Source organism: Vibrio sp. 10N.286.51.B11, assembly GCF_041469245.1.
Lineage (GTDB): Bacteria > Pseudomonadota > Gammaproteobacteria > Enterobacterales > Vibrionaceae > Vibrio > Vibrio crassostreae_C.
Genome location: NZ_JBFRKI010000019.1, coordinates 47,315 through 136,775 on the forward strand (window position 1 = coordinate 47,315; position 89,461 = coordinate 136,775).

General features: G+C 41.7%; 73 protein-coding genes, 2 tRNA genes and 1 pseudogene. 21 read left to right on the forward strand and 55 right to left on the reverse strand.

Features of this window, described 5'->3' with window-relative positions; all coding sequences use genetic code 11:
* Positions 1–85: 85 nt before the first annotated feature.
* The 3 genes from AB4154_RS10275 to orn form a co-directional block, all read right to left on the reverse strand.
* A tRNA-Gly gene (locus AB4154_RS10275) sits at positions 86–161 on the reverse strand.
* Positions 162–214: 53 nt separating this feature from the next.
* A tRNA-Gly gene (locus AB4154_RS10280) sits at positions 215–290 on the reverse strand.
* Positions 291–470: 180 nt separating this feature from the next.
* Positions 471–1,016, reverse strand: coding sequence for an oligoribonuclease (gene orn, locus AB4154_RS10285; RefSeq protein ID WP_010434065.1), 546 nt, complete (start codon positions 1,014–1,016; stop codon positions 471–473).
* A gap of 150 nt (positions 1,017–1,166) precedes the next feature.
* On the opposite strand from orn, the gene rsgA reads away from it, so the two are divergent.
* The 4 genes from rsgA (at position 1,167) to AB4154_RS10305 (ending at position 5,993) form a co-directional block, all read left to right on the forward strand.
* Positions 1,167–2,222, forward strand: coding sequence for a small ribosomal subunit biogenesis GTPase RsgA (gene rsgA, locus AB4154_RS10290; RefSeq protein ID WP_017061306.1), 1,056 nt, complete (start codon positions 1,167–1,169; stop codon positions 2,220–2,222).
* Positions 2,223–2,347: 125 nt separating this feature from the next.
* Positions 2,348–3,268, forward strand: coding sequence for an archaetidylserine decarboxylase (gene asd, locus AB4154_RS10295; RefSeq protein WP_017063172.1), 921 nt, complete (start codon positions 2,348–2,350; stop codon positions 3,266–3,268).
* 308 nt (positions 3,269–3,576) lie between these two features.
* On the forward strand, positions 3,577–4,992 hold the full coding sequence (locus tag AB4154_RS10300) for a DASS family sodium-coupled anion symporter (RefSeq protein WP_372122887.1): 1,416 nt from the start codon (positions 3,577–3,579) through the stop codon (positions 4,990–4,992).
* 113 nt (positions 4,993–5,105) lie between these two features.
* Positions 5,106–5,993 carry a DMT family transporter gene (locus tag AB4154_RS10305; RefSeq protein ID WP_017063171.1) on the forward strand — a complete coding sequence of 296 codons (888 nt, stop codon included), beginning with the start codon at positions 5,106–5,108 and terminating at the stop codon, positions 5,991–5,993.
* Between the two features lie 58 nt (positions 5,994–6,051).
* Here AB4154_RS10305 and epmA read toward each other — a convergent pair whose 3' ends face one another.
* Positions 6,052–7,023 (reverse strand): elongation factor P--(R)-beta-lysine ligase, encoded by a 972-nt coding sequence (gene epmA, locus AB4154_RS10310; RefSeq protein WP_372122889.1) that lies wholly within the window; start codon positions 7,021–7,023, stop codon positions 6,052–6,054.
* A gap of 450 nt (positions 7,024–7,473) precedes the next feature.
* On the opposite strand from epmA, the gene frdA reads away from it, so the two are divergent.
* The 4 genes from frdA to frdD are packed head-to-tail and all read left to right on the forward strand — an operon-like array spanning position 7,474 to position 10,863.
* Positions 7,474–9,315 (forward strand): fumarate reductase (quinol) flavoprotein subunit, encoded by a 1,842-nt coding sequence (gene frdA, locus AB4154_RS10315; RefSeq protein ID WP_372122891.1) that lies wholly within the window; start codon positions 7,474–7,476, stop codon positions 9,313–9,315.
* Positions 9,315–10,079, forward strand: a complete 765-nt coding sequence (locus AB4154_RS10320; protein ID WP_009847917.1) for a succinate dehydrogenase/fumarate reductase iron-sulfur subunit — start codon at positions 9,315–9,317, stop codon at positions 10,077–10,079. Before frdA ends, AB4154_RS10320 begins: the two co-directional genes overlap by 1 nt.
* Position 10,080: 1 nt before the next feature.
* Entirely contained in the window at positions 10,081–10,464 is a 384-nt protein-coding gene (gene frdC, locus AB4154_RS10325; protein WP_017061300.1) for a fumarate reductase subunit FrdC, read from the forward strand.
* A 12-nt stretch (positions 10,465–10,476) separates the two neighbouring features.
* Positions 10,477–10,863: a fumarate reductase subunit FrdD gene (gene frdD / locus AB4154_RS10330; RefSeq protein WP_065677187.1), complete on the forward strand. Its 387-nt coding sequence runs from the start codon at positions 10,477–10,479 to the stop codon at positions 10,861–10,863.
* 70 nt (positions 10,864–10,933) lie between these two features.
* Here frdD and AB4154_RS10335 read toward each other — a convergent pair whose 3' ends face one another.
* Together AB4154_RS10335 and efp are read right to left on the reverse strand one after the other, a co-directional pair.
* Positions 10,934–16,756 (reverse strand): hypothetical protein, encoded by a 5,823-nt coding sequence (locus tag AB4154_RS10335; RefSeq protein WP_372122893.1) that lies wholly within the window; start codon positions 16,754–16,756, stop codon positions 10,934–10,936.
* Positions 16,757–17,155: 399 nt separating this feature from the next.
* Positions 17,156–17,722 carry an elongation factor P gene (gene efp / locus AB4154_RS10340; RefSeq protein WP_017067165.1) on the reverse strand — a complete coding sequence of 189 codons (567 nt, stop codon included), beginning with the start codon at positions 17,720–17,722 and terminating at the stop codon, positions 17,156–17,158.
* Between the two features lie 33 nt (positions 17,723–17,755).
* On the opposite strand from efp, the gene epmB reads away from it, so the two are divergent.
* From epmB to AB4154_RS10355, 3 genes are all read left to right on the forward strand, one after another.
* Entirely contained in the window at positions 17,756–18,778 is a 1,023-nt protein-coding gene (epmB, locus tag AB4154_RS10345) for an EF-P beta-lysylation protein EpmB (RefSeq protein ID WP_136987099.1), read from the forward strand.
* A 13-nt stretch (positions 18,779–18,791) separates the two neighbouring features.
* The gene (locus AB4154_RS10350) at positions 18,792–19,337 is read left to right on the forward strand and encodes a prepilin-type N-terminal cleavage/methylation domain-containing protein (protein ID WP_017067163.1); all 546 of its coding nucleotides are present in this window, start codon (positions 18,792–18,794) and stop codon (positions 19,335–19,337) included.
* Between the two features lie 105 nt (positions 19,338–19,442).
* Entirely contained in the window at positions 19,443–19,931 is a 489-nt protein-coding gene (locus AB4154_RS10355; protein ID WP_004733333.1) for an MgtC/SapB family protein, read from the forward strand.
* Between the two features lie 65 nt (positions 19,932–19,996).
* Here AB4154_RS10355 and AB4154_RS10360 read toward each other — a convergent pair whose 3' ends face one another.
* The gene (locus AB4154_RS10360) at positions 19,997–21,475 is read right to left on the reverse strand and encodes a diguanylate cyclase (RefSeq protein WP_372122895.1); all 1,479 of its coding nucleotides are present in this window, start codon (positions 21,473–21,475) and stop codon (positions 19,997–19,999) included.
* Positions 21,476–21,667: 192 nt separating this feature from the next.
* Complete coding sequence (locus AB4154_RS10365) at positions 21,668–22,225, reverse strand: VC2662 family protein (protein WP_017068001.1); 558 nt, start codon at positions 22,223–22,225, stop codon at positions 21,668–21,670.
* A 441-nt stretch (positions 22,226–22,666) separates the two neighbouring features.
* On the opposite strand from AB4154_RS10365, the gene AB4154_RS10370 reads away from it, so the two are divergent.
* Positions 22,667–25,087 (forward strand): ATP-binding protein, encoded by a 2,421-nt coding sequence (locus AB4154_RS10370; RefSeq protein ID WP_372122897.1) that lies wholly within the window; start codon positions 22,667–22,669, stop codon positions 25,085–25,087.
* Between the two features lie 154 nt (positions 25,088–25,241).
* Here AB4154_RS10370 and groL read toward each other — a convergent pair whose 3' ends face one another.
* Positions 25,242–26,879, reverse strand: coding sequence for a chaperonin GroEL (groL, locus tag AB4154_RS10375; protein WP_371722035.1), 1,638 nt, complete (start codon positions 26,877–26,879; stop codon positions 25,242–25,244).
* A 206-nt stretch (positions 26,880–27,085) separates the two neighbouring features.
* Positions 27,086–27,376, reverse strand: a complete 291-nt coding sequence (locus AB4154_RS10380) for a co-chaperone GroES (RefSeq protein ID WP_010433998.1) — start codon at positions 27,374–27,376, stop codon at positions 27,086–27,088.
* Between the two features lie 218 nt (positions 27,377–27,594).
* Between AB4154_RS10380 and AB4154_RS10385 the strand changes: the two genes are divergently transcribed.
* From AB4154_RS10385 to AB4154_RS10395, 3 genes are all read left to right on the forward strand, one after another.
* A complete protein-coding gene (locus tag AB4154_RS10385) occupies positions 27,595–28,944 on the forward strand; it encodes an MATE family efflux transporter (protein ID WP_065584506.1) in 1,350 nt (449 codons plus the stop codon).
* 141 nt (positions 28,945–29,085) lie between these two features.
* Complete coding sequence (locus AB4154_RS10390) at positions 29,086–29,571, forward strand: methylated-DNA--[protein]-cysteine S-methyltransferase (RefSeq protein WP_123953693.1); 486 nt, start codon at positions 29,086–29,088, stop codon at positions 29,569–29,571.
* Between the two features lie 108 nt (positions 29,572–29,679).
* A complete protein-coding gene (locus AB4154_RS10395; protein WP_372122899.1) occupies positions 29,680–29,868 on the forward strand; it encodes a prevent-host-death protein in 189 nt (62 codons plus the stop codon).
* A gap of 15 nt (positions 29,869–29,883) precedes the next feature.
* Here the strand turns inward: AB4154_RS10395 and AB4154_RS10400 are convergent, their stop codons facing one another.
* The 3 genes from AB4154_RS10400 to gpmM all read right to left on the reverse strand — a co-directional run bounded on the left by AB4154_RS10400 (position 29,884) and on the right by gpmM (position 32,524).
* Positions 29,884–30,207: a nucleotidyltransferase family protein gene (locus AB4154_RS10400; RefSeq protein ID WP_017063157.1), complete on the reverse strand. Its 324-nt coding sequence runs from the start codon at positions 30,205–30,207 to the stop codon at positions 29,884–29,886.
* Positions 30,197–30,643 carry an HI0074 family nucleotidyltransferase substrate-binding subunit gene (locus AB4154_RS10405; RefSeq protein ID WP_372122901.1) on the reverse strand — a complete coding sequence of 149 codons (447 nt, stop codon included), beginning with the start codon at positions 30,641–30,643 and terminating at the stop codon, positions 30,197–30,199. Before AB4154_RS10405 ends, AB4154_RS10400 begins: the two co-directional genes overlap by 11 nt.
* 348 nt (positions 30,644–30,991) lie before the next feature.
* Positions 30,992–32,524 carry a 2,3-bisphosphoglycerate-independent phosphoglycerate mutase gene (gene gpmM / locus AB4154_RS10410; RefSeq protein WP_372122903.1) on the reverse strand — a complete coding sequence of 511 codons (1,533 nt, stop codon included), beginning with the start codon at positions 32,522–32,524 and terminating at the stop codon, positions 30,992–30,994.
* A 350-nt stretch (positions 32,525–32,874) separates the two neighbouring features.
* Between gpmM and wecA the strand changes: the two genes are divergently transcribed.
* On the forward strand, positions 32,875–33,939 hold the full coding sequence (gene wecA / locus AB4154_RS10415) for a UDP-N-acetylglucosamine--undecaprenyl-phosphate N-acetylglucosaminephosphotransferase (RefSeq protein WP_372122906.1): 1,065 nt from the start codon (positions 32,875–32,877) through the stop codon (positions 33,937–33,939).
* A 156-nt stretch (positions 33,940–34,095) separates the two neighbouring features.
* Here the strand turns inward: wecA and cysN are convergent, their stop codons facing one another.
* The 33 genes and pseudogenes from cysN to AB4154_RS10580 form a co-directional block, all read right to left on the reverse strand.
* Positions 34,096–35,505, reverse strand: a complete 1,410-nt coding sequence (gene cysN / locus AB4154_RS10420; protein WP_372122908.1) for a sulfate adenylyltransferase subunit CysN — start codon at positions 35,503–35,505, stop codon at positions 34,096–34,098.
* 144 nt (positions 35,506–35,649) lie between these two features.
* Positions 35,650–36,612: a DHH family phosphoesterase gene (locus tag AB4154_RS10425; RefSeq protein ID WP_372122910.1), complete on the reverse strand. Its 963-nt coding sequence runs from the start codon at positions 36,610–36,612 to the stop codon at positions 35,650–35,652.
* Positions 36,612–37,259 carry an adenylyl-sulfate kinase gene (cysC, locus tag AB4154_RS10430; RefSeq protein WP_372122912.1) on the reverse strand — a complete coding sequence of 216 codons (648 nt, stop codon included), beginning with the start codon at positions 37,257–37,259 and terminating at the stop codon, positions 36,612–36,614. The genes AB4154_RS10425 and cysC overlap by 1 nt, the downstream gene beginning before the upstream one ends.
* 6 nt (positions 37,260–37,265) lie before the next feature.
* On the reverse strand, positions 37,266–38,174 hold the full coding sequence (gene cysD / locus AB4154_RS10435; RefSeq protein WP_372122972.1) for a sulfate adenylyltransferase subunit CysD: 909 nt from the start codon (positions 38,172–38,174) through the stop codon (positions 37,266–37,268).
* 24 nt (positions 38,175–38,198) lie between these two features.
* Positions 38,199–39,938 (reverse strand): SLC13 family permease, encoded by a 1,740-nt coding sequence (locus AB4154_RS10440; protein WP_372122914.1) that lies wholly within the window; start codon positions 39,936–39,938, stop codon positions 38,199–38,201.
* Between the two features lie 226 nt (positions 39,939–40,164).
* A complete protein-coding gene (locus AB4154_RS10445) occupies positions 40,165–41,307 on the reverse strand; it encodes a glycosyltransferase family 4 protein (RefSeq protein WP_372122916.1) in 1,143 nt (380 codons plus the stop codon).
* 6 nt (positions 41,308–41,313) lie between these two features.
* Positions 41,314–42,387, reverse strand: a complete 1,074-nt coding sequence (locus AB4154_RS10450) for an EpsG family protein (RefSeq protein ID WP_372122917.1) — start codon at positions 42,385–42,387, stop codon at positions 41,314–41,316.
* A complete protein-coding gene (asnB, locus tag AB4154_RS10455; RefSeq protein WP_372122919.1) occupies positions 42,388–44,313 on the reverse strand; it encodes an asparagine synthase (glutamine-hydrolyzing) in 1,926 nt (641 codons plus the stop codon).
* Positions 44,314–44,315: 2 nt separating this feature from the next.
* Positions 44,316–45,335, reverse strand: a complete 1,020-nt coding sequence (locus tag AB4154_RS10460; RefSeq protein WP_280604309.1) for a glycosyltransferase family 4 protein — start codon at positions 45,333–45,335, stop codon at positions 44,316–44,318.
* A 59-nt stretch (positions 45,336–45,394) separates the two neighbouring features.
* Positions 45,395–46,585: a glycosyltransferase gene (locus tag AB4154_RS10465; protein ID WP_372122921.1), complete on the reverse strand. Its 1,191-nt coding sequence runs from the start codon at positions 46,583–46,585 to the stop codon at positions 45,395–45,397.
* Between the two features lie 454 nt (positions 46,586–47,039).
* Positions 47,040–48,128 (reverse strand): glycosyltransferase, encoded by a 1,089-nt coding sequence (locus AB4154_RS10470; protein WP_372122923.1) that lies wholly within the window; start codon positions 48,126–48,128, stop codon positions 47,040–47,042.
* A gap of 5 nt (positions 48,129–48,133) precedes the next feature.
* Positions 48,134–49,060 (reverse strand): hypothetical protein, encoded by a 927-nt coding sequence (locus tag AB4154_RS10475; RefSeq protein ID WP_372122925.1) that lies wholly within the window; start codon positions 49,058–49,060, stop codon positions 48,134–48,136.
* A 159-nt stretch (positions 49,061–49,219) separates the two neighbouring features.
* Positions 49,220–50,149 (reverse strand): glycosyltransferase family 2 protein, encoded by a 930-nt coding sequence (locus AB4154_RS10480; protein WP_372122927.1) that lies wholly within the window; start codon positions 50,147–50,149, stop codon positions 49,220–49,222.
* Positions 50,146–51,603, reverse strand: a complete 1,458-nt coding sequence (locus tag AB4154_RS10485; protein WP_372122929.1) for a lipopolysaccharide biosynthesis protein — start codon at positions 51,601–51,603, stop codon at positions 50,146–50,148. The genes AB4154_RS10480 and AB4154_RS10485 overlap by 4 nt, the downstream gene beginning before the upstream one ends.
* A gap of 13 nt (positions 51,604–51,616) precedes the next feature.
* Positions 51,617–52,420: a sulfotransferase domain-containing protein gene (locus AB4154_RS10490; RefSeq protein WP_372122931.1), complete on the reverse strand. Its 804-nt coding sequence runs from the start codon at positions 52,418–52,420 to the stop codon at positions 51,617–51,619.
* A 1-nt stretch (position 52,421) separates the two neighbouring features.
* Positions 52,422–53,123 (reverse strand): WbqC family protein, encoded by a 702-nt coding sequence (locus AB4154_RS10495; RefSeq protein WP_372122933.1) that lies wholly within the window; start codon positions 53,121–53,123, stop codon positions 52,422–52,424.
* The gene (locus tag AB4154_RS10500; protein WP_372122934.1) at positions 53,120–54,199 is read right to left on the reverse strand and encodes a DegT/DnrJ/EryC1/StrS family aminotransferase; all 1,080 of its coding nucleotides are present in this window, start codon (positions 54,197–54,199) and stop codon (positions 53,120–53,122) included. The genes AB4154_RS10495 and AB4154_RS10500 overlap by 4 nt, the downstream gene beginning before the upstream one ends.
* An 89-nt stretch (positions 54,200–54,288) precedes the next feature.
* Positions 54,289–54,831, reverse strand: a complete 543-nt coding sequence (gene rfbC / locus AB4154_RS10505; protein ID WP_372122936.1) for a dTDP-4-dehydrorhamnose 3,5-epimerase — start codon at positions 54,829–54,831, stop codon at positions 54,289–54,291.
* 1 nt (position 54,832) lies between these two features.
* On the reverse strand, positions 54,833–55,717 hold the full coding sequence (gene rfbD / locus AB4154_RS10510) for a dTDP-4-dehydrorhamnose reductase (protein ID WP_280605163.1): 885 nt from the start codon (positions 55,715–55,717) through the stop codon (positions 54,833–54,835).
* Positions 55,717–56,598, reverse strand: coding sequence for a glucose-1-phosphate thymidylyltransferase RfbA (gene rfbA / locus AB4154_RS10515; protein WP_372122939.1), 882 nt, complete (start codon positions 56,596–56,598; stop codon positions 55,717–55,719). The genes rfbD and rfbA overlap by 1 nt, the downstream gene beginning before the upstream one ends.
* On the reverse strand, positions 56,598–57,692 hold the full coding sequence (gene rfbB, locus AB4154_RS10520) for a dTDP-glucose 4,6-dehydratase (protein WP_372122941.1): 1,095 nt from the start codon (positions 57,690–57,692) through the stop codon (positions 56,598–56,600). The genes rfbA and rfbB overlap by 1 nt, the downstream gene beginning before the upstream one ends.
* Positions 57,693–57,695: 3 nt before the next feature.
* Positions 57,696–58,718 (reverse strand): NAD-dependent epimerase/dehydratase family protein, encoded by a 1,023-nt coding sequence (locus AB4154_RS10525; RefSeq protein ID WP_372122943.1) that lies wholly within the window; start codon positions 58,716–58,718, stop codon positions 57,696–57,698.
* A gap of 100 nt (positions 58,719–58,818) precedes the next feature.
* On the reverse strand, positions 58,819–60,096 hold the full coding sequence (tviB, locus tag AB4154_RS10530) for a Vi polysaccharide biosynthesis UDP-N-acetylglucosamine C-6 dehydrogenase TviB (RefSeq protein WP_372122945.1): 1,278 nt from the start codon (positions 60,094–60,096) through the stop codon (positions 58,819–58,821).
* 414 nt (positions 60,097–60,510) lie between these two features.
* Positions 60,511–60,788 (reverse strand): annotated as a pseudogene (locus AB4154_RS10535) (hypothetical protein).
* Between the two features lie 702 nt (positions 60,789–61,490).
* Entirely contained in the window at positions 61,491–63,659 is a 2,169-nt protein-coding gene (locus tag AB4154_RS10540) for a polysaccharide biosynthesis tyrosine autokinase (protein ID WP_372122947.1), read from the reverse strand.
* A gap of 141 nt (positions 63,660–63,800) precedes the next feature.
* Complete coding sequence (locus tag AB4154_RS10545; protein WP_372122950.1) at positions 63,801–64,241, reverse strand: low molecular weight protein-tyrosine-phosphatase; 441 nt, start codon at positions 64,239–64,241, stop codon at positions 63,801–63,803.
* Positions 64,242–64,328: 87 nt separating this feature from the next.
* Entirely contained in the window at positions 64,329–65,462 is a 1,134-nt protein-coding gene (locus AB4154_RS10550) for a polysaccharide export protein (protein ID WP_372122952.1), read from the reverse strand.
* A gap of 796 nt (positions 65,463–66,258) precedes the next feature.
* Positions 66,259–68,523, reverse strand: a complete 2,265-nt coding sequence (locus tag AB4154_RS10555) for a YjbH domain-containing protein (protein WP_372122954.1) — start codon at positions 68,521–68,523, stop codon at positions 66,259–66,261.
* Entirely contained in the window at positions 68,523–69,449 is a 927-nt protein-coding gene (locus tag AB4154_RS10560; protein WP_372122956.1) for a capsule biosynthesis GfcC family protein, read from the reverse strand. Before AB4154_RS10560 ends, AB4154_RS10555 begins: the two co-directional genes overlap by 1 nt.
* 21 nt (positions 69,450–69,470) lie before the next feature.
* Positions 69,471–70,175, reverse strand: coding sequence for a YjbF family lipoprotein (locus tag AB4154_RS10565; RefSeq protein ID WP_372122958.1), 705 nt, complete (start codon positions 70,173–70,175; stop codon positions 69,471–69,473).
* Positions 70,176–70,287: 112 nt separating this feature from the next.
* A complete protein-coding gene (locus AB4154_RS10570) occupies positions 70,288–70,533 on the reverse strand; it encodes a hypothetical protein (RefSeq protein WP_372122960.1) in 246 nt (81 codons plus the stop codon).
* Positions 70,534–70,801: 268 nt separating this feature from the next.
* On the reverse strand, positions 70,802–71,350 hold the full coding sequence (locus tag AB4154_RS10575) for a sugar transferase (RefSeq protein ID WP_102394212.1): 549 nt from the start codon (positions 71,348–71,350) through the stop codon (positions 70,802–70,804).
* A 113-nt stretch (positions 71,351–71,463) separates the two neighbouring features.
* The gene (locus tag AB4154_RS10580; RefSeq protein ID WP_372122962.1) at positions 71,464–72,408 is read right to left on the reverse strand and encodes a UDP-glucose 4-epimerase family protein; all 945 of its coding nucleotides are present in this window, start codon (positions 72,406–72,408) and stop codon (positions 71,464–71,466) included.
* Between the two features lie 171 nt (positions 72,409–72,579).
* On the opposite strand from AB4154_RS10580, the gene AB4154_RS10585 reads away from it, so the two are divergent.
* On the forward strand, positions 72,580–74,448 hold the full coding sequence (locus AB4154_RS10585) for a polysaccharide biosynthesis protein (protein ID WP_372122964.1): 1,869 nt from the start codon (positions 72,580–72,582) through the stop codon (positions 74,446–74,448).
* 21 nt (positions 74,449–74,469) lie between these two features.
* Here the strand turns inward: AB4154_RS10585 and AB4154_RS10590 are convergent, their stop codons facing one another.
* From AB4154_RS10590 to AB4154_RS10630, 9 genes are read right to left on the reverse strand one after another with little or no spacing between them, the layout of a single operon-like run.
* Positions 74,470–75,633 carry a hypothetical protein gene (locus tag AB4154_RS10590; RefSeq protein ID WP_136974360.1) on the reverse strand — a complete coding sequence of 388 codons (1,164 nt, stop codon included), beginning with the start codon at positions 75,631–75,633 and terminating at the stop codon, positions 74,470–74,472.
* Positions 75,634–75,676: 43 nt separating this feature from the next.
* Complete coding sequence (locus tag AB4154_RS10595; protein WP_136974361.1) at positions 75,677–76,864, reverse strand: CDP-glycerol glycerophosphotransferase family protein; 1,188 nt, start codon at positions 76,862–76,864, stop codon at positions 75,677–75,679.
* 28 nt (positions 76,865–76,892) lie between these two features.
* Positions 76,893–77,288 (reverse strand): adenylyltransferase/cytidyltransferase family protein, encoded by a 396-nt coding sequence (locus AB4154_RS10600; protein ID WP_136974362.1) that lies wholly within the window; start codon positions 77,286–77,288, stop codon positions 76,893–76,895.
* Entirely contained in the window at positions 77,281–78,495 is a 1,215-nt protein-coding gene (locus AB4154_RS10605; RefSeq protein WP_372122967.1) for a CDP-glycerol glycerophosphotransferase family protein, read from the reverse strand. The genes AB4154_RS10600 and AB4154_RS10605 overlap by 8 nt, the downstream gene beginning before the upstream one ends.
* A gap of 22 nt (positions 78,496–78,517) precedes the next feature.
* Positions 78,518–79,588, reverse strand: a complete 1,071-nt coding sequence (locus AB4154_RS10610) for a capsular polysaccharide synthesis protein (RefSeq protein ID WP_276605538.1) — start codon at positions 79,586–79,588, stop codon at positions 78,518–78,520.
* 5 nt (positions 79,589–79,593) lie between these two features.
* Entirely contained in the window at positions 79,594–82,785 is a 3,192-nt protein-coding gene (locus tag AB4154_RS10615) for a CDP-glycerol glycerophosphotransferase family protein (protein WP_136974365.1), read from the reverse strand.
* 52 nt (positions 82,786–82,837) lie between these two features.
* Positions 82,838–84,028, reverse strand: coding sequence for a hypothetical protein (locus AB4154_RS10620; RefSeq protein WP_136974366.1), 1,191 nt, complete (start codon positions 84,026–84,028; stop codon positions 82,838–82,840).
* 4 nt (positions 84,029–84,032) lie between these two features.
* Entirely contained in the window at positions 84,033–84,944 is a 912-nt protein-coding gene (locus AB4154_RS10625) for an ABC transporter ATP-binding protein (protein ID WP_136974367.1), read from the reverse strand.
* Positions 84,941–85,711, reverse strand: a complete 771-nt coding sequence (locus tag AB4154_RS10630) for an ABC transporter permease (protein WP_372122970.1) — start codon at positions 85,709–85,711, stop codon at positions 84,941–84,943. The genes AB4154_RS10625 and AB4154_RS10630 overlap by 4 nt, the downstream gene beginning before the upstream one ends.
* Before the next feature lie 425 nt (positions 85,712–86,136).
* Here AB4154_RS10630 and AB4154_RS10635 point away from each other — a divergent pair, with 425 nt between their 5' ends.
* The 4 genes from AB4154_RS10635 (at position 86,137) to cysE (ending at position 89,430) form a co-directional block, all read left to right on the forward strand.
* Entirely contained in the window at positions 86,137–86,571 is a 435-nt protein-coding gene (locus AB4154_RS10635; RefSeq protein ID WP_016786319.1) for a rhodanese-like domain-containing protein, read from the forward strand.
* A gap of 89 nt (positions 86,572–86,660) precedes the next feature.
* On the forward strand, positions 86,661–87,128 hold the full coding sequence (secB, locus tag AB4154_RS10640) for a protein-export chaperone SecB (protein WP_016786318.1): 468 nt from the start codon (positions 86,661–86,663) through the stop codon (positions 87,126–87,128).
* 196 nt (positions 87,129–87,324) lie between these two features.
* Positions 87,325–88,389: an NAD(P)H-dependent glycerol-3-phosphate dehydrogenase gene (gene gpsA / locus AB4154_RS10645; RefSeq protein WP_017070569.1), complete on the forward strand. Its 1,065-nt coding sequence runs from the start codon at positions 87,325–87,327 to the stop codon at positions 88,387–88,389.
* 219 nt (positions 88,390–88,608) lie between these two features.
* Positions 88,609–89,430, forward strand: coding sequence for a serine O-acetyltransferase (gene cysE / locus AB4154_RS10650; RefSeq protein ID WP_136974368.1), 822 nt, complete (start codon positions 88,609–88,611; stop codon positions 89,428–89,430).
* The last annotated feature ends 31 nt before the right edge of the window (positions 89,431–89,461 follow it).

Below are 89,461 nucleotides of genomic sequence, written 5' to 3' on the forward strand. Positions count from 1 at the left end.
CTGCTCCATCCCGCGTCCGGATGCATTGTTTAAGACAATGAGACTAAACCATTTTCATTCTGAGCAAAGCTCTAAGAATAGAATTTGGAGCGATACATCGGGTTCGAACCGATGACCTCAACCTTGGCAAGGTTGCGCTCTACCAACTGAGCTAGTATCGCATTATAAAAGGTCTTTCACCTTTCGATTACCGCTTTCGCCGTAACCTACAAATTGGAGCGATACATCGGGTTCGAACCGATGACCTCAACCTTGGCAAGGTTGCGCTCTACCAACTGAGCTAGTATCGCAATCTGAAAACGTCTTTCTCCGTTCAGGGCTGCGAATTATAAGAGCATTTTTTTGTGATGCAAGTCCTTAATGCAAAATTACGAAACTTTTTACTCAACTGCTGTAAAAGCACACAGATTTGCAAAAAAAACGGCTCTTATGTCCCTGAAAAGTTAGATAAACGTGATCATTTTATTCGACTAGATGTTAATAATCGTTTTTCGGTAGTACTGCAGCTCGGCGATCGACTCTCGAATATCGTCTAACGCAAGGTGACTTCCCGACTTAGAAAAACCATCTAACACTTCAGGTTTCCAACGACGAGTCAGCTCTTTCAGAGTGCTTACGTCAACATAGCGGTAGTGGAAGTACTCTTCTAACTCTGGCATGTGCTTGTATAGGAAACGACGGTCTTGACCAATGCTGTTGCCACAAATTGGTGACTTACCTTTTGGTACCCATTTTTCAAGAAACTCAATGGTTTGTTGGATGGCATCTTGCTCTGAAACCGTGCTTTCTTGAATTCGCTTCACGAGGCCGCTGCCAGTGTGAGTCGTTGTACACCACTCGTCCATCTTGTCCAATTCACTCTGAGGTTGGTGAATAGCCAAAACAGGTCCTTCAGCCAGGATGTTAAGCTCACTATCAGTAACGATAGTAGCAATTTCAATGATTTTATGAGTTTCAGGATCAAGTCCTGTCATCTCTAGATCAACCCAAATAAGGTTCTGATCGCTAAAGGACATAAGGCGTCGCCTATTTGTTTATGTGTAAAAGAGGTACTATACCCAAATAACTATACTCAAACTAGCTTTAGGACCATCGAAATCACGTGGTACCAGCAACATCCTGTTTGAGTCCCCAATCATCAAGTTAGATGTGTTAAGTGAAAAATTGTGGCTAAAAAAAAGAAGTTAACCAAAGGTCAAGTACGTCGTGTACGTAGCAACCAGAACAAGCGACTCAAGAAAGAAGATTCTATCCAATGGGATGAGAACATGCTTGGCGGAACCAAAAGCGGACTCGTGATTACGCGCTTTGGCCAACATGCTGATATCGAAGATCTTGAAACTAACGAAGTTCATCGTTGTAACTTACGCCGTAGTATCGAGACTTTAGTTTCTGGTGACCGAGTGACTTGGCGCGCAGGCTTAGAATCAATGGCCGGTATTTCTGGCGTTGTGGAAGCGGTTGAGCCGAGAACTTCAATGCTGACTCGCCCTGATTACTACGATGGCCTAAAGCCAGTAGCTGCGAACGTCGACCAAATGGTTATCGTATCGGCTGTGCTACCAGAGCTATCACTTAATATTATCGACCGTTACCTAATTGCTTCAGAAACGGTAAACATCGCGCCGCTTGTTGTACTGAACAAGGTCGATCTACTGACTGATGAGCAGATTGCTGAATACCGTGAAACACTTAAAGAGTACGAGAAGATCGGCTATAAAGTGATGTTCGTGAGTAAAGAGTCTGGCTACGGCATCAAAGAGCTGGAAGCTGAACTCAAAGACCGTATCAACATCTTTGTTGGTCAATCGGGTGTGGGTAAATCAAGCCTAGTGAATGCATTAATGCCTACGCTAGACATTGAAGAAGGCGAAGTCTCTGAGAACTCAGGTCTTGGTCAGCACACAACCACGGCAGCTCGTTTATACCACTTCCCTTCTGGTGGTGATCTGATTGATTCACCAGGAGTGCGTGAATTCGGCCTATGGCACCTAGAGGCCGACGAAATCACTGAAGCCTTTATCGAGTTCAAGCCTTACCTTGGCGGTTGTAAGTTCCGTGACTGTAAACACATTGATGACCCAGGCTGCATCCTGCGCGAAGCGGTAGAAAACGGAAAGATCAGTCGATTACGTTTCGACAACTACCACCGCATCATTGAAAGCATGGCGAGTAACAAAGATAACCGTCAGTATTCACGCAACAAAAAAGCCGATCTCTAATCGCGTTTTTGTGAACAAATGTGTGCATTTACTGACAATTGGCGCGAATTTAAGTAACATCTCGCGCCCTAAACCGTCATCGACAGATTTAATTGAAAAACAATTAGCATTGGAAAATTAATACAATGGATAAGATTAAAGTTGGATTGCAGTACTGGATTCCACAACATGGATTAACTCGCCTAGTCGGCAAACTTGCGTCTGCTAAAGCGGGCGGCTTAACGACAGCGATCATCAACTGGTTCATCAAGCAATACAAAGTGAACATGGATGAAGCTCTGCATAGCGATCCAAAACACTTTAAAACATTCAATGAATTCTTCGTGCGTGAATTGAAAGAAGGCATGCGCCCTATCGCTGAAGGGGAGTCTGTTATTGTTCACCCTGCAGATGCACGTGTAAGCCAATTTGGCCCAATTACTGACGGTCAACTGATTCAAGCGAAAGGCCATAACTACTCAGCTCGCGAGCTATTGGGTGGTGATGCTGCGCTAGCGGATGAGTTTAAAGACGGTGAATTCGCAACGCTTTACCTGTCTCCAAGTGATTACCACCGCGTGCACATGCCATGCGACGGCACACTGCGCCAGATGATCTACGTTCCGGGTGACCTTTTCTCAGTTAACCCGTTAACGGCAGAAAACGTTCCAAACCTATTCGCACGTAATGAGCGTGTCGTTTGTATCTTCGATACGGAATTTGGCCCAATGGCACAAGTGCTGGTTGGCGCAACGATCGTAGGTAGCATCGAGCAAGTATGGGCAGGTACCATCACCCCACCTCGTGGTAACTCGGTTTACAAATGGGATTACCCTGCACAAGGTGACAAAGCAATCATCTTGAAGAAAGGCGAAGAGATGGGCCGCTTTAAGCTTGGTTCAACCGTTATCAACCTGTTCGCTAAAGATGCGATCAAGTTTGACGACACTATGCAAAATGGCGAGAAAACGGTTCTTGGTACACCTTTCGCGCACATTGCTGGCAAAGAAGCGCAAGCAAATGACGATGTTGTTACCGATTCTGCTGAGAACACTGACCAAGCTTAACAATTTGAGTTAACTCATTTAAGCTTTCAAGGCGCGTTACTTTTTCTATTTCAGAGAAGAACGCGCCTTTTTCTTAACTCTACCGATTCATTTGCTACTCAAGCTCTAACAACTCAATCTTTCAAACCCTGCCCAGCCACCTGCTGCTTCTCACTCTTGTCTCTAATTGCCCAGATAAAAGATTGACCAAAAACAAAACAACTGTCGAAACCTTAAACAACTTTTTGATTTTCCAACCCGTCTCCAAGTACCAGAAATCCAGATAACTTACTCTATTTGAAGATATTTTATTTATAGGGTCTTTGTACATGCCTAAACTCAATGTTGGCGTTCTGGTCAAGCTGTTGATTTGTTTTGCGATTCCCTTAGGCGTGTTATTCATGCCGATAGATTCAATACCAATCGATGATCTCACGCTGATTCAACACCGCCTGTTGGCGATATTCTTATTAGCAGCCCTGCTGTGGGTGCTTGAACCTGTTCCGGTATTCGCCACTTCCATTTTGATCATTGCGCTTGAACTGGTGATGATATCTGACAAAGGTTTACACCTATTTAGAAATCCACCAGCGGGGCACGATCTCGGTGAGTTAATCAAATATACCGACATCTTCGGTGCATTTTCATCACCAATCATCATCCTTTTCATGGGTGGCTTTGCTCTTGCGATATCCGCATCCAAGTACGAACTCGATAACAACCTAGCTCGAGTGCTACTTAAACCATTTGGTACAGAACCGCGCTTCATTATGCTCGGCTTAATGCTGATCACCGCCGTGTTCTCAATGTTCATGTCAAATACCGCAACGACGGTAATGATGCTTGCACTGCTCGGCCCTATCGTGGCATCTGCACCAAAAGGCGATATGGGTATCAAAGCGCTCGTGTTGTGTATTCCAATTGCTGCCAATACTGGCGGTATCGCAACCCCAATCGGTACACCGCCCAATGCCATCGCGCTGCAATACCTAACGGGTGAAAATACCATCGACTTCCTCAGCTGGATGATGATGGGCTTACCCTTTGTGATCATCCAACTCACCATCGCTTGGTTTCTTCTACAAAAACTCTTCCCTTCTAAAGAAAGAAACATGGTGCTCAAGCTCGATGGACAATTTAGAAAGAGCTGGCGAGCGATTGTGGTTTACATCACCTTCGCTGCGACAATCTTATTGTGGATGACCACCAAACTGCATGGCATGAACACCTATGTCGTGTCTATCATTCCATTGGCTGTGTTTACGCTCACTGGCATCATGGGTAAAGAAGAGCTCAAGCTGATTAACTGGGATGTGTTGTGGCTGGTCGCAGGTGGTATTGCGATTGGTATTGGCTTAGATAAAACAGGCTTAGCCGCTGCACTCGCACACGCAATTGACTATGAATCGCTCTCACCTGCTGCTGTGGTACTGACATTGTCTATCGTGTGTTGGTTAATGGCGAACTTCATGTCGAACACCGCGACTGCCAACTTACTGATGCCAATAGCCGCTGCGATTGGTGCATCGATGGAAAGCCTAGTTGCGATTGGTGGTCTACAGGGCTTGCTGGTTGTGGTCGCCTTCTCAGCATCACTTGGTATGATTTTACCAGTATCGACACCACCAAACTCACTGGCTTACTCGACCGGACTTATCGAAAGCAAAGACATGGCGAAGATGGGCATCATCTTAGGAATTGTCGGCTTGTCAATGGTCTACCTCGCGCTGTTTATTATCACCTAGCACGTTAATCCCTACTAATGCCCTTCCAGATAGTAATCACGTCTTTGCTATCTGGAAGGTTTAGTGCATATTGAATCCCCCACTTCTACATTTTGACACGGACGTACACTTCAATGGGATTCGAATGGCTGGCTCTTGCTGCCGCTTTTCTTTGGGCCATCGCGAGCCTGATGTCAGTAAAGCCTGCTCAACACTTAGGTTCTTTCGCCTATAGCCGTTGGCGCATGGGTTGCACTGCTATCATCTTATCGAGCATGGCTTGGTTTACTGGTGGCTGGTCAACGGTCGAAGCAGACCTAGTCACGCCGATGATGCTGTCTGGGCTAATTGGCATCTTCATTGGTGATACCGCCCTATTTGCCTGTTTGAATCGAATGGGACCGCGCCAAGCAGGTTTGCTGTTCTCTTGTCACGCCGTGTTCTCGGCAATTCTTGGTTACTTCCTATTTAGCGAAAGCATGACTTCGGTGGAGCTGATTGGCTCGGCTTTGGTGTTTAGCGGCGTTTTAACCGCGATATTCTTTGGTCGTCGAGGACAAGCCAACAACCAACTCGAAACCATCAAGGGCACCGTGTGGATTGGTGTAGCTCTCGGAATCACAGCGGCTATCTGCCAAGCATTAGGTGGGATCATCGCAAAACCCGTGATGCAAACCAGCATAGACCCTGTTGCCGCTTCAGCAATTCGTATGATCACCGCTTTTGTTGCTCACTCCGCATTTCGTCTAACTGGCGCTAAGCTCTCACGCGCAATCAACCCGATGAATGGTCAAATATTTGCGATTACCGCAGTGAACGGATTTTTAGCGATGGCGGTGGGAATGACGCTGATCTTGTATGCGCTTCAGGAAGGCAATGTCGGCATGGTTGCTCTGTTATCTTCAACCACACCAATCATGTTGTTACCAATACTTTGGCTGTACACCAAACAGAGACCAAATGCCTACGCTTGGATCGGTGCCATTGTTGCCGTTATTGGCACTGGTATCCTAGTAAGATAGTGGCACTGGGATTCTGGTCAGTTAGCCAAACAGTAAGTAAGACTAACTGAATAGAGAGCTAAGAGCGCGGGAAAGGAAAAGCCGTCACGTCATCGATGTGGTCATAACCTAACGCCAGCATGATCAGACGATCAATACCTAAAGCAACACCCGCACAGTCTGGTAAGCCCGCTTTTAATGCCTCAATCAAGTGATGGTCAATCGGTTGAGGCGATAAGCCCATCTCAATACGTTTGGCATTGTCATCTTCAAAGCGCTTGAGCTGCTCTTGTGGCTTATCTAATTCATGGAAGCCGTTTGCCAATTCAATCCCTTTAAAGTACACCTCAAAGCGATCCGCCACTCGCGGGTCCTCAGGGTTAATCTTGGCTAATGCAGCTTGTGAAGCCGGAAAGTCATAAACAAACGCAGGCACTTGTTGCCCTATCTTCGCTTCCACCCCAATACTAAACAGCAACTGCAGCAAGGTGTCACGGTCTTGTTCTGGATCTGCAATGTCGCTGAGCCCAAGTTTTGCTGCGGCTTGCTTTAGCGTAGCCATCGAATCTTCCAGTGGACACACACCTAACACGTCAATAAAGGCTTGTTGGTAAGTCATTCGCTCTGCTGAGCCCGATTTAAGTACCTGCTGTAACAGCGAATCCATTTCATCCATCAGGTCATGATGATCAAAGCCAACGCGATACCACTCCAACATGGTGAACTCAGGGTTGTGGTAACGGCCATTTTCTTCGTTACGGAAAGACTTACAAATTTGGTAAATACAGCCACTGCCCGCCGCTAATAGACGTTTCATATGAAACTCAGGGCTAGTCATAAAGAACAGAGGCTGACCGTGCGCATAACCCGGCCCTACGAATTCAGTTTTGAAAGTATGCAAATGCACGTCCGTCACCGTGGCGTGGCTCATCGCAGGCGTATCCACTTCCATCACGTTTCGCTCAGCAAAGAACTGACGAATTTGATTAAGGATATCAGCACGTTGCTTTAACTGCTTAATGGTTGCGGCTGGTTGCCATGTTGAGTGCATTATTAAGTTCCATATTACTGAATTCTAGGCGACGGAAATTACCACCTTTCGCCTCTTTTGTAAGCTTCTATCTTTCTATAGATGGAAGCAAAATGTTGCTTTAATGAAGCCAGAAAATTACGTTCTACAATACAATTATCAATACAGCTTTCACATCCACATTGATAACAAAAATCATACTCAACAAGCCGTTAACACAAGTCTTGTGGGCTAATCGTTATCAACAATTCATTGCCGTGATTGCAGTCACATAACCTATAATTTCTATGCCTCCATATGCACTACCGACCTAAAAACCCAAATGCATCAACTTTTCGAATACCTTCCTCTCTTACACTGAACCTACCACTTAAGGCTTAGGGGTGATAAACGGTTGATGCCGTTTAAGTACTCTCTAAATGCTTTTTATAATAACAAGCGGAATACTCCGCATCACACTGGAGAATAACTGTGAAGACAATTACCACAGATATCGCAGTCATCGGCGCAGGCGGCGCTGGTCTTCGTACAGCAATTGCAGCAGCTGAAGCTAATCCTGAACTGGAAGTAGCACTGATTTCTAAAGTTTACCCAATGCGTTCGCACACGGTAGCGGCAGAAGGCGGTTCAGCAGCGGTAATTAAAGACGAAGATAGCCTAGATAACCACTTCAACGATACTGTTGGCGGTGGCGACTGGCTATGTGAACAGGATGTTGTTGAATACTTTGTTGAAAACTCGACTCGCGAAATGATCCAAATGGAACAATGGGGCTGCCCATGGAGTCGTAAAGAAAACGGTGAAGTAAACGTACGCCGATTCGGCGGTATGAAGGTAGAGAGAACGTGGTTCGCAGCGGATAAAACCGGCTTCCACATGCTTCATACTCTGTTCCAGACTTCGATGAAGTACGACACAATCAAACGATTTGATGAGTACTTTGTGGTGGACCTTCTCGTAGAAAACCAGAGCGGCGTTGAAGATGGCGAAGTACAAGGCCTAATCGCGATTCACATGTCTGAAGGTGAGCTTGTTACCATCAAAGCAAAATCTGTTGTTCTAGCAACCGGCGGCGCAGGTCGTGTTTACCACTGTAATACCAACGGCGGCATCGTAACTGGCGACGGTATGGCAATGGCTTATCGCCACGGTGTACCACTGCGTGATATGGAGTTCGTTCAATACCACCCAACAGGCCTACCGGGCACTGGCATCTTGATGACCGAAGGTTGTCGTGGTGAAGGCGGTATCATCGTCAACAAGAACGGCTACCGTTACCTGCAAGATTACGGCATGGGCCCTGAAACTCCAGTGGGCGAGCCGAAAAACAAATACATGGAACTGGGTCCTCGTGACAAAGTTTCTCAAGCATTCTGGCACGAGCAGCAGAAAGGCAACACCATCAAGCACCCACTTGGTGATGTCGTACACCTTGACCTTCGCCACCTTGGTGAAGAGTACCTGCAAGAGCGTCTTCCGTTCATCTGTGAGCTTGCAAAAGCGTACGTAAACGTCGACCCAGCAAAAGAGCCAATCCCGATTCGCCCGACCGTTCACTACACCATGGGTGGTATTGAAACTAACGGTACCTGTGAAACTCGCATTAAAGGCCTATTCGCTGTTGGTGAATGTGCTTCAGTTGGTCTGCACGGTGCAAACCGTCTAGGTTCTAACTCACTGGCTGAGTTCGTAGTATTTGGCCGCGTTGCTGGTGAAGAAGCGGTGAAACGCGCTGCTGAATTCAAAGGCTGGAACGAAGAGTCTATCGCTAAGCAAGTGAAAGCGGTTGAAGAGCGCATCGCAGGTCTACTAAACCAAGAAGGCGATGAGAACTGGGCTGATATCCGTACTGAAATGGGTCACACCATGGAAGCGGGTTGTGGTATCTACCGTCAAGAAGACTTGATGCAAGAAACCATCGACAAAATCACTGAACTGAAAGCGCGCTACAAGAAGATCAGCATTAAAGACAAAGGAAAAGTATTCAACACTGACCTACTTTACGCTATCGAAGTGGGTTACGGCCTTGAAGTTGCAGAAGCGATGGTTCACTCAGCGATTCTTCGTAAAGAGTCTCGCGGTGCACACCAACGTCTAGACGACAACTGCACAGAACGTGATGACGTGAACTTCCTGAAACACTCTCTATCTTTCTACAACGAAGATGCAGCACCAACCATCGACTACAGCGGCGTTAAGATCACCAAATCTCAACCTAAAGCTCGTCTGTACGGTGAAGCTGCAGAGAAAGCCGCTGCCGCTGAAAAAGCAGCAGAAGAGAATGCTAAGAAGAGCGAAGAGGAGCAAGCATAATGTCAGCGAATCGAATCCAAAAAATTGAAATCCTGCGTTATGACCCTGAGCACGATGCAGAACCTCACTTTCAAACCTTTGAAGTTCCGTTTGATGAAACCATGTCAGTACTTGATGCGATCGGTTACATCAAAGACAACCTAGATAAAGACCTGTCTTACCGTTGGTCTTGTCGTATGGCGATTTGTGGTTCTTGCGGCATCATGGTTGATGGCGTGCCAAAACTGGCGTGTAAGAGCTTCTTACGTGACTACCCGAATGGCTTCAAGATTGAGCCTTTAGCTAACTTCCCAATCGAAAAAGATTTGATTGTCGACATGACGCCGTTCATCGAGCGCCTTGAAGCAATCAAGCCTTACATCATTGGTAACGACCGTAAGCCAGAAGACGGCACGAACATCCAAACTCCAGAGCAAATGGCGAAATACAAGCAGTTCGCTGGCTGCATCAACTGTGGTTTGTGTTACGCAGCATGTCCTCAGTTTGGTCTAAACCCTGAGTTCATCGGCCCTGCGGCACTTGCTCTTGCTCACCGCTACAACCTAGATAGCCGTGACAATGGTAAAGCTGAACGTATGAAGCTTATCAATGGCGACAATGGCGCTTGGGGCTGTACGTTTGTAGGTTACTGTTCTGACGTTTGTCCGAAGAAAGTAGACCCAGCGGCTGCAGTAAACCAAGGTAAAGTTGAGTCTTCAATGGACTTCGTTATCTCGATGTTCAAGCCAGACGGATCGCAAGTAAAAACAGCAGAGGAGGCATAATATGAGCAATCGTAAGCCTTATGTTCGTGAGATGAAGAGAACGTGGTGGAGCAACCATCCGTTCTACCGCTTCTACATGCTACGTGAAGCGACTGTACTGCCTTTGATTTTATTCACTCTGTTCCTAACCTTCGGTTTGGGTGCACTAGTGAAAGGCCCTGAAGCTTGGGCTGGTTGGTTGAGCTTTATGGCTAACCCTATCGTCGTTGGTATCAACATCGTGGCACTGCTAGGCAGCTTGCTGCACGCTCAAACCTTCTTCAGCATGATGCCTCAAGTAATGCCAATCCGTCTTAAAGGCAAATTGGTTGATAAAAAAATCATCGTACTGACCCAGTGGGCAGCGGTGGCTTTTATTTCTTTAATCGTTCTTGTTGTGGTGTAAGGAGCTTTCGTTATGAACACAAATTACAAAGTAAAACCTGTTAACCACAACCCACAACGCTCTGATGAGCCAATCTGGTGGGGCCTATTTGGCGCTGGCGGTACTTGGTTTGCGATGATCACACCAATCACGATCTTAGTGCTGGGTATCTTAGTGCCAATGGGCATCATCGATGCGGACGCAATGAGCTACGAGCGTGTGTCTGAATTCGCCACCAGCATTATCGGTGCGCTATTCATCATCGGTACGCTAGCACTGCCAATGTGGCACGCAATGCACCGTCTTCACCACGGCATGCACGACCTTAAGTTCCATGTCGGTGTTGCGGGTAAAGTTGGCTGCTACTTCGTTGCAGGCCTAATCAGCGCACTGTCTATTATCTTCATTTTTATGATTTAACAGTTAAATAGAAAACGCCTAGGTTTGACCCTAGGCGTTTATTCTATGCTAGATGATAAGTCTATATGCGTTACGGCGATTCAAACCCCACAAATCGCATCACACCTGAGGTTATCTCCGCTTCTCCCTCTGCCGGCGCAGGGTTGCTCCAGGTTGGATCGCTCCAGAAGGATTTAGTCGTAATATACTCTCCATCTTGATCAACCTTATTCCAGGTGTCTTTGGCTCCTATAAATTCCTCTTCGGTTATGGTTAAGGTCACCTCACCATTCAAAATCACCCAATCGAACCCGAACAATCCCTCATCATCGTCAAAGTAGCCAGTACCGTTACTATGGAACACAACCTCTTCTTCAACTACAGCCATGACGGTGCCATTTATCTCCCAAAGATCGATGAGCTCCCAACGAGAACTTTCACTGCCATTACCTGTGAAATCAGACTCTATAAACTGAGCACCACCAACGGTACAGTTGGCGACTGCGCTGTCATAGTCCGAACGAGTGCCAAAGTCAGAGGGTTGGTCCGTAAAATCATCCCACGGTGAATCACCATCCTCACAGACCGTTACTGTTCCCTCGTAGGTAACATTTGTAAGCACCTCCTCTGAACCATCCCTAGAGATAGTTAATTCATCATCAGTTTGTGATAAAAGTACCCATTGCTCGGTTGAGGTATCTTCATAAGTTATCATCATGGTATTAGCTGAAGTTTTCATCCAACTGTTCCCATAGGTCTCAGTGCCATCATTGCCGATATAGCTCATACTGCCGTTATCATGGAAAAAGAGGGTGTTACCATCGTACTCCATCAATACCAAGTTAGTCGGGTCAAACTGCAGAGCGTTTCTATCTTGTTGCACCACGGTATCTGCCCATATCCAACTTTCAGTCACACCGCCTAACGTTTCTTCCTCGAAGAACTTAATTGACCAAGTTTGCTCCATTGACTCTAATAACGCCCAGTAAGTCGTGAAGCTCTCCGATTCATCAGAATAGCTAACCTTAATAAAGCCATCTTCTATGGCCCAGTCATCGATATAGTCACCACCCTCACTCTTCAATACATGTACAGTACCATCAGCATTGAACAAGTAATCACGAGTATCTCCATTGCCTTTAACGCGTTGGAAGTTTAGACCCTCGACCATCTCACTGGTAATGTGAGTTCGACCGCCACAATCCGTGATCGCCGTTTCGTAGTCACTCATACTCGGGATAGGTTGCCCCTCAACAGGTTCTGCATCACCGATGTAGCACTCTTCAAGCACAATCGGACGATCTTGTTGAATAATAGTATCCATCCAGATATAGCTACTTGATTGACCGTCCACAACTTCGTTCTCATAGAACTTGATTGACCACGTATCATCCAACGAATCTAACAGTGCCCAGTAAGTCGTGAAGCTCTCCGATTCATCAGAATAGCTGATCTTAACCAAGCCATCTTCTATGACCCAATCGTCAGTATAGTTACCGCCCTCTCCCTTCAATACATGCACTGTGCCATCAGCATTGAACAAGTAGTCACGAGTATTTCCATTGCCTTTAACGCGTTGGAAGTTTAGACCCTCGACCATTTCGCTGGTAATGTGAGTTCGACCGCCACAATCCGTAATCGCAAGCTCATAGTCAGCCATGATTGGGCTTGACTGATCATCGCTATCACCCAAGTAGCAGGTAAATAGGTAATCGCTCAACACTACACCATCTTCTATAGACTGTGCGGCAATACCATTGAAAGCGTACATAGTATCGTCCGACGGTTCAGCACTTGGCGCCTCAATCTCACCTACCGTAAGTTCACCATTGTACATGCTAAAGATCATGGTAGGCGTATCCCCCTCTCCCATGTAGGGCATAGCCTCAACTGGTACGGTAAATTCGACGATATCTTCACCGTGTAATGTGTAACGTAAGTAATCCGCAGTAGCGACGCGACTTGCCGTTCCTGCGTCCCAATCAAAGAAGTAATAATGCGCCGTGCCATCACTCACTAACTCGATATCAAAGTCTAGGTAGAGGCCAACAGAGGTAGTAAGATCTGTGGAAACCGACTCACCGACCGACTGCGACACAATAATGTCGTCCAGACTTGTAATAGAGCTACCATCCGTATCATAACCGACGTCAGAGAACCTCACGTACGGACTACCACCCTCCCATAGGAAGTACTGGTTTACGGCTGGAGAGAAGGTAAACATTACCGCTTGTGAGCCTTCAGCGAACCTCGCCTCTTCCATGAAGTCGAACCACTCAAAGTAGACTTCATACAATGCCATACCCGATAGGTTTACCACTTCTGATTCTACTGAATAATAGAAACTGGAATTGTCTTCTGGATAGGCAATAAGTTGCTCTCCAGAGAAGTCTATCGTATAACCTACCGGAGTTTGCCAGCCGTTTTCAGTGAGCTGTACGTCCCCCTCAGCTTCAAGTGGTAGCTGGATAAAGGATTGATCACCACGGTACTGTATGAGTTCCGTAAGGGTTAACGTATCACCGCCATAACTCAAGGTTTCTTTAAACAGAATATCTACGAACGATAGTTCGCTCCAATCGCTGAAGAATCCGTAAAGAGTCCCCTCTTGCTCCGCAAACTCTTGGGCGGTAATAGTCCACTTATTTGGGTCGGTTGGATAAAGGTCTTCACCGTCATAAACGCCGTCTTCATCTGAATCAGCATTATTCGGATCTAAACCTTCGGTTGCATTCTCATGGTTATCGCCTAAACCATCACTATCAGAATCCGCCCACTCTAATGAGTCATAAGGGAAGGCATCGCTATTGTCGCCAACATAGTCACCATCACTATCATCCCATTCATTTGGATCATTAGGGAAAGCATCCTCGTAGTCTTTAAAGCCATCGTCGTCACTATCTTGGTTTAGAACCTGTGTAAGATAGTCTTGAGCTGCTGTCTCGTCTAAAAAGAACATTCCTAGGCTATTGTTCCAACTAAAGTCTCCTTCTGTTAGATCCATGCCCCATGTATCTATGCCCCTACGATAGTAGGCATCGTACCAAGACCAAGGATTATCGACGACCGGAACCATAAGCACCATATCAACATCATTCACTCCGGTAAACGAACCAGGAACCACACCACTATCACCAAGATCCAGTGTAACCAGTGTTGGAATACCAGTATCAGTGAACAGATAGTCTTGTGTTACGACGTGCCATTGAATTGGCCCATTGTCATCGTATTGGAAACTGCTTGTAGGTAACAGCGTAGCGTATCGGCTCAGGCCTGGAATGATTTGGTCATCAATAAGCTCCAACTCTGTGCCAGCAACACGGGCATCCTCTACCTGTTGTGGTAGATCCACAACAGCTTGTGTTCCCCACTCATCAAATGAGGTAGCAACCCAAAGGCCATTAGATTGTTTCTGGTAAACGCGATAGGCCTGTCCGACATTATCAGTGTCAGTCGTAAATGAATAATCCGCTAATGGGTAGTGCTGCCACTCTATGTGTTTATTTTCTTCCACATCACTGACAGAACGAGAGACGGCATTCCACTCTTGGAATAAGGTATTGATTGGATCACCATCGACAATGAGTAATGTGTTCGTTTCCTCGTCTAGAACCGAACGCTCTCCACTTTCAAGAACATCACCATTAATCAGTACCTCTTTGCGGTAGTAATTCCAGTACGCTGTAAGATCGTCCCATTTGCCATCATTAAAGTTAACGTCTGCGTACTCATGGAATTCACCATCTTGTGGGTTTGCCCATATTGGTGTCGAATATTCGTAGACATAGCTACCATCAGGGATATTATTAAATCGAAGTTCAACATTGATGTAACCGTCTGCACCCCAGTCCTGCTTAGACTCCACGAAACTCTGCACGTAATCCTGCGTTACAGTGGTTAAAGTCTGAGCCCATTGAGCTTGATGGGTTTGAACATCGTCGATATCAAAGCCATTTACCGTGTATTCGGTTAACGTTTCGACCGCTTGAACGCCCTCTGCGACGTCCTCAAATTCCACTGATACACTATGTATTGTATCTATTTGAGATAAGTCATTTGGGTGAACTCTAGATGTTAAGGCTACGCCTTGTTCATAGACACGACCATTACCGCCGAAACCGCCCTCAAGAGATGCATCACCCTCATCGATATAGCGCCAATACGTCTCGCTTGTTTCGGTTCTAGTACCAATTTCAAGAGACATGCCTTCGTAACGTGCAGTACCATCGAGGTTATAGTCGTACGCAAAGATCTGGATACGAGTAAAGTCATCATTTAACAGGTGATCGACACTTTGTGTCGTGCCATATACCACGTCATCAGCAGTGATATATTGAGTAGTTATGGTGGTAACAATCTCTCCGCTATTCAGTGTCTCAACCATTTCTTCGACCTCAATATCCAGTGTAATGATATCGCGATCTGTTATGTTGAAAATTGCTACATCAGTTGCACTAACATTGGCCACAACATCAGCAATTGACTTATTTCCATCCTCTGGATGAACATCGGCATTATTACCAACGCCATCACCGTCCACATCGACCCATTCGGTCGCATCGGTTGGGAATTCATCAACATCATTGTTGTAACTGTCGTTATCCGTATCGTTTGGATACGGGTCATCCTCGTTATCGCCTAAGCCATCATCATCCGTATCTGCCCATTCGGTCGCATCGGTTGGGAATTCATCGGCATTATTACCAACGCCATCACCGTCCGTATCTAAGGACTCGTTGGGATCCGATGGGAATTTATCGGCATTATTACCAACACCATCACCGTCCGTATCTGCCCATTCGGTTGGGTCATTATCAAATACATCTTGATTGTCACCATAGCCATCAGAGTCATTATCAGCCCACTCAGTTGGATCTTGTGGGAAGACATCATCAATACTGTCTACCCCATCCGAATCATGGTCACCAGCACGAGAACGATCCGTTGGAAACGCATCATTGGCATCAGGGTAGATGTCATCTTCTCCGTCCACCGTATCATCATTTAGGTCGGCATTATTACCGATCTCATCACCATCGGAGTCCAGACTTTCATCGGGATCATTCGGAAAGTCATCTAAGTCATTGGGGACGCCGTCATCATCTGTGTCATTAGAAAAATCGACACCCTCTGTCGCACCACCAACATTATCAAATGTCTTATCGCTATCACCTGCAACTTCTTCAATTTTCTTTTTGATTTCATTATTCACAGATGCAATCACAGAGATAAACTTAGTCCCTTTATCTTCACTTTCAGCAACTTCTTGCAACTCTTGAGGAGATGAAGGCAAAACATTTGAATCAACCAAGTTTTCAGCGGCATAAGCGGCAGCCTCAACACCTGACTCAACAAAATCACCTAAGATTTCATCTTCATCTAAGCCTAGCTGATCAGCGACTTGCTGAATGGCAGCTTGCTTTGCTGCTTCAACCGCAGCAGCATCGTCAGAATCTGTAGTGTTTTGCTCGATCAATACGTGAACTAGCGTACTCAAAGGGGTGACATCTTTTTCACCTGGAGGGGCTGACATAATATAGTCGTCAGACACCGTAACATCAGGTTCATCTTCATCAATCGTCTGCCCGGAGATCGCTTGCACAACGACAGGGTACTGTTCAGGGTTGTCGACATCGGTGACGTCTAAATCTGCAACACCACCCTCACCAGAAATAGCATTAGGCTCACCGTCGTCTAAAACATAGTTGCCGTTAAGGTCTAACCAAATTCGAGCATGACGTAAATAACCATCAATGGCAGTCACACTGTATTTAGTCGTTTCAGATGGGGAGTTGGGAGTCGAGGGAGTCTCACTCGGAGTCGTGGTTGACACGGTTGTATCATCGTCATCACATCCTGAAAGCCCGACGATACTAACCAAACCAAGAGCCAACGTAATTGCATTAAGTCTCATATTAATATCCACATAGTTGCTTAATAACATCGCGTATAAAGCTAGTAGACTCTACTCATTCTAACAATATTGTAATCAGCTTCCCTTCCCACCACACACATTCACAAAATCAATACTAAACAGCCACATATTGTATTGAGATATTTTTGTTGCGATATATAAACGCCAAAAACACCTTGTAAATCTATAAGTTAGATAAAATTTTTGATTTTCATCCAGAATACAACCAAAATATGACACTAATCACATAATGTAGCCTTGTAACCAAGGTGAATCGCATCTGGCTTACTCACTCTTGATTTTCCAGCTCTTCGCATCCCGCATCTCGTTTACGCGAATCTGATCTTGGGATACAAAAAAAGGCCGCCTAAGCGACCTTTTTCAGATACTTGAAGTCAATTACTTCACACGACCAACGTATTCGCCAGTACGAGTATCAACTTTAACAACTTCACCGATTGCGATGAATAGAGGTACGCGAACTACCGCGCCAGTTGCTAGAGTTGCAGGCTTACCGCCAGTACCTTGTGTGTCGCCTTTAAGGCCAGGATCGGTTTCTGTTACTGCGATCTCAACAAAGTTTGGTGGAGTTACTGTGATAGGGTTATCATTCCACAACGTTAGAGTACATACGTCGTTTTCAACTAACCATTTAGAAGTCTCGCCTACTGCTTTTGCATCAGCAGCGATTTGCTCGAATGTTTCGTTGTTCATGAAGTGGTAGAATTCGCCATCGCTGTATAGGTAGCCTAGTTCAACGTCTACAACGTCCGCTAGTTCTACTGTATCGCCTGACTTAAATGTTTTCTCTAACACTTTGCCTGACAGCAGTTTACGAAGTTTAACACGGTTAAACGCTTGGCCTTTACCTGGCTTAACGTATTCATTTTCGATAATTGAGCAAGGCTCGTTATCCATCATGAATTTTAAACCGCCTTTGAATTCATTGGTGCTTACTGACGCCATGATTTTCTCTTCCACATCTTTGAGTTAATTTCAATGCCGCATATCATAACCCGAAAAGTCGAATCTGTTGAGCAAAACTGGCTCAAACAACTATCGAATGCGATCTCTGACCCGACAAAACTGCTTGAGGCATTGGAAATAGACCCAACACCATGGCAAGCAGGCTTCGCTGCTCGTGAGTTATTTGCACTTCGGGTACCTCTTAGCTTTGTCGAACGAATGGAAAAAGGCAACCCACACGATCCATTGCTACGACAAATTTTACCGCTAAGCGAAGAGTTTGAGGTACACCAAGGCTATTCCGCTGATCCACTGGAAGAGCAAGACAACGCCATTCCTGGGCTACTGCACAAATACAAGAACCGTGCACTGATGATTGTGAAAGGCGGTTGTGCGATTAACTGCCGCTACTGCTTCCGTCGTCACTTCCCTTACCAAGATAACAAGGGCTCGAAGTCTGTTTGGCAAACCAGCCTAGACTATGTGGCTGCTCACCCAGAGATCAACGAAGTTATCTTGTCGGGTGGCGATCCACTGATGGCAAAAGACAGCGAACTAGAGTGGCTAATTCATGCTATCGCACAAATTCCACATGTGAAAACAGTTCGAATTCATAGCCGATTACCGGTTGTGATTCCCGCTCGAGTAACGGATGAACTATGCCAATTGTTAGCTCAAACTCGCCTTAATGTGGTGATGGTGAGCCATATTAACCATGCCAACGAAATTAACTTAGAGCTCAAACAAGCTTTCCACAAGCTTAAGTTAAGTGGTGCGACTCTGCTCAACCAAGGCGTGATGCTTAAAGGCGTAAACAACAGCGCTAACTCATTGAAAGAATTAAGCGAAAAGCTATTCGACGCCGGTATTTTACCTTACTATATGCATGTACTTGATAAGGTTCAGGGCGCAGCGCACTTCTATATTTCAGATGAAGAGGCGAAGCATCACTTTAAAGGATTAATCTCTGAGGTTTCTGGCTACCTAGTACCTAAGTTAACCCGTGAGATTGGCGGACGCAGCAGCAAGACACCGCTCGACCTACACATTGAATAGAGAAGTTGTATCAATGAAACACAATACCTCAGTTGCTCCACCAGCAACCACATCTCAACCAGCGCTTAGGTTCAGCTCAAGAGGTTTCACCATCATCGAGCTGGTCGTGGTGATCGTGATTCTAGGTATTGTGTCGGTCACTGCAGCTTCTAAGTTCCTCAACCTTCAAACCGATGCTCGTATCTCGACATTAAACGGCCTTAAAGGCGGAATGGAGGGCGCAAGTGCTATGCTTTATGGTAAGACATCAGCATTGGGCTTAGATAAAGCAGCTAGCGCATCGATTAATGTTGAGGGTGACAATATCTCAGTGGTCTATGGTTATCCTGCAGCGATGAACGATCAAACTTGGTCACAGCTCATCGAATCAACCTTTCTAGATGCTGTTTGGGATACGGGTCGAGCTGACTGGTTCTTTACCAACACAGATGCGAATGATGGCATTATTCTTTATGCGCCTTCTAGCCGAAAAAAACAGGCTGATAACTGCTACCTTGAGTACCAAGAAGCGACAGAGACCACGACACCAGCCTTCACCTTAACAACAAGCGGCTGCTAGGTTTTAAGTAATCTTTATCAATCGTTAAGACAAAAAGTTTTTGTTCGATCGTCCGGTCTATTATTAGCATACTCGGCTCTATTCTAAATTTTTAGGAGGGGTGATATGTCACAATTTATAGAACAAACTCTCAACCTTGCCCCCTTTAGCTGGGCAGGCCTCGCTGCATGCATGTTATGTGGTTCTTTAATCGGAATCGAAAGGCAAACACGCGGTAAACCCGTCGGAATCCGAACGTCGATTCTGATCATCAGTGGTACCTATTTCTTCCTCACCATGGCGATCAGCCTATCCCCCAACACACTCGATCAAGCTCGTGTGCTTGGTCAGATAATTACGGGTGTTGGATTTCTTGGGGCTGGTGTAATGATGACACTGGATGGCAAGATTCATGGCGTGACTTCAGCCGCAATTATCTGGGTACTCGCAGCATTAGGTATGATGATCGCACTAGGGCATCTTTCCCAATCGGTCATTATCACGCTAATGGCGCTAGTGATTCTGCTTGGTGTCGATAAAGTGGAAAACAGCTTCCAGAGCCTGCGTCGTGGTGTGCATCAGAAGTGGATGAGAAAAGGCCGCGTGAAGAAGTAACCTCAACCTGAAACAGACATTAAAAAGGCCTAGTCACACGACTAGGCCTTTGTGTATCCAACTAATTAATACACCTGAATACACACCTGATTCTTACCCGCAGCCTTTGCCTTATAGAGCTGCTCATCAGACGAACGAATACTCTGGTTTTCCCACAAGTGCCCTACGCTGTCGAACTTATACAAAGAGTAAAGCGTCGCGCCACCAGACACTGAGATACTAATCTTGTCACCCGTAGGGCATCGATAACTCTGTAGGCTAATGTCGTTTTGAATTCGCTCAAAGATCGATGAAAGCAACTCAGACGATTCACCCGTAATCGCGACAACAAACTCTTCGCCACCAAATCGAGCCACGATATCTTGCTGTCTAACGCTGTTCAGCATCAACCGAGCAACATGGCAAATCACCTCGTCCCCCACTTTATGGCCATGCTGATCATTAACGACTTTGAAATCATCGATATCAAACACGCCAACACCAATAATCGGCTCTTCATCTTGCGCCAGTAATCGAGCCTCAAAACCACGTCGATTCAGCAAGCCCGTTAATGGGTCGCGCATTGCTAGCTCATTTAAACGCTGGTGCTCTTGTCTTGTATAGAAGCGCCATAGCCATAAAACCGAGAGCAGATACAAAACCAACAGTATCGAAAGCTGAATCTTCTCCATCTCCAATACATGCAGAAAGTGCTCGCTCTTATCTTCTTCAATACTCAGATATAGCTGGGTGTTAATGTCATCAACATACAGAGGCTTGGAATACGTAAAATCCATAAACCCGTATTTGTTTGCGCCTCGAGTATTTGTGACTTTATAGCCATGGGTAGGGTTCGATACTAGTTTCGAGACATAACCATCGACACCCAATACCCCTTTAAACTCACCATTAACGTAGATTCCTTTGGTTAAGGTCACCACTTTCTGACCTGTTAAGTAATCATCATATTGGCCGGTATACACCACTTGGTCTTGCCCTTGAGCTAAGCCAAAGCGAATCGTGTTCACCCAATAAGGCCTGCTATTCACAACCGAATCAAAGGTGTCGCCCTTAATGTAACTGGCAAAATCAGAAGGCGAAGAGATAATGAATTTGTCTTTTGAAATGAAATAAATCGCAGAGATGGTATCAATGGTATTGGCAAAATAAGCCATGGTCGGCGCGATGAACAGGCGCTTACCCGCTTCGGTATAAAGGTCCGATTCCGGGTTGCACATCTCGCGAGGGCCAGAGAACATAAAATCAAAACGAGGGGCATGTTGCTCCTCACTGGTGAAGTAACACGTCTCACCCTCGATCTTTTTGTCATGCGAGAATACGTAGGTATCCCCATGCAGTGGATAAAGCGCAGTGATGTTGTACTCAAGCGCATTTATGATCTGTGTGAGCTCCGCTAAAGAGCGTGTTACGCCTTGGTTTTCCATTCCATACTGTTTATCTGATTCTTCCGCTGAATCAACGAGCAACAAGCTCAAAACTACTAAAAAACTGGCGGTCAGGCCTAAGAAAGCCTTTTTAAAATCGACGGTATGGTGGTTAATCAAAGCATATAAATCATCATTAGGAATTTATCGCACATTGCACTCATAAGTAAAAATACTGCAATAGAAAATATAAAACAATATGCTTATCTATTTTGGAGGGGCGTTTGGATATCTATAAGAAAATGTTGAGTTGCAATAACGCCTAAGTCAGATGCACTTAGGCGTTATGAATCACTATAGTAACACTAAGCCTTACTTAGCAAAGTTTACAATCGGGAAGCACGGGAAGAAACCGTTGTCAGCACAGTTGATCAGACCAACTTGTACGCCTTCGATTTTGTTGGTTTTGTTGAAGATACCAACCTGAACCGTAGACACTTCTGAAAGGTTCGCTGCACCAACATCAACCATAGTGTTACCTTCTGAGTAGTTTACAAAACTCACGTTCGCGCCTTTCACATCATTAGTAATGTTCACAGCACCCAGGTTAACACCGGTTGTTTTACCCGTATTCCAGTTGAAGAAACCTAGAGATGCACCGGTCATTTCTTGGTTCACTTTTGATGCACCAAAAATACCAAGGTTCACACCTGTGGTCGTTTGCGTCTCAGACATACCAACAACGGCAAGATCGACACCTTTAAGGTCGTTTACTTGTCCGTGAAGCAGAGCCAAACGCACACCGCCAACCGCATCTGAATCAGGTGCGTTGAAACCGTTAATCGTTGAAAACATAACAGGCGAAGAAGCAAATGCTGCCGGTGCCATTACTGCTGCCGACACAGCAAGTACTGAAAGTAGTTTTTTCATTGGGGAGTCTCCACTGACTTATTGTTCACTTGATTAATCCATTTTTAATCAAGCATTTATTGTCCTTTATTCAACAGCTACCCATGTTAAATCAATGTAATAACTGTACTGTTGAATATAAGCCGCTAAATCATAAAGAGCAATGGTTAAGAGCAGATGCGGGATTCGAGTGAACGAGATGCGAAAAGCAAAAAAAACAGAGACCGAAACCTCCGCTCTAACGCTTATTATTCCAAACAAAAATCTAGGCGAGAAAATCAACATGTTTCACAAGCTTATAGCCCACACACTTATTGCCGCATCTAAAGCGATGTCATCCTAAAAAATTTATTGATAAAAGCTCAACAGACCTCAGGTATTCAAAAACTAATGTTCGTAAAATTCTGAAAATAAACTAAATTCTAATATAGGAATAGAACGATATGAAACAGTGGGAATAGCATGATTAAGGAACCTACGAATAAACAGACCATTAAAGCGATTATTTCGCGTGGTTTTTTGGCTATCGTGTTATTTTTAGGCCTCTATATCTATGTTAGCCATGCTCTGAAGAACAAAGAGCAGGACATGATTAATCTCCAGCTCAGTCTTTCTGAAGCTTATAGCGTTATGCTCTATGTCAGACGACAAGAGCAGCAGTTTGTTTCCACAAGGCAACCAGAGATTCAAGAACAACTCAATATAAAGCGAAGTCAGCTGATCGAAAAGCTGGCTGAGATCGATGGGAAAATCGTACGAAGCGACCTCAATATTTCTTTTAATTATGCCAAAGTTGTCGAGTATCTCGACGAGTACCACACCGCCTTTACATTATTAGCCCTTGAGTTAGTCAGCATACATGGCAAGAGGGACCAAATTGGGCTCATTGAGAAACTAAAAAATGCAGCGTTGACACTTGAGCGCTTCGTACATGAATCCAATAATGTGCAGCTTGAAGAATTGACTTTAGAAACACAAGATCTCATGTATCAGTTCTTTACCGATTTTGATCAGACAACATTAGATAAGATTGTCGATTCATTGTTCAAAATCCAAGATGAAATAGAACAGAATTCCCGAACGATCAGTGCATTAGCTTCGTTTAATAATTTTAAACGCCACTTTTGGCGATTGCAGCGAGGGTTAAAGAGTGTCGGGTACAGCTCTGATAGCGGCCTCAAAGGAGAACTCACCAGCAGTATTTATCATGTTGAAGATGAGCTCAACTTACTTTTCACCGAAACACCCAAGCAGATCGCAGAGAGCCTGACGCAGATAAAGTTGTACAGCTACTTATCGACAGCCGCATTAGGAGGGGTGACGTTACTGGTGCTGCTTTATGTTGTGTGGCGTGCCAGTCAACTTGAAACTCAATTGATTGTTTCACAAGAGAAAGCACGACAAGCAAACCGTGCAAAAAGTGCCTTTCTTGCCAATATGTCTCATGAGATACGGACACCGCTTAATGGCGTGATTGGTATGTCAGAAATACTGGCAGAAACCAAACTATCCGCAGAACAGAAAGACTGCCTTGGGACTATCTATACCTCTTCTCAAACCTTACTTATGTTGATCAACGATGTTCTCGATCTGTCCAAAATTGAGTCGGGTAAACTGGAAATTAATCCACATACGACAGACTTAAGAGAGCTGCTGTTTGATAGCGTGACTCTGATTTCTTCTAAAGCTTATCAAAAGCAGATTAAGTTGGAAGTTGAAATTGATGGCGAGCTCCCAGAGTACATTCATGTTGATGGGAATAAAATTCGCCAAGTGTTGATGAATTTAGCCTCAAATGCGATCAAATTTACAGAACAAGGCTCTATCGTATTCACCGCTAAACGGCTTCCATCATTGGAAACAGAGTGTGTGGTCGAGTTTTCTGTTCGAGATACGGGTATTGGTATCGCAGCAGACCAACAAGAGCACATTTTCAAAGCGTTTTGCCAAGAAGATACCAACATCACCTCCAATATTGCGGGGACCGGATTAGGGCTTAGTATTTCGTCACGTATGGTGGAAATGATGGGAGGCTCGATAAACGTTGAGTCAGAGAAAGACGTGGGCAGTTGCTTTCATTTCCAATTAGCCGTAGTGCCATCAGATCATTCTGAACATAAAAATCGTAAACAAACCGTTGTCTATTATTCAGATGCGCCATCGAAACTTTTACTCGATGACTTGTTCCGCCTTGGTTACTCACCACAACTAAAATCAATCGAAACAAACTTGGCGGCAACTGACCTCCCAGAGATCGCTTTGATGGAAGATATTAACCAAGCCAAAACACTGCATCGCTTAGCACCAGAGGTGAAAATCATCATAGTGAAAGATAATCTTAGTGATCCTATGAGTGAGTGTCATTTTATCTCAGGCTATGTGACTCTTCCTATGCTCGGTTCCCGCTTAAGTAGCATGTTGAACTCCGTGCTTGAAAGGTCACAGCCACAACCCCCTCAACATCAACCTGAGCCGATAGAAGCGACTGTACGTCAAAAAGTCCTCGTAGTTGAAGATAACCGCGTAAACCAGAAGGTGGTATGTATCAATTTAGATAAGTTAGGGATTGAATATTGGGTTGCCAATGATGGACAAGAAGCGATTGATTTATATAAAGGGCATCATCAAGACATCGGCCTTATCTTGATGGACTGCATGATGCCGAATGTAGATGGCTTTGAGGCAACAGAGCGAATCAGGCGCTATGAAGAAAACCTGCAACTTCAGGCAACACATATCCTCGCTTTAACGGCATCCGTGCTCGATGATGATATTAAACGTTGCTTCGAGTGTGGAATGAACGATTATCTTCCAAAACCATTTAAGCGTGACATGATGCTGCAAAAAATTGATGAACAACAGTTTACGCACAAGGCAGGCTGACCAAGGAGCTTTGGAAAAAAGGGTGATGGTGAAGCTGAAATACAGATACGGGATGCGAATAAATAAGACTTTAAGAGCAAAAAAAACGGAGACCGAAGTCTCCGTTTTCTAAAGCTTATGTGTGACTTTCTCTGCTATAGAGAAAGGGGGATGATTACATCATGCCACCCATACCGCCCATGCCACCCATATCAGGCATTGCAGGGCCAGAATCTTGTGGCTTATCAGTGATCATCGCTTCTGTTGTGATCATAAGACCAGCAACTGACGCTGCGAACTGAAGTGCAGAGCGAGTTACCTTAGTTGGATCTAAGATACCCATAGCAATCATGTCGCCGTATTCGCCAGTCGCCGCGTTGTAACCGTAGTTACCTTCGCCAGCACGAACGTTGTTAGCAACAACAGATTCTTCATCACCTGCGTTCTTCGTGATTTGACGGATAGGCGCTTCCATTGCACGTAGTGCAACACGGATACCGACGTTTTGCTCTTCGTTGTCGCCTTCAAGGCCAGCAACTTTAGATGCAGCGCGGATAAGTGCAACACCACCACCAGCAACCACACCCTCTTCAACGGCAGCGCGAGTTGCGTGAAGTGCATCTTCAACGCGGTCTTTCTTCTCTTTCATCTCAACTTCAGTTGCAGCGCCCACTTTGATTACTGCAACACCGCCAGCTAGCTTAGCTACGCGCTCTTGAAGTTTCTCTTTGTCGTAGTCAGACGTTGCATCTTCGATTTGTTGACGGATTTGAGAAACACGACCTTGGATCATTGTTTCTTCGCCCGCGCCATCGATGATGGTTGAGTTTTCTTTAGTGATAGTTACACGCTTAGCTTGACCTAGGTCTTCTAGCGTTACTTTCTCTAGGTCTAGGCCGATCTCTTCAGAGATAACCGTACCGCCCGTTAGGATAGCGATATCTTGTAGCATAGACTTACGACGGTCACCGAAACCAGGCGCTTTAACAGCAGCCACTTTAACGATGCCACGCATGTTGTTCACAACTAGAGTTGCAAGCGCTTCGCCTTCTACATCTTCAGCGATGATAAGAAGTGGACGAGATGCCTTAGCAACTGCTTCTAGAGTCGGAAGAAGTTCACGGATGTTCGAAACTTTCTTGTCGATAAGAAGAATGAATGGGCTTTCTAGATCAACAGAACCCGCTTCTTGGTTGTTGATGAAGTAAGGAGATAGGTAACCACGGTCGAACTGCATACCTTCAACTACGTCTAGCTCGTCTTGTAGAGCCTGACCTTCTTCAACCGTGATTACGCCATCACGACCTACTTTTTCCATCGCTTCAGCAATGATGTTACCTACTGTCGAATCAGAGTTCGCAGAGATAGTACCTACTTGCGCGATAGCTTTTGTATCTGCACATGGAACAGAAAGGCCTTTTAGCTCTTCAACTGCAGCGATAACTGCTTTGTCGATACCGCGCTTAAGATCCATTGGATTCATGCCAGCAGCAACGGCTTTTAAGCCTTCAGTGATGATTGCTTGAGCAAGAACTGTTGCTGTAGTCGTACCGTCGCCCGCCGCGTCATTCGCTTGCGAAGCCACTTCTTTAACCATTTGCGCGCCCATGTTTTGGAACTTGTCTTCAAGTTCGATTTCACGTGCAACTGAAACACCATCTTTAGTGATCGTTGGTGCGCCAAATGATTTGTCTAGAACAACGTTACGGCCTTTAGGACCTAGCGTTACTTTTACTGCGTCAGCCAGAACGTTTACACCTTCTAGCATTTTAATACGTGCGTCATTACCAAATTTAACGTCTTTAGCAGCCATCTTAATTTCCTTTCAAATTCTTTGTTTCGGGGCGTCTCAGCGTTATCGCGTCATTCTGAACAGTGAGGGACGAACGTGATTCAGAATCTACTCAAATCGCACTCTGTTTAGATTCCAGATAATTCGTTCCTCATTTCTGGAATGACGATATGAATCATCCAATACTGGCTCTGATAACTTTTACTGAGAGTTAAATGAAAAATAGATTACTCGACGATCGCCATGATGTCGTTTTCAGACATAATCAGAACTTCTTTGCCGTCGATTTTTTCAGTTTTCGTGCCGTAACCTTCAGCAAAGATAACGGTATCGCCAACTTTTACGTCCAACGGTTGCACTGAACCGTTTTCTAGAATGCGGCCTTTGCCGACAGCTAGAATGATACCGCGAGTCGATTTTTCTGCGGCAGAACCAGTTAGAACGATGCCACCAGCAGATTTAGATTCAACTTCTTGGCGCTCAACGATAACTCGGTCATGTAGAGGACGGATATTCATCGGTCTTATCTCCTGATAATTTCCATTTAAATTTTGATAGTTGCCACGATTAGCGTGGGTCAAACAATATGTTGGGGGCGATGTGAAAGATCCCAAGGGGGGAACGAAAAAATTGTGAGCTAAAGTGCAGATTCTCACCCCTCATCTTTCCCTGCTTTTCGTTTACTCGTATCCCGCATCTGTTTATCCTACGCTTTTGGTTTCTATCGGCGTTTTGCATGCAAGATAAGCACGGGCTATTAACTGCCCCAATTGAGAGTACATTGCGTACCATGACCATACCGACCATATTCGGTATGGTGGCGATCTTGATGTTTAACTTGGTCGATACCTTCTTTATCTCACTGCTCGGCACACAAGCACTTGCAGCAGTGAGCTTTACCTTTCCAGTTACCTTTGCGATTAACTGCATCACCATGGGGATTGGCATTGGCTTATCGACATGTATCGGTCGATTGCTTGGCCAAGGCAGCGCACAAAATGCAGCACGCTTTACCTGTCATGGCTTATTGCTGGCTCTGCTTCTGGTCGGCTGCGCGTCTACATTAGGTATTATCGCCTTAGAACCTATGTTTACCCTGCTAGGAGCAAAGCAAGAGTTGTTGCCGCTGATATCGGAATACATGTCGGTGTGGTATCTCGCGATCCCATTTTTGGTCATCCCCATGGCAGGCAACAGCGCCATTCGTGCCAGCGGCGATACTAAAACACCCGCCAAGATTATGCTACTGGCTGGCCTTATCAATGGCGTTTTAGATCCGCTACTCATCTTCGGGTATGGGCCTTTTCCTGAACTGGGGATTCAAGGCGCTGCGATTGCCAGTGGTTTCAGTTGGTTTGGTGCTTTGTGTGGCTCACTCTACGTATTGATGGTGCGAGAAAAACTGCTTGCGCCGCCTAAGCTGACAAACATCGTCAGTGACTGGCGACAGATCTTAAAAATAGGCACCCCAGCGGCTTTGTCTAACGCTCTGAACCCACTTGCCGGCGCTATCATCATGATGATGCTGGCCAAACAAGGGACTGAAGCCGTGGCGGCGTATGGCGCAGCGCAACGTATCGAGTCCATTCTTATCATTGTGTTGATGTCTCTTACTTCGGCGCTTACGCCTTTCATGGCGCAGAACTTTGGCGCAAACAACCCACAACGCAGTTTTAAGGCACTGTTTCTGAGTATGCGTTTTGCTGTGATGTTCCAAGGTTTGATTTTCTTAATGATGGTGCCGTTGAGCATTCCTTTGGCTGCCCTGTTCTCTCAAGAAGAATCCGTCCGAGGCATATTGTGGCATTACCTGTTAGTCGTGCCCTTTAGCTATGGATTCCAAGGCATTGTGATGATGCTGATCAGTGGGATGAATGCCATGCATCAACCACTCAAAGCCTTTCAATGGAGCTTCATGCGTTTGTTTGTCTTTACCTTGCCATTCGCTTGGATAGGCAGCCAAATTGATGGTGTCGAAGGGCTGTTTATAGGCTTAGCCTTGGGGAACATTGTCGGCGGTATTTCAGGGTACTTGTTTGCGCTTCGTGTAAGGGGTAAAGCAGATGCGGGATACGAAAAGATATAAGAGCAGATACGGGATGCGAAAAGATATAAGAGCAGATACGAGATGCGAGTAACCGGGATGCGAAAAGATTTAAGAGATTAAGAGCAGTTACGAGATTCGAAGAGCTTGAGAGCAGAAAAAGACTAAAAAAAGGAAGATGACATGGAAGACACCACTTACAAAATGCTTTATGACGCACCAATTGGCAAGATGATCATTGTTAGCAATGGTGTGTCGCTTATTGAAATTGACCATATAAATCACGAAGAGCTAATGATTAGCAATCCAGATGACCTTTGCCAACTGGCAGCGAAACAGTTAGATGAGTACTTCGCAGGTCATCGAATAGAATTCGATTTGCCATTAAGAGCGATAAAAGGCACTGACTTTCAAAAAGTAGCTTGGCAAGCTTTAACAACCATTCCTTATGGCGAAACCATCAGTTACGGTGAACAAGCGAAAATAATGGATAACCCAAAAGCAGTAAGAGCTGTGGGTGGTGCAAATGGCAAGAACCCATTTAGTATTGTTGTGCCTTGCCATAGAGTCATCGGCGCGAATGGAACATTAACCGGCTACACCGGCGGTATGAATCGTAAAGAGTGGTTGTTAGATTTTGAGCGTTCGATCTTAAATAAAAAGAAGTAAACCTTATCTCACTAGATCAATAATATAAAATTTCGCCATCAAGAAGCGCCATTATCACCAGACAACATATAGTCTATATTTAAAATTTCATACAAAGAGGTGATGGTAATGTCCACTGATACGATTAAATCTTATGAAGATCGAAAGCGTAGAGGTGGAGCTATAGCGCTAATGAAACTATTATCGTTTTCTATTGATGATAAAAAACATGACCGAGTCAATTCAGGTACTCAGATTCGAGATAAACTGGCAAAACGTAAACAATCGGTTCAAGAATCAACATCACCGTTACGCTGATAATAATACGTTCGGTTACTTTAGTTTAATCCCATAAGTGTCAATATGGGCAAGTAACTCGCTTGATGTAATTCTATGCTTAACGAGCAAGTCAACCTTGAATGGAAGCGACGACTGTTCTAAACGATCTTGCAAGCCTGCGACGACACTTAACGAAATCCCATGCCCCTCGATAACAATATCGATGTCGGAGTTATCTTTATAAGTTCCAAGGGCTCTAGAACCGAATACCCAGGCATGAATGACTGCGGCATGACTCAAAACAATATCCTCAATCAACTGATACTGATGAGGCTTAAGGCCGACCGAGTCTGGTTTAACCAAATAACTATCGATCACATTTAACCTCTTGTTCGCATTGACCCTCTTGATCACATTTAAGCTTTAAATAGAGTGTGACTTGCCCTATCACTGATGAAAATGACTCTAAGATCAGTGACTTAGCTTCAAGGACATTTTCCTCATCATAGGTGTGGGACAATAAATTTCGTTTTATGAGTGCTTCAAGCATAATCTCACACTGCTCCGAAGACAGGTGCTTAGCTTCTAAGGCCGTACGAAAAACGCTCCTCGGCGAAGCCACATCAAACCCTTCAAACTCAAGTAAGTCTTTAAGGGTCTTCCATGTCAGTTCGAAAGAAAATTCAAAAGTTTGTACTAACCCAGCGAGCTCTAACTCATTGTAGCTATCTTGTGAGCACGCTCTCTCAAGCCTTTGCTGCGCTTTCATTAAGTTTTGCAGTCGTTGCTTCCAGCGGTCTGGGTTTGAGTTCATATAAACAGCCTAGAGATAAGGTAAAAGATAAGTATAGTATGAGCCTTAAGCTACCTAATCATTCAAGCAATGTCACTCTTTCGATATTCATCAAGACTGTTCTTTTCGTCTTTTGTTTAAGGTCGTGCCCTTATGTTCTCCCCTGCATGTTTTTCTTACCCAATACCTGTCCTTAAGCTCTTCGCTACTCGTTTACCCGTATCTCACATCACGCATCCGTTCTTAAGCTCTTCTCATCTCGCTTACTCGTATCTCACATCTATAAAAAAGCCCGCACTTTTAAGTGCGGGCTTTCAAAATCGTTAAAGCTCAGTGAGCCGCTGAGCCAAACAACTATTTAACTACTGACTATTTAACGATCACATCACCTGACATTTCTGCCGGGATTGCGATACCAGACAGAGAAAGCATCGTTGGTGCTAAGTCAGACAGTTTACCGCCCTCTTTGAACTCAACGTCTTTGCTACCTACGTAGATAAGTGGCACTGGTAGGTTAGTGTGCGCCGTGTGGATGCCGCCCGTTTCTGGGTTTACCATCATTTCCGCGTTACCATGGTCAGCTGTGATAAGCAGTTGGCCATCGGCTTCTTTAATTGCTTCAACCACTTTACCCAGACATTCGTCTAGCGACTCTACCGCTTTAACCGCTGCATCATAAACGCCAGTGTGGCCAACCATGTCACAGTTAGGGAAGTTACAAACGATCGCGTCGTATTTACCACCTTTGATTGCTGCAACTAGCTTTTCAGTTAGCTCTGGTGCACTCATTTCTGGCTGTAGGTCGTAAGTTGCTACTTTTGGAGAAGCAACAAGTTGACGCTCTTCGCCTTCAAACTCGTCTTCGATACCACCATTGAAGAAGAACGTCACGTGTGCGTATTTCTCTGTTTCAGAGATACGTAGCTGCGTTTTACCTTCCTTCGATAGCCATTCACCGTAAGTGTTCTCTAGAGAAGCCGGTGGGAATGCACATAGAAGCGGGATGTCTGCTGCGTATTGAGTCAGCATCACGAAATCGATCGCTGGGAATACGTTACGAGCAAAACCATCGAAATCAGGAACGAACGCACGTGTGATTTCACGAGCACGGTCGGCACGGTAGTTCATGAAGATAACCGCATCGCCATCAACGATAGCGGCAGACTCTTCGCCTTCTGCTTTGATTTCAGTCGCTTTTACAAACTCATCGTTTTCATCACGAGCGTAAGCCGCTTCTAGGCCAGCAACCGCTGTATCAAACGTGAATTCTGCTTTTGCTTGAGTCAGCAGGTCGTAAGACTCTTGAACGCGATCCCAGTTGTTATCACGGTCCATTGCGTAGTAACGACCAATAAGCGAAGCCACACGGCCTTTGCCTAGCTTAGCGAACAGTTCTTGGAAACGTGCCAGTGTGTTTTCTGCGCTACGTGGCGGCGTATCACGGCCGTCTAGGAATGCGTGTAGGTAGATTTTCTCTGCGCCACGTTCTGCTGCCATTTCAACAGCCGCGTAGATGTGATCTTCATGAGAGTGAACGCCACCTGGAGACATAAGGCCCATGATGTGAACCGCTTTCTCAGCTTTCACCGCTTTATCGATAGCGTTCACTAGCGTTTCAGTTTGGCCGAACTCACCATCTGAAATTGACTTAGTAATACGAGTAAGATCTTGGTATACCACGCGACCCGCACCAATGTTGGTGTGACCCACTTCAGAGTTACCCATTTGGCCATCAGGTAGGCCTACATCTAAGCCAGAAGCCGAGATTAGCGTGTTAGGTTGGTTAGCAATAAGACCGTCTAAAACTGGAGTATTAGCGTTCGCGATAGCGTTGTCTTGGTTGTCTTCACGGTAACCGTAACCGTCAAGGATCACTAGAGCCATTGGCTTCTTAGCTGACATAGGACTGACCTCGTTCAATTCAAAATAAATCGGTATAAAAACAAATTAGCGTAATTTTACTACAGTTTACAGTCAAAACTGTAGCGGAAGATCAAGAAAGGGCGCAGGTAGGATGATCGAATGTGAAAAAAAGCGTCATTTTGTGTTTAAGGGTCGCATAAACCTTGAGCAACAGTATTTAGGGAAATATCGCTGTCGTCATTCTGTATTAACACTGAGTTACATACTAAAACCCAATATCACACTCAAAAAACAACGAACAAAACATACTCAACTGAGTGTACAAATTGATGGTTTTAACGTAAGCTACACGCAAATAAAATTATCATAAAAACTGGCTAGAGTTCATTATGTTATTAGAGCTATCATTTGTTGGCTTCTTCTCCTTTTCCTCACTCTTTTTAATGAGAAAAGTGGCAAAATCCATTGGCTTAGTGGATAAACCGAATGAGAGAAAGTTACACACTGGTGCGATCCCATTGGTAGGTGGTATAGCGATCAGCTTAACCATTGGCCAATTCATCGTTACCCATCCAGACGTCATCCCGCATAGCCCACTCTTTTTAGCTTCTGTTATTGCTCTTATTATTATCGGGGCGCTTGATGACAAATTCGACATTAGCTTCAAAATACGACTGGTGGTGCAAGCAATTCTCTCCATCGGCATGATGTATTTCGCCGACATTCGATTAGATAACATTGGTAACCTGTTTGGTACTGGCGACCTGCATTTAGGCTTCCTGAGCCCTGTAGTAACCATACTCGCAGTGATTGGCGCGATTAACGCGTTCAATATGGTCGACGGCATTGATGGATTGTTAGGTGGGCTTGCTATTGTAACTTTTGGCGGTATCGCCGTTTTACTTCAAGTCGACAGCCAACATGGCTTAGCGTATTTATGCGTGGTGTTCATTGTCGCAACCATTCCTTATATCATGATGAATCTTGGTATTCTTGGGCGAGAGCGTAAGGTCTTTATGGGCGACGCTGGCAGCATGATGATTGGCTTTACTGTGATTTGGTTACTGCTGGGCGCAAGCCAAGATCCATCAGAAGCTATGATGAGACCAATAACTGCACTGTGGTTAATTGCTGTTCCGCTGATGGACATGGCTGCCATCATGTTCAGACGCGTACGCCGCGGTGACTCCCCTTTCAAGCCCGACAGAGAGCACCTACACCACATCTTCCAACGCCTTGGTTTTACATCGCGTCAAACGCTCGCCATCATTTGTGCTATCGCAAGTAGCTTCGCTGGCTTCGGTATCTACGGAGAGTTCCTAGAAATTGCTGAATCGACCATGTTCATCCTGTTTATGATTTGTTTTGCTTCATACACTGTAGCTATGAGCTATGTTTGGCGCATCACCAGCTGGATTAGAAGTTTGCGTAACCTTCCAGAAAAAGTCTACTAGTGATTAGAAGTGTATTAATAGTTTAGTTTCCAGAAAGCACGTTCAATGAACGAGCTTTCAAATCAAAACTTCTTAAGCTAAACGTAAAAAGGGCCCAATCTCGATATGAGATTGGGCCCTTTTGATTCAGTTACAATCTAAGTCAGTACTTTGAGATTATACCTCAGCACAACCCCACTCAGGGAAGTGCTTACGGACGTAGGCATTCAAGTCTTTTTCTGATGGAGAGTAGACTCGACCTTTTTCTTCTTTTTCATCCGATACCGATGCAACCATACCTGCTCCCACTGTCACATTATTATGACGATCAATCACAATGAATGAGCCCGTTTGTGGCAGTATTTGGTAAGTATCGACAGCGATCTTATCCGTCAATGTAATCTCAGACAAAGCAATCTCGTTAAGGTCTAACGTTTCGCTCTCTTTAGCGTGCTTCTCTAACGTATTGACATCAATCTTATGAGGGATACCAGTCACTTTACCAACGCAAGATTTGGTCGCGAATTTAAAGATGTACTCTTTGTGCGTACGCATCGGGTTCTCACCCATCCATACCACGTGTGCGTTCACTTTGTTGGTGACTTTCGGCTCATGGCCGTTGTGCACCAGCATATCACCGCGTGACACATCGATTTCATCTTCAAGGGTGATGGTAATAGCCTGTCCTGGGCGTGCAGTATCTAGCTCGCCATCAAAGGTGTAGATAGACTTAACACGAGAGGTCTTACCTGATGGTAGCGTAGTTACTTCATCACCCACTTGTACTAAACCAGATGCCAGCGTACCGCAGAAACCACGGAAATTTAGGTTAGGACGATTCACGTATTGCACTGGGAAGCGCATGTGCTCAAGGTCTTTGTCTTGGTCAACTTTCACCGTTTCAAGCAGCTTCATCAACGTTGCACCAGGGTACCAATCCATTGCTTCACTTGGCGTCACTACGTTGTCACCATTTAGTGCAGAAATAGGCACAAAGCGAATGTCGTCGATGTTGAAGTTTTTCGCCATCTCGCGGTAATCCGCTTTAATCTTCTGGTACACCTCTTGGCTGTACTCCATCAAGTCCATCTTGTTGATAGCCACAATAATGTGCTTAATGCCCAGCAGGCTACAGATGTAGCTGTGACGACGGGTTTGTGTTTGGATGCCGTGACGCGCATCAACCATCACAATCGCTAGATCACACGTAGACGCGCCTGTTACCATATTGCGGGTGTACTGCTCGTGTCCCGGAGTATCGGCAATGATGAACTTACGTTTGTCTGTTGAGAAATAGCGGTACGCCACATCAATAGTGATGCCCTGCTCGCGCTCTGATTGAAGACCGTCTACTAGTAGCGCTAAGTCGAAATCACCATCGGTGGTGTTGAATTTCTGAGAATCTTTCTCAATCGCCGCCATTTGGTCTTCGTAAATCAGCTTTGAGTCAAAAAGCAGACGACCAATCAGTGTGGATTTACCATCATCAACGTTACCGCAAGTCAGGAAACGCAATAAATCTTTATTTTCATGGACTTTCAGATACGCTTCGATGTCCGTTGCGATAAGCTCTGAGCTGTGAGACATGTCGTTCTCCTAATGTTCTTTATCGGGCATCAATGCCCTATGTAATTTGTTTGTCTATCAAAGTGTTCATGCTTTGATAATTTAGAGTGTGTGATCTCTAAGGTTCTGGAGTTGATGGTATCAACACCAGAATGACGTTCTTTTTTATTTGATGTAGTACGCTGACAGTGTATCGATGAACTTCTGTTTGTCATCGAGGGTGAGCGCATTAATGCCAGCTGCTGCTTTTCGACCACCACCGGTTGGAAACGATGAACAAATGTCATCCGCGCCCACACGATAACTCAGTGGTGCGCGTACGCTCACCGTGTAATCTTGGTGGTTTGCGTTGAGCGTTAATACCGCATGTGCCAATTCAAGGCTTTGGTTGGCTAGTTCATTGCCAAACACGCCACTGATGCGTCTTGCCCAGGCTTCACACGGCAGTTCAAACACTTTGCACTGCGTATCCGAGTGCGTTGGGGTAATGCTCAGCACTTGATTACGGTCTAGCGCGTAGCCTTTTTTCAGCGTGTGGTACGGCGAACTTTCATCATCTAAAAGCGATAACGGGTCAACGTAGGCCGTCAATTGCTGATAGAGCTTAGCGGGCTCAATGTGCAAGTCATTCAGCGTCGCGCCGTAACCGTTATAGTTAATCAACGTACCCAACTCTTTTAAGAACTCGGTTTCTGATTCAGTTAAGCCAATCTCTTGCGCCAGTTTTTCTGCAGAAGCAAACAGGTTATCACCAAACGCCGCCGCAACCGCCCATTTTGCGTGCTGCCCGCCTAGGCGCTCATTAATCAACAAGCTAGTACAAACTTCTGCGTCTAGATTGATTAACGCGTCTAGGTTATCTGACTGAGGGATATCGCCACTACGGTGATGGTCGCAATAAAACACTTTGATGTTGTTTTCTAGAAGCGCTTCGAGCTCTGGCAGGTTTTTCTCCATGGAGATATCCAGCGCGGTTACTGATTTAGCGTTGTTGATATCCACCTGCTTTAGCAATTTGATGTCACGCTTCACGCCAGTAATCAGTTTGGAGTCTTTCGGCTCAGCAAATCGCAACTGCAGCAACGCAATGATGCCATCAGCATCACCGTTAAATACGTCGTAATGCATTAGGCGCCCTCCCCTAGTTGAAGATAGCCTTTCCTTTCAAGCTCAGCCACAACAAAGTCAGCGCACGCTTCAATAGACAGGTCGGCAGTCTGTAGGTGGATTTCTGGGTTTAATGGCGCTTGGTATTCAGAGTCAATACCCGTGAAGTGTTTAATCTCACCGGCACGTGCTTTCTTGTAAAGCCCTTTAGGGTCGCGTGCTTCACACACCCCAAGCGGCGTATCCACAAACACTTCAAGAAACTCACCTTCGCTAACCAGTTCACGTACTTGCTGACGGTCAGAAACAAACGGAGAGATAAACGCGGTCAATACGATATTGCCCGCATCCACAAACAATTTCGCCACTTCACCGATTCGGCGAATGTTTTCAACGCGGTCGGCGTCTGAAAAACCTAGGTCTTTGTTCAAACCATGTCGCACATTGTCCCCATCTAATAGGTAGCTATACTTGCCTATTTGCAGCAATTTACTTTCAACGGCATTGGCAACGGTCGATTTACCTGAACCACTAAGGCCGGTAAACCAAAGTATCACTGGCTTCTGCCTTTTAAGCGCAACACGGTCTTCATGAGTCACAGTTGAGTTATGCCATACGACATCATCGCTCACCGAGTCATGGTCTTTGCGTTGGTATGGAGTCGTCATAGCGGTTTAAAAATACCCTTCACGTTTCTTCTTCTCCATTGAGCCAGAAGAATCGTGGTCAATGGCACGACCTTGACGCTCAGAGGTCGTGGTCAGCAGCATCTCTTGGATGATTTCAGGTAGGGTTGCTGCTTCAGATTCAACGGCGCCCGTTAACGGGTAACAGCCAAGGGTACGAAAACGCACCATCTTCTCTTCAACCACTTCGCCTTCTTTAAGCTCCATGCGCTCATCGTCTCTCATAATAAGCATGCCGTCACGCTCAATCACAGGGCGCTTGTCTGCTAGGTACAAACCTGGAATTTCGATGCTCTCTAGGTAGATGTACTGCCAGATGTCCAGCTCAGTCCAGTTTGATAGAGGGAACACACGAATGCTCTCGCCCTTATTCACTTTACCGTTGTACACATTCCACAGCTCAGGACGTTGGTTTTTCGGGTCCCAGCGGTGGTGCTCATCACGGAACGAATACACACGCTCTTTGGCGCGAGATTTCTCTTCATCACGACGTGCACCGCCAAACGCTGCATCGAAGCCGTGTTTGTCTAAAGCTTGCTTCAGACCTTGAGTTTTCATGATGTCAGTGTGTAGAGAGCTACCATGCTCGAATGGGCTGATGCCCATTTCCACGCCTTCAGGATTTTGATGCACAATCAACTTCATGCCGACTTTTTCAGCCATGTAATCACGAAACTCAATCATTTCTTTGAATTTCCACGTAGTGTCTACGTGCATAAGCGGAAAGGGTGGAATCGCGGGAGCAAACGCTTTTTGCGCAAGATGTAGCATCACAGAAGAATCTTTACCCACCGAATACAGCATCACTGGGTTATCAAACTCAGCCGCTACCTCACGCATAATATGAATGGACTCAGCTTCTAATTGCTTTAGGTGAGTCATGCGCTCTTGAGAAATGTTCATTTCAAAGAAATCCTTAATTTACAATCCAATAAAGGCGGGGATTGCGGTTAACACAATCGCGCCATAAAGCAGGCACATGGGTACGCCTACTTTGACAAAATCTTGCAGCTTGTACTGCCCAGCATTAAACACCATCAGGTTAGTTTGGTATCCATACGGGCTAATAAAACTCGCACTTGCACCAAAGGCAATAGCAAGTATAAAAGCTTGAGGGTTGGCTGATAAGCTTGACGCTAATTCAATACCTATCGGGAACACTAATGCCGCCGCCGCATTGTTAGTGACTAGCTCGGTCATCAGCCATGCCAACAAATACACCACCACAAGCCCAATAAACGGTGTGAACAAATGGTCATAAGAATGTACCATTGTTTCTAAGCTATCAAGCGCACCACTGTTAGCCAGCGCTTGAGAAAGCAATAATGCAGAGGAAATAATCAACCAAATGTTCTTTGGTATGCGCTGTAATACTTCATTGGCACTCAAGCAGCCAGAAAGTAGCAACAAACCAAGGAGAATGAGCATCACCTTAAACAGTGACACCACACCGACAGCAGCAAACACAATAGCAGCAAGAAAGCCACCTATTGCCAGTTTCTCCTTCCAGCCATCTAGGCAATGTTCGGTTTCTACTTCGCTCAATAAAAAGAAGTTCTTAGCAATGTTGTTACGAGCAGCATAATCCTCGCCCACTGCAAGCACTAAATAATCACCTGCTTGCAATTCTACGTCACCCAACTTACCACATAGCGCCTCACCATCGCGCTTAATCGCCACCACCGCTGCATCAAACAAGGCGCGAAAACCCGCATGCTTGAGTGTTTTGCCAATTAAGTGACTCTCAGGGCGAATCACCACCTCAGAAAGATTATCTAAGGGCAAACCAATATCACTGGCAAATAAAGACAACCCACCAAATTGAGTTAAAGTAGTGACCTTCTTAACATCGCCGCTAAACAGCAAACGATCGCCAGGCAGAATGACTTCCTGCGGTGTTACCGGGGATATCAGGCGCTTATTACGCAAGATTTCCACCAAGAATAATGACTCTAAGTGACGAAGACCATTTTGTTCTACAGACTTTCCTATTAGCTCTGAATCTGAGGCAACTTCAGTATCGATAATATAGTCGCGAATCTGAACTTGGTTCTTATCATACTCTGGCAATAATGGGCTTAATGCAAACAAAAGCATCCCACAGCCAAGCACCAAGCATAAGCCCACCGCGGTAAAGTCGAAAAACTTCAAACTGGGCAAACCAGAGTCGATAACCAAACTGTTTACTATTAAGTTCGTGGACGTACCAACTAAAGTTAAGGTCCCGCCTAGTATGGCCGCATAAGACAGAGGGATAAGTAGTTTACTGGCCTTGTGATGCGGGTTGTTGCGGATCGGTGCCAACATAGTTGAAACAACGGCTGTATTGTTCAATATTGCTGAAGATAAAGTAGTTAAACTAAATAACCTGAATAAGGTTGAGTAATAGTGAGGTCCAATCACATAGTTGGTAATCACCCGTAGGAGTTTTGTTTTTTCTAATGCCAGCGAACAAACCATTAGCAGCATCAAGGTGAGTAAGCCTTTATTTGAAAAACTTGAGATAACTTGCTCTGTCGTAACAAGAGAACAACTAAAAAGCACCAACAACAATATGCCAAACACTCTATCAGAGTGAGACTGAAAGCCTATCAAGCCGCAGACTGTTGCAATGAACAAACAAAATACCTGAACAGCAGGGGTCAGTAACCAATCAAGCAAAGTCAATGCTCCAAATGAACGAACGAAGTTATGAAAATACACACACTAAAGAACATAACCTACCATGGTGAATATCGAGGCTAAGTATATAGTTACGCGGTAAAACGGAGGAAAGGTACACTTCAACATAAGGTTTTTCACCCAACTAAAATCGATAAACAAAGACTGACTAAGCCTTTAGTATGATCAAACTAAAGACCATAAGCCAGCAATGTGCTTTTAACCTTTATTTATTAAGGAGAGGTATGTCATAACTCAGGTTCATAACGGACTCCAAGGCATATTGAACTACAATTTGTTCATCATATTCTTCTGCAATACGCGCTCGACTATTTGAACACATTAGTCCATATGACGTAGCATCAAGTTGAAGCATCGTAACCATTTGCTTATACAGAGAATCTGAAGATTTAACTTCACACAACAAGCCGTTAAAGCCATGAGTAATAACATGCTTGCAGCCAGGCACATTGGTAGCAACACTGGGCAAGCCCATTGCTCCGGCTTCCAATAATGTTCTTGGCATACCTTCACGGTAAGAAGGTAATACAACACAATCTGCATTAGCATAAACTTGCGCTATCGTGTCATTTGGACCAAGCCAGTTAATGTAATCGAATTTAGATAATTTATTTAACTCATCTGATGACAAAGCTGAAGCATTTTCCACACCCGCAAAACCACACAAATCAAGCGTAAATACATAACCGTTTTCAGCCAGTTTATGAGCTGCCGCGATAAGCTCTCGAACCCCTTTATCACCAAGCATTCTTCCAACAAACAAAAAGCGGAAGGGTTCGTCAACACAACGACTTACTTTCATTGACGGCTCAAACTTATCGATATTGACGCCAGACCCAGGCAGTAGCGTCAATTTATTTTTATTGACTAGCTTATTGCTAATCAATAATTCCATATCTTCAGGGTTCTGGCAAAATACCTTACTGGCAAAAGGTTGGGATAAGCGATAGAGCAACTTCACTACTTTAGACGTTAAATTATCATTAATAAATGCCGTACCTAAACCAGATACATTATTAATGGCTTTCACTCCACTAAGCCGAGCCGCCCAAGTCCCATAGATATTATTTTTAATCGTGAAGTTGAAAGTTGCAATAGGTTTAACTTCAAGAAAAAAGCGAACAAGCCTATAAACCAATGCTAAGTCTTTAATAGGGTGACTGCCTTTGTTGTCCATTTCAAGGTGATGCCACTCACAACCAAGTTCATCAATTAACTTCTGTGAATAATCATCAGCAGGGGACAAGCAAACAACTTTAAAGCCATTTTCCTGAAAAGCGTTTATCGTGGACGACCTGAAATTATACAGATACCAAGATGTGTTGGCTGACAAAACTATTTTTTTCATAATTAACTACAATAGGGTAAATGGATAAAACTGATAAGGTAGCCAAGCAAAACTATGCCCAGCGAAGAAAAGCCATACGAACAAAACCAAGAAATAATAGCTGCAAATAAGCAGGACCCATTGTTTATTCGCCTTATTTGGACTCCCTAAAACTTCAGGTAAGTGGGAGAAAATAACCAATTGCAATGGTAACAAGTATAGTGCGACACGATCTACCGCGGTACTGGCAGATGTTAGAAAAAGAATAGCAAACGAAATTAATGATGCATATGAAAACCAACTCCATAACTGTTTTTCTTTAAAAAGCATGTTAAAGTAATTGCGGTAATATAAAAAAAGCACACTCGGCACGACACACATAAATACTCTAATTAATGCACCTTGGGATTGATATTCTGCTTCGACATAATTGGCATAAAGCGCATCAACACTATCTTGTAACAAAGTAACATAAGCCCCTAAAGCAGCAATGGCGATCCATAAAACACTTAGCATTCGACTCTTTGAAGAGATCAGTGCAGCTACAGGGATCAGCAAAACTGCCGATTTATGAAATAACGCTGCAACGATAATCCAAATAGAAAACCGAAAAGTAGATTTGTGTATTAATGCGTTAAGAGCGATCATTCCAAAGCCCAATGCTGTTGCTTGGCGTGAATAGCCCATTGCCAAGACAATAGTCATGTAAGGAATAGCCGCGACTATCGCAAGCATTGGTCTTGGCAAATTCTTACAAAATACCATTAAACCAAGGCTAAAAAAGAAACCACAGAGTAAATTAACAGTATATATCCCGCCACCTACAGCACTGGCGATATAGTTAAGCAACTGATAACCTGGGTCTCCTAGTAAGAGTACCTCTTGTAGCGTTAACCCATTGATTCTTTCCAAATAACCAAGGTAAGCATACCAATCCCCTCCAACCTCCACTCGAAAGCCGACTAAAAAAGTAATGACAACAGGTACAATCACCCAGACAACCGGTAAACGTTTTCCAGAATAGTTATAACCTTCCGTACGTCTTGGCTCCGCAAAAGCAAAAGCAGCGACTAAAAAAAATAATGTCCAGTACGCTAGCATTTATAAACCCTCAGCCTCAAGCCATTGCTGGAACATCAGTACGCACCATAACTGTGCTGTATGGTTATATTTCTCGGTTAAGTGTTCTTGCCAAAGCTTTGTGACCATAGGCTCATTTAAATAGCCTTCACGTTGCAATTTTACCGGGGCTATTAATCCCTCTGCCCATTCTCTTAATGATGTTCTTAGCCATGTATCGAGAGGAAGTGCAAAGCCCATCTTTGGGCGCTCAATTAGCTCTTTAGGCACATATTTATATAGTACCTCTCGTAAAGGCCACTTTGTCACACCATGTCTAAGTTTCATATCAAAGGGCAACGACCAAGCAAACTCTACAACTGAGTGATCTAACATTGGTACTCGAGTTTCTAATGACACAGCCATTGCAGCCCTATCAACTTTAGTTAAAATATCATCACTCATATATGTCATCATATCCAGAGCCATCATCATCTCTGGTACGCTCAAGCTTTCAGGCAAGGTATTTTTCGTAATAACTGACTTTGGTTCCTTACCTAGCAATACTAATTCTTCAGGCGTCTTACATTGAGAAACCAACCCCAAGTATAAATCCTTAGAGCTTTGAGCTTCTATTACCGCGGCCGCTTTATGCAGCTTATCGCCCAATTGACGCATTTTTTTTGCTTTAGGTAAAAGAGTGTTCAACCCATCGAGCTGCTGCGGAGAAAAACTACTTATTCCAGTGGATAACAACGTTCGAATTGCAAATGGCAATGTACTAACTCTGGGCCACATTGTATGGGCAAGCTGATGGCGGTTATAACCTGCAAATAGCTCATCACCACCATCACCTGACAGCGCAACCGTTACATGTTGCTTCGCTAATTTGGAGACTAAAAAGGTCGGTATTTGCGAAGAATCAGCAAAAGGCTCATCATAAACGTTGTGAAGATTAGGAATACAATCAAGGGCGTCTTGTGGGCTTACATACATTTCTGTATGTTCTGTACCTAAGTGTTTAGCAACAACCTTAGCATGTTCAGCTTCGTTATAATCTTTATTATCAAAACCCATAGTAAATGTTTTTACAGGCTTATTAGTATTTGCCTGCATCAAAGCCACAATGCTTGTAGAATCGACACCACCAGATAAAAATGCCCCTAATGGAACATCTGAAATCACTTGTCGATTAACTGCCATCGTCAACACTTCATCCAACTTATCGACAGCTTGTTGTGCAGTTCCAGCAAAACGATTTTCTAAACCTTTGTTTACCACATCTTCAGCAGACCAGTATTGTGACTCAACAATTGAGAGCTTAGAATCAATCGTTAAAAATGTACCGGGCATCAACTTAAAAGTCTGTTTGTAGATACAGTAAGGCGCGGGAATACAATTATGACGCATATATAGGCACAATACATCGCGGTCTATTTCTGGCTGAAAGGCTGGATGTCGCTTAAGTGCCTTTAACTCTGAAGCAAAAATCAGACTGCCATTTTGATTAGTATAAAATAGCGGCTTCTCACCTAGCCTATCTCTTGCTAAAAATAACTTTGATCGCTCCACATCCCATAGAGCAATAGCGAACATACCAGTCAGTTGCTTTAAAGTTTTTTCAAACCCCCAAGCATCAATACAAGCCAAAATCGTTTCAGTATCAGAGTGTCCTCGCCAAATTTCATCAGGAAACTGCTCTCGCAATTCTAAATGGTTATATACCTCACCATTAAACACCATCATGTAGCGGCCACTATTTGACGCCATTGGCTGATGACCCGCCGGGGACAAATCTTGAATAGCTAGTCGCCTATGACCGAAGGCTAATCCGTCTTTCTCAGAACACCAAAAACCGTCACTGTCTGGTCCACGGTGAACCAGCTGTGCGTTCATGTTCTTTATCGTATGATAAAGAAAGTCATTACTTTGAGAGTTAAAAGAGATGAATCCAGTAAAACCACACATAATTATTTATTGTTACCTGAAATAGAATCAAAAAGGGTAATAATCACGCTTGATTGCGCTTGTACAGAATATCGATTTTCAACAGCCTTACGACCGGCCTTTCCCATAACAGCGCGTAGTTCATGATCGATTAATAAACGATTTAGAGATGCGATAAATTCATTATGATTACTCGCTAATAAACCGCACTCGCTATCCGTTACAATAGTGGAATTGACACCGACGGGAGAAGCAACAACAGGAACACTACAAGCCATATATTGAATCAATTTATAGCCACATTTTCCCTTCTCCCAGGGGCCATCGTTTAGTGGCATAATGCCAACATCAAAACTACGTATATAATCGACTTCGTTGTCTTCCTTCCATGAAAGCACTTCAACTTTAATCCCATTAAGCTGCTCAACAATATCTTCACTTGCACCTACAAGCCTGAGCGTAAAATCGTGCTGTTTTGATAGCTCGATAAACACGTCAGAAAATTGAACGACGTATTTTTGAGTGGAAGGTGAGCCTATCCAGCCAATAACTAGGCTACCATCTTTATTCAGAGGCATTGTTGGATAGCGGTTTAAGTCGATAACTGTCGGTATTGTTACAATCTTATTAGCCCCAGCAGTATGTGCCCGACTAGCAAGATAGCCATTGCCTGCAACTACCGCTGTAGCATTTTCCATGACCTTATCGATTTTATGACCAAGTAAGCGACGAACAGTTTTATTGGACGACTGGTCGTAATTATGGAATATAGCATCATCGTAGTCGACAACGTAGTTTACACCTAATAACTTAATGATTCGCTCAAGCCAAGCAGGAAAGTATGGTATCAACTCATACTCTATCCAAATCACATCATACGCTTTGAGGCGAAACAACGTAAAAATTCGAAGCAAAAAGCATTTGAAAAGTAATAATTTAGGAATCGGTTCTTTATTATACAATCGAGTCAAATAATCATCATTAAACAACGCTTGTTGTCGAATTGTAAATCCAGCTTGTTCAAGGGTATTAAAATACTGCATGGTTCGAAGCCTAGTACTCGCGCCCTTCCGGGTGTATTTAGATAACAATAAAATCTTCTTCATTTTATGCATCGCTCATACACTTGATGGTATTTTTCTGCACCAACATCGGCAGAAAAAAGCTCTACTGCCGCTTTTCGACAACGTTCTGGGTAATCAGGGGCCAGCAAAAAATCATGCATCAATTTTAAACCACGTTTGATTTCTTCATCGCTGCCATCTTCAATCACAACACCAACATTGTATTTTTCAATTAAATCTGCCATATCACCTACCCCACGATTCCCAAGGATAGGTTTGCCACATGCTAAGAACTCAGCCATACGCGTTGGCGCTGAACCAATTTTACTCACCCCGGCAGTGAAATATAGGATACCAAACTTCAATTCATCGATTGCTGTTTTTACTTCATCTGCGGAGCATTGCTCAACGGAAAAGTTTGACAAATTATAGCTATTCGCAAGTTGATCTAACGTATGGCTATCATCGCGTGTCACAACTTTAAAGTCAGATTCCGGAAATAGTTCTGCCGAAAACTTAAGTGTATTAAACAGCCAGTCTAGGTGATACCAACCACTAATAACAGTGCCCATAGTACCTAGTTTAGTGTTCGAAAGAGGGCTATCAGCGTTAAGCGATGGATCAAAACGAGTAAGATCTACACAAGTAGGAATTACGGAGAATTTATCTTTTGATAAATTGGGAATAGCATTTACAAGGTAAGGAACGGCTACATTAGTTAAACTGATATTCACAGCAGAGTTAACTAACAACTTACGCTCTAAATACTTTAAAACTTTATAAATTACCGATTTCCTACTTAATCTCCGAGCATCAATCATTTCTTCAGGCCAAAGTGCTCGCATATCAAAGATAAAAGGCGTTCGTGTTATTTTTCCAACAGCCCAAGCAGCAATCGCTGGGATATAACTACGACAGTGAATCAGCTTTACCTTGTTACGTAAAGACAAACGAAAGGTGTCCCAAAATAACGTGAACAAATCCCATACTGTAGCTAACAAACGAGGTTTATGGTGATAGATTCTAGGTTGCCAATCAATACCAAAATTGACACACTCTAGCTTCAACTTTTCAATTTCTTCCTGATTTTCAAAATCATTTCGTTTTTCGAAGGTAACAAGAGTGATCGAATAATCTCTACTTAGCCTAGAGAGATAAGCGAGAACTTGAGACCTTCCAAGGGGCTCCGACAACCCCGTGTACGACAAGTACAATGTAGATGGTTTCATTTATTTACTTTCCATGGTTTCGTTTTAGCCATATTAGGAGCATCAGCATGCTCCATAAATGGTCTTCACAGCTATACTTTGGTGATCAATAATGACTAAAGTCGTAATAAGTCGATAATTAGTTCATTCGACATGTTTTAAGCACGCCAATTCTTGGGATTTTATTTCACACCCTAATTGCAAAGCACACGTCATCCACTTAGCCTTACAATCACCTAGTGACAGTGTGAATATATAGTCTTCCTTCAAGCGCTAGGGCAATAGACTTACAATTAAGTTTTGGCCAATCACGTCATTTATGATGTGCTTACACTCCCCATAAGAATTTAGAGCCAGGGTCAGTCGAGCTGATCACACCCCAACCGACTCTCAACGATAAAGTCGTCAAGTGGCACGAATTCAAACTCATTCAATTAACAGATCCTTTTAGAACGGTACGATTAACATCCAACCGTTATTTACAATCATCCGCGTCTAACAAACTCAAGTATCTTTTTGATATAGTTCCGATGGAGTACCTCTTAACCGCTTCTGAGTAAAACCCCGAAGGATGATTAAGTGACTTTGCATCAAAAATAGCTTCAGCCAATTTAACATAGTTACCAACTTCAACTAGCGTGCCATACTTGCCATTCTGAAGGATTTCTCTCGGCCCTGATTTACAATCGGTACTCACAACACTCAAACCATGATTAAGTGCTTCAATCATTACATTTGGCAATCCTTCTGTTGTTGAGGTCAAAACAAACAAATCGGAGTTTCGATAGTAACTTGTAGTATCGTCCACAAAACCTTCAAAGATTACCACATCATTAACATCGAGTTTCCTTGAAAGCTTTTCTAACTCAGGCCGCAATAACCCTTCCCCTAAAACATGCCAACTAAAATCTAGGTTATATTTGAATTTTAATAATGATGCAGTGTTTAGTAATGTTACGTAGTCTTTTGCAGCTTTTAGGTTTCCCACAGATAGGATACGTAGGCCTTTTTTAGCATCCTTTGTAACCATATGAATATCGTTGTTAATATTAATTGGATTACCGATTACTTTAATACCTGATTTCCTTAAATGTGCAACTTTACATATATCGTCCTTTACACCTTCCGAAACTGCAACAATATGATTTGCGAAGCGGTATAAACTCCAGGTGGAAATCATGAAAAGAAATTTAGATTTCATACTTTTTTGAGAATTAGAGTACATACCACCTTCTCTACAAACAACTGTTAACTTATTCGGTAAAAATAATTTACAAATAATCCCAATAATAGTTAAAGGCCACATAAAACACATTAAAGCGGATGGCTTATGTAGTTTCAAATACTTATATAAAGGTATAATTGACTGCCGAAAGGTTAGGCAGTCTAAATCATGTATAGTTACTTTTTCGTCAAAATGTGTGATTAACTCACCTTTCTTTTTAACCAAAATGATATCGACGGAGTATCCATTTGCCACCCAGTAGTTAGTCAAATTTAAAGCGACTCTTTCCGCTCCGCCACCAATAAGATTCGGTAAAAATAAAACGATTTTATTCGACATATGCTTCACAATTGTACCCCCAACTCTTTTAATATTGATTCAATTGCCAAGACTGGAGTATACTTAGATACATAACTAGACGTGTCAACATGATCGGAATCTAAAAAAATTTCAACTTTCGATATATCAATAGGTAATCCAAAATCTATGATAAGAATGTTATTTTCATTATAGAATGGTAATTCAGAAACTTTAGTATTATTTGTGATTAGTTTTTTTTGAAAAAATAGAGACTCAAAAACTCTCAAAGTTAAACCTACTTGCTCTCCCTTATTAATATCAAGTATTACTTTGCTTCTTGATACTTTTTCAATATTTTGAAAGTAAGTTAGCTTATCTCTTATTACTGATTTTTCTGATGATAGCGTACTATTTATTTGAAGATCTGGAATATATACTTCAACATTGACATCTAATGATGATATAGAGTCTAAAAATCTATTTATGTAAAGTGCTCTACCTTTATCTAGACCAAGGAAAAATATATCGATAATATCTTTCTTATCTCCAACATCTTGGACACAATTATAAATATAAAATTGTTGATAGCAATTAATCTCGTATTTAATTGAATCTTCAACATCAAACGTCAATAAGGTACAACTATTCGATAATTTACTTAACCATGTCCAACTATTATTAGAGATTGTATTTCTAATTAGCATGAACTTGTTTTCACAATCCAATCCAGATACATAATCCCTATACAGAATGTTATCCTTAAATATGACAACATCATCACTGACTAATAACAAAGAAATCATCTTAGACAGGAAAAAATTAAATATAGGATACAGTCTAAGTTTAAGCATAGCTTTAATTAAAATATTAGGTATCACCATATTATAAGCATGAAATAATGCACCAAAGTTCTTTATCATTACTTTATCATAGTCGGTATCCCAACCAATAAAAATAATTTTTCGTTTCATTTTTTACTCTTATAAATGTAAGGATTACAGACTAACTTATTGGATTAGCGAAAGAAAAATATATATAGTAATCAATTTGTAGAATAGCATTTAAAATTAATCAATAGTGGTTAGGAATAATCGATTACTATTGTTCCTATAGGTAACATCTGAATAATGCTACTTTCTAATCAACTTGTTTTTCAAAAAAAAACTGGTTTTATCTATCAAAGATCGGAATAGAACCAAGGCATTATTTTTAGTAATTAATCTCTTAAATAACTCTTTTAGAAAATAGTCACTAATCTGTTGATCTCCAATTCTCTTATAATAAAGGTATAATAATGCAATTGATTTGATCACCATATATGATTTTTCATTCGAATTAACTGATGAAAACACTCCGCCATCATGAACTCTGTAAGCTGAAGGTTTTATAGAGTCCAAATACTTGCCTTTACCGTAAGTACCAAGCAATGACCAATAAAACAAATCACCAATTGGTGTAATACTGAATTCATTTGGAAATTTTAAATGCACATTTCTATAACATGCGGTCAATGTGTTGATAGGTTGCGTTTTCATTAATTCAATTTTACTTAAATCTTTATTTACCCCATTACCAACCTGTCCACTCAAAGCTCCATCCTTGCCTATTTTAATTGAATCTGCATATGTAATAACATAGTCAGAATGCTTGTCTAAAAATTCGACTTGTTTTTTTAGTTTAAGTTCATCACACCAAAAGTCGTCACCTTCACAACGAGCTATATATTTACCCGATGAAAAAGACTCTGCATAGGGAACAACCCTGAAAGTTCCTTTAGAATATTGATTCTTAGATTGGAATATTGGCTTAACTATATTTGGGTATAATTTTTGATAGGAACGAATTATGTCAGCTGTCGTATCGGTAGAGGCATCGTCATGAACAATAATTTCAAAAGAAAAATCTGTTTCTTGCATTAAAAAACTTCTTATCGCGTCTTCGATATAAGCTTCGTGATTAAAGGTTACACAGATGACACTAACAATAATTTCTTCTTTATCTAACCAAGAGGATATTATATCTTTCTCACTTCTTAATATCACTTCTTTTATATTAATCACTTAACACCTACTTTTTGTCTTAATATTGGGACTAACAATTGATGAATACTATTACTAGGACTAGTTTTAAAAATAAAATTAAATCCCACATAAAGAAAGAAAAACAACATTACTTTCATTAAAAATCCCAAAATGATATTCAAGTCTAAATAAAAATAAACCTGATAACTAAGAACTACTGAACATATACCTAATATCATTTGACTAAGAATAGGATTTAAAAAAGACATAGAATCCATATTCAACTCTTTACTCGCAAAAATAATGTTAAGCATAACTGAAAAGAGCGACACAAGCACTAAACCGTATAGATACACTTCGATTCCATTGTAATACGCGTTCAAAAAATTTAATGTATGCAAAGATTTTTTCATTATCTCCAATTTAAGAAAGGCTCTAGAGTTCCCTCTACTAATTAATACGTTAACCAACAGAGCACTCAGAGGGTATGCAAACCCACTGAGTAAGAGCAGTTCCATATATTGTACTGAAGGCAACCACTTGTCTGAAAACAAAAATAGAATAAGTTCTTCAGCTGTTAGATAGACTCCACCAAGTAACAAGAAAACAACAAAACATAGTATATTCAGTGTATCTATTATTATCCCCCTAAACCTAGGGAGATCATTTTGGACTTTACTTAGTATAGGAAACATCACTGACATTAAACTACCCGAAGAGTATTGAATAATCAGGGCGTTAAACTGTTTTGCTCTTTGAAAGTACCCAAGGGTGGTTACAGGGAATAATTTACCAATGATAAGAAAATCAAGTCGAGTAAAAATTGCATCGAGTAAACTAGATAAAAACATTCGAAAACCAAACCCCCACAATTGCCTCAACGCTTTTAACGAGAAGGTTAAGGTAGGACGCCAGTTAGCCGTTTTCCAAAGTATTATATTGTAAAATATGCCTTGAGAAAGAATTTGAGCAACTAAACTCCATACTCCCCAACCATTAAATGCGAGTGTTACACCTAAAACACCACTCAATAGTGATGATTGAAAGCTAGCTTTAGTCAACAAAGGATAGTTCAGTTGTTTTCTTAGTCGAATTGCTTGTACACTACTGCATGCATTTATGATAAAAATAACGCTGATCACTTGTGTTAGCTTTACCAATTCAATGTTGTTATAAAACCTAGCGATAAAATCAGCCGAATAATATGTGATACAAGTTAGAGCTAGAGCTATAGATATATTAAAATAAAAAACAGATGAATAATGAACTTCTAGTAACTTTCTGCGCTGAATTAATGCACCGCCCAAGCCTACATCGGTGAAGACTTGTGCAACTCCGACAACAACCATTAGCATTGCGATCAACCCGAAGTCACTTGGTTCTAATAGTCGAGCTAGGAATATGGTGACTATAAATCCGGTCCCTTGGGTGGCAAGTTTCCCCAAAAAGTCCCAAACAAACGCTTTTATTCCTTTAGATTTTAAATCTTTCATAACTCATAAAGTACTATCTAATAAATTCAGATAGCCCAACCTCTTTCAAATAATTAGATATTTTTTTTATAATTTCAGGTTGTAGTGTTGTTGAGTATAATGAATTTACATCTGATTTCTTAATTACAGAATATGTACCATCTACAGTAGAGCTTGGATTTAAAAAATCATATGTTTGTTGTGTTATCTCGACTTCCAAAAACTCATATATATCCTCTGTTGTAGATACTGGATTAATACAAAGATCTTCATAACTAATAATACAAACTCTATCAGGAAACTTCTGCTTCAAGAACCTGAACATCAGAACTACTTCAGACCATTTTTTTAACCCAAAATACTCTTCTTCTCGATATAAATTCTTTTTTGAAGCATGGATCAATTCATCTTTCAAATCCCAACCAAGATCTTTTCTAAACTCCCGAGGAGCATTATACCAACTATTGATAACTGAGTAAGGGCTTCTTACTAAAGCTAACAACTTTACATCCTCATCTTGGGTCAGCAAGTTTTCAATTATATTATGATAACGGACTTCTTTGTAAACAATAAAATCTGTTTCATCATTCTTATTAAAAACAGGCTTTTTGCCATCAATACGATCCAATTTCTGTTTAATAAAATCATTTTCAGTAGTTGATAGATTATAAAAAAAATTATTTATATTTTCTAGACTGGAATTCTCATTTAGGTAAGACTTAAATTCATATGAAAATAAAGGCTGAAATGAATAATTAACTTGAGGGGAACTATTTATTATTTCACCCAACCATGATGAACCGGATCTAGGTACAGAGTGAATTGCAACTTTATGCATATTATATTAACTCGTAATTTGTTAGTAATCGACACACATCTTCTCTACTATTCCACATGAGCACATCAATTATAGATAAATGACTTACGAAACCCTCTTTTCCTTGCGGGTAAATAATGGATCCCATTTCAATAAATGAAAGAGACAATTTATTATTCTGAAAATTTTCTTTTGAATAAAGTTCAATCCCACCAATAGGATTAACATACTCGTTGCAATTTGATTGCTTACACGTTTCGATGACTCTATCTTCACCTTTTAACTCATGAGAAACAGTTAGTGAAGATGAAATTACTATCGGTGTGTTTATATTTAGATACTCATTAATCTTAACTATGGAATTCAGTATGTAATCAAATAGATTATCCATATCACATTCGATGATATCTGTTAGTAATGGCATTACCTCTTTATAAAAATCCGCATTTCTATAACCACTTTCAATTTTTCTTAATATTTTCTTTCTCTCGACTTTATAAACTGGTGAAATTGTACGGTCACAAACATTTAGATAACTTGAATCTTTTGTTAAATTAATAGAAAACACCATTTCTTTTCCGTTAACTAGAATCCTATTTCTATTTATCCAACCAGTTTTTGTAAATTGAATGTTGTCATATACTACAAATTTATCAACCTCATTAATAAGTTGGAAATAACCTAAATAAGGCAAAAAATAGGGTTGCATAATTCCTAATTTCATTTAATTTCCTTTTTTATAGTGCTTATGACTTTTGATATTTCGGCTAGTGTTATGTGTGCGTGCATAGGAAGACACAATATTCTTGAAGACGCATCGCAACTATTCACCGTCCCGTAATTATAACTATCAACAAACACTTTATCTAAAGAAGGTGAGAAGTAATGTCTACTTTGAATATTGTTATCCTGCAGAGCTTTCGACACATTCTGCAGTTGCTTGGCATTTTCTAGGAGAATAGGCATATAAGCACCGTTTGCATTAGCTTCAGGGTGCCACTCCGGTAGTTGTACGATATTTTTTAAGCCATTACGATACGCATGAAAGAGTTCAGCTCTATGATTCAAAACATTATCAATCTCATCAAGATTAACTAACCCTACAGCAGCTTGATACTCATTCATTTTGGCATTAATACCGATATTGACAATACCTTCATCTGGCCTTATACCAAAGTTAATAATTTCTTCAGCCTTCTCATAAGCATCTCTTTCCCTAAATACAATGGCTCCGCCCTCTACAGTATGAAATACTTTTGTTGCATGAAAACTTAAAGTACTTGCATCGCCGTAGTTAAGTACCGATTTATTGTTCACATTAACACCAAACGCATGAGCAGCATCATAAATAGTCTGAAAATTATACTGTTCACCTAGCGCGCTTATAGCATCAACATCGCACGGATTACCATAAACATGCGTTGCAACTACAGTATCAGCCTTACAGCCTTTCTTATAAGCCGAATTTATTGCGTGTGGTGATAAATTTAGACTCGCTTTGTCTATGTCAGCAAAAGCCAATTCGTCTTTTTGCCACTTAAATGCACTAACCGTCGCAACAAAACTAAATGGGGTTGAAATAACGGACTGACTACCAATCGCCCTCCCTGCTATCTGCAAAGCCGATGTGCCATTATTTGTTAGAAGTAGGTTTTCAACACCTAAATATTCTTCTAACTTTTCCGTTAACTCGTTATGAATTGGACCAAAATTTGTATACCAGCCATTATCGTTGATTTTCTCAAGATACTTATATAGTTTTTTAAGGTTTGGTTTTACTGGTGAGTTTAATGCGATCATTTTAAATTTCCCTTCGAACAGAAAATAGCAGTATCATTCTGCCAATTAATACCTAGTCATGTAGCATGGCATCCATTAGATGATACTATTTAATAGCGAGTAGATATTAGATCAACACCCTCTAAATCCTTTTTTGATAATATTGGTAGTGTAGATATAGGCCATTTCACACCAATATTTTTATCATTCCACTTAATCGAGACTTCAGAGGAAGGGTCATAATAATTAGTGCACTTATAAACAAACTCAGCTTCTTCGCTTGTTACATAAAAGCCATGTGCAAAACCTTCAGGCACCCACAATTGACGTTTATTTTCAGAAGATAAATATTCACCCACCCACTGCCCGTAAGTTGGCGAACCTTTACGAATATCGACGGCTACATCAAACACTTCGCCAGAAACCACACGGACCAATTTACCTTGCGTGTTTTTGGTTTGAAAATGTAGGCCGCGTAAAATGCCTTTCTTCGATTTTGAGTGGTTATCTTGCACAAATTGAGTGGGTTTACCTGTAACTTGTTCTTCAAAACGTTTTTGATTCCAAGTTTCCATAAAGAAACCGCGTTCATCACCGAATACGCTTGGTTCAATAATTTTCACATCAGGAATACTAGTGTCAATGACTTTCATTTTATGATCCTGTATACGCTTGAATATTGTTTAATGCCGCCTTCCAATCACTCGCTTCAACAGTGAAATTTTGGATGATTTTCTCGTTGCTCAATCGAGAGTTACTTGGCCGCTTAGCAGGGGTTGGGTATTGGTCGGTCGTGATGCTTGTTAAGCTCGGCTTCTTCGCTAGTACTCCTTGCTCAACCGCAACATCAAAAATAGCATCAGCAAAGTCAAACCAACTCACATGAGGCAAACCCGAGTAGTGATAAACACCGTAATCCACCATATCTCCCTGAGTGATGCGCTTCGCAATTTGAATCAATGCTTCTGCAATATCACCCGCATAGGTAGGCCCACCAAACTGATCACCAACAATACTCAAGGCGTCTCGGTTTTCACCTAAACGCAGCATGGTTTTCACGAAGTTATTGCCATTTTCACCAAACACCCATGCAGTACGCAGGATAATGTGTTTATCACAAGCTTGTGCCACGGTGATTTCACCGGCGAGCTTACTTTTACCATAAATGCCTTGCGGGTTTGTCGCATCCGTTTCCACATACTCGCTCGCTTTATCGCCTTCAAAGACATAATCGGTCGAGATATGCAAAATGGCCGCACCAACACTTTGTGCTGCTTGGGCAAGGTATTTTGGACCATCTCTATTTATTGCATACGATAACTCAATTTGTTGTTCTGCTTTATCAACAGCAGTATGCGCTGCAGCATTAATAATCACCGTTGGTTGAAATACCTCAACTGCTGCAAAAACAGCATCGCTATTTGTTATATCGAGTTGCTCTTTATCAAGAGCTAGCACTACTGTATTTTTACGTTCACTGAGCTTTTGAGTAAGACTTGAACCAACTTGACCGTGACAACCGGTGATTAATACACGCATTACTTTATACCTTGTTTGTCATTGACTAAACGGGTGAGGTATTGCCCATAATCATTCTTCATCATCGGTTTAGCTAGAGTAGACACTTGCTCGTCACTCAACCAACCGTTGCGCCATGCGATCTCTTCTAGACACGCGACTTTTAAGCCTTGAACATTTTCAATCGTTTGCACGAAAGACGAGGCTTCATGCAGGCTTTCATGCGTTCCAGTATCTAACCATGCAAAACCACGACCGAGTAACTCTACGTTTAGCGAGCCGTCATTTAAGTACATTTCATTGAGGGTTGTAATTTCTAACTCGCCACGGTGTGATGGCTTCACTTGCTTGGCCATTTCCACCACACGATTATCGTAGAAATACAGCCCCGTTACTGCATAGTTGGACTTTGGTGTTTGAGGCTTCTCTTCAATAGAGACGGCTTTCATCTCTTCATCAAACTCAACCACACCAAAACGCTCTGGATCTTTGACTTGGTAACCGAATACCGTGGCACCAGATTCTCTTGACGCTGCGCTTTGCAGCGTTTTAGAAAAAGACTGACCGTAGAAGATATTATCACCAAGAACTAAACAGACGCTGTCATCACCAATGAACTCTTCACCGATGATAAATGCCTGTGCTAAACCATCAGGGCTTGGTTGAATTGCATACTCTAGATTAATACCAAAATCAGAACCATCACCCAATAGACGCATAAAACCGGCATTATCTTCAGGTGTTGTAATGATTAGAATATCTTTAATACCCGCCAGCATTAATGTAGAAATTGGGTAAAACACCATCGGCTTATCATAGATAGGCAATAGCTGTTTCGACACCCCACGAGTCAATGGATATAATCGAGTCCCTGAACCACCCGCCAGAACAATTCCTTTCATTAGCTTTCACCTTCTTGAGATGTATCAACGCCTAAACGCTCCCGTTGGTATGAGCCGTCTTGTACGTTTTGGCACCAAGTTGAATGGTCTAAATACCATTGAACAGTCTTTTTAAGGCCAGTTTCGAAGGTTTCTTCTGGTACCCAGCCAAGTTCACGCTGCATTTTGCTTGAGTCGATCGCATATCGACGGTCGTGGCCAGGGCGATCTTGCACATAGGTGATCTGCTCTGCATACTTCGAGTCTTTCGGGACTAATGTGTCTAAGATTTCACAAATCGTATTCACAACTTCGAGGTTTTTCTTCTCGTTATGACCACCAATATTGTAGGTCTCGCCCACTTTACCTTCGGTCACCACTTTGTAGAGCGCTCGAGCGTGGTCTTCAACAAACAGCCAGTCACGGATTTGATCGCCTTTACCGTAAATGGGCAATTCTTTTCCTTCTAATGCATTTAAAATCACTAATGGAATTAGCTTTTCCGGAAAGTGATATGGCCCGTAGTTATTTGAGCAATTGGTTACCATAGTTGGTAATCCGTAAGTACGAAGCCATGCACGCACTAAGTGATCGGAACTTGCCTTTGAGGCTGAGTATGGACTTGACGGTTCGTACGACGTTTCTTCTGTGAATAATGGTAGCTTTGAACCTTCTTCAACTTCATCTGGATGCGGCAAATCACCATAGACTTCGTCTGTTGATACATGATGAAAACGAAAAGCCTGCTTAGCCTCTGTATCTAGGTTATTCCAGTAAGCTCTCGTCGCTTCTAATAATGTATAAGTACCGACAACGTTAGTTTCGATGAACGCTGCTGGGCCTGTAATTGAACGGTCGACATGCGACTCTGCAGCAAGGTGCATTACAGCGCTAGGCTTGTGCTCGTTGAATACTCGATCTAGTTCTGAACGATTACAAATATCTACCTGTTCGAATGCATAACGGTCATTCGAATCCACTTCTATAAGAGACTCTAAATTGCCTGCGTAAGTGAGCTTATCAACGTTGATCACGTTGTCTGAAGTATTATTGATGATATGACGAATAACAGCTGAGCCGATAAAACCAGCACCGCCAGTGACTAATATTTTCATGCGTTAACCTATAAATCCCTTATACCAAGGCATCGCCTTATTGATACCATCTTGGATACGAAACGCTGGAACATAGCCTAGCTTGTCATGCGCTTTTGCAATATTTGCTTGCGAGTGCCTTACATCACCCGCTCGGAAATCGCGATAGGTTGGAGCTGTATCTAAGCTAAAACCTAACCCATTAAGCGCATTTTGAATTGAAGCATAAAGCTCGTTTAGGGTGGTTCTGTCACCCAGTGCCACGTTATACACCTCATCCTTGGCAGAATCTTCCGCAGTAGCTGCCAGAATATTCATTTGAACCGTATTATCGATGAAACAAAAATCACGACTGGTTTCGCCATCACCATTAATGAACACCTCTTCGCCTTGAATCATTGATGCTGTCCACTTTGGAATCACCGCTGCGTAAGCACCGTTTGGATCTTGTCTTGGTCCAAATACGTTAAAGTAGCGCAGCCCTATGCTTTTAAATCCATAAGTACGAGCAAAAACATTCGCATAAAGCTCATTTACATACTTAGTCACGGCGTAAGGTGATAGCGGATTACCGATATTTTCTTCAACCTTAGGCAGCGCTGGGTGGTCGCCATAAGTCGAGCTACTTGCCGCATAGGTAAAGCTTGTTACTTGCTCTTCTTTGGCAGCAGTGAGCATATTAAGAAAACCCGTGATATTCGCTGCATTAGTAGTAATAGGATCAGCAATAGAACGGGGCACACTGCCTAATGCCGCTTGGTGTAAAACGTAATCTACGCCTTTGACAGCATCCTGACAGGCTTCATAATTGCGAATATCACCCTCTATGAAGGTAAAATTATCCCACTGGTTAACCTCAACTAAGCCTTTTACTTCATCTAGGTTACGCTGATGGCCGGTTGCAAAGTTATCTAAACCAACCACTTTTTGGTTTAGTTTTAATAATGTTTCTAGAAGGTTGGAGCCAATAAAGCCGGCAACACCGGTTACTAACCAGGTTTTGGGAGCGGCAACAAGTTCACTTTTAATTTGTTCGAATTTAGTCATGATGTCTCTTTACTAACGATTCAGTACTTCAGTGCTTAAGGAGGTAAGGAGGGATAATCATTCTGTTAAATAACAGACATCTCCCCTCCCATCAACCAACCTATAAACGCATGTCTACATCTGATTTATCCAATACGTATTTCAAGTCGTAAAGTACGTGAGCCTCTTTACCTAATGCATGAATTTCTGCCGCACCCATTTGCTTAAACTCATTGTGGCCTACCGCCATGATGATGGCATCGTAATGGTTGGATTTTGGCTGGGTTAACGATAAGCCGTACTCATGCTGTGCTTCTTCGTTTGAACACCAAGGATCAACAACATCGACATTGATGTTGTACTCTTTTAGTTCAGCGACAATATCAACCACTTTCGTATTACGCAGATCTGGGCAGTTTTCTTTAAAAGTAAGCCCCATCACTAATACGTTTGCTCCTTCAACATGGATACGCTGTTTGAGCATCTTCTTTACCAACTCAGAAACAACATACTTGCCCATGCCATCGTTTAGACGACGACCAGCTAAAATCATTTCAGGGTGATAACCCACCGTTTGTGCTTTGTGTGTTAGGTAGTATGGATCCACACCAATACAGTGGCCACCCACTAAACCTGGACGAAACGGTAAGAAATTCCATTTTGTGCCAGCTGCTTCTAATACTTCTAAGGTGTCGATATTTAGCTTATTGAAGATAATAGAAAGTTCATTAATCAATGCAATGTTTACATCACGTTGAGTGTTCTCTATTACCTTTGCCGCTTCTGCTACTTTGATGCTTGAAGCTTTATGAGTGCCTGCTGTAATGATAGTTTTGTAAAGTTGATCTACAAATTCGGCAACCTCATCGTTCGAGCCACTTGTGACCTTTAAGATATTCGTCACTCGGTGTTCTTTATCGCCCGGGTTAATACGCTCGGGCGAGTAGCCCGCAAAAAAGTCTTTATTAAACGTTAAGCCTGACACGGACTCCACTACTGGAATACAGGTTTCTTCTGTTGCTCCTGGGTATACTGTCGATTCATAAATCAGTATGTCACCTTTACTCACAATCGAGCCCAAAGCTTCTGATGCTTTGATCAATGGGGTTAAATCAGGCTGCTTGTGCTCGTCAATTGGCGTCGGTACCGTAACAATATAAACATTGGCTTCTTTGAGTTCATTAAGGTCTGCCGTGTACGTAAGAAGCTCCGCTTCTTTAAGCTCTTCTGCCGAGCATTCAAGCGTAAAATCGGAACCACTTTTAAGCTCATCAACGCGAGATTGGTTGATATCAAAGCCTAACGTTGGCATTTTTTTACCAAACTCTACAGCGAGCGGCAAGCCAACATAACCCAAGCCAATTATCGCTACTTTGGTATTTTCAAACATGGACGTCATATTTATTCCTAAAATATTATATTCTTAATTCTTAATTCTTAATTCTTAATTCTGAGAGTCATTTACTCATAAAAATGCCTCAGTTGTATTAAACACACTGAGACACTTTTCACTCATTTTGAGACAGTCTATTTTCGACAATCCCTTATAAAACCTAGATTTTGCTGTCTTTTTAAAAACCGCCCCAATAAGCCGTAAAAACAACCTTTCTGTGGCTTGTAGCGCTTTTGACTTGCTAACGAGCTGAATTTGGGTACGCTACCGCCCTTAGGTTTGGCTCCTAAAGGCAATAGTCACAATTTGTTCACTTTATGCGGTTTTCATACGGTTTCAAATATGCGGAGCATTCTAGCAAAGTAAGTGCATATTAACCAGTTTGAAATTGACTCTGGAATGACAAACAACTCACTACGCCTACAGCCTACAGCAGCATCGTACGTTTTGTAGGTGGAGCGTCGCAGTAGCACTATCGATATAAATAAAAATATTGCCGTTTCGGTACAGCGAGACGAAGCTTGAGTTATTGTTCACAACAAATAACGCTTTAATCTCGGTGCGAGTTAGCCTTTGTGGGTGGTGGTTAACTAGCAGGCTTCAAGAACTCGCTAATACGCCCCTCAACTCGCGCAATCTCTTTTGCTAAAATGGTTGCTTTTTCTTCCGTTGTCAGTTTTCAAGCTGATATCGTCCATTTTCCCTCTCTTAATTCTACTTGTGTTTCGTGACGTTTTTTTGTCTGTATACACGTTTGGTCTGCCTTAACTTTTGGCCGAGTGAACAAGCGCTTAGTCTGTGAATAATCGAATGGTTACTGCTTAAAATCCGAGCTCGACAACTTGGCTTGGGCGCTTCTTTTGACCAGCCATCACAAAGTAACCAATGTGCTCAGAGGTTTTGCACTTATAGGGGGTAATGTACAAACACGCTTGTATGGAATGTAGTTCTTGATTTCAGATGAGAATATTAAGTGGTATAAAGATTGGGGCGTGAATAAGGCGTGCCCGGTTACGGTTATGGCTTGAGGAGCGGATGCGAGTGACGGGTAAACGAGTAGCGAAGAGATTAAGAGCGGAAAAACAGAGATGGATATTGGATAACTTCTGAACCCGCCCCTATTAGACTCCGTCTTTCCAGAATTGAGGGACGAAATACTTGGAATCTCAATGTCACGCGCAATTTACATGTTTGGTACCCACGACGAAAAGAGGCTCCCTATCACGCTCGTGCCTCGCTGTAGGGAATGACGCCGTTATTTTTTACTATTAGGTGAAGAGATAATATACAAGTAAACGGGATGCGGAGAGCGGCGCTTTTCGTATCTCGCCACTCGAATCTTGTATCTGCCTTTCAGCTCTTCGTTACCCGATTACTCGCATCCCGTTACTGCTCTTAATTTATTTTTTGTCGCTCGAATACGAATAGTTGTAGTAACCGTAGCCGTACGAGCTTGATGCTTTCTTCTCGATGGCGTTGAAGATAACGCCTTTCACTTCGATGCCCGATTGTTCGAAGCGGTTGCGAGCTACATCGATCTCTTTAATGGTGTTTTGACCGTAACGCGCGACCATTAATGTGGTGCCAGCGAAGGCGCCAACAATACTTGGGTCGGTTACCGCAAGTACGGGCGGGGTATCAACAATCACCAAATCATACTCTTTCGATGCCCATTCCATTAGTTCTGCAAAGCGTGGGTGCATCAGCAGCTCTGATGGGTTCGGTGGCACTTGGCCGCGAGTAATAATATCTAGGTTCTCTACCGGTGTGGTTTTCACTGATTGAGCGAACTCTTGCTTGCCGCTCAGCACATCAGAAAGACCATTGTCCCAGTTCACACCAAAGCTTTGTTGTAGGTAACCTTTACGCATATCGGCATCAATCAACAATACCTTTTGGCCTGTTTTTGCGGCTACTGCGGCAAAGTTAGTCGAGATGAATGATTTACCAATGCCCGGCGCAGGGCCAGAAATCATCAAGATGTTGTTTTTCGCTTCGAGCATTGCAAAGTGTAAGCTGGTACGAAGGCCACGCAGTGCTTCAACCGAGAGGTCAGCAGGATTAGATTCGGCAAGCAGAGCTTCGGCCCCCTTAGTTTGTCGCTTCTTTGATTTAAAGCGATTGGATAGCTCAATCTGTAAATCAGATTTTGGTACCGCTGCATAAACAGGTAGGCCGATTTGTTCAATTTGATCGGGGCTTTCAACACCACGGTGAAACGCTGCTTTCACCAACACAAACGCCACACTTAACATGCCACCCAGTAACGTCGCTAATACAACAATCAGTGACTTCTTCGGCTTTATCGCACCCGCATACGCTTGTGCATCATCTAAGATACGAACGTTACCTACAGTCCCAGCTTTGATAATACTCAACTCTTGAACCTTATTTAAAAGCTGAATGTAGATCTGTTGGTTTACTTCAACATCGCGCGTCATACGTAGTATTTCACGCTGTGTTTTAGGTAACTTTTGAACTTGTTTATTTAAACGTTCTTTTTCTTCAAGAAGAATATTTCTTTTGTCCAATAAAGATTTGTACGTAGGGTGATCCTTAGTAAAACGCTGGCTGATTTCACTTTCTTTAAACGTTAACTCATTCAATTGCGCCTCTAGCCCAACCACCAGCCTCAATGTTGTCTGCGCTTCTAAACCTAAATCAATGGAGTCATTTTTTTGACGGTAGCTATTTAACGTATCTTCGTAACTGTTTAATTGAGACTTAATCCCAGGCAGGTGGCTTTTTAAAAAAGAAAGGCTCTTCTCTGCTTCCGCCGAATTACGCTGAACGTTTTGTAAAAAATAGGTTTGACTAATGTGGTTGAGTATTTCAGAAATTTGTTGTTTGTCCTCACCTGCAAAACTCAAATTAAGAATACCGGTTTGTCTACCTTGTTCAGACAAAGATAAGGATGCCTTTAACCACCCAATGGCCGCAAGGCGACTACGTTTTCCAATAGAAAACTCAAAACCATTTGTCGATTCAAAGCCTGTTACAAATAAGCTGTAATCGCCTGCTGTTGCAAGTTCACCTACTTGACCTTTCAAAATCACGCGCTCATTGTCACGAACCAGTTGGTAAGTGCCTTGCTCTGCATCTAAAATTTCAATTTTGTGGGCACCCGTCGTGTATCGAGGAAGTACAAAACGGCTGACTTCAATGCGGTTGATGTCGCCTTTTAAACGGGCAACACCCTTACCAATATAAGGCATGTAGATAGGTGAGGTAACGGTGGTCAAATTGAATTTATCAACAGTTTCGCCCAAGATCATACGAGATCTAATGATCTCAATTTCTGCCGGCACAGAAGAGTCCTGCGAGAACATATCTCCCATGTCACCCACCATCGATGAAATACCGCCAGAGCTCTTTTTTTCTATTTGAATCAGCGAATCCGCTTTGTATATCGGCGTCGAAAGCAAAGCGAGCGCAATACCAAAGATAGCAAAAACAAATGTGGTGAGCATGATTAGCCACTTAGCATCCAGCAAGATACCAAGTAATTTCCCTAAATCTATTACATCTGGACTATTTGAAGACGGTTGCTGAGATGTTTGTATTGTCATCAGATTGCTACTTCCTAAACTAGTATTTTGGAGAGAAGTTAAACACGGCTTGTATACCTTATCTCTCATGTGATTCTATTGCTGGCGACAAAACTGAACTGCTGAACTGCTTAAGTAAAGAGTATCTAAATAAAATGACAGTTACAGTTTTTTCGCCCAAACTTGTGCTGCTTCGTCAATAAGCTTATAGGCATATTCAAAAGCTTCACGACTTTGACGATACGGGTCGGGAATGTCTGTTTGGCCAATCCACTGACCAAACAGCATGGTTTTACCACGCGCTTCCGGTGATATTTGAGTGAGCGCTTCCATATGGCCCTTCTCCATAACCAATATCAAATCATACTGGGCACAAAGCTGTGGTGTAACTTGCTGCGACTGATGATTTTCAACATCGACACCATTTTCAGCGGCAATTAAAATCGCCGTGTCGTCTGCTGGCTTGCCGATTAAACGACTTTTTTCAGCAGCGATACCGGCAGAGGCCACTTCTTTGTTTGGGAGTAGTGTTTGTAGAACACGTTCTCCCATGGGTGAGCGGCAGATATTTCCGACACACACAACTAAAATTTTGTTAAACATAACTAACTTCTAACTTCTAACTTCTAACTTTAATGAAACTTATAAACATGAAAAATCAGGTTACACGTTAAATGTAACCTGACCTCACTACCAATCGCGAACGCGCAATACAGATTCAGATAGTTCATTGAAGCCGGAAATGGTTGGGAGCAACTGACTTATCACTCGGTTCCAACGGATAACAGGTGCAGCAGTAACATAAACGATATCATATGGCTTTAAATCAAATTCGGTGCCGATCACCAATGCCGAGACATCTTCCATATTCAGTTGGTAGATATCCGCCATACGTTCCGATTTATCATCTGAAGTACGAATAACAAATACACCTGTAGCATCGGCTGCCAGCTGATCAATACCACCGACATTACTCAAAGCTTCTGTTAAGCTCATACCTGCACGGTCAATCTTCAACAACTTAGGATCGTTCACTTCACCCATAACAAATATTTTTTGAGCATCATTGCGAGGAACGTGAACAATATCACCGGCTTGAAGTAATCTATTTTGAGTCAAATCACCCTTTTGCATTAGCGCATATAAAGAAACATATTCTTGCGCACCATTACGGGTTAATGAAACATTTCGCCAATCAGCCTCTTCAGCCAAACCACCTGAACGATTTACTGCATCCAGTAATGTTAAAGGGATATTAGTAATCGCTTGTTGCCCTGGAGAATCAACTTCCCCTGTAATGTAAGTTCTTTGAGAACGAAAACCCGCGACATTGACATCGACTTGCGGACTTTCAATATATTGCGAGAGACGTTTAGCAACGTCAGTTCGAATCTCATCTACCGTCTTGCCTAAAACATTAACACTACCAATGTATGGGTAAAAGATAGTGCCGTTTGAACGAACCCAATTACCCGCCTCTTCAGCGCTACGGTACGAACCTGCTGGAATGGTCAATTCAGGGTGATCCCAAATGGTAATATTTAGAATATCACCGACACCCACTTGGTATTCATATTTTGCAATTTCAATATCTAATGAAGGATTAGCTTGAGAAGCTGATAGAGGTTCACTTCGATAGCTTGATACCGATTGAGCCGTGAGTGGGTAAAGGTTAACCACGTCAGAAACATCAGACTCTTGCTGTTCCTCTGACGGCTGAATTACAGTCTTATTGTCAGTTGAAAGGTGAGTTCCTGGAGTCGTACAACCTGCGAGCAATGCAGGAAGGAGCGCTATAAGGAGACGGTTTTTATTAATCTTCATGTTAACCAAGTCATAGAAACGGAGTGTGTCGTGATATCCCAAAGGACACCCAAAGAAGTTAGAGCGAATAATTTTATCAGCTACGCAGGATTTAATAGAGTTAAGGAAGGCTACTATTGTGACTTCGCTTCCACTTAACATCAAAATAGGGACGCTACCGCCCCTTGATATTCCGCGAGATCACACTGCGTAGTTAATCTGCCCCTAGCAATATTGAACTTGCATAGGCGAATTTCATCTAAAACGTAGCAAAAAAAAGAGCGCTTGCTTCGGTTAGTTTAATCCGTAAGCATTATCCACAATCTGTGGTTATTATCAACCTAGTTGAATGGTCTTAAGGTTAAATAGCTTAAGAGCAGATGCGGGATGCGAGTGAACTAGATGCGAAAAGCTAAAGGGCAGATGAGAGTAGCGAGATACGAGTAAACGAAGAGCCTAAAGCCGTGTCGGGATGCTTTTAGCTCCTCCCCTTTATCACAACTGTTGCTTGGCAGAAAATACCAACATAAGGGGAGGCAGGGAGGGGTTGGTAACACATAGATTAACGTCCCCCTCTAACTCCCCCTTTGATGAACATCACCGTTCACAAACGAACGGCGTTCAAGGGGGAGAACCAAAAGCTAGGCCCGTCGCAGGCTTAATTACTCTCACCTGCTTTAAAGCTCTTCAAAACTCGGTTACCCAAACCTCGTTACAGCCCTTTCCCGGCTCTTCGTATCCCGCTTACTCGTCACCCGAATCTATCTTTTTTCTCTCTTCGATACCCGATTACTCGTTACCCGCATCTGCTTTCGATCTACTTAACGCTACTTGGTCTTTGGAACCAAGGTGAGCGCGCATCGGTTTGATCGAACAAGTTGTATTGCTTATTCAGCACTTGGCCGCCGTCACGCGTGATTGGTAGCCAGGTAAAGCCTGCGCGGCTTGAGCTTGGTTTCACGGTAACGAGATCAAACGGAATCGACACGTAGAAGCCTTTGGTATAACTGCCTTCACCGTACTCTTCGGTTGTCATGTCGGTTAAGCTTACAAACGCACCGGCAATAACGCCACTCTTGAACTGCTTAGAGAAGTCGACACGAGTCCCGACATCACCAGCAAGGAATTTACCGACCCCCACTTTGAGTAAGGTATCGCTCAAGAAATCCCATTGTGGGGTGTAGTAGCCGGTAATAAAGCCAGTTGTGCCTTTATCAATCACCTTGTAGTAAGCCTGATCTTTTTCATGGTATTGCAGTTCTTCATCAAACGTACCAAACCAGCTTTCTGGATCTCGCTGGCTGATCGCCGTCATGTCTGCACCAATCGCCCAGTTTTGGTTAAATGGTCGATACAGAATTTCACCGCCGACGCCAGCAAACATACTCTCTAGGTAACCACCGTAGGCTTGGGTGTAGATACCGTGACCGTAATCCTCAAACCAAGTCAGTTGTAAGCGATCTAAGCGAATGGCTTCGTCTGCATATGAACGGAAAAGTGTTCTTACTCGTGCGGTTTGAGCTGTGCCATCTGTTGGAATTTCGTAATTAAACTTGTCATAGTTGTCTATCAAATTCACATACAGAGAACCGGATAATTCGATACTATTTGACGCCCAGAACGAAGCATTGGTGTATAAACCCAAACTGTATAGGTAGAAGTTTTCAGATGAACCAAACGACTGGGCAAGGTGCGGTGTAATCGACACATCGAATCGCTCTCGCCCATCGTGATAAATAACGGATTTCTTACGCTTTAGTTCGTGAGTGTTTGTTGCATCACTGGTTTGAGCATTAAGGTAACGGTTGTTCGCTGCCGCTTTGAATGCTTGTGCATCTACCGTTGTCTCGGTGAGTTCCAACGATTTATCATTTTCAATTATTTTGTAAGTATCAATGTAACTTGGCACCTCATTCGCGATTACTGTCGCACCGCGTTCAACGGCGATATCTCTGTCTCGGTATTTAACCTGAGTGCCCTTTACTACAATGCTGTTATCGTCGACCAAGATCTGCGCTTGTTCATAGCCAGCGATCGTTTCAAGTTGGCCTGCAAGGGCCGCCATATCAATGTCATCAACAGTCTCGACACCACTTGGGCGCAACTCTGCTGTTTCGGTATCTCTCCACACGGAATACATTTCATTAAAGTTGGTCGAGAGGTCGAAGCCAAGGGTTAAAGTATCACCTCGCTCGTAACTCACTTTAGCTGAACCCCAATCAGTGAAACGGTACACAGCACCCACATTCCATGGCGTGTGTTGTGTCATGTCGACACCACCGCGTACTACTGGGAAGTCTTGAGAATAATCATTGCCATCGTATTCAAGCTTCAGGGTCAAAGGCTTATAAGGGGTTTGATATTCAAAGCCGCCATAAACCGCTGCATCGCCTTTAAACCAGCGTTCAAAGTCAACACTGCCACCATTGCCCTTACTGTCTGAAGGGCGATCACAATACTTGTCACTGGCTTTACACAATGGGTTGGTGAAGTTGCCACTGGTGCCCATGTATCCCCAAGCCATACCCAAGGTAAAGTCAACAGGGCCGAAGCGTTTAGTGGCCGCAACAAATTCGCCATCAAATAAACCGGTACCACCAAAATCACGCATACCGACCGATACTTCCGGTAAATAGTACCCTTCTTCGATTAAACGCAGTTTAAAGTCGATGCCTTTATCTGTGTATTTAGTACAACCACTGAATGAGTTTTGAGAACAATCTTGGTCTACGCCTCCGCTATAAAGCAGGTCTTGTACTTGTGTATAACGAATAGTGGTTTCAAGCCAAGGCATCACTTGTAGGCTGACGTTATAAAAATAGTATTCGTTATTAAACGAGGCGCTAAAGTTAAACTCACCTTCTGGTGCCATTCGGCCTGTTGGCATTTGCATTAGGCCGACACCACCAAAATTCATTTGCGACGTTCTGTATTCTGTGTCGTCGAATGATGATTTTTCTGCTCGAATCGAAGAGGAATCAATGGTTGTTTCTGAAAAAACAGAAGTGCTGTTCGTTATTAACAAAGCGCAGGTAACCGCTGTGTACACTGCCGATAGAGGGAATGATTTCTGTTTCAGCATTACAGGCCAACCTTATGACGTAGCAAATCGACAATATCCTGGTTCAACGTTGAGTATTCTGATGGCAAAGAGTAAAACGCCATAAATACGATAGCACCTGGCGCTAAATAAACTGGCTGTTCGTTCCAGTATGCGTATTGAATGGTTTGTACCACGCCATCTGGCTGAACAACATAAGCCACGCTTTTATCTGCAGATTCACCAATAAAGCCATTCGGCAATGCATCGAGATAATCATTCAACGTTCCATGCTCAATCAGATTCATTGTTACCGACTCTTTCATTGCCCCCATCAACTGAATTGACGTTGGTCGTTGTGGTAAGTACAGAGAAAAGGCTTGAGTTTGACTGTCTGACGGCTTGTTAGTATGAGAACTTGAAACAAGCAGTGGGTTCTTATCTGATTGAGAGATAACGGCATTACGGTCTAGCTCAATAAAAACTCGATTGAGATATCGGAAAGAAGCTAATTGTTGCTTTACCAGTTTTGCTTCTGGTTCTTCTACCGCGAAAGCGTCAAGCTGGTTAAATACATTGCGCTTTTTGGCTTCGATAGCTTGGTTAGCTTCTTTAAATCCAGTAACTGCAGTCGCTTCAGTATTGGTTATATCAAACAGTTGAGCCGAAAGGGGGAAGTAACCAATAGTACCGTTAGCGTTAGAGCTCGCATTCGCGTTTGCGTCGTCTAATACACGAAGCAGTCGAACGTTAGTTTGATACTCAAGCGTCACACCTTGAAGAGGAAGCTCGATTGTTGTTTTAATCGACGAAGAGCGTTCAGGCGTAACAAGATCAGAAGCCGAAGAAGCGGAGCTCAAAGCAAATAAAGCGCTGATCATTAACAGAGCTCTCATCGTTAATAAAGTTCTCACCAATGGCAACCGACGTCCCATCATTTTTGATGTATGACTCATATAATTCATCATTTTAGTTCATTACCCTGTTCGTTAATTGCTTTGATAATGCTTAAGGACGGTTAACTCAAGCCTTGTCATATCAGGGCCTAAATACTGTATGGTTTTTACCACTTTGCCTTCGCTGTCGACCCAATATTCGTTGGTGATGTCTTGTTCTAATATTGGGAATTGAATTTTTTCTTGGAATTTCTTGGTATCGATAGACGCTAACGGAGTTTCAACCGTGTCATTTCCCACATACGTTCGGGTGATGTTCGCTTTATAGCCGAATCGATAGTTAGGTTGCCAGTCGTAAACCGCTTGCCATTTTTGAGCTCCGGGGTTGGCAGACACATCAAACGCAGAAGAAGAATCGGCTGACGAATTGTTTGCAGAAGAGAATGTATTTAACGGTTGGAATGCCAAACCAGATAGGTTTTCGTAAGGAAGCAATAGCGTTTGTACAATACGTCCATTTTCAGTGACGATCATCGCTTTGTCAGAAGACATCCACTTTAACTGCTCTGCGCCCGTTTGAGGGTTTTCACCGACGTAGGCCAAAACCATGAAGATTTTGCCTTGGTCGTTTACTTCTGCATAAATGCTGGAATACGGTAAGGTTTGAATGTATTCCTTAGACAGCTCAACATCGGAGCTTCCAAAAAAAGCTTCATCAAAAGTGTAATTAACGTCTTGAAACTGCTGAGAACAACCAGCAAGAAAAAGACCAAGGGATATGATTAGAGGTTTAAGCATGACGAGTTCTGCTTCCTAGCAATCTGGTTGCTGATTCCAATATAAAAATCTGATATAAAAAAACCACTTTATGCTTTCACATAAAATGGTTTATACGCCCGACAACAAAAAACTAGTTAGTTGTTGTCGTTACTGTTGCGCCGCCATCGTTAGAAGCAACCGCTACTGCTGCTGCAGCCGCTACTGCTGCTGTCGCTACCGCTACTGTTGTTGCTGTGCCTGCTGCTGCTGCAGATGCACCAGCGCCTGCCGCTGCACCTGAACTTGTACCAGTGCCAGCTGCCGCTGTAGTTTCAGCTGCAAATGCAGCACCTGAGAAGCTAACTGCTAATGCAGCTGCTAGAGCCATCTTTTTCATAATGATTTCCATTAATATAAACGTTCATATGCAGAAGATGATTTTCACACCCTCAAACAGTTGCTCAGCTTAAACAACTGATTGATCATGATAGATAATAACCACAATCAAGTAAATGGATAAATCATAAGCAATACCTTATAAAGCAATATTTAGGAAATAGCGTCACATAAAAATGGCCTTAGAGACTGTGGAGGTCAACAAAGCTATGTTTGTATAACGCAGAAGCCAGTACCTATGATCATAAGAGAGCGTAAACCATATCTAACTAAACCCTGTCGCCCGAACCTTTACCTAGTACGGTTTGAATAATGTATTGAAAGTACAATTTAGTACTCAACGTCTGAATCATGCGTTGATCCCACTCCGCGAGTTTTTTCGGTGTCGACATGTCGATATCATTGATTTGAGCTAGTCCGGTTACGCCAGGCCTTACCGCCAGCACGCCTCTCGACTCTCTTTCATTGATGAGCTCTTGCTGATTGAATAAGCATGGTCGCGGACCAACCAAACTCATTTCACCTTTCAGGACGTTGTATAACTGTGGTAGTTCATCCAGTTTCGTTTTACGCAGGAACCCACCTAGTTTAGTTACAGAGCTCGCCCCAACTAAGTGAGTCGCAACAGATTTTGTTTCCACTGGCATAGTGCGGAATTTAACTAAAGTGAATGGCTTTTTGTTGCGACCAACTCGGGTCTGAAAAAAGACAGGAGAACCCGTATCAAAATAGCCGAGGAGACAAATAACAACAAATACAGGCCAAAGGAACAACAAGCCAAAGAAAGCAAAAATAAAATCGAACAAACGAATCAAAATATGTGTCCTATCAAATTCGGATTGAAAACGTGGGGGCACTATAAGCACCACTAATCAATAAAGGATACCTGAAAAATTTATGGACAAGAAAGCCATAAACTACCTAAAACGCATCAATGCGACTTCAAGTAAGCTTCTACGGTTCTTTTGATCCCTTGTTCAAAACTTACAGGGGGGTTCCATCCCAATATCTCTTTCGTCAAACCTATCTCCACTTGGAGGTTGCCGCATATTCTTTGGGCTATGTGCTGTCTATTTAAAACTGACGATCCAGCTTGTATCCAAGACATTGGGATTGGAATTAATCGCGGTGATTTCCCAATAGCATGAGCGATGGTTTGCATCAATTGAGTTGTCGATACATCCTGATCATCAGACGCTAAGAAGGTATAGCCCGGAGCTGAAGGGTGCTCGCAACAAGTTAGTATCAAATCGGACAAATTATCCAAATAAACCAAGCTTCTCTGGTTCTTTATAGCACCAAACGGTAACGGAATGCCTTTATCAATCAAACGCATCATAGATAAGAAATTTGCTTTGACGCCAGGCCCATAAACTAATGGAGGCCTAATGATAACCACTTCTAGCCCTGTCTCTTTTGAAAGCTTAGCCAACTCAACTTCAGCTTCATACTTGCTCAAACCATAAGGGTCTTGCGGAGTATTCTTTAAATTCGGTTCAAAGGGTAAATTTGGCTCACTGAATTCACCGTTAACTTTAATAGAGCTGACAAATACAAACCTTTTAACGCCCGCTACAGCGGCTTGCTTCGCTAGGTTCAAAGTGCCAAGGGTGTTGATATCTCGATAGGCAGTTAAAGCACCTTGCTCACTCTCATTCATTTGATGCACTCGAGCAGCACAATGAACAACACAATCCACACCTTCGAATGCACCAGACCAATCGGTAGAAGCATCAATGGAAGGGATAACCAAGCTATTAGTTAGTGGCTCTATTTGCTTACGCACAACCGGAATGACTGCCCAGTCACGCTCTTTAGCTAACTCAACAATTCTAGAACCTACAAAACCAGTACTACCTGTGACTAAAATATTCATAACAAAACGGCCTCAATAGAACAAATAATGAGCGAAATTAATAGCAATGCTCCTGAGCACCACAGAACCATCAATAACATCTAGCTTACCGCACTCAACAGCATTAAAATATCTTGAATAAAAACATTGTGCAGCGATTGCTAAACAAATATCAATATCTCAGGGACAACAATGATCAAGCCAATACGAGCAATTCTCAACACCAAGCGGAAAAATAAACGCTTAATTAGTATTGGTTACGACATCTTTGCAATAGCAATGTCTATTTATCTTGCTATTGCTTTAAGGCTAGGTACATATACATTTGAGCTAGGGCTAGACGAGTGGGTCACATTACTTTTGACAATTTCAGTCACGGTATTCACCTTCGCCAAACTTGGCATGTACCGAGCAGTACTACGCTATATGATGTTTCCTGCCGTCGGTAACATCTTCCTTGCTGTATTTATCTCATCTCTAACCTTAGTTATGAGCGGATTCTTTTTTCATACTTTTATCCCAAGAAGCGTTCCATTTATTTACGCTGGGTTAGCGATTCTGACCTTAGGTGGGCCAAGGATAATGATCCGCTCTGTCTATGATCAGATGATCAAACGCAAAAAACCCAATGTATTTATCTACGGTGCCGGGGCTACAGGTCGCGAACTTGCATATGCTCTAATACACGGCGATGAATATAACCCGGTTATATTATTAGATGACGACCCGAGCAAAAGGGGCAATATCTTATTTGGGCTAAAAGTCCATCACCCAAGCGAATTTGAGCATCTTCAATCTCTTTATCAGCCAGTAAAGCTATTACTAGCAATTAATAATATTAATAAAGGTAAACGATTAAGACTCGTAGAAAAATTATCTGATTGGCCTATTGCTATTCAGTCAGTACCATCAGTAGAAGATATTGCAGCAGGTAAAGCTACAGCAACAGAAATTAAAGATCTCGACGTGGCAGATCTATTGGGTAGAGCGCCCATAACACCTGACAGTGAATTGCTGGCAAAGAATATTCACAACAAGAGTGTCATGGTAACCGGTGCCGGTGGCTCAATTGGTTCAGAGTTATGTCGTCAAATCTTGGCGCAGCAACCTAAAACATTAGTTCTATTCGAACTCAATGAGTACAACCTATACAAAATTGAACAAGAACTACTTTCTACAAAGAAAAACTTAAAGAGCCAAACTCAGATCATTGCCGCTCTAGGTTCAGTCCAAAGACAGAACCGTCTTGAAAAACTCATTAATACATATGAAATTGAGACCCTGTATCATGCTGCCGCATACAAGCATGTCCCCCTAGTCGAAGACAATGTCGTAGAAGGGATCCGAAATAATGTTTTTGGGACATTATCCTGCGCGCAAGCTGCAATAGAATGTGGTGTTAAAAATTTCACTCTCATTTCTACAGACAAAGCCGTGAGGCCAACGAATGTAATGGGTGCAAGTAAACGGATGGCTGAACTCGTTCTTCAAGCGCTTGCAGATAAAGGGACAGATACTGTCTTTACCATGGTCAGGTTTGGCAATGTGTTAGGGTCTTCCGGATCGGTAGTGCCACTTTTTAAGAAGCAAATTAAAGCTGGCGGCCCTGTTACTGTGACGCACCCTGATATCATCCGTTATTTTATGCTAATACCAGAAGCTGCACAGCTTGTCATTCAGGCTGGTGCGATGGGAAACAATGGACAAGTTTTCGTACTGGATATGGGTGAACCCGTTAAAATTCTAGACCTTGCAAAACGCATGGTACATTTAATGGGAATGAAGGAAAGCCTTAATTCAAGCTCGGATGAAGGTGATGTTGAAATCAAATTTACAGGTTTAAGACCCGGTGAGAAGCTATATGAAGAGCTTCTCATTGGTGACAATGTCGAAGGTACTAGCCATCAAAAAATCATGACAGCAATGGAAAGCAAGCTCAGCTGGCCAGAGATGCAGATTCTCTTAAACGAACTAGACGAGTGCTGTCATGATTTTAATGTGGAGTGTATTAAGCGAATCTTAATCAATGCACCTACAGGTTATGTCTCGACAACAAAATAACTCCCTAAGCAAAAAAAAGATTCATCGCTTGAAGCATAATAGTCGTTTTAAACGTGATAGAAGCGAAGTGCGGTTCAGTTTTTCATGGTACTCTTGCACCTTGCACTTAATCGAAGGGTTGGTCGGATTTAAGTCATAGGCAAGGTTTATCAGATCATAAGCTAGTCTAATATTTTCCTTTTCAAGCCTTAAAGCTTCACTTTTTAAATACTTAGGAATAGGTGTAGACTTTTGATGATGGAGACGAATAATTAGCTGATAAGCTTCAAGCAGCATTGAATTCAAAGTCGAATGATCGATTTGGTGATTCCTTTCCATAACCCGATCCTTATAAAACGAACTATCCCACCAAGCACTGTTTTCACATATATTTTCATTGACAATTAACCGTGAGAGCTCCACGTTACTCTCTCTAGTCTTTTCTAATAGTGACTCAATATTCGATTTACTAAGCACCCAATTAGCCTTTGTTCTGCTCTTTAGGTGCTTATTTAATATCAGTTCTTTCGCAGCATTATGGACCCCAGTCCTAAGCTCACGGTTATCAGTCATAAATGTCAATAACTCTTGGCTTGATGCTTGATTCGATTTTGGTACAGGAAGGTTGCTACCATTAAAACCCACGATCCTAAATACTGAATCCATTACGTTATCAGACAGGGATAAAACATGTACCTTATTGATATAAGGTAATGAGTTATAGAAATTGTATGCATTTAACCATTGCTTTGAAACATTCTTTGAAACATATTCATCTTCGCTAATCCCTGACCAGCGCCCCCATTGCCACCAGGCACTGTTCATCCAAAGAACTGGAGGACGAACAACCATAATAACTTCAACTGTATATTTCGAAAGAACTGAGGAAAGGTAAGAAAATTGCTCTTCTGATTCTATCCATAATTCGTTAGAGAACAAGATAGATTGATAACTTGAGCTTAGTTTAGTTAATGAGAGTTCAAAATTAGCCAGGAATAGTCGATCTATACCCTCAAGCGAACAGGACTTTCGATAGCCGGAGGCAATATTTTGAGCCTGTACTCTTAATTTTCTTCCAGTATCGATGGTACCATCTTTATTAAGACAAGCGTAAGCGAAAGTATCTTGCTTGAAGTTTTTAGAGAAGAAGCTTTGTATTGAACTACTCGCACACTTTCCCACACCAATATGTAAATAAATTTTCAAGTTATCCCTACCAGCACACATTATCAATAGTAAACTCTAGTTTCTAGAGAGCTTTGTTACATAATCCAGATATTAATATAGCATTATTTTTACAGTGTTCAGACTGTACAGCGTTAAGTATATTATTAACAAACTCTCTCTGTTCATAATAGTAGCTATCTATATTTATCAAGTGAGTCAATTCTTGCAGAAAAACATTAAAGCTCTCAGGTTTAGGGCCAGGAGTATAATTAAAATAGTCGATAGAAAAACCAACTTTTTCATTATACTCACGATAATCATAAGGTAAAAAAAGAATTGGCTTCTTCGTTAACAAATAATCAACATAAATACTGGAATAATCGGTAATCAGTAGGTCAAAGCCAGATAGTACTGTGTTTATATCGTCAACATTAGAGCGATCTAACAACCTAATATTGGAAGCACTTTGTAACAAATCCAACTCATCCCCCTCAAAATTGGGGTGTAAACGTAAATATACCAAAATTTCATTTTTGATGAGAAAGTCATTAAACTTTTCCAACTCAAAATCAGAGAAAGGGAATAGTATTGTTTTTGAGTATGGACGCCAAGTCGGGGCATATAGAATATTTGTTTTCCTAATATCTAATAAGTGATTACAATTAACCAAATCATTAGTAGTAATCAAGTCATTTCTCGCTTGAGCAGCAATCACAACTTGATCCCAATCAACCCCCAAACACTCCTTCCAATTTTTATTAAAGTGCCTTGATGTTGAAAAAAAATAGGAAAAGTTAGTTTTTATTATCTTGTAATAAAAATATTTTAACAAACCAGTTTTCGACTCGCTTAATCCTACATTTTTTAGTGGAGCTCCATGACCCAAATGGATTACAATTCTGTTTCGATTCAAAAAGACTCCACCAATAGGTGTTTCCAAAGAAGAAGTAATCCAAACCTTAGCCCTGAGAATATAAAGAATACCGGTAATCGAGTGAGAAGAGATGAAAAAATCACCATACTCACTTATTAAAGCCTTTCTTTTATTTTCATCATTAATCACAAACCTACATTGAATATCTTTCCTTTCCTTTAGGAAGTATAGAAACAATGATTTAGAGTTGTGATTAAATTCAGTATTAAACTCGGAACTAAATATATAAATCCGGTCATCCCTAATATTAAACAAAGCATATATCAATCCAGGCAACAACCCTAGGATTATATTTAAAAACCGGTTAACAATAAACTTGTATTTATTTAACTGCATAACTATATTCTAGGAACTCTAGCTTTTATTATATGGATTTAACAATCTCTATAATTTCTGTTGTAGATATAGAAGGGGTTCTTGGAAAGTAAACAACTTCACATATATCTGAAAACTCATCAAATTTTCCTTTCCAGTCATCGCCCATAGCTAGAATATCAGCTTTAAAAAACTCAATATACTCTCTTTTCTTTTCTAAAGACTCTTCAAAAAAAACTTCATCTACAAACGACATTGATTGCACTATTTTTAATCGATCATTTTCTTTGTATATCGGGTAGCGCTGTTTTTTGCTAAAGTTCAATTTATCACTAGATACACCAACAATTAGAGTATGCCCTAAAGATGCACATCGCTCTAATATATTAACATGTCCAACATGAAAGACATCAAATGTTCCGAAAGTTATTACTCGTTTACTCATTAATTAAACCTATTTTTTTTAGTACTCGCAAAGAAGAATGGCCATCTTCAAAAGGGTTAAAACACAAATTAAAAGATTCTAAGTCAGAGGATAGCTTACAATTTTTAATCGCTCTAGATAACATCTCCATATCATCTATAACTTCGCCAGGCAGGTCTTTATCCACATTTAAATAAAAGCCTCTAACATCATTTTCATAGCTTTCTCTATCAGGCATATAAAATAAGACTGGACGTTTCAAGATAGAAAAATCAAAGAACACACTAGAAAAATCTGTTATTAGTATATCTGTAACCAAGAGTAAGTCATTGATATCATTTATATGACTAACATCAATAAAGCTATCACTCACCATGAGAGAGTCAACAAAATAATGACCGCGAAATAAAAATATGTAATTAGAATCGAAATTATTAAGAAAACCCTCACAGTCTAGAGAGTTACTAAAGCGATAAGTGGCTTCCTTAACTTTTTGGTTATCTCTCCATGTTGGAGCATAAAGAACTATAGTCTTATCTAGAGGTAAACCTAGTTTTTTCTTCAAGAGCAAATCTCTGTCAACCTCTGAGCCTTTTGCCAATATGTCATTTCTAGGGTAACCCAGTTCTATAATTTTATCTTTTTCTATGTTAAAAGATGAGCAAAATTTTGAGGTCGCATAAGGGCTAGGTGAAATAAAATAATCATAACGTGAAGAATCAACATTATAGCTATAACATAACCCCTTTGAACTGCTGAGAGAGTAACGTTCAACGGTAATATCATGTCCCAACTTTTTTAGTGGGGTTCCGTGCCAACACTGGATATACTTTTGCGTCGATTTTTTTACAATTTTAAAAGGTAAACGACAATTCACAATCCAATAATGGCACCTAGCGTACTCACGATAATATTCATTCGTACCATAATAAACCACCGTTGTATTAGTATGAGACTTTATCCACTCTAGGTTTTGATTATTTGGAGAATCCAAAACCCAAACAAAGTTTAATTCTGGACGCCTCTCATATAACTCTTTAAAAAGCGCTAAAGGAGAATCACTAACATTTCGACCATTAAAAACCTCAAATATCACACGGTCTTTCTCAACACTTACATGGCCATACCTTACCTTAAATACTGCCTGAGAAAGTCTAACAAAAATAATCTTTAAAACTAAATCTAACCATTCAAACCTAGAAAGTGATTTTTTAATTAGATTATTCACCCTCCTTCCTAATAAATACATATTACTTACCAATAATACTACTAGATCGATTTTTTATCCGCTTTATCAACCTTTTTACACTCACAGGTACTAAATGCTTAATAGCCATAGTTTTGGTTATCTTCTGAGGAGTCACTTTATCCTCTAATAATTTAATTTCTTTCTCTAAAGCGACCATTCTTCTATGAGATATTCTATATGATACTCTGAGGCATCGAACAATTTCGGAGTCTTCAATCTCTAGTAGCTTAATCATAAGCTTAGTGAAAAATGTGTTTTCAGACAAAAACTGTTCTCTAGACTGTAATTTATGTCTTACAGGGTTCCAAGAATTGTGGAGCAGTATAAATGGTGATTTTTTATTAATTTCAAACTCTAAGTCTTCTTCAGTAGCACCGGCAAGATAAAATGTTTGATACCATTCTTTATTATTTTTATTTTCACTTAAATAACGATTTTTCCACCTTTCAGAAAATACAGCACACATCCTTTCAATTCGTGATGAAGATTGAGATGTTCTCGGTTCTAATATTGCCCCTGTCTCATAAGAGTCGTAGACAGTAATTTGTTCTTTACTTGCACATTTTATAGCTTTATCAAGTAACTCATTCCCAAAAAAGTCGAACCTCTGCTGGTTCATCCCTGCTTCATTAACACGCTCTTTCATTTTAGGATAATGGGCCTCTAGAATACTTGCTCCTTTTTGCGCATAAATAAAGGCAAAGTGAGTTGTCATAGTATCAGTATATCCAAACATACTCATTTCTGATCCATTATTGGCACACTCCTGTAGGAATCTAGCACTATATGGAGTTGCTATAACATCTGCATCCATAAAAATACCGCCATACTTCATTAGCAGTGCTACACCGATAATATCAGAATGATGTGACATTCTTTGGGCAAAAAGATACTCAAAGTTAAATTCGTCTTCATCCAGATACTCAAAAACATTTCCTTTATGAACATGGTGAATGTTGTAATCCGGAAGGTATTTCTTCCAACTTTCCAGACACAATTCAATATATGCGGGAATCTTTCTATTTGGGAGACACTCCCAGTAGTAATAAATATTCTTTTCCATAAAATTCACCTGATTTATTTTAAAAACCCACTAGATAATAACTCATCAACAATTAGTTTACTTGATGGATTTCTATTTTTGTCACAGAAGTTATTTCTAAATTTTGTTAATCGTTCATAATCAATACTTTTGAATGACTCGCTTTTAATAATATCAGCTAATTCACGCTGAGAAAAAGCAATCTCTCCTGGTACATTATCCTTTAATTCAAAATAAAAGCCTCTCAAGTTTTGACTATATTTATCATAATCAGGTGCGTATACAATCACAGGTTTTTCTTGGTTGACATAATCAAACATCGTCGATGAGTAATCAGTGACTAATGCATCAGACGCAAGCATCAGATCTTGAATGTCTGAATAATGAGATAGGTTTATTACATTGTGAGGTAATTTGCTATTTAGTTTAGCTGCATCTATCGGGTGTAATTTTACTGCAAAAACATAACCTTCCGGTAGAGATTGAGACACTTCCTCTAGGTTTACTAAATCAAACGCTCCTTTATTTCCTAAAGTATCATCTCTAAATGTTGGGGCATATAATATACAAGTTGTCGAGTCATTAATCTTCAAAGACTCTCTCACGGCAAGTCGTCGTGTTTCATATTCATCAGAGAAAAAGATATCGTTTCTAGGATAACCATGCTCTATAACGTTTCCTGAAAATTGGAAAGCCGATTTAAAGCACTGAGTCGCATAGTTAGACGGCGACAATAGGTAATCCCACTCTGAAACACATCTCGAAATTTTCTCCACATAGCCTTCGCTTCTCCCATAAACACAGTCTAGGTCGTGTAACATTTTCTTCAGCGGTGTTCCATGCCAAGTTTGCAGATATTTTGTATCTTTTGGCTTACGTAGATATGAAGGGAAGTTTTGATTATTCATCCAGTATTTAGATACTGCCAAGTAGTAGTAATAAGAAATAGATAATCGCTTTACTGATATAACCCTTGGGTCCCTATAATAAGCAACACCATTCCCCTTTGTAGTAACCACAACTTTAATATCTAACTCTCTGGAAAGTATCTCTTGAAGCAAGACTGCTGGGCTATCAGATATGCTCTTACCATTGTTTGCCTCAACAAACAATATCTTCTGCCTAATAGGCAAAGCCTTAAGAAATTTATACATCAGCTTTCGCAACCTAAACTTTTTGTCAAGGTTGTACAATTTTGCTGTTATTACTAACGCATATATACTTTTACTTAATTCCGATAGATAAGTTTTTTTACGAATAGATTTAATTTCTTCATATATTCTTAAGCAATTGTTTTCGTCATTAAAATCGAAAAACTTCTTAGATCTAGCTATTGCTGATTCCTTTATAGAAGAACTATTTGATGTCAATGATTGCTCAAGCACGTTCAATACTGACTGACTAGTTGTTTTGACGACCCCTGGTAAATCTTGATCTAATTCTAAATGAGAGGGCCTCTTGCCCAGGAAATCACTACGGTCAAATTGATAGTAAATAACAAGCTTTTCCAAATAAGAAAAGTCAAAACCAACACTGCTATAATCGGTAATTAATGTATGTGAATTGATAAGAAGTTGCTGAACATTAACTTCTCCTTGACTTATAACACGTACACCTTCCGCCTCAAAGTAATGTGAGTATTTTTGCATATTAGGATGTATACAAAACACCACATCTAAACCATTATTTTTGCATATGCTATGTAAATCGCTGCTAGTAATTAGCTCTACCCAAGATTTATAATATTCGCTTTCAAGAAAGTCCTTTTCATGATTTAGCCAATCTCTCCAGGTTGGCATAATTAATAGTGTTTTTTGATAATAATGCCCAATGTGTGGAGTCAAATTGTCATAGCGACTTAAACCTGTAACTCTAATTTTTTTTGCATCAAAACCAAAATCTTGTCGAATATACTCTTTTTCAAATTTTGAACTTACGACAAAAAGATCTGTAGAAAAAGTTACAGATTGGACGCCATAAGTTGGGATCATGTTTTTCACTCCCATGACACCATGTTGAAGAAATATCTTTTTTGCCCTTACGAGAGGATTGAAAATACTGTCTTTAAACGGAATAAGATCCTCAGCATAATGCGATGCAACTATATTTTTTGCTGCACATGCCAATTTAACATGTTCCGCAGATCCAAAGTTCAAAATTTTTGCTTCTTTTGGAAGATTTCTTACTTCTGGTGAACTTTTATCAATAACATAGTAAGCATTTTCCAATTTTTTATCTTCTACCAAGTACTTGTAAAACTCTAATCCAGTATCTTGTGCTTTATAGGGCTTCTCTCCGACCAACCATACATTCCTATATACTAACCTCCAAAAATACTTCATATAGTATGCTTTCTGCATTAATCTATATGCTTCAGGATCGTACAATGTTGTTTTGAAAGAAAAACCTCCATACATAGTAATAAAGGATTCAAGCAAAGCTACCTTATTCCCATTATACTTTTCTGTCTTACAAGCCGCCTTTAGAAAAAAAACTGGAGTTTTAAGTCTAGATAACAACTCAGGTTGCAAGCTTAGTTTTTCATTGGCAATAAATAAATCAAAAATATTACCAATATCGCCATTAAATATATCAGATATTTTAAACTCATAACTTTCTAAAGAAATATTCCCCCTTTTTTTAGCAGAAATAAAGGTGCCTTGATACCGATAGACAGAAGAGTCATTTCTTGACTTCAGTATTAGCTCGCATACTTTGCTTCGGTTTAAAGACCAAATCCGCTCAATCTTCAGATTTAGTTTATCTCCAGATACTCTCGCACTTTTCAGTTTGATTGTTTGTGGGTTTCTAGAACCACAGATGAGATGCAAGTTTCCCTTTTTATCATTTAAAAGACCAAACTTTTCACCATTATCTTCATGTAACAAACCTACGAACTTCGTAGAAGATACGGGGGTTTCTACACGCCGAATAATACCTAACAAGCTAATTTCTAGCTCTAACTTTATCGGAAGCTGATTTTTATTTTCATCTACATAGTACTTCTTTTCTATTTCAACAACTGTATTACTTTCGTTAATAACACCTTGAATAACATTAAACTGTTCTTTTGTTCTATATACTTTACATGATAAAAATCGAACGCAACCATTGCTCGAAATGTTAATACTCGCTTTATTTTCAGCATTAATAACATCGACGGAAACATACTTATTTACCAAAAGCTTTACTAAGTATTTTTTAATCTTAACTGACAATTTATACATCTAACAAAAATCTCTTGTATGTTAACACAATACTAAATAAGGTTATAAAGAATCAAAAACATTTCTTAAAAACTGAAATTACTCTTCTTACCCTTCCCTTTAAAGAGTATTTGTAAATCAGTTTTTTTTCTTTTTCTTTTGAACTCTTAATATCTTGTTCTAGTTTTCTTATTTTATTTGATAGCTCAGTATTGTGCTCTCTAATTTCGTATAATTTATCAGATAGCCTTTTATTTTCAACATTTGAGTTAAAAACGAACTCTCCAGAGTTCTTCAATAACTCCGATATCAAACTATTTACTTGCTTTTCGCTCCATAATTCATTGCTTTCAGACGGATAGGAATCAAAGCTGTCATCAAATATCGACTCAATTTCTGATACTTTGTATCTTTTGTTGAGCTTTTTATTACTTTCATAGTATCGTGAATATACTTTTTTGGCTTCATCCCTTGAAGGAAGAAGTTTTCGATCGTCAGTTAAATTGGCAACAATATGATTTACTATTTTTCTTCTTACATTGGGTATTTTGTTCACAATATGACCCAACTTAGTTTTATTATAACCACTAGAGACATTTTTATTTATCAGCGTATAGTCGTAGTTCACACCAAATATAGATAAAAAGTCGTTAGTCACATCTCCATATTCCTTTATAGCATTTTCAAAAACACGGACAACAATATTGTCTTCTCCAAAAACAGAAGCCCATTTACTTATTCTTTCGTTATAATCCAAATATTCATCATAATGCTCATATTGCTTTGGAAGAGCTGTTGGCGAACTTCCATAATACAATGAATCCTGATTAACTCTCTTACTTGACTCTTGATAATGAGAAACCAACAGCCTGTCTTGCCTTCTAATGTATACTATTATTTTAATTTCTTCAAAATGTGGGGATAAATATCGCTCTAATTCTTCTATATCTTGGGGGGTAAAATAGAAAGAAAATGCCTCACAGGACCAAATAATAATTTCTGAGTCGTGTTTTTTTAACTGTTCAACTAAATTTTCGTAATCTTTAATTTTACCACCATAGTCCGATATTAGCTCTTCACGACTTTCCCTCTTAAGATTAAACCAGTTGTAACTTACACCATTTTTATTATCACGACCTTTAGGGTCACTACAAAAAATAGATATTCCATCACGTAGTAGTTCCGTCTTAATATTAAACAAGGTTTGTTGAATCGATGATGTCCCTGTTTTATGGCAACCAATATGTAGATAAAGTGTACTCATACTGCTAGCATTCCCTCGTAATTCTAACTTTCTCTGAAAGCAACTTGTTATTAGGCCTAATTTTGTGCGCTTTAATAAAAAACTCATACGCAAGTTCCGGCATGCTTTCTTCAAGAGATAAAGCGACATTTAATAAAAGATAGAACTTTCCTTCTGTTACTCTACGTATTTCGTCCCAATCATTTTCTATGATCAATTTTAATATTTTAGGTGATAACTTAATTATAGTTTTCTTAACAGGTTCAACTCTTTCAACTTCACAGAACCCTTCCACAAACTCTTTAGTCTCTAAGTCAAAACACTTTGTGCAAATTTTTTCTATTTGTCTCTCGCTGTGTGATACAAACAAGACCGTTTGATTTTTACCACCAATCTTGTCCATCATTGCTCTTTCAGCTTTTGCTTTAAAGCCTTTGTCTCCTACCGAAAGAATTTCATCAATTAATAATATATCTACGTGTGATACTATTCCTGTTGAAAAACCTAGCTTGGATCTCATCCCCGATGAGTATGTTCTGACAGGTTGTTCAAAAAAATCACCTAGCTCGGAAAACGCATGGATTTCTTTGGATAAATTAATAGATTCAGTTTTACTAAAACCATTAAACATGCAACTCAAAATAGCATTATCGCGTCCAGACAAATCGCCATTAAACCCAAGTCCCAGCGTCAATAAAGATCTTGTTGTACCAGGGGGAACCCAAACTCTCCCTGAATCAGGCCTAAATACACCAGACAAAATCTTCAATAATGTAGACTTTCCTGCGCCATTTTTGCCTAAAATACCGAGTACATCGCCCTTATTGACTTCAAAGCTAACATTATCTAAAGCTTTATGTTTAAACGTATTAAAAATGCCAACTCTAGTTTTATATTCTAAAGAAACATTCTCTACTTTCAATATTACTTCATTCATGAAAACAATGCTCTTGTTAAACTATTATTACGTGCCTTGAATATACAAACGCTTAACACTATTAATAAGGTACCTAGGGTTAAAGTTGGTAAAATTGAATAGAGGCTAATACTAGAGCCTTCAATAAGAACAGTCCTAAAAGAGTCAATAATAAGGGCTAATGGATTTATCAGAAAAATAGTGTTTTTTATTTCTTCATTTGAGATCGAATTTATATCCCAAAATATTCCAGACGAAAACATTAACCCTGTCATACCTAGCTGGATAATATTTGAAAAGTCCTGAGCATATGTGACAAGGATTGATAAAAACAACCCAAAACCACAAATCAAAGCATATAAAGCTAGCATCAAAGGTATTAGTTGCCAATAATTTTGATTTGGAGCATAGCCTAAAGACCAAACAACGGAGAAAAGTAATAAAAATGAGATTAGCGATTTATATAGCGTTTCTTGTATATTTACCAGTGGAAATATCCATTTGGGCAAATCTCTTTGGCCAATAATATTCTTATTTTGCCTTAGTCCTTTTGATGCCATCACTACACTTTTAGAAAACCACAAATATATTATTTTACCTACCACCAAAAAAACAAAAAAATCATCTCCGCCTCTATTCAACACATACTCAAAGACGACATAGAACAAAGAGACAAACAATAGCGGCTCCAATAGCCACCATACGTAACTCAATACAAGCTTATTAGCTTGAGACCTCATTTTCATACGAGCTTGCATATCAACAAGCTGAACATAATTTTTAATCAAAACAAATCTACTCTTTTCAACTTAACTGCACATAAACTGAATGGTTGCAGCTCTAGATCTTGCGTCACCCATTAATTTTTAATCTACGGAGTGACTAACTTTTACTACCATTACACCTCAATACTGCAAACTAGCTGTAAGTAGTTAACGAAGCTAATCGAATATCAGAGGCCACTTTCACGAGTTTATTTATGGCTGACACGCTACCGCCCATTAGTATTACGCGAAACTACACTACGCATTCACTAGATGATTAAGGAGCTAGCTACAATCATCTCACTTCACACGCTAAGAGGCAAACTGTCACCAATACTAGCACCGCAAAAACCATTAAGACATCAAGCTTACCTATACCCCCTCTCCGAAAAACTAGCTATACTGCCACCCTATAAATTTTCGCCCAATAACGAATAAGAGTTCAAGATATGCAAGAGTTAGTTCCATTTGTTCAAGAGAATATGATTTTAGCCATCGTATGGATCGGCTTGGTTGTTGCCATCATTGCGAACGTTATCAAGACATCAAACGCAGCCTACAAAGAGATCACGGCAGCGCAAACCACACACATGATTAACCGTGAAAACGGTGTTGTGGTTGATATTCGTACTAAGGATGAGTTCAAAAAGGGCCATATTACGGACGCAGTTCACATTTTGCCGTCAGACATCAAAGCAAATAGCTTTGGTAGCCTTGAAAGCCACAAAGCAGACCCAATCATCGTAGTATGCAAGACAGGTCAAACCGCTCAAGAAAGCGCTAATCTACTGGTTAAAGCAGGTTTCGAAAACGTAAGCGTACTGAAAAGTGGCTTAGTCGCTTGGAGCGAAGCTAACTTACCTTTGGTTAAAGGCAAAAAGTAAGCTGACCTGATTCAACGAATATGACTTTAAGGTTTTGTTCGGCAAATATAACGAACAAAACCTAATTATAAATTTTTAAGGACAAGAAAATGGCTGAAGCAGCACAACAAGACGCACAACAAAACTTCGCAATCCAACGCATCTTCCTAAAAGACGTATCTTTCGAAGCGCCAAACTCTCCAGACATGTTTCAAAAAGAGTGGAATCCAGATGTAAAACTGGACCTAGACACTCAAAGCCGTGAACTTGGCGAAGGCGTTTACGAAGTAATCCTACGTCTAACTGTTACCGTGAAGAACGCAGACGACACTGCATTCCTTTGTGAAGTTCAACAAGGTGGTATCTTCTCTGCAAGCGAAATGGAAGCAGGTCAACTGGCTCATTGCCTAGGTGCATTCTGCCCGAACATCCTGTTCCCATACGCTCGTGAAACGATTTCTAGCCTAGTGGTTAAAGGTACGTTCCCACAACTGAACCTAGCTCCAGTAAACTTTGATGCTTTGTTCATGAACTACCTACAAAACCAAGCTCAACAAGCTGAAGGCGAACAGGCTTAAGTCTCACAGTAGAACTTAACTCTAACGAACGCTTAAATAGCTTATGTTATAAGAAGCTTAGCTTTTAAATGCACATCGCAGCTTCTGCGATGTGCATTTTTTATTTACACTGTATTTTGATAGAGAGCTTTTTCTTCTTAATTTAGAAAACATCTCAAGAACTCTTCGATTTCCCTCATTATTTTTAGGTGGAAGCATGACAGAAACAACTCGCCCGACTAATACGGCAGACGCTTACGGTAAAGACAGCGCTTACGGCAAAGAGATCGCCATGACTGTCATTGGTGCAGGTTCTTACGGAACCTCTTTAGCGATATCTCTAGCGCGTAACGGTGCCAATGTTGTTCTTTGGGGGCATGACCCTGCTCATATGGCTCGCCTTGAATCTGAGCGCGCTAATAATGAGTTTCTACCAAATATAGAATTCCCAGAAAGCCTGATCATTGAATCAGACTTAGAAAAAGCAGTGACTTCAAGCCGAGACCTTTTACTTGTAGTCCCGAGCCACGTATTTGGCGTTGTGCTTAATAGCGTTAAACCTTACTTAGCCTCAGACTCTCGCATCTGTTGGGCGACCAAAGGCTTAGAGCCAGAGACAGGACGCCTGCTTAAAGATGTCGCGCACGATGTGCTGGGTGATGGCTACTCTTTAGCGGTTCTATCCGGGCCGACCTTCGCCAAAGAGTTAGCGATGGGCATGCCAACGGCTATCTCTGTCGCTTCACCAGATGAAGTTTTCTTAGAAGAGCTTCAAGAAAAAATTCACTGCGGTAAAACATTCCGCGTGTACGCAAACTCAGATTTCATTGGTATGCAGCTTGGCGGCGCAGTGAAGAACGTTATCGCAATTGGCGCAGGCATGTCGGATGGTATTGGCTTTGGTGCCAATGCACGTACCGCGTTAATTACCCGTGGTTTAGCAGAGATGAGCCGATTAGGTGCAGCTCTTGGGGCGCAACCAGAAACCTTCATGGGCATGGCAGGGTTGGGTGACTTAGTACTAACCTGTACTGATAACCAATCGCGTAACCGTCGCTTCGGTTTAGCGTTAGGTTCCGGTAAAGATGTTGATACTGCACAAGAAGAAATTGGCCAGGTGGTAGAAGGCTATCGCAACACTAAAGAAGTTTGGTTACTATCAGAACGTATGGGCGTTGAGATGCCAATTGTTGAACAAATTTACCAAGTGCTGTATCAAGGAAAGGATGCACACTTAGCTGCGCAAGATCTGCTTGCTCGCGATAAGAAGTCAGAAAGATAATAAGAGCTGATGCGGGATTCGAGTAAACGAGATGCGAAAAGAGTAAAAGCGGATACGAGATTCGGGTAAACGGGATGCGAAAAGAGTAAAAGCAGATTGAGCTCTTAATGAAGGCTACTTTTCGTTACTCGAATCTCGGTTACTCGCTTCTGTTCTTGTAGCTCTTAGAAACTCTCATCTCGCCATCGCATCAGCCCCTGATAAAGAATGGATGGAAAAATGAAACACTGTGAACAACAAAAAGTTTGGCAATGCATCGTAAAAGAAGCTCGACAGCAGTCTGAGCAGGAACCTATGCTTGCGAGTTTTTACCATGCCACGATTATCAACCATGAAAGCCTAGGGGCTGCACTCAGTTACATTCTTGCTAACAAGTTAAAGACGGCTTCGATGCCAGCCATGGCTGTACGTGAAGTGGTTGAGCAAGCGTTTGAAGAAGATGACTCAATCATTGATGCGGCCGCTTGTGATATCTGCGCGACAGTTACTCGAGATCCGGCTGTAGAAATGTACTCGATGCCATTGCTCTACCTTAAAGGCTACCACGCTCTGCAAGGTTACCGAGTGGCTAACTGGCTATGGAAACAAGGTCGTATCGCACTTGCCACTTACCTACAGAACCAAATTTCGGTTGCTTGCCAAGTGGATATTCACCCAGCCGCTCGTATCGGTAAAGCTATCATGCTCGACCACGCGACAGGCATTGTGATTGGTGAAACCGCTGTCGTTGAAAATGATGTGTCGATTCTTCAAGACGTGACCCTTGGTGGTACAGGTAAAGAAGGTGGCGATCGTCACCCTAAGATCCGTGAAGGTGTGATGATTGGTGCTGGCGCGAAAATCCTTGGCAACATTGAAGTGGGTGAAGGCGCGAAAATTGGTTCTTGCTCTGTGGTTCTACAAGCCGTCCCCCCTCATACGACTGTCGCTGGAGTTCCTGCAAAAATTGTAGGAAAACCGAAAACCGACAAACCATCTTTAGATATGGACCAAGGGTTCAATGGTCGCTCACAGAACTTCATCCATGGTGATGGGATTTAAGAGCAGATACGTGATTCGAGTAACCGAGATA

Excerpts from the sequence above, each read along its gene's own strand:
- AB4154_RS10320 (WP_009847917.1), top strand. The coding sequence starts at position 9,315 with ATGTCAGCGAATCGAATCCAAAAAATTGAAATCCTGCGTTATGACCCT.
- cysE (WP_136974368.1), top strand. The coding sequence starts at position 88,609 with ATGAAACACTGTGAACAACAAAAAGTTTGGCAATGCATCGTAAAAGAA.
- wecA (WP_372122906.1), top strand. The coding sequence starts at position 32,875 with ATGTTATTAGAGCTATCATTTGTTGGCTTCTTCTCCTTTTCCTCACTC.
- AB4154_RS10425 (WP_372122910.1), bottom strand. The coding sequence starts at position 36,612 with ATGCATTACGACGTATTTAACGGTGATGCTGATGGCATCATTGCGTTG.
- AB4154_RS10450 (WP_372122917.1), bottom strand. The coding sequence starts at position 42,387 with ATGCTAGCGTACTGGACATTATTTTTTTTAGTCGCTGCTTTTGCTTTT.
- AB4154_RS10565 (WP_372122958.1), bottom strand. The coding sequence starts at position 70,175 with ATGCTTAAACCTCTAATCATATCCCTTGGTCTTTTTCTTGCTGGTTGT.
- AB4154_RS10550 (WP_372122952.1), bottom strand. The coding sequence starts at position 65,462 with ATGAAGATTAATAAAAACCGTCTCCTTATAGCGCTCCTTCCTGCATTG.
- AB4154_RS10555 (WP_372122954.1), bottom strand. The coding sequence starts at position 68,523 with ATGCTGAAACAGAAATCATTCCCTCTATCGGCAGTGTACACAGCGGTT.
- gpmM (WP_372122903.1), bottom strand. The coding sequence starts at position 32,524 with ATGTCAGCTAAGAAGCCAATGGCTCTAGTGATCCTTGACGGTTACGGT.
- asd (WP_017063172.1), top strand. The coding sequence starts at position 2,348 with ATGGATAAGATTAAAGTTGGATTGCAGTACTGGATTCCACAACATGGA.
- AB4154_RS10500 (WP_372122934.1), bottom strand. The coding sequence starts at position 54,199 with ATGATCGCATTAAACTCACCAGTAAAACCAAACCTTAAAAAACTATAT.
- AB4154_RS10335 (WP_372122893.1), bottom strand. The coding sequence starts at position 16,756 with ATGAGACTTAATGCAATTACGTTGGCTCTTGGTTTGGTTAGTATCGTC.
- AB4154_RS10585 (WP_372122964.1), top strand. The coding sequence starts at position 72,580 with ATGATCAAGCCAATACGAGCAATTCTCAACACCAAGCGGAAAAATAAA.
- AB4154_RS10620 (WP_136974366.1), bottom strand. The coding sequence starts at position 84,028 with ATGAGTACACTTTATCTACATATTGGTTGCCATAAAACAGGGACATCA.
- AB4154_RS10365 (WP_017068001.1), bottom strand. The coding sequence starts at position 22,225 with ATGAAAAAACTACTTTCAGTACTTGCTGTGTCGGCAGCAGTAATGGCA.
- AB4154_RS10545 (WP_372122950.1), bottom strand. The coding sequence starts at position 64,241 with ATGTTTAACAAAATTTTAGTTGTGTGTGTCGGAAATATCTGCCGCTCA.
- AB4154_RS10300 (WP_372122887.1), top strand. The coding sequence starts at position 3,577 with ATGCCTAAACTCAATGTTGGCGTTCTGGTCAAGCTGTTGATTTGTTTT.
- cysN (WP_372122908.1), bottom strand. The coding sequence starts at position 35,505 with ATGTCTCACAGCTCAGAGCTTATCGCAACGGACATCGAAGCGTATCTG.
- AB4154_RS10475 (WP_372122925.1), bottom strand. The coding sequence starts at position 49,060 with ATGAAACGAAAAATTATTTTTATTGGTTGGGATACCGACTATGATAAA.
- AB4154_RS10460 (WP_280604309.1), bottom strand. The coding sequence starts at position 45,335 with ATGCAGTATTTTAATACCCTTGAACAAGCTGGATTTACAATTCGACAA.
- AB4154_RS10355 (WP_004733333.1), top strand. The coding sequence starts at position 19,443 with ATGTCACAATTTATAGAACAAACTCTCAACCTTGCCCCCTTTAGCTGG.
- AB4154_RS10390 (WP_123953693.1), top strand. The coding sequence starts at position 29,086 with ATGGAAGACACCACTTACAAAATGCTTTATGACGCACCAATTGGCAAG.
- AB4154_RS10370 (WP_372122897.1), top strand. The coding sequence starts at position 22,667 with ATGATTAAGGAACCTACGAATAAACAGACCATTAAAGCGATTATTTCG.
- AB4154_RS10570 (WP_372122960.1), bottom strand. The coding sequence starts at position 70,533 with ATGAAAAAGATGGCTCTAGCAGCTGCATTAGCAGTTAGCTTCTCAGGT.
- gpsA (WP_017070569.1), top strand. The coding sequence starts at position 87,325 with ATGACAGAAACAACTCGCCCGACTAATACGGCAGACGCTTACGGTAAA.
- AB4154_RS10385 (WP_065584506.1), top strand. The coding sequence starts at position 27,595 with ATGCAAGATAAGCACGGGCTATTAACTGCCCCAATTGAGAGTACATTG.
- AB4154_RS10625 (WP_136974367.1), bottom strand. The coding sequence starts at position 84,944 with ATGAATGAAGTAATATTGAAAGTAGAGAATGTTTCTTTAGAATATAAA.
- AB4154_RS10595 (WP_136974361.1), bottom strand. The coding sequence starts at position 76,864 with ATGCAGTTAAATAAATACAAGTTTATTGTTAACCGGTTTTTAAATATA.
- frdD (WP_065677187.1), top strand. The coding sequence starts at position 10,477 with ATGAACACAAATTACAAAGTAAAACCTGTTAACCACAACCCACAACGC.
- AB4154_RS10380 (WP_010433998.1), bottom strand. The coding sequence starts at position 27,376 with ATGAATATCCGTCCTCTACATGACCGAGTTATCGTTGAGCGCCAAGAA.
- rfbC (WP_372122936.1), bottom strand. The coding sequence starts at position 54,831 with ATGAAAGTCATTGACACTAGTATTCCTGATGTGAAAATTATTGAACCA.
- AB4154_RS10350 (WP_017067163.1), top strand. The coding sequence starts at position 18,792 with ATGAAACACAATACCTCAGTTGCTCCACCAGCAACCACATCTCAACCA.
- AB4154_RS10485 (WP_372122929.1), bottom strand. The coding sequence starts at position 51,603 with ATGAAAGATTTAAAATCTAAAGGAATAAAAGCGTTTGTTTGGGACTTT.
- AB4154_RS10470 (WP_372122923.1), bottom strand. The coding sequence starts at position 48,128 with ATGTCGAATAAAATCGTTTTATTTTTACCGAATCTTATTGGTGGCGGA.
- AB4154_RS10445 (WP_372122916.1), bottom strand. The coding sequence starts at position 41,307 with ATGAAAAAAATAGTTTTGTCAGCCAACACATCTTGGTATCTGTATAAT.
- AB4154_RS10465 (WP_372122921.1), bottom strand. The coding sequence starts at position 46,585 with ATGAAACCATCTACATTGTACTTGTCGTACACGGGGTTGTCGGAGCCC.
- rfbB (WP_372122941.1), bottom strand. The coding sequence starts at position 57,692 with ATGAAAATATTAGTCACTGGCGGTGCTGGTTTTATCGGCTCAGCTGTT.
- tviB (WP_372122945.1), bottom strand. The coding sequence starts at position 60,096 with ATGACGTCCATGTTTGAAAATACCAAAGTAGCGATAATTGGCTTGGGT.
- frdC (WP_017061300.1), top strand. The coding sequence starts at position 10,081 with ATGAGCAATCGTAAGCCTTATGTTCGTGAGATGAAGAGAACGTGGTGG.
- AB4154_RS10305 (WP_017063171.1), top strand. The coding sequence starts at position 5,106 with ATGGGATTCGAATGGCTGGCTCTTGCTGCCGCTTTTCTTTGGGCCATC.
- AB4154_RS10600 (WP_136974362.1), bottom strand. The coding sequence starts at position 77,288 with ATGAGTAAACGAGTAATAACTTTCGGAACATTTGATGTCTTTCATGTT.
- efp (WP_017067165.1), bottom strand. The coding sequence starts at position 17,722 with ATGGCGTCAGTAAGCACCAATGAATTCAAAGGCGGTTTAAAATTCATG.
- AB4154_RS10525 (WP_372122943.1), bottom strand. The coding sequence starts at position 58,718 with ATGACTAAATTCGAACAAATTAAAAGTGAACTTGTTGCCGCTCCCAAA.
- AB4154_RS10635 (WP_016786319.1), top strand. The coding sequence starts at position 86,137 with ATGCAAGAGTTAGTTCCATTTGTTCAAGAGAATATGATTTTAGCCATC.
- asnB (WP_372122919.1), bottom strand. The coding sequence starts at position 44,313 with ATGTGTGGTTTTACTGGATTCATCTCTTTTAACTCTCAAAGTAATGAC.
- AB4154_RS10580 (WP_372122962.1), bottom strand. The coding sequence starts at position 72,408 with ATGAATATTTTAGTCACAGGTAGTACTGGTTTTGTAGGTTCTAGAATT.
- AB4154_RS10615 (WP_136974365.1), bottom strand. The coding sequence starts at position 82,785 with ATGTATAAATTGTCAGTTAAGATTAAAAAATACTTAGTAAAGCTTTTG.
- AB4154_RS10405 (WP_372122901.1), bottom strand. The coding sequence starts at position 30,643 with ATGAACTCAAACCCAGACCGCTGGAAGCAACGACTGCAAAACTTAATG.
- rfbD (WP_280605163.1), bottom strand. The coding sequence starts at position 55,717 with ATGCGTGTATTAATCACCGGTTGTCACGGTCAAGTTGGTTCAAGTCTT.
- rfbA (WP_372122939.1), bottom strand. The coding sequence starts at position 56,598 with ATGAAAGGAATTGTTCTGGCGGGTGGTTCAGGGACTCGATTATATCCA.
- AB4154_RS10495 (WP_372122933.1), bottom strand. The coding sequence starts at position 53,123 with ATGAAATTAGGAATTATGCAACCCTATTTTTTGCCTTATTTAGGTTAT.
- orn (WP_010434065.1), bottom strand. The coding sequence starts at position 1,016 with ATGTCCTTTAGCGATCAGAACCTTATTTGGGTTGATCTAGAGATGACA.
- cysC (WP_372122912.1), bottom strand. The coding sequence starts at position 37,259 with ATGACGACTCCATACCAACGCAAAGACCATGACTCGGTGAGCGATGAT.
- AB4154_RS10540 (WP_372122947.1), bottom strand. The coding sequence starts at position 63,659 with ATGACAATACAAACATCTCAGCAACCGTCTTCAAATAGTCCAGATGTA.
- AB4154_RS10560 (WP_372122956.1), bottom strand. The coding sequence starts at position 69,449 with ATGATGAATTATATGAGTCATACATCAAAAATGATGGGACGTCGGTTG.
- epmA (WP_372122889.1), bottom strand. The coding sequence starts at position 7,023 with ATGCACTCAACATGGCAACCAGCCGCAACCATTAAGCAGTTAAAGCAA.
- groL (WP_371722035.1), bottom strand. The coding sequence starts at position 26,879 with ATGGCTGCTAAAGACGTTAAATTTGGTAATGACGCACGTATTAAAATG.
- epmB (WP_136987099.1), top strand. The coding sequence starts at position 17,756 with ATGCCGCATATCATAACCCGAAAAGTCGAATCTGTTGAGCAAAACTGG.
- AB4154_RS10395 (WP_372122899.1), top strand. The coding sequence starts at position 29,680 with ATGTCCACTGATACGATTAAATCTTATGAAGATCGAAAGCGTAGAGGT.
- AB4154_RS10490 (WP_372122931.1), bottom strand. The coding sequence starts at position 52,420 with ATGCATAAAGTTGCAATTCACTCTGTACCTAGATCCGGTTCATCATGG.
- secB (WP_016786318.1), top strand. The coding sequence starts at position 86,661 with ATGGCTGAAGCAGCACAACAAGACGCACAACAAAACTTCGCAATCCAA.